The organism is Patescibacteria group bacterium (assembly GCA_041651155.1).
In the GTDB taxonomy this organism is placed as follows: Bacteria; Patescibacteriota; Patescibacteriia; order CAIXNZ01; family CAIXNZ01; genus JAPLYF01.
In genome coordinates, this window is sequence record JBAZJU010000001.1 from 57,672 (window position 1) to 173,014 (window position 115,343).

Annotated in this window: 119 protein-coding genes, 3 tRNA genes and 1 other RNA gene (2 of these 123 cut by a window edge); 91 read left to right on the forward strand and 32 right to left on the reverse strand. The window is 37.3% G+C overall.

Annotation, left to right across the window (positions count from 1 at the left end):
• The 3 genes from WC460_00290 to WC460_00300 form a co-directional block, all read left to right on the forward strand.
• On the forward strand, positions 1–767 hold the 3' portion of the coding sequence (locus WC460_00290; protein MFA5187785.1) for a glutamate-cysteine ligase family protein. The gene continues 403 nt to the left of window position 1, outside the view; 767 of the gene's 1,170 nt are visible here — the last part of the coding sequence; the start codon falls outside the window, past its left edge; the stop codon is at positions 765–767.
• A 673-nt stretch (positions 768–1,440) separates the two neighbouring features.
• Positions 1,441–2,652, forward strand: coding sequence for a class I SAM-dependent methyltransferase (locus tag WC460_00295; protein ID MFA5187786.1), 1,212 nt, complete (start codon positions 1,441–1,443; stop codon positions 2,650–2,652).
• Positions 2,653–3,370: 718 nt separating this feature from the next.
• Positions 3,371–4,921, forward strand: coding sequence for a GAF domain-containing sensor histidine kinase (locus WC460_00300; protein ID MFA5187787.1), 1,551 nt, complete (start codon positions 3,371–3,373; stop codon positions 4,919–4,921).
• Between the two features lie 108 nt (positions 4,922–5,029).
• Here WC460_00300 and WC460_00305 read toward each other — a convergent pair whose 3' ends face one another.
• From WC460_00305 to WC460_00325, 5 genes are all read right to left on the reverse strand, one after another.
• A complete protein-coding gene (locus WC460_00305; GenBank protein MFA5187788.1) occupies positions 5,030–5,599 on the reverse strand; it encodes a hypothetical protein in 570 nt (189 codons plus the stop codon).
• Positions 5,586–7,094 carry a metallophosphoesterase gene (locus WC460_00310; protein ID MFA5187789.1) on the reverse strand — a complete coding sequence of 503 codons (1,509 nt, stop codon included), beginning with the start codon at positions 7,092–7,094 and terminating at the stop codon, positions 5,586–5,588. The genes WC460_00305 and WC460_00310 overlap by 14 nt, the downstream gene beginning before the upstream one ends.
• Before the next feature lie 167 nt (positions 7,095–7,261).
• Positions 7,262–7,335: transfer RNA gene (locus WC460_00315), tRNA-Val, on the reverse strand.
• A 318-nt stretch (positions 7,336–7,653) separates the two neighbouring features.
• Positions 7,654–7,735 (reverse strand) — tRNA-Leu (locus WC460_00320).
• 7 nt (positions 7,736–7,742) lie between these two features.
• Positions 7,743–8,390 (reverse strand): LAGLIDADG family homing endonuclease, encoded by a 648-nt coding sequence (locus WC460_00325; protein MFA5187790.1) that lies wholly within the window; start codon positions 8,388–8,390, stop codon positions 7,743–7,745.
• 159 nt (positions 8,391–8,549) lie between these two features.
• Here WC460_00325 and WC460_00330 point away from each other — a divergent pair, with 159 nt between their 5' ends.
• Positions 8,550–9,887 (forward strand): phosphoribosylglycinamide synthetase C domain-containing protein, encoded by a 1,338-nt coding sequence (locus WC460_00330; protein MFA5187791.1) that lies wholly within the window; start codon positions 8,550–8,552, stop codon positions 9,885–9,887.
• 56 nt (positions 9,888–9,943) lie between these two features.
• Here WC460_00330 and WC460_00335 read toward each other — a convergent pair whose 3' ends face one another.
• Positions 9,944–10,132, reverse strand: a complete 189-nt coding sequence (locus WC460_00335; GenBank protein ID MFA5187792.1) for a ferredoxin — start codon at positions 10,130–10,132, stop codon at positions 9,944–9,946.
• Between the two features lie 160 nt (positions 10,133–10,292).
• On the opposite strand from WC460_00335, the gene WC460_00340 reads away from it, so the two are divergent.
• The 8 genes from WC460_00340 to WC460_00375 all read left to right on the forward strand — a co-directional run bounded on the left by WC460_00340 (position 10,293) and on the right by WC460_00375 (position 16,211).
• The gene (locus WC460_00340; protein MFA5187793.1) at positions 10,293–10,547 is read left to right on the forward strand and encodes a hypothetical protein; all 255 of its coding nucleotides are present in this window, start codon (positions 10,293–10,295) and stop codon (positions 10,545–10,547) included.
• 31 nt (positions 10,548–10,578) lie between these two features.
• Positions 10,579–11,130: a methyltransferase domain-containing protein gene (locus WC460_00345; protein ID MFA5187794.1), complete on the forward strand. Its 552-nt coding sequence runs from the start codon at positions 10,579–10,581 to the stop codon at positions 11,128–11,130.
• Positions 11,131–11,153: 23 nt separating this feature from the next.
• Positions 11,154–11,579, forward strand: coding sequence for a hypothetical protein (locus tag WC460_00350; GenBank protein MFA5187795.1), 426 nt, complete (start codon positions 11,154–11,156; stop codon positions 11,577–11,579).
• A gap of 39 nt (positions 11,580–11,618) precedes the next feature.
• The gene (locus tag WC460_00355) at positions 11,619–11,975 is read left to right on the forward strand and encodes a YraN family protein (GenBank protein MFA5187796.1); all 357 of its coding nucleotides are present in this window, start codon (positions 11,619–11,621) and stop codon (positions 11,973–11,975) included.
• Positions 11,976–12,467: 492 nt separating this feature from the next.
• Positions 12,468–13,832, forward strand: coding sequence for a transcription termination factor NusA (nusA, locus tag WC460_00360; protein ID MFA5187797.1), 1,365 nt, complete (start codon positions 12,468–12,470; stop codon positions 13,830–13,832).
• Positions 13,833–13,879: 47 nt separating this feature from the next.
• A complete protein-coding gene (locus tag WC460_00365) occupies positions 13,880–14,635 on the forward strand; it encodes a YidC/Oxa1 family membrane protein insertase (protein MFA5187798.1) in 756 nt (251 codons plus the stop codon).
• A 164-nt stretch (positions 14,636–14,799) separates the two neighbouring features.
• Positions 14,800–15,120 carry a hypothetical protein gene (locus tag WC460_00370; GenBank protein ID MFA5187799.1) on the forward strand — a complete coding sequence of 107 codons (321 nt, stop codon included), beginning with the start codon at positions 14,800–14,802 and terminating at the stop codon, positions 15,118–15,120.
• Between the two features lie 122 nt (positions 15,121–15,242).
• The gene (locus tag WC460_00375; protein ID MFA5187800.1) at positions 15,243–16,211 is read left to right on the forward strand and encodes a hypothetical protein; all 969 of its coding nucleotides are present in this window, start codon (positions 15,243–15,245) and stop codon (positions 16,209–16,211) included.
• Positions 16,212–16,281: 70 nt separating this feature from the next.
• On the opposite strand, the gene WC460_00380 is transcribed toward WC460_00375, so the two are convergent.
• Positions 16,282–16,881, reverse strand: coding sequence for a hypothetical protein (locus tag WC460_00380; protein MFA5187801.1), 600 nt, complete (start codon positions 16,879–16,881; stop codon positions 16,282–16,284).
• Between the two features lie 137 nt (positions 16,882–17,018).
• Between WC460_00380 and WC460_00385 the strand changes: the two genes are divergently transcribed.
• Positions 17,019–18,410 (forward strand): O-antigen ligase family protein, encoded by a 1,392-nt coding sequence (locus tag WC460_00385; GenBank protein ID MFA5187802.1) that lies wholly within the window; start codon positions 17,019–17,021, stop codon positions 18,408–18,410.
• Between the two features lie 76 nt (positions 18,411–18,486).
• Here WC460_00385 and WC460_00390 read toward each other — a convergent pair whose 3' ends face one another.
• The 6 genes from WC460_00390 to WC460_00415 all read right to left on the reverse strand — a co-directional run bounded on the left by WC460_00390 (position 18,487) and on the right by WC460_00415 (position 22,398).
• Entirely contained in the window at positions 18,487–18,843 is a 357-nt protein-coding gene (locus WC460_00390) for a hypothetical protein (protein ID MFA5187803.1), read from the reverse strand.
• Positions 18,844–18,996: 153 nt separating this feature from the next.
• Complete coding sequence (locus WC460_00395) at positions 18,997–19,758, reverse strand: hypothetical protein (GenBank protein MFA5187804.1); 762 nt, start codon at positions 19,756–19,758, stop codon at positions 18,997–18,999.
• Between the two features lie 150 nt (positions 19,759–19,908).
• Positions 19,909–20,550, reverse strand: coding sequence for a hypothetical protein (locus WC460_00400; protein MFA5187805.1), 642 nt, complete (start codon positions 20,548–20,550; stop codon positions 19,909–19,911).
• Positions 20,551–20,633: 83 nt separating this feature from the next.
• The gene (locus WC460_00405) at positions 20,634–21,086 is read right to left on the reverse strand and encodes a hypothetical protein (GenBank protein ID MFA5187806.1); all 453 of its coding nucleotides are present in this window, start codon (positions 21,084–21,086) and stop codon (positions 20,634–20,636) included.
• Between the two features lie 203 nt (positions 21,087–21,289).
• Positions 21,290–21,877, reverse strand: a complete 588-nt coding sequence (locus WC460_00410; protein ID MFA5187807.1) for a hypothetical protein — start codon at positions 21,875–21,877, stop codon at positions 21,290–21,292.
• Positions 21,878–22,032: 155 nt separating this feature from the next.
• Positions 22,033–22,398, reverse strand: coding sequence for a hypothetical protein (locus WC460_00415; GenBank protein ID MFA5187808.1), 366 nt, complete (start codon positions 22,396–22,398; stop codon positions 22,033–22,035).
• 375 nt (positions 22,399–22,773) lie between these two features.
• On the opposite strand from WC460_00415, the gene WC460_00420 reads away from it, so the two are divergent.
• The 10 genes from WC460_00420 to WC460_00465 all read left to right on the forward strand — a co-directional run bounded on the left by WC460_00420 (position 22,774) and on the right by WC460_00465 (position 32,414).
• On the forward strand, positions 22,774–23,064 hold the full coding sequence (locus WC460_00420) for a hypothetical protein (GenBank protein ID MFA5187809.1): 291 nt from the start codon (positions 22,774–22,776) through the stop codon (positions 23,062–23,064).
• Between the two features lie 368 nt (positions 23,065–23,432).
• Positions 23,433–23,717, forward strand: coding sequence for a co-chaperone GroES (locus WC460_00425; GenBank protein ID MFA5187810.1), 285 nt, complete (start codon positions 23,433–23,435; stop codon positions 23,715–23,717).
• A gap of 33 nt (positions 23,718–23,750) precedes the next feature.
• Positions 23,751–25,388, forward strand: coding sequence for a chaperonin GroEL (gene groL / locus WC460_00430; protein MFA5187811.1), 1,638 nt, complete (start codon positions 23,751–23,753; stop codon positions 25,386–25,388).
• A 223-nt stretch (positions 25,389–25,611) separates the two neighbouring features.
• Positions 25,612–26,004 (forward strand): hypothetical protein, encoded by a 393-nt coding sequence (locus WC460_00435; protein MFA5187812.1) that lies wholly within the window; start codon positions 25,612–25,614, stop codon positions 26,002–26,004.
• 1 nt (position 26,005) lies between these two features.
• Entirely contained in the window at positions 26,006–26,764 is a 759-nt protein-coding gene (locus tag WC460_00440; protein ID MFA5187813.1) for a hypothetical protein, read from the forward strand.
• Positions 26,757–28,664, forward strand: coding sequence for an SPFH domain-containing protein (locus WC460_00445; protein MFA5187814.1), 1,908 nt, complete (start codon positions 26,757–26,759; stop codon positions 28,662–28,664). Before WC460_00440 ends, WC460_00445 begins: the two co-directional genes overlap by 8 nt.
• 264 nt (positions 28,665–28,928) lie before the next feature.
• Positions 28,929–29,309, forward strand: a complete 381-nt coding sequence (locus WC460_00450) for a YggT family protein (protein ID MFA5187815.1) — start codon at positions 28,929–28,931, stop codon at positions 29,307–29,309.
• Between the two features lie 62 nt (positions 29,310–29,371).
• A complete protein-coding gene (locus WC460_00455; GenBank protein MFA5187816.1) occupies positions 29,372–29,521 on the forward strand; it encodes a lmo0937 family membrane protein in 150 nt (49 codons plus the stop codon).
• Between the two features lie 263 nt (positions 29,522–29,784).
• Positions 29,785–31,635, forward strand: coding sequence for an ice-binding family protein (locus WC460_00460; GenBank protein ID MFA5187817.1), 1,851 nt, complete (start codon positions 29,785–29,787; stop codon positions 31,633–31,635).
• A 68-nt stretch (positions 31,636–31,703) separates the two neighbouring features.
• The gene (locus WC460_00465) at positions 31,704–32,414 is read left to right on the forward strand and encodes a class F sortase (protein ID MFA5187818.1); all 711 of its coding nucleotides are present in this window, start codon (positions 31,704–31,706) and stop codon (positions 32,412–32,414) included.
• A 73-nt stretch (positions 32,415–32,487) separates the two neighbouring features.
• On the opposite strand, the gene WC460_00470 is transcribed toward WC460_00465, so the two are convergent.
• Positions 32,488–33,000, reverse strand: coding sequence for an RNA polymerase sigma factor (locus WC460_00470; protein MFA5187819.1), 513 nt, complete (start codon positions 32,998–33,000; stop codon positions 32,488–32,490).
• Positions 33,001–33,622: 622 nt separating this feature from the next.
• Here WC460_00470 and WC460_00475 point away from each other — a divergent pair.
• From WC460_00475 to lgt, 16 genes are all read left to right on the forward strand, one after another.
• Positions 33,623–34,132, forward strand: coding sequence for a class F sortase (locus tag WC460_00475; GenBank protein MFA5187820.1), 510 nt, complete (start codon positions 33,623–33,625; stop codon positions 34,130–34,132).
• 109 nt (positions 34,133–34,241) lie between these two features.
• Positions 34,242–34,595, forward strand: a complete 354-nt coding sequence (locus WC460_00480; GenBank protein MFA5187821.1) for a hypothetical protein — start codon at positions 34,242–34,244, stop codon at positions 34,593–34,595.
• A 229-nt stretch (positions 34,596–34,824) separates the two neighbouring features.
• Positions 34,825–35,166, forward strand: coding sequence for a DUF4870 domain-containing protein (locus WC460_00485; protein MFA5187822.1), 342 nt, complete (start codon positions 34,825–34,827; stop codon positions 35,164–35,166).
• 48 nt (positions 35,167–35,214) lie between these two features.
• Positions 35,215–35,625, forward strand: coding sequence for a GxxExxY protein (locus WC460_00490; GenBank protein ID MFA5187823.1), 411 nt, complete (start codon positions 35,215–35,217; stop codon positions 35,623–35,625).
• Positions 35,626–35,657: 32 nt separating this feature from the next.
• Positions 35,658–37,115, forward strand: a complete 1,458-nt coding sequence (gene pyk, locus WC460_00495; GenBank protein MFA5187824.1) for a pyruvate kinase — start codon at positions 35,658–35,660, stop codon at positions 37,113–37,115.
• A gap of 101 nt (positions 37,116–37,216) precedes the next feature.
• Positions 37,217–37,597, forward strand: a complete 381-nt coding sequence (locus WC460_00500) for a four helix bundle protein (GenBank protein ID MFA5187825.1) — start codon at positions 37,217–37,219, stop codon at positions 37,595–37,597.
• A 244-nt stretch (positions 37,598–37,841) separates the two neighbouring features.
• Positions 37,842–44,993, forward strand: coding sequence for a hypothetical protein (locus tag WC460_00505; GenBank protein ID MFA5187826.1), 7,152 nt, complete (start codon positions 37,842–37,844; stop codon positions 44,991–44,993).
• A 92-nt stretch (positions 44,994–45,085) separates the two neighbouring features.
• On the forward strand, positions 45,086–45,805 hold the full coding sequence (locus WC460_00510; GenBank protein MFA5187827.1) for a hypothetical protein: 720 nt from the start codon (positions 45,086–45,088) through the stop codon (positions 45,803–45,805).
• Between the two features lie 83 nt (positions 45,806–45,888).
• Positions 45,889–46,161: a four helix bundle protein gene (locus WC460_00515; protein MFA5187828.1), complete on the forward strand. Its 273-nt coding sequence runs from the start codon at positions 45,889–45,891 to the stop codon at positions 46,159–46,161.
• A 340-nt stretch (positions 46,162–46,501) separates the two neighbouring features.
• The gene (locus WC460_00520) at positions 46,502–46,966 is read left to right on the forward strand and encodes a hypothetical protein (GenBank protein MFA5187829.1); all 465 of its coding nucleotides are present in this window, start codon (positions 46,502–46,504) and stop codon (positions 46,964–46,966) included.
• Between the two features lie 44 nt (positions 46,967–47,010).
• A complete protein-coding gene (locus tag WC460_00525) occupies positions 47,011–48,612 on the forward strand; it encodes a hypothetical protein (GenBank protein ID MFA5187830.1) in 1,602 nt (533 codons plus the stop codon).
• 30 nt (positions 48,613–48,642) lie between these two features.
• Positions 48,643–49,326, forward strand: coding sequence for a hypothetical protein (locus tag WC460_00530; protein MFA5187831.1), 684 nt, complete (start codon positions 48,643–48,645; stop codon positions 49,324–49,326).
• A gap of 173 nt (positions 49,327–49,499) precedes the next feature.
• Complete coding sequence (gene ppsA, locus WC460_00535; GenBank protein MFA5187832.1) at positions 49,500–51,851, forward strand: phosphoenolpyruvate synthase; 2,352 nt, start codon at positions 49,500–49,502, stop codon at positions 51,849–51,851.
• A 94-nt stretch (positions 51,852–51,945) separates the two neighbouring features.
• The gene (locus tag WC460_00540; GenBank protein ID MFA5187833.1) at positions 51,946–52,182 is read left to right on the forward strand and encodes a hypothetical protein; all 237 of its coding nucleotides are present in this window, start codon (positions 51,946–51,948) and stop codon (positions 52,180–52,182) included.
• 132 nt (positions 52,183–52,314) lie between these two features.
• Positions 52,315–53,976 (forward strand): hypothetical protein, encoded by a 1,662-nt coding sequence (locus tag WC460_00545; GenBank protein MFA5187834.1) that lies wholly within the window; start codon positions 52,315–52,317, stop codon positions 53,974–53,976.
• 9 nt (positions 53,977–53,985) lie between these two features.
• Complete coding sequence (lgt, locus tag WC460_00550) at positions 53,986–54,867, forward strand: prolipoprotein diacylglyceryl transferase (GenBank protein ID MFA5187835.1); 882 nt, start codon at positions 53,986–53,988, stop codon at positions 54,865–54,867.
• Here the strand turns inward: lgt and WC460_00555 are convergent.
• Positions 54,850–55,575: a hypothetical protein gene (locus tag WC460_00555; protein ID MFA5187836.1), complete on the reverse strand. Its 726-nt coding sequence runs from the start codon at positions 55,573–55,575 to the stop codon at positions 54,850–54,852. The genes lgt and WC460_00555 overlap by 18 nt on opposite strands.
• An 87-nt stretch (positions 55,576–55,662) precedes the next feature.
• Here WC460_00555 and WC460_00560 point away from each other — a divergent pair, with 87 nt between their 5' ends.
• A complete protein-coding gene (locus WC460_00560; protein ID MFA5187837.1) occupies positions 55,663–57,045 on the forward strand; it encodes a glucose-6-phosphate isomerase in 1,383 nt (460 codons plus the stop codon).
• A gap of 228 nt (positions 57,046–57,273) precedes the next feature.
• A tRNA-Asp gene (locus WC460_00565) sits at positions 57,274–57,347 on the forward strand.
• 121 nt (positions 57,348–57,468) lie between these two features.
• Here the strand turns inward: WC460_00565 and WC460_00570 are convergent.
• Positions 57,469–58,485: a hypothetical protein gene (locus tag WC460_00570; GenBank protein MFA5187838.1), complete on the reverse strand. Its 1,017-nt coding sequence runs from the start codon at positions 58,483–58,485 to the stop codon at positions 57,469–57,471.
• Between the two features lie 142 nt (positions 58,486–58,627).
• Here WC460_00570 and WC460_00575 point away from each other — a divergent pair, with 142 nt between their 5' ends.
• Positions 58,628–59,449, forward strand: a complete 822-nt coding sequence (locus WC460_00575) for a C39 family peptidase (protein MFA5187839.1) — start codon at positions 58,628–58,630, stop codon at positions 59,447–59,449.
• Positions 59,450–59,773: 324 nt separating this feature from the next.
• Positions 59,774–60,280 carry a peptidylprolyl isomerase gene (locus WC460_00580; protein MFA5187840.1) on the forward strand — a complete coding sequence of 169 codons (507 nt, stop codon included), beginning with the start codon at positions 59,774–59,776 and terminating at the stop codon, positions 60,278–60,280.
• A gap of 78 nt (positions 60,281–60,358) precedes the next feature.
• On the opposite strand, the gene WC460_00585 is transcribed toward WC460_00580, so the two are convergent.
• The 10 genes from WC460_00585 to smpB all read right to left on the reverse strand — a co-directional run bounded on the left by WC460_00585 (position 60,359) and on the right by smpB (position 65,343).
• Entirely contained in the window at positions 60,359–60,556 is a 198-nt protein-coding gene (locus tag WC460_00585) for a hypothetical protein (protein MFA5187841.1), read from the reverse strand.
• A 49-nt stretch (positions 60,557–60,605) separates the two neighbouring features.
• Positions 60,606–61,169, reverse strand: coding sequence for a hypothetical protein (locus WC460_00590; protein ID MFA5187842.1), 564 nt, complete (start codon positions 61,167–61,169; stop codon positions 60,606–60,608).
• Positions 61,170–61,497: 328 nt separating this feature from the next.
• Positions 61,498–62,118: a LysE family transporter gene (locus WC460_00595; GenBank protein MFA5187843.1), complete on the reverse strand. Its 621-nt coding sequence runs from the start codon at positions 62,116–62,118 to the stop codon at positions 61,498–61,500.
• 21 nt (positions 62,119–62,139) lie between these two features.
• Complete coding sequence (locus WC460_00600; GenBank protein ID MFA5187844.1) at positions 62,140–62,472, reverse strand: hypothetical protein; 333 nt, start codon at positions 62,470–62,472, stop codon at positions 62,140–62,142.
• A gap of 133 nt (positions 62,473–62,605) precedes the next feature.
• Positions 62,606–62,950, reverse strand: coding sequence for a 50S ribosomal protein L20 (gene rplT, locus WC460_00605; GenBank protein MFA5187845.1), 345 nt, complete (start codon positions 62,948–62,950; stop codon positions 62,606–62,608).
• Positions 62,951–63,067: 117 nt separating this feature from the next.
• On the reverse strand, positions 63,068–63,265 hold the full coding sequence (locus WC460_00610) for a 50S ribosomal protein L35 (GenBank protein MFA5187846.1): 198 nt from the start codon (positions 63,263–63,265) through the stop codon (positions 63,068–63,070).
• Between the two features lie 158 nt (positions 63,266–63,423).
• Positions 63,424–63,984 (reverse strand): translation initiation factor IF-3, encoded by a 561-nt coding sequence (gene infC / locus WC460_00615; protein MFA5187847.1) that lies wholly within the window; start codon positions 63,982–63,984, stop codon positions 63,424–63,426.
• A gap of 18 nt (positions 63,985–64,002) precedes the next feature.
• A complete protein-coding gene (locus WC460_00620; GenBank protein ID MFA5187848.1) occupies positions 64,003–64,245 on the reverse strand; it encodes a GIY-YIG nuclease family protein in 243 nt (80 codons plus the stop codon).
• Between the two features lie 172 nt (positions 64,246–64,417).
• Positions 64,418–64,809, reverse strand: a transfer-messenger RNA (tmRNA) gene (gene ssrA, locus WC460_00625).
• An 81-nt stretch (positions 64,810–64,890) separates the two neighbouring features.
• Positions 64,891–65,343, reverse strand: coding sequence for an SsrA-binding protein SmpB (smpB, locus tag WC460_00630; protein MFA5187849.1), 453 nt, complete (start codon positions 65,341–65,343; stop codon positions 64,891–64,893).
• Positions 65,344–65,640: 297 nt separating this feature from the next.
• Here smpB and WC460_00635 point away from each other — a divergent pair, with 297 nt between their 5' ends.
• The 12 genes from WC460_00635 (at position 65,641) to WC460_00690 (ending at position 78,088) form a co-directional block, all read left to right on the forward strand.
• Positions 65,641–66,699, forward strand: coding sequence for an AI-2E family transporter (locus tag WC460_00635; GenBank protein ID MFA5187850.1), 1,059 nt, complete (start codon positions 65,641–65,643; stop codon positions 66,697–66,699).
• Between the two features lie 10 nt (positions 66,700–66,709).
• A complete protein-coding gene (locus tag WC460_00640) occupies positions 66,710–67,465 on the forward strand; it encodes a hypothetical protein (protein MFA5187851.1) in 756 nt (251 codons plus the stop codon).
• Position 67,466: 1 nt separating this feature from the next.
• Positions 67,467–68,228 carry a hypothetical protein gene (locus tag WC460_00645; protein ID MFA5187852.1) on the forward strand — a complete coding sequence of 254 codons (762 nt, stop codon included), beginning with the start codon at positions 67,467–67,469 and terminating at the stop codon, positions 68,226–68,228.
• 20 nt (positions 68,229–68,248) lie between these two features.
• The gene (locus WC460_00650; protein MFA5187853.1) at positions 68,249–69,406 is read left to right on the forward strand and encodes a PDZ domain-containing protein; all 1,158 of its coding nucleotides are present in this window, start codon (positions 68,249–68,251) and stop codon (positions 69,404–69,406) included.
• Between the two features lie 176 nt (positions 69,407–69,582).
• Entirely contained in the window at positions 69,583–70,395 is an 813-nt protein-coding gene (locus tag WC460_00655) for a hypothetical protein (protein MFA5187854.1), read from the forward strand.
• 140 nt (positions 70,396–70,535) lie between these two features.
• Positions 70,536–71,522: a radical SAM protein gene (locus WC460_00660; protein ID MFA5187855.1), complete on the forward strand. Its 987-nt coding sequence runs from the start codon at positions 70,536–70,538 to the stop codon at positions 71,520–71,522.
• A 1-nt stretch (position 71,523) separates the two neighbouring features.
• Positions 71,524–72,906, forward strand: coding sequence for an O-antigen ligase family protein (locus WC460_00665; protein ID MFA5187856.1), 1,383 nt, complete (start codon positions 71,524–71,526; stop codon positions 72,904–72,906).
• 79 nt (positions 72,907–72,985) lie between these two features.
• Complete coding sequence (locus tag WC460_00670; protein MFA5187857.1) at positions 72,986–73,453, forward strand: DapH/DapD/GlmU-related protein; 468 nt, start codon at positions 72,986–72,988, stop codon at positions 73,451–73,453.
• Between the two features lie 8 nt (positions 73,454–73,461).
• The gene (locus WC460_00675) at positions 73,462–74,193 is read left to right on the forward strand and encodes a methyltransferase domain-containing protein (GenBank protein ID MFA5187858.1); all 732 of its coding nucleotides are present in this window, start codon (positions 73,462–73,464) and stop codon (positions 74,191–74,193) included.
• A 21-nt stretch (positions 74,194–74,214) separates the two neighbouring features.
• Positions 74,215–75,426, forward strand: a complete 1,212-nt coding sequence (locus WC460_00680) for a glycosyltransferase (protein MFA5187859.1) — start codon at positions 74,215–74,217, stop codon at positions 75,424–75,426.
• 1 nt (position 75,427) lies between these two features.
• Positions 75,428–76,666, forward strand: coding sequence for a glycosyltransferase family 4 protein (locus WC460_00685; GenBank protein ID MFA5187860.1), 1,239 nt, complete (start codon positions 75,428–75,430; stop codon positions 76,664–76,666).
• Positions 76,667–76,936: 270 nt separating this feature from the next.
• The gene (locus WC460_00690; GenBank protein MFA5187861.1) at positions 76,937–78,088 is read left to right on the forward strand and encodes a glycosyltransferase family 4 protein; all 1,152 of its coding nucleotides are present in this window, start codon (positions 76,937–76,939) and stop codon (positions 78,086–78,088) included.
• Positions 78,089–78,240: 152 nt separating this feature from the next.
• Here WC460_00690 and WC460_00695 read toward each other — a convergent pair whose 3' ends face one another.
• Complete coding sequence (locus WC460_00695) at positions 78,241–78,525, reverse strand: helix-turn-helix domain-containing protein (protein ID MFA5187862.1); 285 nt, start codon at positions 78,523–78,525, stop codon at positions 78,241–78,243.
• A 281-nt stretch (positions 78,526–78,806) separates the two neighbouring features.
• Here WC460_00695 and WC460_00700 point away from each other — a divergent pair, with 281 nt between their 5' ends.
• The 16 genes from WC460_00700 (at position 78,807) to WC460_00775 (ending at position 96,799) form a co-directional block, all read left to right on the forward strand.
• The gene (locus WC460_00700; protein MFA5187863.1) at positions 78,807–79,373 is read left to right on the forward strand and encodes an RNA polymerase sigma factor; all 567 of its coding nucleotides are present in this window, start codon (positions 78,807–78,809) and stop codon (positions 79,371–79,373) included.
• A gap of 22 nt (positions 79,374–79,395) precedes the next feature.
• A complete protein-coding gene (locus WC460_00705) occupies positions 79,396–80,730 on the forward strand; it encodes a DUF5667 domain-containing protein (GenBank protein MFA5187864.1) in 1,335 nt (444 codons plus the stop codon).
• 197 nt (positions 80,731–80,927) lie between these two features.
• Positions 80,928–81,269 (forward strand): four helix bundle protein, encoded by a 342-nt coding sequence (locus WC460_00710; GenBank protein ID MFA5187865.1) that lies wholly within the window; start codon positions 80,928–80,930, stop codon positions 81,267–81,269.
• Positions 81,270–81,718: 449 nt separating this feature from the next.
• Positions 81,719–85,216, forward strand: a complete 3,498-nt coding sequence (locus WC460_00715; GenBank protein MFA5187866.1) for a hypothetical protein — start codon at positions 81,719–81,721, stop codon at positions 85,214–85,216.
• Between the two features lie 303 nt (positions 85,217–85,519).
• Complete coding sequence (locus WC460_00720; protein ID MFA5187867.1) at positions 85,520–85,777, forward strand: type II toxin-antitoxin system HicB family antitoxin; 258 nt, start codon at positions 85,520–85,522, stop codon at positions 85,775–85,777.
• Positions 85,770–85,994, forward strand: coding sequence for a type II toxin-antitoxin system HicA family toxin (locus WC460_00725; GenBank protein ID MFA5187868.1), 225 nt, complete (start codon positions 85,770–85,772; stop codon positions 85,992–85,994). Before WC460_00720 ends, WC460_00725 begins: the two co-directional genes overlap by 8 nt.
• 282 nt (positions 85,995–86,276) lie before the next feature.
• Positions 86,277–86,807, forward strand: coding sequence for a nucleotidyltransferase domain-containing protein (locus WC460_00730; GenBank protein MFA5187869.1), 531 nt, complete (start codon positions 86,277–86,279; stop codon positions 86,805–86,807).
• Positions 86,791–87,228, forward strand: coding sequence for a HEPN domain-containing protein (locus tag WC460_00735; protein ID MFA5187870.1), 438 nt, complete (start codon positions 86,791–86,793; stop codon positions 87,226–87,228). Before WC460_00730 ends, WC460_00735 begins: the two co-directional genes overlap by 17 nt.
• A 270-nt stretch (positions 87,229–87,498) precedes the next feature.
• Positions 87,499–87,768, forward strand: a complete 270-nt coding sequence (locus WC460_00740) for a type II toxin-antitoxin system HicB family antitoxin (protein MFA5187871.1) — start codon at positions 87,499–87,501, stop codon at positions 87,766–87,768.
• Positions 87,769–88,106: 338 nt separating this feature from the next.
• Entirely contained in the window at positions 88,107–88,655 is a 549-nt protein-coding gene (locus tag WC460_00745; protein MFA5187872.1) for a transposase, read from the forward strand.
• A 25-nt stretch (positions 88,656–88,680) separates the two neighbouring features.
• Positions 88,681–90,657: a hypothetical protein gene (locus WC460_00750; GenBank protein ID MFA5187873.1), complete on the forward strand. Its 1,977-nt coding sequence runs from the start codon at positions 88,681–88,683 to the stop codon at positions 90,655–90,657.
• A 235-nt stretch (positions 90,658–90,892) separates the two neighbouring features.
• Positions 90,893–92,527, forward strand: coding sequence for an Ig-like domain-containing protein (locus WC460_00755; protein ID MFA5187874.1), 1,635 nt, complete (start codon positions 90,893–90,895; stop codon positions 92,525–92,527).
• Between the two features lie 55 nt (positions 92,528–92,582).
• Positions 92,583–94,148, forward strand: coding sequence for a S8 family peptidase (locus tag WC460_00760; protein ID MFA5187875.1), 1,566 nt, complete (start codon positions 92,583–92,585; stop codon positions 94,146–94,148).
• A gap of 13 nt (positions 94,149–94,161) precedes the next feature.
• Positions 94,162–94,569: a GtrA family protein gene (locus WC460_00765; protein MFA5187876.1), complete on the forward strand. Its 408-nt coding sequence runs from the start codon at positions 94,162–94,164 to the stop codon at positions 94,567–94,569.
• 77 nt (positions 94,570–94,646) lie between these two features.
• Positions 94,647–95,684: a GDP-mannose 4,6-dehydratase gene (locus WC460_00770; GenBank protein MFA5187877.1), complete on the forward strand. Its 1,038-nt coding sequence runs from the start codon at positions 94,647–94,649 to the stop codon at positions 95,682–95,684.
• Positions 95,685–95,752: 68 nt separating this feature from the next.
• Positions 95,753–96,799: a glycosyltransferase family 2 protein gene (locus WC460_00775; protein ID MFA5187878.1), complete on the forward strand. Its 1,047-nt coding sequence runs from the start codon at positions 95,753–95,755 to the stop codon at positions 96,797–96,799.
• A 145-nt stretch (positions 96,800–96,944) separates the two neighbouring features.
• On the opposite strand, the gene WC460_00780 is transcribed toward WC460_00775, so the two are convergent.
• On the reverse strand, positions 96,945–97,139 hold the full coding sequence (locus WC460_00780) for a hypothetical protein (GenBank protein ID MFA5187879.1): 195 nt from the start codon (positions 97,137–97,139) through the stop codon (positions 96,945–96,947).
• Positions 97,140–97,322: 183 nt separating this feature from the next.
• On the opposite strand from WC460_00780, the gene WC460_00785 reads away from it, so the two are divergent.
• The 4 genes from WC460_00785 to WC460_00800 all read left to right on the forward strand — a co-directional run bounded on the left by WC460_00785 (position 97,323) and on the right by WC460_00800 (position 102,317).
• A complete protein-coding gene (locus tag WC460_00785; GenBank protein MFA5187880.1) occupies positions 97,323–98,495 on the forward strand; it encodes a glycosyltransferase family 4 protein in 1,173 nt (390 codons plus the stop codon).
• Positions 98,496–98,764: 269 nt separating this feature from the next.
• Entirely contained in the window at positions 98,765–99,940 is a 1,176-nt protein-coding gene (locus WC460_00790; protein ID MFA5187881.1) for a glycosyltransferase, read from the forward strand.
• 162 nt (positions 99,941–100,102) lie between these two features.
• Complete coding sequence (locus WC460_00795) at positions 100,103–101,494, forward strand: FecR domain-containing protein (GenBank protein ID MFA5187882.1); 1,392 nt, start codon at positions 100,103–100,105, stop codon at positions 101,492–101,494.
• Positions 101,495–101,660: 166 nt separating this feature from the next.
• A complete protein-coding gene (locus WC460_00800) occupies positions 101,661–102,317 on the forward strand; it encodes a hypothetical protein (protein MFA5187883.1) in 657 nt (218 codons plus the stop codon).
• Positions 102,318–102,368: 51 nt separating this feature from the next.
• On the opposite strand, the gene WC460_00805 is transcribed toward WC460_00800, so the two are convergent.
• The gene (locus WC460_00805; protein ID MFA5187884.1) at positions 102,369–104,567 is read right to left on the reverse strand and encodes a hypothetical protein; all 2,199 of its coding nucleotides are present in this window, start codon (positions 104,565–104,567) and stop codon (positions 102,369–102,371) included.
• 77 nt (positions 104,568–104,644) lie between these two features.
• Between WC460_00805 and WC460_00810 the strand changes: the two genes are divergently transcribed.
• Positions 104,645–104,824, forward strand: coding sequence for a hypothetical protein (locus tag WC460_00810; protein ID MFA5187885.1), 180 nt, complete (start codon positions 104,645–104,647; stop codon positions 104,822–104,824).
• On the forward strand, positions 104,825–104,965 hold the full coding sequence (locus WC460_00815; protein MFA5187886.1) for a hypothetical protein: 141 nt from the start codon (positions 104,825–104,827) through the stop codon (positions 104,963–104,965). It begins immediately after the preceding gene.
• Between the two features lie 100 nt (positions 104,966–105,065).
• Here WC460_00815 and WC460_00820 read toward each other — a convergent pair whose 3' ends face one another.
• From WC460_00820 to WC460_00830, 3 genes are all read right to left on the reverse strand, one after another.
• Positions 105,066–105,503, reverse strand: coding sequence for a hypothetical protein (locus tag WC460_00820; GenBank protein MFA5187887.1), 438 nt, complete (start codon positions 105,501–105,503; stop codon positions 105,066–105,068).
• A gap of 131 nt (positions 105,504–105,634) precedes the next feature.
• A complete protein-coding gene (locus tag WC460_00825) occupies positions 105,635–106,084 on the reverse strand; it encodes a hypothetical protein (GenBank protein MFA5187888.1) in 450 nt (149 codons plus the stop codon).
• Between the two features lie 116 nt (positions 106,085–106,200).
• Positions 106,201–106,494: a hypothetical protein gene (locus WC460_00830; protein MFA5187889.1), complete on the reverse strand. Its 294-nt coding sequence runs from the start codon at positions 106,492–106,494 to the stop codon at positions 106,201–106,203.
• 227 nt (positions 106,495–106,721) lie between these two features.
• On the opposite strand from WC460_00830, the gene WC460_00835 reads away from it, so the two are divergent.
• From WC460_00835 to WC460_00900, 14 genes are all read left to right on the forward strand, one after another.
• The gene (locus WC460_00835; GenBank protein ID MFA5187890.1) at positions 106,722–108,371 is read left to right on the forward strand and encodes a glycosyltransferase family 39 protein; all 1,650 of its coding nucleotides are present in this window, start codon (positions 106,722–106,724) and stop codon (positions 108,369–108,371) included.
• The gene (locus tag WC460_00840; protein ID MFA5187891.1) at positions 108,361–108,942 is read left to right on the forward strand and encodes a hypothetical protein; all 582 of its coding nucleotides are present in this window, start codon (positions 108,361–108,363) and stop codon (positions 108,940–108,942) included. Before WC460_00835 ends, WC460_00840 begins: the two co-directional genes overlap by 11 nt.
• Entirely contained in the window at positions 108,923–109,306 is a 384-nt protein-coding gene (locus WC460_00845; protein MFA5187892.1) for a hypothetical protein, read from the forward strand. The genes WC460_00840 and WC460_00845 overlap by 20 nt, the downstream gene beginning before the upstream one ends.
• Positions 109,307–109,387: 81 nt before the next feature.
• A complete protein-coding gene (locus tag WC460_00850) occupies positions 109,388–109,840 on the forward strand; it encodes a dTDP-4-dehydrorhamnose 3,5-epimerase family protein (GenBank protein MFA5187893.1) in 453 nt (150 codons plus the stop codon).
• Positions 109,841–109,902: 62 nt separating this feature from the next.
• Positions 109,903–110,511, forward strand: a complete 609-nt coding sequence (locus WC460_00855; protein MFA5187894.1) for a transposase — start codon at positions 109,903–109,905, stop codon at positions 110,509–110,511.
• A gap of 108 nt (positions 110,512–110,619) precedes the next feature.
• Positions 110,620–110,892 (forward strand): hypothetical protein, encoded by a 273-nt coding sequence (locus WC460_00860; protein MFA5187895.1) that lies wholly within the window; start codon positions 110,620–110,622, stop codon positions 110,890–110,892.
• 27 nt (positions 110,893–110,919) lie between these two features.
• Positions 110,920–111,336: an HIT family protein gene (locus WC460_00865; protein ID MFA5187896.1), complete on the forward strand. Its 417-nt coding sequence runs from the start codon at positions 110,920–110,922 to the stop codon at positions 111,334–111,336.
• Between the two features lie 75 nt (positions 111,337–111,411).
• The gene (arfB, locus tag WC460_00870; protein ID MFA5187897.1) at positions 111,412–111,816 is read left to right on the forward strand and encodes an alternative ribosome rescue aminoacyl-tRNA hydrolase ArfB; all 405 of its coding nucleotides are present in this window, start codon (positions 111,412–111,414) and stop codon (positions 111,814–111,816) included.
• 44 nt (positions 111,817–111,860) lie between these two features.
• The gene (locus WC460_00875) at positions 111,861–112,379 is read left to right on the forward strand and encodes a nitroreductase family protein (protein ID MFA5187898.1); all 519 of its coding nucleotides are present in this window, start codon (positions 111,861–111,863) and stop codon (positions 112,377–112,379) included.
• A 14-nt stretch (positions 112,380–112,393) separates the two neighbouring features.
• Complete coding sequence (locus tag WC460_00880) at positions 112,394–112,831, forward strand: NUDIX domain-containing protein (protein MFA5187899.1); 438 nt, start codon at positions 112,394–112,396, stop codon at positions 112,829–112,831.
• A gap of 3 nt (positions 112,832–112,834) precedes the next feature.
• On the forward strand, positions 112,835–113,293 hold the full coding sequence (locus tag WC460_00885) for a hypothetical protein (protein MFA5187900.1): 459 nt from the start codon (positions 112,835–112,837) through the stop codon (positions 113,291–113,293).
• 106 nt (positions 113,294–113,399) lie between these two features.
• On the forward strand, positions 113,400–114,062 hold the full coding sequence (locus tag WC460_00890; protein MFA5187901.1) for an HD domain-containing protein: 663 nt from the start codon (positions 113,400–113,402) through the stop codon (positions 114,060–114,062).
• A 4-nt stretch (positions 114,063–114,066) separates the two neighbouring features.
• On the forward strand, positions 114,067–115,080 hold the full coding sequence (gene rfbB, locus WC460_00895; protein MFA5187902.1) for a dTDP-glucose 4,6-dehydratase: 1,014 nt from the start codon (positions 114,067–114,069) through the stop codon (positions 115,078–115,080).
• Between the two features lie 136 nt (positions 115,081–115,216).
• Positions 115,217–115,343: the 5' portion of a VanZ family protein gene (locus WC460_00900; GenBank protein MFA5187903.1), read on the forward strand. It continues 311 nt past the right edge of the window; the window shows 127 of its 438 coding nt (coding positions 1–127); the start codon lies at positions 115,217–115,219; the stop codon falls past the right edge of the window.

The window sequence follows — 115,343 nt, forward strand, 5'->3', positions numbered from 1 at the left end:
CTTTTGCGGCGAAAATTTTCCCGCTTCCTTATTATCAAAAAGTCCAGGAAATTTTTGCTGATAAAATCAAAAAGGGTTTTATCTCTGGCCAACATATCCATATCGGAGTGGCAGATGAATCAGAGGCGATCAAGGTCTTCAATCTCTTGCGAGAGTATTTGCCAATTTTTCTGGCTCTTTCTACAAATTCCCCTATATCAGAAGGGACTTCAACTTCGCTGCATTCAGCCCGATATTTCAAATATAGGGTGGTGGCTGGGCAAGTAATTCCCAATCCCGTCTTATCGTGGAAGGATTATTATGGCACGCTAGAAAAAATGATGTGTCTGGACGATCCGACCAGAAACTGGAAAATACTGCGCATCCATCCTTATGGCACGGTTGAAATTCGTGTCTCTGATATCCAGCTCACTGCCAAGGAAGCGATTTTTTTGGCAGTCATCGCTAAAGTGTTGGCTTTTTTAGCCCTTAACTCCAGTTACAATCAACAATTTTCCAGTTTGGAATCAATGGAGAGTAGTTTATTAAGGTCCGCAGTCTACGGGTTGTCCAGTCAAGAGCTAAGGCAATCAATCATAAAGGCTCTTAGTAAATTAACAGCCATTGCCAAAGAAATGGAGATTGGTGAAATCTGGCAAAGAGTTTTGGAGTGGGTTAAAGAAGGATCAAACGGATCGCAACGCCAGCTCAAATATCTGGCTTGGGCGAAAAATGATCCTGAAAAACTCTTTCAGCTAATCAATAATGAGTTCATAAATGAACTTTAGTAGCATCTATTCGCAGGTGCTACTTTTTTTATATTTTTATTGAGTTGATTATGATTTTATTCTTGACAGACAATGAAATTTGCAGTATTATTTATTAAATCGGTAAGCAAATATGTTTAAGAAGTGGCGCACTTTAAATTTTAGAAAAAAGAAAGGAGTTCTTTAAATGGAAAAAGATAATTCCCCAAGAGCCTATGGCCTAGTAGTGAAAATTCTTCGGTTAAAAGCATTTTTACGAAGAATTTTTAAAACTTGTATTTTGGTGTTGGACAGAGTCATTAGACTGGTTGTAATCGCAGTAACACACCCGTTCGCCTTTTTTTGCGGGACATTTATTTTACTGAGTGCACAGCTTTATGGCCTCATACGCCGTAACGTGTTGTATCTAAAAGATGAGGACTTCTAGGCGAGTGTTCTCATCACATTTTAAGGAATTAGCCCCAAAGAAATAATTATAAAGATCTGCAAACGCAGGTCTTTTTTTTATTTATAGTTACATAATTTTTCTAAATTATGGCCCTTGACTTTTGCGAAAAATATGTTCTAGTATGGTATGCCCCCATACCCCCTTGACAGCGCATCAAAGTGGTGGTATCATTCACTAAATTGGGTCGCAAACCCTTTTATGCTTCAGTAGAAGCATTGAACGTTGAAAAAAAGAGAGGAGGCCAAAATGGCTACGAAGTTTAAAAAAAATGATTCAGAAGAAAATCATTATGTCCACAGTCACGCTGAGCCATTAACAGAAGATAAAATTAAGAAACAAAAACATGACACAGTAGCTATGGACCCTTCTCTAAAAGTAAATCTTAATAAATTAGCGAAGGATGTTAGTTACAAGGTCGACAATGATTCAGCAATGAACTTTGAACATAAAAATTTTTCCCATCTTCTTGCAATGCCCATATCCCTTCTCATGACCGTTTGGGCATTCCTAAAGACTGCACTATGCGCTTTTTTGACATACATCCGCCATGAAGAAATTTCTTACCAACCGCAGACTGCTAATGAGCAAGATTGTTCCGAAGGAAAGAAGATAGTTAAATGGTTCAATTTCAATGCAGCTTTGCGTGTATGGTGGTGTGTGCCTCAGGAAAAAAAAGGTGAAACATTGAGGCCAAGATTTACTAGCCTTTTCTTTGATAGATTCAGCGCTCCTCTAAAAAAAATACGTCATGGAGCTGCCTCATGGAAAGCTCTAGACATTATCTATCATCATGAATTCGGGAGAGACAAAACTTTTGGGAGCAGGCTAGCAGATTTTTGGATTGGCATGAGAAATGCTCAAGCCGTTCGCAACCGTCACAAGCTTGTGCAGAGAGAACTAATCAAGGTGATTTGTGAGATAGGCAAAATGCAAGTAAATTTACTCTCCGTTGCCTGTGGTTCAGCCGAAGCAGTAATCCAGGTAGTAAAGACAGTTAAGGAGGAAAAAGGAATAATAGTAAAGGTCACATTACTTGACCTTGATGCTAAGGCGCTAACTTATGCAAAAGGATTGGCAAAGGAATACGGTATTGAAAATCAGTTCTTAACGATTAACGAAAACATCAAGAATTTGGAGAAAGTAATTACGGACTCCTTTGATGTTATTGAGATGCTCGGGTTTCTTGATTACCAAGTATACGGGAAAGCAGTTTCACTGGTATCAAGATTGAGAGCATTACTAAATAAGAACGGGGTATTCCTTACCTGCAATATAATGAACAATCCTGAAAAATATTTTTTGCGATGGGTCATTTCTTGGCCAATGATTTACCGCAAGCCGTACGAAGTTGCTAAAATAATGTTAGCAGCTGGGTTCAGGAAAGAAAACATTGCGTTAATTGCTGAGCCTCATGAAATTCACATGATGGCAATATGCAAGTTAAATAGCAATTGTTAATAAGCCTCTGAAAATGATATAATTATTTCAGAGGCTTTTAAATTCCAGAAAATAATACTGGGAAATTATGCTTTATTTTTCACTTAGCGCATTAATTAATGCAATTACAAGTTTAATCCTTGGTGTTTTTGTTTTGTGGAAAAATCCGAAGGATAAGATTAATAGATCTTTTTTTTATTTTTGTTTCAGTGTTTTTATATGGTCATTTGGCTATTATTTCTGGCAAATTTCCAAAGACTCTGATACTGCATTATTTTGGCTAAGATTATTAACTTTCGGTTCTGCACTTATTCCACTTTTTTATTTATATTTTAGTTTAGTCTTTGCAAAGAAGGAAAGGAATAAGGGAGTTGCATATTTTTTTATAATATCAATAATTTTAGCCCTTTTAAGTTTAACAAACTATTTAGTTGTAGGAGTGGGTAAAAAATTAATTTTTAATTTTTGGCCAATACCTGGAGCATTATATCCTTTTTTGCTTTTAGTTTTTTTTGCTTATACTATATATTCCTCTGTTATCCTTTACATTGAATATAAAAATTCGTCAGGCTTAAGGAAAGAACAATTAAAATATATTTTATTCGGGTTTATCGTTGGCTTTATAGGTGGAAGTACAAATTTTTTATTATGGTATAATATACCATTTCTTCCTATCGGCAACATTCTAGTATCGGTTTACGTCCTAGCAACTACCTATGCAATTATAAGGTATAGGTTTATGGATATTAGAGTTGTAATTAAACGTTCGGCTATTTTTACAATTTTAGTCTTGCTGATAACCTCAATTTATGCACTTTTTACCTATTTAGTTAGTATTTTTTTTCAGGGTATTATTGGTACCCAATCTGTCATTGTGAATGGTGTGATAACTGCCGTTCTAGTTGCTTTAGGCTTTGAGCCTTTAAAGAAATTCTTGTCTCAAATCACAGACACTTTTTTATTTAAAGCTGAATACAATCCTCAGCAGGTTTTGGGTGAATTTTCAGATAAATTATCTTCTACTTTGAATCTGGATGAATTAACCCAATTTTTAGTGAAAAAAACTAGCGAGGTATTTAAGTGCACCAAATCCTCGCTTTATTTATTTAATCCAGATCATCAGGAATACCAGGAAAAAGCCATGTGGGGCAAGCGCAGCGTAGAACCAATGGCAAAAATTGAGCCCAAATTATTTAATAAAATTTTCAGCTACCTCAAGCAGATTGGCAAAGCCAAAGATGTCATTGTCAGGGAAGAAATTAAAAAAATTAATGAGCAGTATAAAAATCAGGTTTTAAATTTACTGATTAAACAATTAGATGAACGCGAAGTGAATTTAATTGTGCCGTTTTATGTGAAGGAAGAATTAATAGGCATTTTATTTTTAGGCGACAAGAAATCCGGAGATGTTTATTCTCAGCAGGATTTAAATGTTTTGGAAATCATTGCTGGCCAGTCAGCGGTTTCCATCCAGAATGCCGGGCTTTTTGAAGAGCAAAAGCACTTTGCCGAGCATTTGAAACGCGAAGTTGATAAAGCCACCAAAGAATTACAAATTGCTAATGTGCAGTTAAGGAAATTAGATAAGGCTAAGTCAGAATTTATTTCCATTGCTTCCCATCAATTACGCACGCCTTTGACAGTTATCCGCGGCTATATTTCCATGATTGAACAAGGTGATTTTGGCATTGTCTCGCATAAAGTTCAAGAACCATTGGACCGCGTTTATAAAAGTACCATGAGAATTATTGGCCTGGTTGAGGATTTATTAAATATTTCGCGCATTGAAAGCGGCCGTTTGAAATATGATTTTAAGCCAACTGATTTACCTGCTTTGGTGGCTGATGTTTATGAGGAATTAAAACAGCAAGCTAAAAATAAAAGTCTGCAATTTGAATTTATCAAGCCAACCAAAGAAATTCCCCAGCTGGTGCTTGATCAGGGTAAAATCAGGGAAACGATTATGAATCTGATTGATAATTCCATTAAATACACTGATGCTGGTTTTGTCAGAGTAAAACTAGAACGCGATGATGACCATGTTACTTTGAGCGTCAGTGATTCCGGCCGCGGACTTGCGCCAGACGAAATACCATTATTATTTCAAAAATTTTCTCGCGCCAAAGGCGCGCAGCTGATGCACACCGAAGGCACTGGCTTGGGTCTTTATATTGCCAAAAATATTATTGCCAAGCACGGAGGCAAGATCTGGGTGGAAAGCCCTGGGACTGGCAAAGGCTCAACTTTTTATATTAGGTTTAGGATAAATAATAAAAGGCTGGAGAAATAATTAGAAAAAATAAAAAATTGCCTTGTTGGGCAATTTTTTTGATTGGTTAATTTTTTGATTAATAAAAAAAGCGGCTCAGGTGTAAAGCCTAGCCGCTTGTTAAGACATTTACTGCGGTTTGCAGTGAAGAGCGATTTTGTTTTCATCGCTCAACGTGATATCAAGAAAATCCTCGGGAAGAACAGGAAACTCGCTGTATCTTGGAAAGGTTATAAATTTATAACTTTCCATTCTAAAAGAATTACCGTATTTCTGTTTTTCCCATTTGATTAATTCTTTAAGCAGCCCAAGCGGGCAGAAGTGAAGACCAGATTTAATCTCCGCTTTTGGTTTGAGCACGAAGTTAAAGATGAGCCCAGTATTGGTGCCGTTCGTAGGTCGTTCGGTTGTCTTGTGGCTTATCCACCAATCCACGCCATTTTCCCACTGCCTGGGATGTTTATTGCATTCTTGGATTGGCACAAGAACATCAACATCTTTGTGTTCTGCAAAGATGCGGGGGGAGGTGGTGCCTTTCCAAATTTCTTTGGCTAGTCCGCCGATAAGTATACCGACGGCATTATAATTCTTAAGCACTTGGTCTGCCACTTTAAGCCCTTCAATCCCACAAACGGCATTTAGCGGACTTGGCGCTCTCCATTCAAGACGTAGATCCAAACTCATTCTAAGTGCCATCATATTTTTCCCCTCCTTTGACTTCAATTTCTAGTGTTTCCGTATTAATGAGCACAGTTTGTAAGCTGTGTATGTGCTCGCCACCAGGATTAATACAGAGCGTATTTCCGAGTAAAGTGACATTGGCGCCATAAAGCCGTGGCGCTTCATGGATGTGGCCGAAAAGAGCTATTTGTGGTTGCGCTTCCAGAATGAATTGCATTATGCCCTGACTGCCTGCGTGTTTTTGGCCATTCACTTGATCCAACACTTCGTAAGGTGGATTATGAATTACCCAAACTGCTTTTTGTTCGCCAAGCTGGTTTTGCAAAACACGAAGCTCCGCCAGGATTTCTTTTGATTTTTTTTCCCAGGCTCGGTACAGGATTTTTGGTGGCAGGGATTCTACAAAGCTGTAGCCGACGATCGCAAAGTTTTCATCTAATTTGTGGATTTTACCGTGAAGATAGTAGATTATTCCTTCGCGTTCAGCTTCTTCTAGCAATGATGCGTTCTCAATCAGGTCGTCATTGCCGAGCATTGCATAGACTGGTTTATTGTTGTTGGCTGCTCTCCATTGTTTTGTCAGAGGCAGAAAAAATTTCTGAAAGAATTTCTGCTGAGCCTGTTTAAGGTGAGCAGGATCTTCTGCTTTATTTTTCAGTTGCGCTATGTTTGAATGTTTCGCCAAAGAAGCGATATGGGTTTCTTCCAGGATCGTTTTGTAGGCATGAGCCCGAAAGAGTCTTGTATTTGTGTCCTTGAATGATTGGAGAATATGCTTTGCCAGCGGGCTTTTATGCTCAAGTAAAACTTTTTCAACTCCGTGGGTAATCTTTGTCATTTGCCCTTGATAGAGCTCAAATAGAATGCACTCCAGCAAATATTGCGATGGTGCCCATTCAGAGAAATTTTTTATTTTTGAGCCAAGAGCCAGCGAACACTTGTGCGTAAAGGCATCGCGCATTGCTTCAGTCCAAGTCTCCTCTTCCTGCTTTAGCCAATCCACAACGCAATCACCTAAAATATCCAGCTCCATTTCAGAAAGCTGGAGTTGAGCCGGTTTCCCGACTGGCTCAGCGCTTTTGAAAAAAGCATAGAGCTTTTCAAGTATGATTTGTTCCATCATTAAGGTTTCAAACTCATAGAACTTGTTTGTCAGTTCATAGAGTATGTAGCCTTGTCGCTCTAGATGCCTTGCCAGAATTGCAGAGCCGATTCTCTCATTGAAAGTTTTGATGGCTTGCAAACTCTCTAAATAAGAATTTGATTTTAAGCTCTGTTCGAGACTGTCAGTCGGAATGACTTCGCCGTCTATAAGCGGCAGATCTTCGTCGTTAATTTCGTAATTTTCTTCTTCAGAGTAGTCAGGGTGCTGTGCAAGTTTGATAGCTACTGACTTGGGAGTCAGATCGCCACCAAAAACTATTGCATCAGCCTGCTCTTTTTGAGCTAGTCTGAACACAGCTTCAATGGCGTTTTGATTCCCGTGTAGATCGGTAGCGTATACAAACCGCATGATCACCTTACCTCCTTTTTGTTGTCAAAAAACGTTAGTTAAAATCAACTATAATTATATTTCAGAATTTTAAAGTATAGCAATAATTAGGCATAAAGTCAATAGTAGCACTGGTAAATATTTTTTGCGACTTAAAAAAATTGCTTTTTTAGAGCAATTTTTTTTGATGGGCGCTGGAGGGATCGAACCCCCGACCTACTCGGTGTAAACGAGTCGCTCTAACCAGCTGAGCTAAGCGCCCTGGAATAACTAATAACTTATAACTATAACAATAACTCTTGGTATGCGCTTAGCGAAGCTGGTTGCCGTCCGTAAATACTTTAATTCACAACTGCCTGCCTGCCGTAGCTTTAGCGAAGGCAGGAGCTAAGCGCCCTAGAATAACTAATAATTTATAACGATAACAATAACTTTTGTAAGGAGCTTAGCGAAGCTGGTTATCACCCATAAATACATACTAACCAAACTGCCTGCCTGCCGTAGCTTTTTTATCCGCCGAAGCTTTAGCGTAGGTGGAAGCGAAGGCAGGAGCTAAGTGCCCTTGGATTTTTTTTGCGGGTGCGCGGGAGAGGACTCGAACCTCCACGCCTTGCGGCACAGGCACCTCAAGCCTGCTTGTCTACCGGTTTCAACACCCGCGCAAAAGGTTTAATTTATATTATCAAGTATATTAAAAATTTTCAAGCGTTTTCTTCGTAAACATGGTATTTTATCTGAATAATAAATTTTTTTTAGTAAAATTTTCGATTCATTCTTGGCATATTTTAGTTGATATATTGTAGATTTTTTGGCATGAGTAATGTGCCCATTTAGATTAATAATTTGTTTGATACTTTTCCTTAACCATAAAATATGTTGTTTGCTTGCAGACACGAAAGTCGTATAAAACATTAAACTTGATTTCCAGCGTTTATCCCAATAAGAATAAAAGGAACCATCTCCATCAAAGTGACCTCTTAAAAAATCAAAAAAATATTGTTTAGGAATTTTTATGTCATTTAATATTTTCGTTTTGTTTGGCATTAACCCTATGCTTAATAAGAATTTATAAAAATTAACATCCCCAAATTGAATTACATAATATTTTTTTATTTTATTTCCACCCCGCGATTTTTTACCAATTTTGTTCGTTAATTTTAATATTTTTTTGAATTTTAAAACAAGCTCTTTGTCCTTAGATGTAAAGTGAATGTGCCTCTTATCAGATGAAAGATTTCCATCGGTTGTAATTAGTCCAATAATATAGGCAAACTCTGGAGCCCATTTAATTAAAATTTTTGATTGTGGTTTTGACATAATTATCTCAAATTCAAAGCGTCTGCCAATTTTATTATATAATATTTTTACTCTTAACACAAGTTTATTGACATTGTTTTCCTATTCTGTAAATATTAAGGCAAGTAAAACGGGGGCCAATTATGGTCCTTTTAAAATTTCAAGAAGGAGGTAGGTGAAATGGCAGAGTTCAAGGTTTTGCTGATTGGTTCGGGAGGCAGGGAGTATGCTTATTTAAGAAAGCTACTTCAAGCCTCGGAGGTGTTTGTTCATGTTGCTCCGGGCTTAAGCGGCATGCTGTATTTTCTTAATGAGGAAGAGCGCAGCCGGGTTAAGCTTTATCCGGAAGTAAAAGCAACTGACGTTAAGGCGATTTTGCAACTGGCGCAAACAATCATGCCCGATCTGGTTGTGGTCGGGCCTGAAACGCCGCTAATCTTCGGCCAGGCTGATGAATTGCTCGCCAAGGGCTTGAAGGTTGTCGGCTTTACGGCCAAGGGCGCGGAACTGGAAAACAATAAGGCCATGGCTAAAGCAGTTTATCAGCAGCTTGGTGAGCCGACTGCTCCGGGCAAGCTGGTGCTAAGCCTGCCAGAAGCCATTCCTTTTATTGAGCAATGCCGCCGTGATGGCATTCCTTTAGCTTGCAAAACCAACCACGAAGCAGCGGGCAAGGGCGTTATTGTTCCGTCGCCCGAAGGCCAGGATGGCAAAGATCACTGGACCTTGGTGGAAGAAACCCTGGTTCAAATGTTTGATCCTAAAAAGCCTCTTGGCTTTTTGTCCAAAGCCGTCTTGCTGGAGCATTGCTACCGCTCGTTGAGAGAGTGGTCAGCCATGTACTTGCTGGGCAAGAATGGCTTTTGTTTGCCCTGGATGCCAACTAAGGACCACAAACTGCTGCACGGCAATAACACTGGCGGCATGGGCATTGTTACCCCGGCGCCGGGATTTTCCATGGCTGACATGAACAAGCGATTGGGAATAATTGCCAAAGTGCGTCAATATCTGGCAGACAGATTTGGCATTGAGCTCTGCGGAATCCTTTACGAAGGATTGAATCGCATTGGCCTGATCGATTATCTGCTGGAAACAAATATCCGCGGCGGTGATCCAGAAACCCAAGCCCAGCTGGAATATATTCTGGGAGTGGCTTTCCACGAACTGCTTTTGGCAGCATGCGAAGGCAATACCGGCATTTTAAGCCAAGTAAAAGTGCCAGAAGACATGGTATCAGTTGGCGTGGTCATGGCTTCCACGGGTTATCCAGGTGATTATTCTGCCCAAAAAGGCAAGGAAATCATCATTCCCCGAGATCTACCGGAAAACGTAATTATCCATCCTGCTGGCCTGGTCTTGGAAGACAACAAACTGAAGATTGCTGGCGGCCGAGTATTAATGGTTTCTGCCAAAAGAAAAACAATACCCGAAGCCAGGGACATTGTGTACAAAGTGGTCAAGGAAATACAACATGACGGTGCTTTAGACTGGCGCGAGGATATTGGCATCGCTGCCTAAACTTACATAAACACAAAAGGTCGGATTAAAACCCGGCCTTTTCTTTTTGAAAATTTTTATTCTTCAATACTAATACACTGCACTGGACAGGCATCAACTGCCTGGTCAATTTTGTCTTTAAACGGCGCGTAATCTGGCATTTCTTTGACCTGGCTTTTGCCGTCATCTAAATGAAAGACTTCAGGGCAAAGGCCTTCGCAGGTGCCGCAGCCAATGCAGAGCTCTTGGTTGACGATTGGTTTCATATTAAATAAATGATTTCCGCCAAAGGCGGATCAGCCTCTGGCTGAAAATTGTTAGGTTGTTAGTACTCTTTATAGTATGGTAGCAATTTTTATAGGTTTAGACAAGATGGTTGTTTTTTGTTATTATTATAAGAGAATTAAATTTTAAGCCAAAACCAGCATGTTATTTGTTAGAATATTTGGAGTAGTTTTATTTATCTTGGGTCCAGTCTTAGTTTTTAAATCTGAATGGTTTTTGGAAAACTTTGGACGCATTGAATGGGCGGAAAAACACTTGAGCACAGAAGGCGGGACTCGTGTTTTCTATAAAATTTTAGGCTTGATTTTCATGTTTTTCGGCTTAACCATGATTTTTAATCTGTTTGGCGGCATTGTTTTGTGGATTTTTTCACCTTTGCTGCCTAAAGGACAATAATTTTTAATCTTAATTTTTTTATTTTAAAAATATGCCAGTTTCAGGCGGCGCTCAATTTCTTAATCCAAAAGAAATTTTGGGAAAACTTCAAATTACTGAGGGCATGACGATTGCAGATTTGGGTTGCGGAAATTTGGGTTATTTTATAATCCCGGCAGCCAAACTAATAGGCAAAGAAGGCAAGGCTTATGCCGTAGATATCCAAAAATCTGTTTTGGACGCGGTTGTTAGCCGGGCGAAACTTGATTCTTTGACCAATATTGAGACTATTTGGTCTAATCTGGAAGATGCTGGTTCAACTAAAATTCCAAGTGGCACCGTAGATATTGCAATTTTAGTCAATATTTTATTCCAAAATAAAAAGAAAAAGGAGATCATCTATGAGGCTGCGCGTATTTTGAGAAATGGCGGCAAGGTGATTATTATTGACTGGAAAAAAATTGGCATCCCATTTGGTCCGCCCGTAGAATTACGAGTTGAGCCAAATGTTATAAAAAGCTGGGCGACTGAATTGAGGTTGCGGTTAATAGAAGAAACTGAATTTGGTGATTATTTCTGGGGCTTAATATTTGAAAAAATTTAACTTACTAATAATTTTAGCAATTTATGATTTTCTTAGGAATTGATTGGGGGAAGATTTTTTCCGTACCTTTTTGGTTAGATGTTAATCCAGGCGAATTGTCAGCACGTTTTGAGCAGATGTTTCTGGTTGTTTTAGCTGTGAGCTATTTAATTTACGGTCTGAGCAAACTGATGGCCAAGAGATTAAAAATAAAACGCGAGTTTGTGCGCGCTAAGTTTTGGGTAAAGGTGGGTAATTTTTGTCTGACCATGGCCATTTCCTTTACTTTTATTTTCTTTTTTCGTTATGAAGCAATTCCGGTTTTGGGCGGCAGGTTTTGGATTTTTATCTGGCTGCTGATGGGTGTGATCTGGCTGGTTTATTTAATCAGGTATTATTTTGTCGTCATGAAAAAACAGCTAAGAGAGCTGAATGAAAAGCAGAAATTAAATAAATACTTAAAAAAATAAGATAAGAATAGGCCGGGTTGGCCTATTTTTATATTACAGATGTCTTATAAACAAAATATCGGCAAATATGGGCAAGAAGTGGCTAGAAAATGGCTGCAAGCCAGGGATTATAATTTTTTAGCTGCAAATTTTTCCACCAGGCATGGCGAGCTTGATTTAATTTTTGAAAAAAATAAGCAGATAATTTTTGTGGAGGTTAAAACACGCTTGTCTGATAAATTTGGCCTGCCCGAAGAAGCGGTCACAGAACAAAAGAAAGCCAAAATGTCTGAAGCAGGCTTAAAATATCTGGCAGCCAATCAAATTGCTAGTGATAATTATCGTTTTGACATTGTGGCAGTGGAAATAGATAAAGCTAATAAAAAAGCGAAAATTAGGCACCATAAGGGGATTTAAGAAATTTTTAATATTAAATTTTTAATTTTTAATCAATTAATAAATGACTAAATTTTTAATTAAATTTCAATTTCTAAATTCTAAATACTGTTTCAGAGTTTGAAATTTGCAAACTGAATTATTGTTATTTATTTGGGATTTGGTATTTGTGGATTTAATTGAAAATGACAAATGACAAAACTCAAAAGACAAAATAAATATAAAGTTCAAATAATAAAATTTTGTTATTTAAATTTTGGGCTTTGAAATTTTTTTGTCTTTTGTCTTTATAATTTTGTCATTCTTTACAAAATACGTGCTGTTGACATAAAAGTTTTTACCAGGTATAATACAATCAAGCTAGTTTAATGTATTTTAAACTAGTTATTTTAATAAGTGGTAAGAGGAAATAGGTAATACGTAATAGGTAGCAAGGTATTGGTGAATATTAAAATTTATTTTTTTCCTTTCCGTATTACATATTTCTTATATCTAATATCTAATTTCAAGCATATGGATTTACAATCAATACAACAGGCAGTAAAGCAGATTGCCTCTGAAAAAGGCCTGTCAGAGGCAGCAATAATGGAAACTATTAATTCAGCCTTGGCCGCGGCTTATCGCAAGGATTTTGGCCAGAAAAACCAGAATATTATTTTTGAGTTTGATGTTAAAAGCGGCAAAATGAGGGTTTATGATAAAAAAATCGTGGTTGATTTTCCTGCAGAATTTATTAAAAAAATAGATGAAAACGGCCGTGATAAAAAGTATGTGGAGGAGCTTGAGGAAGGCGCTGTTTTACCAGAAGGCCAGGAACCTCTGAAATTCAATCCCAAAAATGAAGTTTTGCTGGAAGATGCCAAAAAAATTAATAAAAAAATAAAAGTTGGTGAAGAATTAATTGTGGACCTGGAAATTCCAGCTGATTTTGGCCGCATGGCTGCGCAAACAGCCAAACAGGTGATTATCCAAAAAATCAGGGAATCTGAAAGAGAAACAATTTTTAATGAATATAAGCAGAAAGAAGGTCAGTTAATAACAGGCACGATTCAAAGAAGGGAAATGGCCGGACTTTTAATTGATTTGGGCAAGATTACCGCTTTGATGCCATTTGAAGAACAAGTCAGAAATGAGCGTTATGTTCCCGGGGAAAGAATGAAATTTTATATTGCCAGGGTGGAAATGACAATAAAAGGCCCTGAAATTATAGTTTCCCGTTCAAGCTCAGAATTAATCAAAAAATTATTTGAATCAGAAATACCAGAAATTAATGCAGGCTCAATTGAGGTGATGTCTATTGCCCGCGAAGCAGGCTTTCGTTCAAAAGTGGCTGTCAAAAGCAATCAGGAAAATATAGATCCGATTGGTTCATGCGTTGGCCAGCGTGGCGCCAGAATTCAGACTATTATCAATGAGCTGGGCGGTGAAAAAATTGATATTATTGAATGGAATGAGGAACCTCATAAATTTATCAGCAATGCCTTATCACCGGCTAAAGTCGTAAGCTTGGATATTTCTGAAAAAGATAAAACAGCTTCAGTCACTGTTCGTGAGGATCAGCTTTCTTTAGCAATCGGCAGGGAGGGCCAAAATGTTAGGCTGGCTGCCAAATTAACCGGCTGGAAAATAAATATTGTCAAAGAAACCCCAAGCGGTGAAAAAGAAGAAGTCGTGGCTGTTGATGGGGCTGGCACGCCTGTTCTGGAACCTGAAAAAACAGAGGAATCAAAAGACGCTAAAAAAGATGAAAAGAAAAAAGCCAAAAAGGCTGCCAAGGAAAAAAAGGTGAAAAAATCAGAAACTAAGAAAAAATCTCCCAAAGCCGAGCCAGAAGAAACAAAATCTGAAGAAGCAAAAGAGCAACAAAAAGAGGATTAAGAATTTCAGATTTTTGCTTTCAGATTTCATAATTCATAATTTATCAAATGTCTTATCTAATCTACGTTTACAACTTAATTTTTTATCAGCCGCTTTTTAATGGCTTGATTTGGCTTTATAATGTTTTGCCTGGCCATGACATTGGCATAGCGATTTTAGTTTTGACTGTGGCAATCCGCGTAATCCTTTTCCCGCTTTATTACCAGTCAATCAAATCGCAAAAAGCTTTACAGGATATTCAGCCCAAAGTTGATGCTTTGAAAAAACAGTATGCCAATGATAAGGAAAAAATGGCGCAGGAAATGATGAATTTGTATAAGCAAGATAAAGTCAATCCTTTTTCATCATGCCTGCCGCTCTTGATTCAATTTCCATTTTTAATTGCTGTTTATCAGGTCTTTAGACAAGGCTTAAGCTCGCAGGGTTTTGAAATGCTTTATTCTTTTGTGGCTCAGCCAGATAAAATCAACCCCATATTTTTGGGCTTTGTTAATTTAGCTGTTCCTAGTTTGGCGCTGGCAGTCTTGGCTGGCGCGGCTCAATTCTGGCAAACAAAAATGCTGATGGCCAAAAAGCCGCCTTTAGTAAATCAGAAAGAAATAAAAGGTTCAGGAGATGAAAAAACTTTGGCTGTGATGAATAAGCAAATGCTGTATTTTATGCCGATTTTTACTGTCATTATTGGCGCCAGTTTGCCGGCTGGATTAACATTGTATTGGTTTACCACGACATTGCTCATGGCCTTGCAGCAGCTGTGGATGTTTGGACGACATAAGAAAACTGAAACACCTGCCTCCGTTTAAAACTTCGGTCTTCACCGACTGAAGTCGGTTTCGACCGACGAAGGTCGGCAGGCAGGCTAAAATAATTCACAAAAACACACGAAAACTTGACGATTTTTTGAGTAGGGGAAGTATAGGAAATTAATTTTTGTATATTTGTATTTAATTTGTAGTTTTGTAGTGCTATGCTTATTAACCAAAAGCAATTAAAGAAGATCAGAGTAGAAACGCAAAGCGGGCAGTTTTTGGGTTATGTTTCAGATTTTGAATTGGAAACAGAGACTGGCATAATTGAAAAATATCTGGTCAGAAGCAACAATTTGATGTCAGGACTTTTTGAAGGCAAATTAATTATTCATAAAAGGCAGATTATAAATTTTGATGATGAAAAAATGGTTGTAGAAGATGCGGCGCTGAAAGAAAAAATCGGGCACAAAGCTTTTGAAAAAGTAGAAAATGTAGAAGGAATTGAACCGGTAATTTCTAGCGAAATTAATAACCAATGAATAAAAGTTCCAAATAACAAATAAATTATAAATTCTAAATCCAAATAATTAAAAATTGTTTTAAGATTTGATTATTGGGATTTATTTGGAGCTTGGAATTTGAAGTTTGTGATTTTCCAGATATGTTTAACCTAAACTACTTAGAACTCTTTATACTAAACACAATTATCTATTTTGATCTTTTTGATTACCCCTTAACTTTAAATGAAATTTATACTCATCTTTTTACAGGCGGCATGGTCGGCAGTAATTATTCTTTAACTGAAATTGCCAGTGAATTAAAAACAAATCCTAAGCTTAATAAAATAATAGCCACTGAACGTGGTTTTTATTTTTTGCAAAATCGGCAGAAAATAATTCAAACGCGTTTAGGGCGTTATGTCTTGGCAGAAAAAAAATGGAAAATTGCGCTATGGGCCGGCCGAATTTTTAAATACCTGCCCTTTGTAAAATTAATTGCGGTCTGCAACAGCCTGGCCTATAACAATGCCAAAATTTCCAGTGATATTGATTTTTTTATAGTGACAGCAAAAAATAGAATCTGGCAGACTCGTTTATTTTTAATTTTTACCATTGCTGTGCTGGGTTTGCGGCCGCCAAAAAATAAACAGCCTGATAAAATTTGCCTGAGCTTTTATTTGGCTGAAGATGATTTGGATTTAACAAAAATAAAAATCGCGTCCGAAGATATTTATCTGGTATTTTGGCTGGCTACTTTGCTGCCTATATATATGAGAGATGAAATGTATGACCAGTTAATTGCGGCTAATCCTTGGCTTAATAAATATCTGCCCAACTGGCAGCCGGTTAAACCAAGCCTCAGGCGCAGAATTGAAGATAATAAATTTAGTAAGTTTGTTTATCAGGCCAGAGAATTTATCTTGCAAAGCTGGCTGGGAGATTGGCTGGAAAATCTGGCAAGGCAACTGCAAATCAAGCATATGTCGCAAAAGAAAAAGGATTTAGCTGTTTTGGGTGATAAACGGGTAATTATTTCAGATACGATTTTAAAATTTCATGAAAACGACCGGCGGGCGGAATATCAGGAAAAATTTGAGAAAAAGAGGGAAGAATTATTAAAAAATATATAAAATAAAAAAGCCGGCTCATCCATTTGGACAAGCCGGTTTTGAATTTTTATTTGTTGTTCAATTATTTCGGTCAATAATCCGGCCCTTGGAGTTCAGGGCAAGGATACTTCCATGCTGATTGGTGTTTTATGTGGTCATTGAGGCTTTCGAGACAATTGTGATTGGGATCAACGCCGCTTGTTTCCTGGCTTATCGCTTGAGCCCCGTTTTCATCGCTTAGGTGCAAGGCAAGGCTACTGACCTTTGCATTGCAGACAGGGTCTGGGTTGAGTTGGCCATCTTTGCCAATGTAGAAAGAACCGTAAGGAAATTGGTTGGGCTGAATTCCACCCAGACAAAAGCTGTTGATCAACTCTTTCCCGATATGCATTCCTTCAATACTCACCTGACCATCCAGAACATAACCTATGGTATAGGTCTCATTCTTATTGCGCAAGTAGTATCTCACGAGTTTGCCGTCGGTCGCTTTGACATAACTCATTCTTGACTCGTACGGTGATGCAATCCCCGAGGTAGTCAATGAGCCATAAAGGCCGATGGTATGCTCCCCGCCGGGAAGTTCAATGGAGAACCTTATGAGCCTGTACTGGGTTATCAGAATCAAGATGATCGCCACTAGTGGAATGCTAATTAATAACCGCCACTTTAACGCTGTTATATCTACTAACATTTCCTTCCTCCTTAAATTTTGAAAGAATTAATCGCTAAATTAGCGATTTTGAGACCATCTAGGTCATTTGATAGTTTAGCATTTTTAAAGGTGTTTGTCAAGAGTGTGGGATTTTCTTGTTTTGGTATAATTAACTTATGCCCAAATTCGCCAAAACAATTGAATATCTTTTTTACCTTTTTATTTTTTCTTTACCCTGGCAAACCAGGTGGATTTGGCATTATGGCAGTTTAAATGGGGGGCAAAGCGAATATCTGACTTTTAGTTTGTATGCTACGGAAATTCTGCTTTGGCTGATTTTGTTTTTGACAATAATTTACAAAATTAAAATTAAGGATGAGGAAGCCGGGATTTTAAATTATAAAATTCTGGATTTTTATATTTTATTTGGCTTGTTAGTAATTGTATCGGGCTTATCAATAATTTGGGCTCAAGATAAACAAGTGGCATTTTATTATTTAATAAAAATGCTGGAAGGCTTGGCGCTGCTGATTTTTATTATTAATTTTAAGCTTAGTTTTAAAAAAGTTGGCTTAGCAATTGTCGCCTCTGGTTTTGTCCAGGGAGTTTTAGCAATCTCCCAATTTGTATCTCAAAAAGTTTGGGTTAGCAAATGGCTGGGCATGGCTGAACAGCTGACGCAAACACTCGGGACTTCAGTAGTTGAAGCAAATGGAACAAGATGGTTGCGCGCGTATGGTTCTTTTGCCCATCCTAATATCTTGGCTGGTTGTTTAGTTGTCAGTTGTTTGTTTTTAGTTGTCTTATTAATCTTGTCCAAACACAAATGGGAAAAAGTTTTTTTGTGGATTTGCTGGCCAATAATCTTGGCTGGTTTATTTTTTACTTTTTCCAAAAGCGCATTTTTAGCCTTGGGAATTGGCTTTCTGTTTTTAAGCATATTTATTTTTTTAAGTTATGAAAATAAAGCTAAAATTATTTTGAGCCAGTTAATTGGCAGCGGATTTTTGGTTTTGGCTGTTTTGACTTTATTTTACAGCCAGTCGGTTTTTACGCGTATAAATGGGGAGGAGAGGCTGGAACAAAAATCAATGACTGAACGCACTCTTTATTTTGAACAAGCCAAAGATTTAATTCAGGCCAATTGGCTTAAAGGCGTTGGCTTGGGCAATTATACTTTAGCTTTATTTAATTATTTGCCAGCCAAACAGCCTGTCTGGTTTTATCAGCCTGTACATAATGTTTATGTTTTGGCAGCGGTTGAGCTGGGCATTTTAGGTTTTATAATTTTTGTGTTGATCATTATTAATATTTTAAGAAAAATTTGGGATTTTAAAATTGATTATAATCTGAAATTGCTGGCTATTTTTCGGAATTTTAAATCTAAGGAAATATATCATCACTATAAAAATCATTTTTTCTGGTTTTTGGGTCTTACAGGAGTTTTGATCGCGATTTTAATTTTAATGGCCTTTGATCATTTTTTTTGGACAATGTGGTTTGGGATTGCGTTGTGGTGGATGTGTTTGGGGTTGTGGTTGAAGGGGACACAAATTAACACGAATTGAAAACGAATTTAGGAAAATAAAAAACCCGCCGTTGCTTCTTTTGAAGTTCCGGCGGGTGATTTGTTGAAGCAGTTAATTAACTGCCAGCATACTTGAAGTTGATTCCCCAAGCGTGTTTAGCGACGGTGACGTTGCCGTCAACCATTAATGTGCTCTGGTTGGTGAAATCCGGCAGCCAATGGTTGGTGTTTGGAAGATGAACTGCAAATTCACAGCCCGGAGTCATGTCTTTTTTGTTGATTTTGATTGTCCCCTGGCCTACGCCCATCATTTCCCATTCACTGGTTTTGCAGTCGCCATAAAGTACCCATTGATCATGTTTGTCCAGATTTATCTGGATCGTCTCGGTGGACTTTTTGTGGGCGAAGAAAAACAAGCCAGAAAGAGTCGTTACCGAAATGACAATAGCGAACACTAACACGATTTTTTTCATTCTTTTTCCTCCTAGAAAAATTTTTACTTTTTCAAAAGGGCAAAGCCCTTTACTATCCTCGTCTCAAGATGAAATATTTTAATATTACATCCTGGGATGAGGCGGGCGATCTTTTTAGACCGCCCGCGGTTTTGTTTGAATTAAGAATACAGATTACTCGTTATCACCTGTTAACGCCGATCTGTATTCTATCAGAGGACAGACCTTTTCTTTCTTGGCATGAATAAATTCCGTAACCAAGTCGATTGTTTTGCTGTCTTTCCCCTGAAATAATCCGGTTATAATCACGGCTACGTACTGGATAAAGATCCAGCTAATAATCAATAGCACTGTGGCAAAAAAGAAGTCCACTATGCCCTCATAGTAGAACCCAAAGTTTGCTATCTTTTGATTGTAGCTATGAAGGAAAGCCAGGCTCGTGATTATCACCGCTGGTATTATTGAAAATGCCAGTACTTTATTTTCGGTGCCCGAGTCTAATCCCTCGATAGTCCTTAGGTAGTATTTGTAGGTAAGGCGGAACCCTAAGAATGTTACAATCGCGAGGGTTACCGATAGAAGAAAGATCCAATTGAAATTTTTGTCCTTTTCTTCTTGTCCCGGCTGATACCACTCCCGCTCATCAGGCGTTTTTAACCGCCAGTGAGTATTTTCAACCAGATTTCCCTCAGTAGAATGATTGTAGCTTTTTTCTGCCACGAAGTATTTGTCAACGATTTTGGGTTGAATTACTTCCTGGTTAAGCAAATAGCCAGCGCCAATCACCATAAAAATTGTTGCGATTAGAGCGGGAATCACTGCCAAGCCAAGCAGAACGTTTCTGACTAAAGTCCAGACGTATGAACATAGGTCAGTTGGTTTCTCCCTCGTCAACTTTACTATTCTGTAATGCCACGATTTTTCAGAAATTCTCATTCTTTCCTCCTTGGAAATTTTTGTATTTACTTTTCAAAAAGGGCAAAGCCCTTTACTATCCTCGTCTCAAGACGAAATAATTTACTCGAAACTATTCCGTCCTGGGATGAGTGGGGCGATCTTTGCAGACCGCCCATAAGCTGGTTTTGTTCAGAAGTAGTAGGAGAATTTTCCGTTTTCGTTCGTGAAACCGACGGTTTTCTTGAGCAGTTTACAGCTTCCTGCGCCGTCGCAGAATTCGAGAGAATAGGGAGTGGCTATCAGGTAGCTGTATATGGGCAACTGGGGTTCGATAAGGTGCTCATTTAACCAGTAGGCCGTGGGTAAGCCAATTACAATTTCTATCGGTGGGGTATAGATTTTAAAAACCCCACCACTAAGCCTGTATGCTTCGAGATCAAGCGTCGTCTGGGTATTCCCCTTTGGATCTTTTCGGTAAAAGACGAAGAAAGCTTTGGCGGGTTGGCTGTTTGTTTCCGTGATTTCCAGGTTGCTCAGATCGTAGATCCTGTCGCTTACCTGCATCAGTTCTTTCACGACCCAATCGTTGCTTTCCTGTCTGGCCTGTTTTGCCTTGTTGAGCTGCCAGTTATAGCCGAGATAGAGGCCGAAGGGAATGACAATCAGCGTTAAAATCAAATTGATTATAACGATTAGGCACCCACAGCCTCTTTTTTCTACGACCACGATTCTTTCCTTTTCTACCTCTTCAATTTCTTTTTCTTCCATTTGTACATTTTCCTTTTTCGTTTCTGAATTTTTGAAAGAGCAAAGCTCTTTTATTTTCCTCATCTCAAGACAAAATAATCTACACGAGACCATCCTGTCCTGAGATGAGGGGGGATCGGAAGATCCCCTGTATGAATTTGCCGATGCTATTCGTTCGGCTCGAGGTTTTGATTGTACTTTTCAATCAGGTTGATGATCTCTGTGATTGTATCATCATCTTCACCCGATGTAATTGGGTAAGGCCCTGATTTAGAATCTTCTCCCGGGTCATCGTCTTCATATCTGACCCTTCCCGAAACGAAAACAATTTTGTCGTTTTCATTTTTGATTCTTACGGAGTAAAAACTCCGCATTTCAAAGTTGCCCTGTCTGGTATGGTTAAGGTGATATTGGGAAAGTTTTTTATCTTCAGAATCTCCCTCCTCAATTTCCCAACCAGTAAAAACTTGGACTTCTCGGTTTCCGATTTTTTCTACGACGTGTCTTTTCCGATGTTTTAGTACACCATCATGGCCTTCGTTGCATTGGGAAAGAGGGATTTCTCTCCCGCATCTTTTGCATCGGCCAAATGGTACGATTTCAGTTTTATAGATTTCCATCTTTCCTCCTTTGAAATTTTTTTAAAGAGCATAGCTCTTTTTCTATCCTCGTCTCAAGACGAAATGATCTACTAGAGACCATCCCGTCCTGAGATGAGGGGGGATCGTTGGATCCCCTATGTCGCGGGCGATCTTCGTTAAGACCGCCCGCGAGCTTTGTCAGCGATTGCTACACATCGCAAAGGGTTTCTTAATTTAAAACCTTAAGAGTTGCGATATTTTTGAATGAACCCAAGAATCTTCGTGATGATTTTTTCACTTTCCTGTGGATGTAGAGGTAATGGGCCTGGATCAGACCGAAGCTCGATAAATTCTTCTTCCTCGTCATCAGCATCTTCACATTCATATGTGCCTGAAACGAAGATAATATCGTTATTAACCTTTTTTACAGTGATGTAGAAGGTTTCAACTCGAAGATTTTTCACATCACAATTATGGATAATACGATATTCGGAAAGGCTTTTATCTTCAGCTTCAACATGGATATCAGAAGCATCTGATTGCATGACGCCAGCAACTAGCATCTTGAAAAGCGTGGCCAGGGTTTTTTCTTCAGAATTTACTTCCTCAATATCCCACGTTAAGGTCGTTTCACGTTCACCTTCGATCGGCCTAACAATACATAGGTTTGATAATGTAACCATCCCCCAGGGAATAGCATGATTATGGTACATTTGCATCCGCGGTGACTCACTTTCCAGATCTGGCCACTCTTCGCACACTGAAAGTGGAATTTCACCACACTCCTCACAGCATCCATAGGGCTCTAATATTTGTTCATGAATCCTCAACATATTTCCTCCTAGAAAATTTTTCGTATTTAATTTTCAAAAAGGGCAAAGCCCTTTACTATCCTCGTCTCAAGACGAAATAATTTACTCGAAACTATTCCGTCCTGGGATGAGTGGGGCGATCTTTGCAGACCGCCCGCGGGGTTGTTTGTGTATCACCTGATTTTTGCGACGCGGTGCCAGGTGGTGATGACCTCTACATCATAAATTGGCAGATCGTCATCTCCTGGTTCGTCATCAAAAGTCGAAAGATAGCTCAGGTCAAAGACCTTTCCATAGTCGGCCTTTCTCGGTGAATATTTTTCCGGTTCCCTTCTTACAAGGATTGAGTTGGTATCGTCTATCCAGGCCAGATATTTGGCCAGACAGATAGGGCATCGCGCTTCGGCAACGAGCATTCCTTTGTATTTGTTGTCAAAGTAAACGCCGGCTTCCTTTTCGGTTATGGGTCTTGGTTCTTCTAACAGTTCCACTGGATGTTCGCAATGAACGCATGCGGTCGCACCTAAGTTTCGGCTCATTTTTTTCCTCCTTTAGAAATTTTTGGTTTATTCTTAGCCTTTTGGCTGGTTTTCATTTATATTTTTAACCCAAAATGAATTGGGTGTTGTAAAATTACTGTTTATATAATAGCATACTTTTATAAAAAAGTCAAGGGTTTTGTGGGCTATTTTGTTAGAAATTGGCCCTGAAAGGGCCCCTTTGGGGCTAAAATAAGCTATTTTTTAAAGATTTGCCTGGGAAGATAAAAAATTATTCCCCACTTTAGTGGGCTCGCCTTGGCGAAGCCAGGCCTGCTAAAGCAGGGTATAAATTATTAATACAAAAGGGTTTTTATTTGACTTTAAATGAATTTTTAGATAAAATATAATCGTTAGATAAAATAATTTTTATTTATGCTGACCCATGAAGATATACAAAAAATAATAGAAGCGCAAAGGGGAATTTTTGCTACCAAGGAAGATTCATCTAAGCTTAGTATTGAAATTGTTAATATTAAAGAAACAATGGCAACCAAGGAAGATTTTAGTAGATTAGAAGGTCAATTTAATCGCCTTGTTGATTCTATTGATAAGTATGCTAAGAAGGTGGATGACTGCTATCAAGAAATGGTGGCTAGGATAGTAAGCTTAACCGTCATGAAAGATGGTGCCAGCTTATCGCTGAAAAGCTTGATATTAAATTAGAATATTAATTTTCCAATTTTTAAAATATAGTTTTTAACGGTTGGCATTGCTGGCCGTTTTTTGTTTGACAAAGTTTGGCTAATTATATAAGCTAATTTAATAGTAAAAAGGTAATTTTTAGTACTTTGAACGGGGGACTGCCAATAGGTTTAAAATATCAAAAGACAAAGCACAAATAACAAACCTTCGTTTGCCCTAGCAAACTACGGCTTGCGAAGGCAAAATAATAATAAAATATAAAATTCAAAATTTTAGTATTTGATATTTGGGTTTTGAATTTATTTTGTCCTTTGGATTTTGATGTTTGTCATTTAATCTCATCGTAACCCACTAAAGTGGGGTATAAAATTAAATTTAAAATTATGTCTATGTACAAACCCTTAAACGATCACGTCTTAATCAAGCCAATCAATGGCAATGAAGTTTCCAAGGCCGGCATTATTTTGCCTGACACGGTTGACAAAGAAAAGCCAGAAAAAGGCGAAGTTGTGGCCGTAGGTTCTGGTAAACTTTTGGAAAATGGATCTAGAGCGCCAATGTCTGTTAAAGTCGGGGATAAGGTTATTTTTAAAAAATATTCACCGGACGAACTGCCGGGGGATGAAGATTTGATGGTGATAAAGGAGGAGGATATTCTTGCGATAATTCAATAATTTTTAATTTTTAATTTTTAATTTTTTGAAAATATGAGTAAGCAAATTTTATATGATGTTAAGGCCCGCGAGGCCTTGAAGCGGGGGGTTGATAAATTAGCCAATACAGTCAAAATCACTTTGGGTCCAAAAGGACGCAATGTTGTTCTGGATAAAGGTTTTGGCGCGCCAACAATTACCAAAGACGGAGTGACAGTGGCTAAAGAGATTGAATTAGAAGATAAATTTGAAAACATTGGCGCTGAACTGGTTAAAGAAGTTGCTTCCAAGACAAACGATGTTGCCGGTGATGGAACCACCACAGCGACTTTACTGGCCCAGGTCATGATTAATGAAGGCATTAAAAATGTGACTGCTGGCGCAAATCCTTTGGCCATAAAACGCGGCATTGAGAAAGGTGTGGTAGCAATTATTGAAGAATTAAAGAAAAATATTTCCAAGCCCATAGTTGGCAATGAAGAAATTGCTCAGGTTGCTTCTATTTCTGCCAATGATACGGAAATTGGCAAGATGATTGCTGAAGCAATGGATAAGGTTGGCAAAGATGGCGTGGTCACAGTTGAAGAATCGCAAGGTTTTAGCATGGAGCTGGAATTAGTTGAAGGCATGCAATTTGATAAAGGCTATATGTCTGCTTACATGATTACCAATCCTGATCGCATGGAAGCTGAATATAAAGATTGCCATATTTTAATTACTGACAAAAAAATTTCAGCTGTGGCAGATATTCTGCCTATTTTAGAAAAATTGGCTGAAATGGGCAAAAAGGAACTGGTCATAATCGCTGAAGAAGTTGACGGCGAAGCTTTGGCAACTTTAGTAGTTAATAAATTGCGCGGGGCATTTAATACTCTGGCAGTGAAAGCGCCTGGCTTTGGTGATCGCAGAAAAGCAATGTTAGATGATATCGCTGTTTTAACAGGCGGGCGGGTGATTAGTGAAGAAGTAGGTTTGAAATTAGAAAATGTTAAAATTGAAGATTTGGGCCTGGCTGCAAAAATTGTGGCGACCAAAGAAAACACCACGATTGTTGATGGCAAAGGCGATAAAACAGCCATTGATGAAAGAATTAAACAACTTAAAAAAGAATTAGAAACTTCTGATTCTGATTTTGATAAAGAAAAATTACAAGAACGTTTGGCCAAATTAGCCGGCGGAGTAGCTGTCATTAAAGTCGGTGCTGCCACTGAAACTGAACTTAAAGAAAAGAAACACAGGATTGAAGATGCGCTGGCAGCGACTAAAGCTGCTGTGGAAGAGGGTATTGTGCCAGGCGGCGGAGTCGCTCTTTTACGCAGTCGTTTAGTTTTAGATAATACTGAGGCTGAAGGCGAAGAAAAAATCGGCATTGATATTTTAAGAAAGTCATTGGAAGAGCCGTTAAAAACAATTGCTTACAATGCAGGCAAAGACGGTTCTGTGATTGCTGAAGAGGTTAAAAAATTAACTGGCAATAATGGCTACAATGCTGAAACAGATAAATTTGAGGATTTAGTTGCAGCCGGCATTATTGATCCGACAAAAGTAACTCGATCAGCTCTGCAAAATGCAGCTTCAATAGCAGCCATGTTTTTAACAACCGAAGCAGTAGTGACTGATTTGCCGGAAAAGAAAGATGAACATGCTCATGGCGGCGGTATGCCGGATATGAGCGGAATGGGTATGATGTAAACTACAGATTACAGATTTATACAGATATACAAATATAATATAAAAAAAGATCGTCTGGAAATGGGCGGTCTTTTTGTTTTTTTCAAATGTTGTCTAAATTGCCGTCAGATCAAAAAATGCTTGACAATTTTTAAAATTATGTTAAGGTGTATTGTTACCCGTAAACGGGTATTTTAATATGTAATTTGACAACTAAAACAAAGAAAAAGGAGGAAGTATAGAAGTGGAAAAATATGCTAACTTAAAGGAGTTTTTAAGCATCCTGATTGACTTTCTTAACAAGTTTTTCAGCGTGTTTCTGGTTGAAGGCAGTTCTCTGCAATTTCAGCAGATAGTGAAAATTTCAGCCCTGGTTATTTTGCTGGCCTTTATCTGTTTAATTATTTTGTTCATTTACAGAATAATTGATCAGAGTTTAAAGCCATTGATTGCCAGCGTAAGCCAAAAGAGCGAGTATGTCTTATATCTTCTTTTGGCGACTTTACTTTTGTTTTTCACTTCTGCTGTCAGTTTTAAAACAGCTGCCACTGCTTTGGGCTGCTTTATTGGCATCCATTTTGTTTACAACTACTACTTTAAAGGTGGTAATGTAAAAGTAAAACGAGAGGAGGAATAGCATGGAGTTAAAAGTTCTGATGTACTGGTACAACCTAATCTATGTTGTCCCGTTTTGTCTGGGTGTCATACTGCTGATTCTGCAGACCATTGGCCTGGGCGAAACCGGGCTTGACCATGACGTGGATCAAGACATTGATCACGACATTGATCATGACATTGAGTGCGATGCTGATAGCGATGCAGATAGTGGCACTGATCATGACGCTGAACACGGGCATGATGTTGAGTCCGATCAGGACAGCTTGTTTTGGAAAGTTGCCCTGCTCATGGGTATTGGCAAAGTCCCGCTTTCCATTATTATGATGACATTCTGTTTTGTCTGGGGATTTGTCGGCTATATGCTGACAGCATTTGCTCAGACAATATTAAGAACACCGTTTCTGTTTTTCCCGCCGGTTTTTCTGGCCACGCTGATCATTGCAGTTTTTGCCACTGGTTATGTGGCCAAAGCAGTTGCCAGGATAATGCCGAAAACTTCAACCTTTACCACCACGGTAAAAGATTTAGTGGGTAAGGTCGGTGAATCATTATATCCAATTGATCAAGATCACGGCACAATCAGAGTCACGGATCAATTCGGTAATTTGCAGCAATACGCTGCTTATACATCGGGTGGAGTTTATATCCCAGGTAATACGCAAATACTGCTGGTTAATTGGGATGAACAGCGTGACGCTTTTTTTGTCACAGTTTTGCCGCCTGAATTGGCAGATTTGAAAAAAGAAGAAGAAAGGTTAAAAGGAGGAAAAGATGCATAGACGTGAAGAGTATGAGGAAGAAATGCCAAGAAAAAAAGGAGGAGAAGTAAGCATGGACAGTAAGAGGAGCATAGCGTCGTTTGCCGGAGGACTGATTTTCATTTCTCTGGCTCTAATCATCGGTCCGTTTTTTCTCAAGGTGGGCTGGACAATCCAGTTAGTGCTTGGTGTGTTCGGCATTCTGGGTTTGATCATTGGCGCCATTTTGGTGACCATTGCCAAACTCTATGTCAAAACAGCGGCTGATGTGGCTTTTTACCGCACAGGCCAAGGCAAACCCAAAGTGATTATTGACGGTGGTGCGATTGTTGTGCCGGTTATCCATGAGATTATTCAAGTATCGTTGCAAACCATGAAGCTGGAGGTTGATCGCAGCGGTCAGTTGGCATTAATTTGTAAGGATTATTTGCGAGCTGATGTAACAGCTGAATTTTACATCCGCGTGCAAAAGGACAAAGACGGCGTGACAGCTGCAGCCACCACGTTGGGCCGCGACGCCATGACCGCTTCCACGATCAAAGATCGGTTGATGGAAAAATTGGTTTCTGCTTTGCGGACAGTGGCAGCGACCATGGATCTGAATGAACTGCATCAGGAACGCGATAAATTCGCGGCCGCAGTTCAGGAAGCTGTAACCAAAGACATTAAGCCCAACGGCTTGGTCTTGGAAACAGTAACCATTTCCCGGTTGGACATGACTGATCCGAAAAACCTGCGGGAAGATAATGTCTTTGATTCCCAGGGCTTGAAAAAAGCCGCATCCATCGTGCAGGAACAGAAAATCCAGAGGAATAAGATTGAAAGGGAAGCTGAACTGCAAATCACGCAGAAAGACGTTGAAACCAGGAAGAGCGTCTTGGCTCAACAGCAGGATCAGGCTTTTGCCGAGGCAGACCAAAAAGCCAAAGTCGCCAATCAGCAGGCCCTAAAGGAAAAAGATATCCAGCAGTTCAAGATTGAACAGGATCAGGCCGTACAAACGCGCCAAGTGGAAAGCGAAAAGGCAGTCCAGACTGCGCAGTTCCAGAAAGATGCAGAGCTGGTAAAACAAGCTCAAGCAGTTGCTACTGCAGAAGTAACCAAGACTCAGGCAGTTGATGTCGCCAATAGAGAGAAAGATGTTGCGATCGCTGATGCTGAAGCAAAAAGAGCGGAAGCACAAGCGAATCAGCGCATAGCCGAAGCCAAGGCTCGGGAAGCTCAGGAAAAAGTGACGACAGCTGCGACTCTGGAAATTGCCCGGCGCAACAAGGATCAAGCAGTTATTGCAGCCGAGCAGGAAGGTCAGCAAAATCTGATCAAGCAGCAAAAGATTGCTGATGCGGCTGCATACACCAAGACCAGAGAAGCAGAAGCAGATAAAACTGCGGCAGAAAATCAGGCTCAAGCCCAGATTCGTTTGGCTGATGCTGGCTTGGTTGCCAAGCAAAAAGAGGCCGAAGGAGACAGGGCCGTAAAAATCGTACCGGTTCAGGTCGCCTCTGAGCAGGTTGAAGTTGACCGCAAGTCCGTTGAGGTCCTGACTGAAAAACTCAAGGCCCAGGATACGTATCAAGAGGCAGCGATTAAGCTGGAGATCTTTAAAGCCAAAATCTCGGCCGGACAAGTGGTTGGCGTGGAAATGGCCAAGGCCTTTGCTCAATTCATGAGCAAAGGCGACTTCAACATTTTCGGCGATCCCAAAACTCTGGCTGAGATGACCGCACTCTTTACCAAAGGGTTGGGCATCAGTCAGTTGCTCGAAGGCATGAATGATGGCAGTCCTGAGCTGGCAAAGCTGGCCGGAACCGGTATTGCCGCCGCTACCGCCGGACTGGAAGCGATTAAAACTAAGGCCGAGGAAGTCGCAGGCAAAGGAGGGAAAGGCAAGGGTAAAGAAACTCCTCCACCCGAAGCTTAAATAGCAGAATTATAAAATAATTCCAAGGGACGATTAATTTCGTCCCTTTTTTGCTACGAATTTTAGGATCCTAATTTACAAATCTGCTACTAATCTACGAATATTTCCAGTAATAAAAAAATCGTCTGGTAATGGGCGGATTTTTCATTTTTATGGTATAATATAAAAAGTTATAGGAGCTATAAGAGCTAAAGGCGGAGATGGGGATTAAAGCATAAGAAAAGTCTTAAAAATAATTAATTTTAATTAAAGAACTTTAAAAATATGGAAAATAATCTAAAAGAGACAACACCTACCCAAGGAGGCGTCACAAATCCAGTTAAAGAAAAAGCAACTGGTTCTCAGATGGCCGAATATTTAGTTTTTTTCTTTTTTGGAGCGTTGGATATACTCTTAGTTTTCCGGCTTATTCTTAAACTGACAGGAGCAAGTATAACAAGCGCCTTTGTGGGTTTTATCTATGGTTTAAGCGGAATTTTTATTTTGCCTTTTGTAGGAATATTCCACAGCGGGTATACTCAAGGCATAGAAACAACTGCAGTTTTTGAACCGTCAACGCTAGTCGCAATTATTGTGTACGCTGTTTTGGCTTTGGGCATTGTTAAGCTAATACGAATATTTTCCCGCGAACAGCGAGCTTCTTAGCTTATTTGATTTGTTTAGTTTAAAGATATGTTTAGCACTAATATAATTAATATAAAAAAATTATGTTGCTTACAATTGCAGTCATTTTAATCATTCTTTGGCTTCTTGGCTTAATCACTTCTTATACCATGGGAGGATTAATCCACATACTTCTGGTTATTGCGATCATTATAATCGTGGTCCGATTGATCAGAGGAGAAAAGATATTTTAAGTGCGTTACATACCAATTGATTTTGTTTGTAAAATGAAAAAGCTCCTTATACCGGATAAATAAAAAACCTTTTCTAAAAGATAGGGTAAATTTTGTTGTAAAAACTTATCCACAGGGGATTTTTCTGCAGAAATGGCGAAAAAATGGTATAATATATAAAAATTATAGGAGCAATAAGAGCTAGAGGTGAAGATGCGGGTTAAAGCGTACAAAGGTCTTAAAAATAATTAATTTTTACATATTTAATTAAGTATTATTTAATTATGAAAAAATTTAAAATGAGTTTAATAGTAACAGTCATTGGTGTCTTGACTGTTTCCTTTGCGCTTGGTCTGAGTGGGCCAATGACTGCGCAGGCAGCAACCTCTCCCTCTTTAGGAGATGCAGCAACTTATGGTGTTTTAGCCGACACTTTTAATTATAATGTTGGGCTGACAACTATTACTGGTGTTGCAGGCACAAGCGTTCTTGGCTATGTTGGGGCATTTCCAGGTGGCGGTGCTTCATTAGTAGTTACTGGTAACACAGAGGTTAATAATGCTGCTAGGACCACGGCAGGCACAGCTCAAAACGCTGCTTTAAATAATGTTGTTGATGGTCTTAATATTCAACCTTGTACATCTATTGGTGCAATTGTTGCTTTAGACGCGATTGATATTGATGGTGCTGGACCTCTTCCTCCTGGAACTTTTACCCCTGGTTGTTATTCCAGTACTGGCACAATGAATATTACTACAGGCACGACAGTAACACTTAGTGGCTCTGGAACTTATATTTTCAGGCCAGCTGGCGCGCTTAATCCAGCAGCCAATTCAACTATTGCATTAGTTGGCGCATCAGCCTGTGATGTTTTTTGGGCTCCAATTGCGGCTACAACTATCGGCGCTAACTCAACTTTCGTAGGAACTGTCATTGATGCTGCCGGTATTACCATCGGTAATACTGTAAATTGGACAGGAAGAGCTTTGGCTTATGGCGGAACAGTTACGGCTGATACAGATACAATTACAGTACCAACCTGCGTAGTTCCGCCTGTACCGGGTGGTTCTGTTTCATACACAGGTACAATTAATGTTGTCAAATTAGTCGTTGGCGGAACCAAGATTGTTGCTGATTTTCCATTGTTTATCAATGGCACTCCAGCTGTTTCTGGTACAACTTATACTTTGCCAGCACAATCTAATATGTATACTATATCTGAAACTATTGATCCTAATTATACTCAAACAATTTCCGGCGATTGTGACTCAAGCGGTGTTACATACCTCCAGCCAGCTGAAGTTCTTTTCTGCATTGTCACTAATACCTTCAAAACAGTGCCTGTAGTTGTCCCGCCTCTAATTGATGTCATTAAAGTCCCTAGTCCTCTAGCTCTGCCAACAGGTTCGGGAGCAGTTACTTATACCTATACTCTTACTAATATTGGCACAGTCCCTGTGTCCAATGTAACCATGGTAGGTGATACTTGCAGTCCAATAACCTTATCTTCCGGCGATGTTAATTCTGATGCCAAACTTGATTTAACTGAAACATGGATATATAAGTGCTCCACTACTCTTACAGAAACTCATACTAATAACGTGGTTGCAACTGGCTGGGCTAATGGCATAAGCGCAACTGATGTTGCCAGTGCTACGGTTGTTGTTGGCTCACCTACAGTGCCCCCATTGATCCACGTGACAAAAGTTCCAAATCCGCTCTCATTGCTGGCCAAAGGTGGAATGGTCACTTATACGGAAAAAATTACTAATCCGGGTACAGTTGCTTTAAGCAATGTTAAGCTCACTGATGATAAGTGCAGTCCGATGGCCTATATTTCTGGCGATACCAATGGTGATTCAAAGCTTGATACCACTGAAACCTGGACTTATACTTGTAGAACCAACTTGACTAAAACTACTACCAATGTTGCTATTGCATCTGGTGAAGCCAATGGCCTGACAGTCAGGGATCTTGCGACTGCTACTGTTGTGGTGGCTGCTTTAGTTCCGGCATTGCCAAATACCGGCTATAATCCAGTAGGAGCTTATTTGGCGGTTTTCATTGTTCTGGCGATTGGAATTCTTGCTGTTTTGAATTATTTTTTCTTTGCGCGAAAAAAACAAACTAGATAATTAAAGATAAATTAGTAAATAAGAGTCAGGCAATAGTTTGTCTGGCTCTTATAGTATGATGAGCAGTTATGGCAAAAATAAAACGAACGAAAAAATCATTAAAAAAATTGAAAAATTTTAAAAGAGGTGCGAAAGGCAGGTCAAAACAAGTTAAAAGAAAAGCAAAAACATTAGGAGCTTTGTCAACGTACGCCAAATTATTTTTTGTCCTTGCTGTCTTTGCCTTTTCACTTGCACTTCTTTTTTATTTGATTCCGAATAGATCAATCCAAAGTAGTTCTGCGCAACCAAATGAAAATGCGGTTGCCCCTCCGAAACAAGAAAAGGCCAGCCCTGGTTTGCCGGTACGTCTTAAAATCCCAAAAATCAAGGTTGATGCTGCTGTTGATTCGGTCGGACTTACGCGTCAGGGAGCAGTTGGAGTGCCAAAGGGACCTTTAACAGTAGCCTGGTTTAATGTCTGGCCGCGTCCTGGAGAAAATGGCAACGCAGTGATTACTGGGCACTATGGCCCTTGGATAACTGGGCAAAGGTCAGTGTTTGATAATATAAATAAATTAGCAAAAGGCGATAAGTTGTATGTTAAAGATGACAAAGGAACAACAATTACTTTTGTGGTGCGGGAAATTAAAACTTACACATTGAAATCAGACGCCTCTGAAGTTTTTATTTCAACTGATGGAAAATCCCATTTAAATCTAATTACTTGCGTTGGCACTTGGAATAAAAAAACAAAGTTGTATTCAAATCGGTTGGTGGTATTTACTGATAGAGAATAATTTAAAACTGAGTAAGATTATTTTAAATAAAAAATCCCGGGTAAAAGCCGGGGTTTTAGTTTGTGTTTTGATATTAAGCAGGATTATATAATAGTTTAAGTTTTTCAAGTCCTCGATGCGCTTGCACAGCTATGTTATTTATTGATTGTCCTGTGATTTGAGATATTTCTTTTAGTGACAAATTTTGCACATACTTCAGACTCATCACCCTTTGATATCTTTTAGTAAGACGCGCAAATAAAAGGAGAGCTGACTGTCCATCTAAAAAATTAAAAAGACGTTGGGAATCGTCAGTGCTTGGTTCAAAACCTTTGGCGCGAAGGACATCAAGTGATGTTGTTTTACGCTTGCGATATTCATCAATAATGAGGTCATTAAGAATATGATAAAGAAAAGCCTTCATTCTGTTAATTGTCCCTCCTTTTATTAAGTAAGACCATGTTTTTGTAAAAGTGGACTGCACCAATTCTTCGCTGATCGCGCTATTGCGCACCTTGAAAAAGGCATATGCATTAAGCTTTTTTGAGTAGTCGTGGTGGGCTGTTGCCAAGACTGCTTGTTGATGTTTTTCCTGTTTTGGGGTCATATGGTCTCATTTAGCCAAGATTGGCCACGTTTAATAACATTTGCATGGTATTTAAGTCAAGCTCTCTTAAAACGGTTATTTAGGCCTTAAGCATAGCACTTAAGGTATTTAATAGATATAGCAAATTGTAATAATAAATGCACTCTAACGGCTATATTTATATAAGAATGATGACCATGTAATCAATGCGTTTAACATTTATTTAAGTTTTAATAAAAATCATATGTATAAAATAATTAAACTACAAAAAATGACGCATAAAGGTCTTTTTTTTAGTTGATTAATAGTCGCACTACTATTTGTCTCGTTTTTCGCGATTAAGAATGCCAAAGCAGAGATAAACAGCCAGTTGGATTTCGGTTCCAGCGGATCAGATGTTGTTGAACTTCAGACATATCTTGCTGCGGATACAGACATTTATCCTTCCGGTCTTGTTACGGGATATTTTGATTCTTATACGGAATCGGCAATACAAAAATTTCAAACCGCGCAAGGAATCGTTTCCTCAGGAACGCCTAAGACAACCGGTTATGGCAGGGTAGGCCCCAAAACATTGGTAAGGATAAATACTCTCATTTATTTAATTCCCATAACCCCAATTCAGAGCAGCCTAGAACCGCTTGTGGACAATAGTGCAATTCTTACAAATTCTGAACAAGCAGGTTCTCGGTTGCCTGTCGCTATTGCAGGCAGGCCAGAGCGTCTTATAATCCCAGGAATAAATGTTGATGCAGCTGTTAAGGAAGTGGGGCTTACTTCTGTTGGAGCAATGGATATGATCAAAAGCTTGAATGATGTAGCATGGTATGAATTGGGGCAGCGCCCGGGGGATAATGGCACTGCTGTTTTTGGCGGACACTATGATGGCAGGAAAAATGGGGAAGTAGCAGTATTTGATAATTTATATAAATTACGACAAGGCGATAAAATATTTGTTGAAGATGATCAGGGGGTGACTACAACTTTCGTAGTGCGTGAAAGCCGAAGGTATGAGTCGCATGCTGACGCTACAGATGTGTTTGTTTCAAATGACGGGAAAGCGCACCTTAACCTTATTGCTTGTGACGGAGTATGGAATAAAGTTGCCAAAAGTTATTCCCAGCGGCTGGTGGTGTTTACTGATAGGGAATAGAAATTGTTATAAAAAAGATCGCCAGGAAATGGGCGGTCTTTTACGTTTAGGTTGACAAAAAATAAAATAGATGCTAAACTAAAAAATCAATAAACAAAGGAGGAAGTAAATGAGAAAAGTAGATATTAATGCCGTCTCTATCTTTTGCGCCATTGAGGAATTAGGGAAATTAAGATTGATCTCAAAGGAGCTTCAGCAAAAATTAATTAAGGCGGCAATAAGGTATCGTGAAAGTAACAAGGGACGAAAAAGGTTTGATTACATTGATTTGCAATCAACCATAAGAGTAACGACATTAGCTTATAGCAGCGCAATCTCCAGGCAGAACCCTTATAAGATTGAAATGCAGGCTATTTCAAAATGCCCGGATGCCGGAGTGTTGGCCGAAATTTTTTTTGAGGAAAAGCCCGAAAGTGAAGATTGGAAAATTTCTATCAGAAGTTGCAGCCAATGGAACGATTAATATCGTTCCTTTTTAATTATGCGAATTTCTGGATTAATGGCAGATGCCCACTTCCTTTGTTAAAAATAATGCGAATAAACTACGAATATTTCTAGACAAAAAATTGTTTAGAAATGGGCAATCTTTTTATTTTTATGGTATAATTATGGCAGTTGAAAGTTAGAAAGTTTATAAAGTTGAAAGATATACTTTATGAACTTTCTACTTTTTAACTTTTAACTAAAATTCTATGACATTGCCAAATGTTAATGACCCTCAGGTCAAAAAAGACATTGAGGAAAACAAATTAATTGCAGCTATCGGTTACATCGGGATTTTGTGTTTAATCCCGTTGCTTCTAAAGCCAAAATCTCAGTTTGCTAAATTTCACGGTAAGCAGGGTTTAATTTTAGTTATCGGAGAATTGATTAATATGATCATAGGAATTGTCCCAGTGATTGGCTGGTTTTTGGCCATGATCGGAGGCATTGCTTTAATTATTTTAAGCATCTTGGGAATTTTAAAATCGCTTAACGGTGAATATTGGGAAATGCCGTATTTGGGAGAATATGCGAAGAAGATTAATATTTGACGGATTAACACGAATTTAAGACGAATTTAAAATAAAAATAAAAAAAATATGGAATTGCTCTATAAAGATTTAAGCTACAGAGTTGTTGGCCTATGTATAGAAATTTATAACACTTACGGCTCTTATCATAAAGAAATAGTTTACCATCGCTTGATAAAAGAGAAATTAGATTTAAATGGTATTGATAATATTTCTGAACCAAAAATTGACTTATATTCACAAGATTCTGGTAAGATTCCTGGTTGTTATGTGCCAGATTTTTTGATTGATAATAAAATTATATTAGAAATAAAAGCAACTAGAGTAAATTGTTTTAGAGATGAAGAGCAATTAATCCATTATTTAAAAGTTAGCAATTATGAGTTGGGGTATTTAATAAATTTTGGTTTAAGAAGTTTATATTTTAAAAGGTTAATATATACTAATGATAAAAAGAAAATCCATACAAAAATTCGTTAAATTTGTTTTAATTAGCGTTAATTAGTATAGCAATGAAGCGTACAAAAATCGTTTGCACCATCGGCCCCAGTTCCAATAGTGAAAAGGTTTTAACCCAGTTAATAAAGGCCGGCATGAATGTCGCCAGGCTTAATTTTTCCCATGGAACATATCCGGAACATTCAAGAATTATTAAGTTAATCCGTAAGTTGAGTAAAAAATTTGATCAGCCAATTACCATACTCCAAGACCTCCAAGGACCAAGGATTCGCGTTGGATTTATTCCTGGCAAAGGTATTTTTTTAAAAACTGGCAAAAAAATTATTTTAACCACTGATTTGCAGGCTAAAACTATTTTGCCAGGGGAGCGTGTGCCTTCAAAAATTCCAGTCACTTATGACAAATTGCATTTGGATGTGAAAAAAGGCGAGCCAATTCTCCTGGCTGACGGAGTTGTAAAGTTGAAGGTTGTAAAGTTGAGCGGTAAGGATATTGAATGCTTAATTTTAAATGATGGGTTTATCAGCTCGCAAAAAGGAATTAATTTGCCTGAAACAAGACTTTCCATTCCGACAATTACAACTAAGGATAAAAAGGATTTAGAGTTTGGCATTAAAAATAATGTTGACATGGTGGCCTTGTCTTTTGTGCGTACTGCCAAAGATGTTCAGGATTTGAAAAATATTATCCGCAAATTGGAAATTAAATTCCAGGGCAAAAAATCTCTGCCTACCCAGATCATTGTGAAAGTTGAAAAAAGGGAAGCAGTGAAAAATTTTAATCAGATTTTAAAAATTACTGATGGCGTGATGGTGGCGCGCGGTGATTTGGGAATTGAAATGCCAGAAGAAGATGTGCCTTTGGCGCAAAAAATGATGATTGAAAAATGTTTGAATGCTGCCAAGCCGGTCATTGTGGCTACGCAAATGTTGGAATCAATGATTCTAAATCCGCGGCCCACGCGGGCTGAAGTTTCAGATGTGGCTAATGCGGTGATTGATCACACTGATGCGGTTATGCTTTCTGGCGAAACAGCCGAAGGTAAGTATCCTATTGAATCTGTAAAGACTATGGCCATAATTTCCGAACGCACTGAAAAATCAAAATATGATGATTTCCAATTCCGTTTTATGTTCAAAGATAAGTTCCATACTGATGATGCCATTTCCTCCAGCGCCAATTCTTTAGCTCGTAATTTAAAAGCCAAGGCAATTTTGGTCGCTTCGTTAACAGGTTATACGGGCCGCATTGTTTCACGCTATCGTCCGGAACTGCCGATTTTAGTCACCACCAATAATGAAAAAGTCAGGCACCAATTAAATTTAAGCTGGGGAGTTGTGCCTTTTGTTTTGCCTAAATGCCAGACGATTGAAGATTTGATAGCCAAGGCTTTGATTTATATAAAAAATAAAAAATTCGTTAAAAGGGGTGATAAAATCATTATTATTGCCGGGTTTCCGCTTGGTAAAAGCGGGAATGTGAATTGGATAAAAATACAGGAAATTAAGTAATTGGTAATTAGTAAATGGTAATTGGTAAATTGTAAAATTCATTTGTTAGTAATTAGTAATTTGTAGTTGGTAAACAGTAAATTGAATAATTATTTATAAATATGAAAATTACAAAGGTTGAGGATTTAAATGTTTGGCAGGAAGCAAGATTGTTTTGTAATGATATTTACGATTTGATTAAAAATTTTCCAGCCGACGAAAAATATAATATAGTTAGGCATTTAAGAGAAAATGCTCGTGGCATTCCGGCAAATATTGCTGAAGGATTTTATAGATATCATTATCAGGATAGTATAAGGTTTTATTTAATCGCCAGAGGTTGTATTGGTGAAATGAAGAGCGATTTATATATTAGTTTGGATAGGGGATATATTACTAAAGAAAAATTTGAAGATTTAAATAATAAAATTGAAAAAATTTTAATAATGTTAAATGGGATGATTAAATCCACCAAAAATCAAATAAAAAACACCAATAACTAGTTACTAATAACCATTTACCAATTACTTTCCCCCAATTTTAGCCCCAAACGGGTTTTTTTTATTTTCAAATCTTATCCACACCTAAAATAATTATTATATTGTATAAATTGTGATATAATAAGGTTAGAAAAATTCAAAAATGATTAATTTATATATTGCGAAAAGAAAGGGAGAATACTTAAAGCAAGATTGTTTTGGGTGTGTTTATATTTTAATTAAATATTCATAAAATAAACTTTAATATATGTATAAGCTCAAAGGAAATATAAGCAAATTTTTAATAAGCAGTTTGCTTCTGGGAATAGCCTTAAGTCCGCCAGGGGTTTTGGCAGCCACAACTATTGGAGCTGATATTACTACAGGTGGCAATTTACAAGTAGATGGAGGGTTGCAGTTTACAAGCGGCGCGGCGAACAATTATATCCTAAGTTCAGATGCGACGGGAAACGCCACCTGGATTTCAGTTGATACTTCATTGGGTACTTCAAATACAGACAGTTTGCCCCAAGGCGCAACTAACCTTTATTACTCTGATGCTGCTGTAGATGCGCGGATCACTTTGCAAAAAGGAGCCTTAAACGGCTTGGCAGAACTTGATGCCGGCGGCAAGGTGCCTTCGGGGCAATTACCAGCTATTGTAATTACTAATGTTTATGTGGTGGCTGACATAACTGCCAGAGACGCTTTAGTTGTTCAGACAGGAGATGTGGCAGTTGTTTTAGATGCTGGAGGAGGCGCAGGTGATTCAAGAACTTATATTTATGATGGTACTGTTTGGCAGGAATTATTAGACCCGACAAATATATATCTTAGCAAAGCAAATAATCTATCAGATTTGACCAATGTTGCCTTAGCGCAAACTAATTTGGGTTTGGGTACAACTGATACGCCGACATTTTCCGGCTTGATTCTTTCTAATTATCTTGATTTTACGCCAGGAGCGCCTCCTGTTTATAGCGAAGGTAGAGTCTTTTATGACAGTACAGATAAAGCTTTAACTTATTATAACGAAGCCTCAGCTGTGTCAGTTAGCCTTGGCCAAGAGGCCATGACCAGGGTTTATAACCAGACGGGCAGCCAAATAAATAATGGCCAGGCGGTTTACATTAACGGAGCAAATGGAGACGTGCCGACCGTTGCTCTGGCCAAAGCGGATAGCATTATTACTTCCAATGTCGTTGGTATCACAACCATGAATATCCCTGATGGCAGTTATGGCTATATTACTTTTTTTGGCTTAATACATGGCTTAAATACTGCAATATATTCCAGCGGAGATGAACTTTTTCTCTCAGATACCGTAGCCGGCGGATTTACGGCCACACGTCCCAACCAACCGAATATTAGCGTTCCTCTTGGCTTCATTGTTAAACCAGGCGCGGGAAATGGCATAGTTTTAGCAGAAATTAGTGCATATAAACACGGAGCGCTTGAAGTAGGTACGGTCGCTTTTGGCGCAGCAAACGGCTTAATAATGGGTGATCCAAATAATTTATTCTGGGATAATGCCACCAAGCGTCTGGGTATTGGCACTAATATCCCTAATTATACTTTAGACGTAGCCGGTGATATTAAAGCTGGTGATGGTTCTCTGGTTTTACTTGGCTCTCAAACAAATCCTGATCCAGCTGGAATTAACGGCGCCATGTATTATAATACCTCAACTGACAAATTCCGCTGTTTTGAAAATAGCGTTTGGAAAGATTGCGCTGATCCCAGCACTATGCATACGCTTCAGTCTGTCTATGACAATGGCGCAACCATTACAACAGCCGGGGCTGTAGATATTGGCTTCACATTATCATCAGGTAATTTCACTGTTTCAGGCGCAGGCTCGGTTGACTTAACGCCGACAGCGGCTTCCAGTTTTACTTCTGGAGATGCTCTAACACTAACAGCTGGCGCTGCCTCTACCTGGGGAACATCTACTGGGAATTTAAACCTGCAGGTAGCCGGTGCTGGTGCGACAGCTAATGTGCAAATAGGCGCGGGAGTTGCTTCAGCTACGCCTGATTTGCTTGTTTTAGATCTTGGTAGCGCTGAACCAGCTGGCAGCGCAGGCAGCATTTATTATAACTCCGGTACAAATAAATTTCGTTGTTATGAAAATGGGGTCTGGGTTAATTGTATTTCAGCTTCAGGCAGCGCAGTCCTTTCCGGCATTACTGCCGCAACAGCAGGAAATAGCATAAATAATGGCGATAATGCCCAGGTATGGAATTGGTCATTGACCTCTTTGAATAAGATTGGGTTAAAAATCAGTGAAAATAGTGCTTCAACCGCAACTGGTACTCCTGCACTGATGGAAGCAAAAACCTTAGCCACTTCTACGGCTACACCCTTGCGCGTAATTAACCAAGGAACAGGGCCAAGTTTTATTGTTGAAAATGCAGACAGTGATGCTACTCCTACTTTATATATTGAACCTGCCGGTGCATTACCTATCGTTCACACAGGCCATGTGGCTATTGGCAGTAATTTTTTTGATCCAACTGCCCCTGAAAAATTAAAAGTAGATTCTGGAACTGAAGATTCTTTTAATATCATCAGCGCTGCCGGTGATCTAAATAATTATTTGCAGATTAATGTTACAAATAGGAATGCTGGTAACGATGCTTCTTCTGATTTGGTTGCTACGGCAGATAATGGCGATGAAAGTAATTATTATGTGGATTTAGGTATTAATTCATCTGGCTATAGTAATCCTGCTTATTCAATTGGCGGTCCAGATGACTCTTATCTTTTAGCTCAAGGCGGGTTGGGAGCTGGCGGGAACTTGTCAGTTGGGACAGCTACAACTGGCACAGTTATAAAATTCCATACAGGCGGTTCAACAGCGGCTGATGAAAAGATGAGGATTGAGGATAGCGGAAATGTGGGTATCGGCACGACTTCGTTAAATGCAAGATTAGATCTGTCGCCTGCTACAGCTGATGCTTTAAGAATTGAGCCGTATGGCGCAGTTGCCGGTAATACTGGCAATTTGGAATTAATGGAACTGGCAGCTAATGGTTCTAATTATGTGGGCTTTAAAGCGCCTGACAGTATTGCCGCAAATGTGGCCTGGACATTGCCAAACGCTGATGGCACACCGAGCCAGGTTTTATCAACCGATGGGTTGGGGACATTGTCATGGTCCAGCGGCGCAACCAATTATTGGCAAAGAGTAGGGACTACTTTATCGCCCGCAACTGCCGGTGATGATGTTACGACTACTGGAAATATTTCCACTACCGGTGTTGGAACAATTACTTCAGCTGGTCTATTAACCGGCAGTTTAGGCTCAACCATATCTGGCGCAGCAATTAGTTTAAATGATAATAGCAATTTTAATACCACTATAAATACAGGCACTTCAACCGGAACAGTAACAATAGGCAGCGCCAATGCCGGAGCAATTCAAATAATCAGCGGTGCAGGTTTAACTTTAACCGGAGGAGCTGCTTCAAATATTAACACTACAGCAAGCGATCTTAGCTTTCAGCCGGCTGGGATAGGCACAACAGCCAATGTGCAAATCGGTGTTGGTCAGCCAGGTTCGACTACTCCGGATCTTTTGGGGTTAGATGTCAAAAGTACGGCAGGAGATCCTGCTTCTGGCGCAGATGGCGCAATGTATTATAATGAAAATTCAAATAAATTCCGTTGCCATGTAAACGGAGTATGGGCTGATTGTGATACCACCGGTGGCACGGTTACTTTACAATCCGCTTACAATAGTGGCGCTACAATTACCACTGCAGGTGCAGTTGATCTGGCCTTTACCTTAACCTCTGGCAATTTTACTGCTGCCGGGGCTGGTTCGGTCAATTTAACGCCCACGGGTGCTTCCAGTTTTACTTCTGGCGGAGCCTTAACCTTGACTGGCGGCGCTGCTTCAACCTGGTCAACCAGCTCTGGAGCTTTGACTTTGACTTCAGCAATAGCCGCTACTTGGGGAACCACAGCCGGAGATTTACAATTACAAGTAGCTGGCAGCGGTACAACAGCTAATATAAAAGTCGGCGCTGGTGGCGCTGGTTCAGCAACACCTGACTTATTTGCCCTGGACGTGAAATCAAGCGCAGGTGATCCGGCTGGCTATAATGGCGCCATGTATTATAATCAATCGTCTAATGTTTTCCGTTGTTATGAAGCAGGCGGCTGGAAAGATTGCGGCGCAACAGGAACAGGAGCCGCGACTTTGCAACAGTCATATAATGCCGGGTCAACAATTACTACGGCAGGCGCAGTTGATCTGGCTCTAACTTTAACATCAGGCAATTTCACTGCCACGGGCGCTGGTTCAGTTAATTTAACCCCAACGGGCGCCTCAAGCTTTACTTCCGGCGGAGCCTTAACTTTGACTGGCGGCGCAGCTTCTACCTGGGGCACCTCAGCTGGCAATTTAGCTTTGCAGGTCGCAGGAACCGGGACAACTGCCAACGTACAAATAGGCGCTGGCGGTGCTGGTTCAACTACCCCTGATCTTTTGGCAATTGATGTAAAATCAGACGCTGGTGATCCCGCAGGATTTAACGGGGCTATCTATTACAATGCCAATGGTAACCGATTTCGTTGTTATGAAAATGGAGCCTGGAAAGATTGCGATGCAGGCGTGGTGGCTTCTTTGCAGACAGCATATAATAACGGAGGAACTATAATAACAAATGGCAGCCCAATTGCTTTTACTTTGACTTCTGGTGATTTCACTGCTACAGGCGCAGGCGCAGTAAATTTAACTCCGACCAGCGCTTCCAGTTTTACTTCAGGAGGCGCTTTAGCATTGACCGGTGGCGCTGCCTCAACCTGGGGTACAAGCGCGGGAAATTTATCTTTGCAGTCAGCTGGCACTGGCACATCTGCTAATATTCAGATCGGCGCAGGCGGAGCAGGTTCAACTACGCCTGACAGCTTGGTGCTAGATATTAAGTCAGATGCCGGCGACCCGGCAGGCACAAACGGAGCCATGTATTATAATGCTAATACAAATAAATTTAGATGTTATGTAAATGGCGCTTGGCTTGACTGCGATATGAGATCAATCGGCACTGCCAAAGGAGACTTAATAGCTTATACGGCAAGCAATACTCCTGTTAGATTGCCAGTCGGCGGAACAAATGGTTTTATGTTAATGGTTGATTCAACCCAGGCAACAGGTATGAGATGGGGCGCTAATTTACCGACAGCTAATTCCATTGATTTTACTGAATTGAAAGACGCTATGACTGTTGATGCCAATACTTCAATAAATTTAGCCGGCAAAAATTTAACAATAAACGATCTTACTGGCGGCGGCGCATTAAGCATGTCCACTAATGCTGCTGCTTTGACTTTAACTGCCGGTGCGGCTTCAACCTGGTCAACCACAGCCGGCGCATTAACAATAAATTCAGGGACAACAACTCCTGCTGCTTTGAATTTAGGCAGTGCGGGAACAAATGCAGTAGCAATAGGCAATGCGGGCAGTACTTTTGCCCTGACTTCCAGCGGCGGTTTAAATGTCTCAACTGGCGGCGCTTTAACAGGGGTGGCTTCACTTGATACGATTAGTACTTCAGCTACAGCATTAACTTTTGCAGGCGCTGGTTCTGTTTCACCAGGTGGCGCAAACAATTTAACGCTGGGTTCTACCAATACCACCTCAACTACAAACATCCAATCAGGAACAGGCAATATAAATTTAATGCCCGCAACTGCCGGCACAACCGCCAATGTACAAATTGGCGGGGGCGGGGCAGGTTCCGCCACCCCAGATCTTTTAGCTCTGGATGTAAAATCTACCGCAGGTGACCCGGCCGGATTTAATGGAGCCATGTATTACAATGCCAGCGCAAACAAATTTAAATGTTATGAAAATAGCGCCTGGAAAGACTGTGATACTGCTGGGACGCAAACATTGCAAGCGGCCTATAATGGTGGTGCCACGATTACCACTTCAGGCGGCAGTGCTATTACCTTTACTACGCCAATAGGCTCAAATAATGCAGGCTTAGTTATAAATCAAAATAATTCAACTAATAATCCTGTTGCCTTACAGATAACTAATGCCGGCACGGGCAATGATATTACCGCGACTAATTGGTCTGTGACTAAAGCAGGTAATCTTTCTACCAGCGGGAATATTACTACAACCGGTTCTGGCATAATTACTTCAGCGTCAACCTTGACTGCGTCAAATGGCTTTACCATGACAACAGGAGCCTTAGGTTTGACAGCGACATCTGGTTCAATCGGGTTGAGCGGTCTTACTACCACTTCAATTGTAAATACGGGCGCATTGACTTTAACCGGCGGAGCCGCTTCAACTTTATCAACAACGGCAGGCAATTTAACCCTGCAGGCGGGTTCAGGCACAGTCAGTTTAGGAACTTCTACAAATTTAACAGCTGGAGGAGCGCTGACCATTGATTCAAATACCACTAGCGCACTTAATCTGGGGACTGGCGCAAATGCCAAGACAATCACGATGGGCAATAATACAGGCGCGACAAGTTTAGCTCTCAAGGCTGGAACAGGCAGCATATTAATGTCTGGACAGGCAACAGGCACATCCGCAACATTCATGGGCGTGCCGGTTAAAACAGACGCTGGTGATCCTACGACAACTCAAATAAACGGCGCAATGTATTATAATTCAAATTCCAACAAATTCCGCTGTTTTGAAAACAGCGTCTGGAAAGATTGCGATACGTCAGGAACGACGACTTTACAGCAAGCGTATAACGCGGGCGCAACTATTACTACCGCAGGCGCAACTGATTTGGCTTTAACCCTGGCCTCTGGCAATTTTACGGCAAGTGGAGCCGGATCTGTTAATTTAACGCCGACAGGTGCCTCAAGCTTTACTTCAGGCGGCGCTTTAACACTGACTGGCGGAGCTGCTTCTACCTGGTCAACTAGCGCTGGCAATTTAACTTTGCAAGCAGGTTCTGGCACTGTGAGTTTAGGAACTTCTACAAATTTAACAGCTGGAGGAGCACTGACTATTGATTCAAACACGACTAGCGCTCTCAATTTCGGCACGGGCGCTAATGCCAAGACAATCACTATCGGTAATTCAACTACTACAACAGCTTTAATATTAGATGCAGGCACGGGTGGTGTTAAAATTGGCGATAGTACTGCCACGGCAATAACTAATCATTATTCAGCAACAGCTGCCTTAGATTTTGGTTCAATTGATGGAGTTTGCACTTCACTAACGATTACAGTGACGGGCGCAGCAGCCGGAGATACAGCGATTGCAACTCCGACACCTGTTGCAGGCGGGATTGAAACTGGCACTGATTCAGTTTGGAATACCTATGTTTCAGCGGCTAATACTGTTACTGTTCGAGCCTGTGACACAAATCCCGCAGGTGGCGGCTTTAATGCTGCTTCTCAAACTTGGCGCGTAGATGTCTGGAAACATTAATTAAAAATTAATGCCGCGAAGCGGCAGGCTGTCAGACTTGGACAAGGCCAGGTTTAGGCAGGATAATTAAAAATTAAAAAATTAAAAACACTATGGACATCAAATCATTGAGACCCAAAGACAAAGCTGGCAAAAAGAAAATGCCGAAAATTTTAAAAACAGTTTTAATAATTCTTTTGATCGCTTTTGTAGGTTTTGGTATTTATGCTGAATTAAGCAATTTAGGCTACATTAAAACTTTTCAATTAGCCTGGCAAATCCAGCACCAGCAGCAGCTTTCAGCTGAAGACAAAGCTATTTTAGCTCAATTGAAAAAAATTATGGTTCTGCCCGACGATGTTACACCTACCATGGCGGTTATTACTGATATTGACGCCTTAAAAAAACAGCAGCCAACATTTTTTGCCAATGCCAAAAATGATGATCGTTTAATAATTTATCCTGAGCAGGCAATTATTTTTGACGCTGCTGCTAATAAAATTATTAAAGTCGGCCCGGTGCAAATTAACCAGGCTACCCAGATCCAGTCTGAAAATTTTGCGATTTATAATAGCTTAAAAGATGATCCGAATAATTTACAGACAACTGCGATGGAAGCAAAAATTAAGGCAGCTTTTGGTAATGCGGTGGTGTCTGTCAAGGCTAATTCTGCAAAATCTGATTATCCCAAAACTTTAGTGATTGATATTGCAGGCAATAATCCGGATATTCAAAAAATTGCTGATGCTTTGGGCGGTCAAATTTCAGGTCTGCCAGTAGGAGAGAAAAAACCAGAGGGAGTAGCTGTTTTGGTGATTATTGGAAAGGAATAATCAGTAAAAGCACCAAACAACAAATTCCAAATATCAAATAAACACCAAAAAATAAATAACAAATTACAAACAAAAATAAAAATATGGAGAGAAAATTCGATTTAGAAGATCGCACTTTAATTTTTGGAAAAGAAATAATACATTTGTGTAAATCTTTGCCTGCAAATACTATAAATTTCAGGTTAATTGATCAAATTATACGTTCAGGGACTTCTATGGGAGCGAATTATAGAGAGGCGAATGAAACAGAAACCAAAAAAGATTTCAAACATAAAATAAGGATTTGCTTAAGAGAGTGTAAAGAAACGGGATATTGGTTGGAACTTATTGAAGAAGCTAACCCCCCCCCCTTTTAAAGAAAAATTAAGGAAACTTCTACAAGAGAATAATGAGTTAAGAAAAATATTCGCTTCTATTTTAATAAAGTCTGAATAGTTTGAAATTTTGATGCTTGTTATTTAAGATTTATTTGGCCTACGCCAACCGTAGTTGGCTTCGGCCAACGAAGGTTGGAGCTTGGTATTTGCTATTTGGTTATTAAAAAGAGGGAGCTTTTAACCGAAGAACAATATAATTACATTGTTTCTGAACTGAACAAGTTACCTAAAGAAATTAATACTCTGGTAAAATTTACCCGCGAACGTATGTCAATTTAATCATTTAATGCTTAAATCATTTATTCATATAATTTCAACCATGAACAAAAAAAAGATTGAAAAATTTTTAAAATCAAAATTATTTTTTATTTTGGTTATTATTGTTATTGTCCCTTTGGTAACAGCCGGAGTCTGGGCGGCAACAAATATAGGGACTGATATAGATACTGATGGGAATCTAACTGTTAGTGGCATGGCTGGTATAAAGAGCGCTACGCCAAGCTTTGATTTAGATGTTAATGGCAATGCCAGAATAACGAATAATAACTTTTTATATTTTGGCGGAACAGGAGCGCTTGATACCACTGGTTCTTTACAACATGATGGTACGGATTTTATTTTCAGTACTCCTATTATGCCAACGGGTTATAAATCCAGTGGTGGATCTCCTGGCATAACAATTGGAGTTACTGTTAAAGATGGAGATGGCAATAATTGCGCGCTTTTTTTCTCTGATGGTTTGCTGATAGTCACTGATTGCCCGCCTATCCCTCCGCCCACTTGAGCTAGGCGCCAAATTCTCTTGAAAATATGTAATTAAAAAATGTCATGAGCCTTAATTTGAATAGGAAAATTTTCATTATTTTAATTGCGTTTATATTTGTATTCGCTCCATTTGTTGTCGGCGCGATTAACGATGTGACAATCAACGGCATTGTTAACTTTAATCTTCTGACCGCTGATACAGCAGATTCAACTACCATTTTAGCCGATACAGGCGGGCAGGTTACCTTGTTTAATGTTCAGTCAAATTATATTGATATTACTTTGGATAATTTATCGTCAGTAACTTTTAATGCTACTGCGCCCAGCCGCTATATTAGAATTTCTTATCAATCTGGTTCAACAGATTATACTATAGCGCCGGCTTGCCCAACAACAACTGCAACTTTAACTGGTACAGGCGCGCAAGTTGTTTTGCGCCTGGAAGTTTACACGACTAATATCTGTCCTCCGGGTCCAGGCGGAGGCGGTCATACGCCTGTTTTCCCGACTAATTACTCGGTAAAAATAAATAGTGGAGCAGCTACAACATCTACCACTAGCGTGACTGTAAATTTAAGCGCTCAAAATGCTGTAGAAGTAGTGGTCAGCAATGATCCGAGTTTTATTGGCGCTACCTGGCAATCATTTACAAACCCTCTGAATTTACCCTGGACGCTAACCTCTGGTGATGGCACAAAAACTGTTTATGTAATATACAAAAGTTCAGATGGCAACCTAAGCCCGACTTTAAGCGCTTCTATAATTTTGCAAACTGGTACAGTCGTGCCGCCTGTGGTTCCGCCAGTTGTACCACCTGTGGTTCCTCCTCCACCAGGACAATGTGCGATTGATTGTTCTTCAATTACTTATGACCTTTATATTGTTAATCCAAATGGGACAGAAAGGCATATTAATACGCTTTATGCCAAGGCTCTTGCTTTAGCTCCTGAAAAAATTCAGTATAGCTTTGAAGATAATGTAGATTTTAATTATAAGGATGTTATTATTATTGTAGATAAAAGCCAGTGCTCGAGCAGAAAAATTGAAGTAACGGCAGTCAATGGCTCTTGGCACCATCAGATCAAGATAAAATTATTTAATAACGGGCAATTATCTGAAGATATATTACTGTGGCCGGATTCCCATTTAGCCATTGGCCAAACCAAGACCATAAATTTTGTAGATTATTCCAGCCTTTGTTTGCAGGAAGTGACTTTGAATTCAGGCGATGTTTTTAAAGGCAGCGGAGACACGGTTTATTATTATGGCGCTGATGGCAAGCGTTATATTTTTCCCACTCTCGGCACCTACTTAAGCTGGTATCCAGATTTTAGCCAGGTTAAAAGAGTGCCGGACAGTCAGTTGCCCAGCATTCCATTAGGTACAAATATTACTTATAAACCCGGCGTTAAAATGCTAAAAGCCCAGACTTTGCCAAATGTTTACGCGGTTGATCTCCATGGCGTTTTAAGATGGATTACTTCTGAGACAGTCGCCGCCAGCTTATATGGTTCGGAATGGAATAAAAACATAGATGATTTAAGCGATGCATTTTTTAGTGATTATATAATTGGGGACGATATTACGAGCGCAACTATTTTTATTCCCAGTTTGACAAGCGCAGCTGCAATTGATATTAATTATGATAAGCGGATTACGCCTTAAATATATTTAATTAATAATTAATTAAAATTTATGGACTTCCTAAGTTCAATTGGCCAAGCTATTATCGATGCCCTGGTTATTCTCTGGGACAAATTAATAGCTTATTTGCCGAATTTGATTGCCGCAATCATTATTTTAATCGTCGGCATTTTGATTGCCAAGGCGATTGAAAAATTAATTCAAAAAGTTATTGAAGCTCTTAAAGTTGATGATTTAATCAGAAAAATCAACATTGTCAAAAAGATTGAAGAATCAGGCACTAAAGTAATTTTTTCTCAGATTTTTGCCTGGCTGGTCAAGTGGTTTTTGTACGTTGCTCTTTTAATTGCTGTTTCCAGCATTTTAAATCTTGGGCAATTCACTGACTTTTTGAAATCAATTGCCTTGTATCTGCCAAATGTAATAATTGCAGTCTTGATCTTAGTAGCTGGTTTAGTTTTAGGTTCATTTATTGAAGAACTTTTGGTTAAGATCTTGGTTAGCACTAAAGCTAAAGTAGCAGCCTTAGTTGCAAAGGTTGCCAAATGGGCAATTGTAATTTTCAGTGTTTTAGCTGCTTTGATTCAATTAAATGTGGCGCCGATTTTAATTCAGACATTATTTACAACTATTGCTATGGCTATTGCCTTGGGCGCTGCTTTAGCCTTTGGCCTGGGGGGCAAAGATGCTGCCAAAGATTGGATTGACCAGATTAAAAAGGAAATTAATCGTTAATTTTTTTTAGAAAATATATAAGAACCCTGTTTCGCTAGAAGCAGGGTTTTTTGGTATAATAAGGTTAAATAACAAATGACAAAAATCAAATAACAAACCTTTGTTTGCTGTAGCAAACTACGGTTTGCGAAGGCAAAAAAATATCAAATAATAAAATCCAAAATTTTAAATTTATGTCTGAATTGATTTTGAAATTCTCCCAAGTATCCATAAAAGATGTTGGCAAAGTAGGTGGCAAAAATGCCAGCTTGGGTGAAATGTTTAGGAATTTAATTAAAAAAGGGATTAGTATTCCTGATGGTTTTTGTACTACTGCCAAGGCATGGCAGTATTTTTTGGAGTATAATTCTTTAAAAAAGCCTATTAAGGAATCTTTGCTAAAGTTAGATAAGAATAATCTGGAAAGTTTGGAATTAACTGGCGCTAAGATCAGAAATTTAATCATGCGCGGCAGTATTCCGCCAGATTTGGCTGCTGAAATTATTGCAAGTTATAAATTACTTTCCAAGAAATACATGGTTTTAAATGTTGACGTGGCAGTGCGTTCAAGCGCCACTGCTGAAGATTTGCCAGGCGCTTCTTTTGCCGGCCAGCAGGAATCATATTTAAATATCAAAGGCGAGAAGGAACTACTTTTAGCCATTAAAAGATGTTTTGCCTCATTGTATACAAATCGCGCAATTTCATATCGCGAAGACCAGGGTTTTAATCATTTGAAAGTTTATTTATCTGTTGGCGTCCAAAAAATGATCCGTTCTGATTTGGCTTCAGCTGGCGTGATGTTTACGATTGATACAGAATCTGGCTTTAAAGATTTAATAATTATTAATTCTTCATATGGTTTGGGAGAAAATGTTGTGAAAGGCAGAGTCACGCCTGATGAATTTTTTATCTGGAAATCAAATTTGAAAATTATTAAAAAAGAGCTCGGCAGTAAAAAAAGAAAATTAATTTACACTAATAATTTAAAAAATCCAACAAAAAATATTTTGGCTGCGCCAAATGAGCGCCAGCAGTTTTCTTTAAAAAATTCTGAGATTTTGCAGCTGGCAAAATGGGCGCAGATTATTGAGCGCTATTACAAACGTCCCATGGATATTGAGTGGGCCAAAGACGGCCAGGCAAATAAATTGTACATTGTCCAAGCACGGCCTGAGACAGTTGAGTCTTTGGTTAATCCCAATATTTTAGAACAATATATTTTGCCCAAAAGAGGGAAAGCAATTTTAAGTGGGGAAGCCATAGGTCAGAAAATTGCCACTGGCAAAGTTAAAATTATTAAAAATGTTAAACAATTAGGTGCTTTTAACCCGGGCGAGATATTGGTGACTGAAATGACTGATCCTGATTGGGAGCCGGTTATGAAAAAAGCCGCTGGCATTATTACTAATTCAGGCGGGAGAACCTGCCATGCGGCCATTGTTTCGCGCGAATTGGGCGTGCCGGCAATTGTGGGCAGTAAAATTGCCACCAAAATTTTAAAAGACGGGCAGAAAATTACTTTAAGCTGCGCTGAAGGTGAAAATGGTCGTGTTTACGATGGATTTTTACCATTTAAAATCAAAAAGACTGATTTGCGCAAGGTAAAAAAGCCTAAGGTAGATATTATGATGAATCTTGGCGACCCAACCCAGGCTTTTAAATATTCTTTTTTGCCCAATGAGGGTATTGGTTTGGCGCGTTTGGAGTTTATAATAACCAACTATATTAAAATCCATCCCTTAGCGCTCACGAATTATCACAAATTGCCGGCTAATTTAAAAAAGCAGATTAATGACTTAACTTCTGCCTATAAAAACAAAACTGATTTTTATGTAGAGCAATTAGCGTTTGGTATTGCCCAGATTGGAGCTGCTTTTTATCCCAAAGATGTGATTGTGCGCTTTTCTGATTTTAAAACAAATGAATATGCCAATTTAATCGGCGGGGAATTATATGAGCCAAAAGAAGCAAATCCAATGATTGGCTGGCGTGGCGCCTCAAGATATTATGATCCGAAATTCAAACCCGCTTTTGATTTGGAATGCCAGGCCATAAAAAAGGTCAGAAATGAAATGGGTTTAACCAATATCAAGGTGATGGTGCCGTTTTGCCGCACCTTAGAAGAAGCTAGAAAAGTTATCCAAATATTAAGGCAAAACGGCCTCAGGCAAGGCCAAAATGGTTTACAGGTTTATGTCATGGTTGAGATTCCCAGCAATGTAATTTTGGCAGATGAATTTGCTAAAATTTTTGATGGGTTTTCAATTGGTTCCAATGACTTAACTCAATTAACTTTAGGTTTAGACCGGGACTCGGAATTAATTTTACAAATCGGTGATGAAAGAAACGAGGCAGTAAAAAAACTGGTCATTCAGGCAATTAAATCAGCTAAAAGGGCTAAGATAAAAATCGGCATTTGCGGCCAAGCACCGTCTGATTTCCCTGATTTTGCCCGCTTTTTAATGGAAGAAGGAATTGATAGCATTTCTTTAACTCCAGATACGGTAATAAAAACACGCCTTGATTTAAGCAAAAAGAGGTGATAAGATGGGTTTAAAGCGTAAATTACTTGACAAGTAATTAAAAATGTGCTATAGTTAAGGAACTAAAATAATACAGGAGGTTTTCGTGAAAAGAATGGAATCAGAGATCCTTGGGGCTATTTCCTTTTGCATCGTCATCTTCTTCTTTTTCTGGGTTTGCGCTGCTGCGGCCGACCCACTCCAGGTGTCGTTGCTGGCCAAAGTGCCAAGCTTCTACGCCTTCGGCATCCTTTTTCTGGGCTTGTGGTTGGCAATACTTTCCAGCCACGGCAACGAACAGACACTTCGGAAAATGAAGAAAGGCCATAAGGCCTACGTAGACAAGTATTGAGGTACGATCAGTGCCTCAATCTTGCAGCGAGGTTCCATCAAGGAACCTCTTTTTTTTATGCTCAAAATTCGCTATAATTTAATAATAAGAGCAAGAAGAGCTAGATGAGCAATAGGTGAAATAAGTGAAAAAATGAATATAAAATTTATTTTTATGAGTCTTAAAGAGCTTGTCAAAAGCATAACAAAAAAAGAATGGCGGTTTGTCATTCTTTTGAGTATTGTAATGATTTTGATTTTCGGCCTGCCTTGTATTTATGCTTATTTAAATGCGCCAGTAGGCTATTTTTATAATGGTTTGCATACTTTAACCCCAGGCGATTATCCTGTTTATTTTTCCTATATTAATCAAATTAAAGCAGGCCATTGGGAATTAAGGGATTATTTCACTTCTGAAGCCCAGCCGCTTGGGCTTTTAAATTTTTTTTGGCTGGCAATTGGTCTGATGGCCAGGCTTTTTTCTTTGCCGGCTGATATTGCCTTTCATCTGGCTAGATTTTTATTGATTCCTCTTTTTTTTATAATTTTTTACATTTTTACTTCATATTTTTTTACTTCAAAAAATCAAAGAAAATTAGCAGTACTTTTTATTGCATTCTCTTCAGGCATCGGCACATTTTTTGCCAGCTATTTTCTTAAATATCCTTTTAGCTTAGATGATGCTACCTATAAATGGCCGCTTGATTTTTGGATTCCTGAGCTTAATGTTTTTTCAATTTTAAGCCATTCGCCTCACATAATTTTCTCCTTTATTTTAATGGTGGCTTTTATTTTATTAATGCTTTTGGCCTGGGATAATCATAATTATTGGTATAGTATGGCTGCTGGCATAGTCGGCTTTGTCTGGTTTAATTTCCATCCTTTTTTCTTTCCTTATGTGGTTTTTATTTTATTGCCATATCTAATCTATCTCATTGTTAAAACTAAAAAAATAAAATTGGCTGGGCATTATGTTTTAGCCATGATTTTAAGCTCACCTTTTGTTTTCTACCACTACTATAAAATTAAAACTGACCTGGTTATTGGCGCCAGAGCCAGCCAAAACATTTTATTAACCCCGCCTTTTCTTTTTGTATTTTTGGGTTTTGGCTTTTTATTGATTTTTTCTGTTATCGCCATAGTTTATTTAGCTCAGAAAAAGTTATTATTTAAAAATAGTAAGCATGTTTTTTTAGTCATTTGGCTAATAGCTAGCTTGTTTTTGATTTATGCGCCTATTTTTTTCCAGAGGAGATTTTTAATGGGCATGCAAATTCCCATGGTATTTTTGATTGTTATTCTTTTGGCAGATTGGGTAAAATCACATCCAAACTCCAAAATATTGGCCAATAAATTTTTGTTTATCGTATTGTTTGTTATCTTTTTTTGTTTTTCATCGTTTTTTAATCTGGTCAGAGATGTCTACTATTTTCATACCCATTTTTACCATTTTTACTTGCCGCAGGAATTTAAAACCGGGCTTAATTGGTTAAATGATAATAATCAAGCCAATAAAGCAATTTTAAGCTATGAATTAACAGGGGAATTTATTCCTGGTTATATCAATCAGCCTGCTTATCTGGCTCATGGAATTGAAACTATAAATTATCAAGACAAAAGAAACGAGGTTTATAAATTTTTTGCTGATCAATTTAGCGAAGATCAGGCCAGAGAATTTTTAAAAACCAATCAAATTGGCTATGTGTTTTTTACTGATTTAGAAAGAACTTACGGTCAAATTAAGCCGGCTGGCAAAGATTATTTGCAGTTGGTTTATTCAGCCGGACAGGTAGAGATTTACGCGGTTAAAAATTAAATTTATCATATGATCCAATTTTTGCATAATTTTTTACCTCAGCCGATTTTACTTCACCTTGCCTTTTTACAAATCCATTGGTATGGTTTTTTAATCGCCTTGGGCGCCTTGGCTGGTTTTGGCGCAGTTTATTCGTTGGCCAGGCAATATGGGATAAAAAAAGATGATATTTATAATTTAACTTTTTATTTAGTCATCTTTGGCTTAATTGGCGACCGTTTGTACTATGTTTTTTACGCCTGGCCTTATTATTCCCAGCATTTATTGGATATTTTTAAAATTTGGGAAGGAGGTTTGGCCATTCATGGCGCCATGATTGCTGGCGTTTTAGTGATATATATTTATGGACAGAGGCACAAAATTAATTTTTGGCTTTTACTTGATATATTTATTATTGCCTTGCCGTTAGCTATGGCTTTTGGCCGCTGGGGCAATTATTTTAACCAAGAACTTTTCGGGCGGCCGACGTCCTTGCCTTGGGGTATCCCAATTAGTCCTGAAAAACGGCCGCCCGAGTTTGTGAATTTTAATTATTTTCACCCTACATTTTTATATGAGAGCTTATGGAATATGCTCATCTTTGCTTTTTTATACGCCTGGCATAAATTGCGCTTGGCTCGTCTTGGCACGGCTTCGCACGATGCAAGCCGAAGCCAGGTTAAATACAAAAATAACCTTGAACAAATTCAAGGTTTGGGAAACATAGCTTTAGTATATTTTATTTTATATTCAGTCGGACGATTTTTAAATGAATATCTGCGGCTTGATTACAGCCCTTATTTTTTGGGAGTGCGCTGGGCGCAGGTCTTTAGTTTATTAATAATCCTCAGCTGCCTGGCCGTCATTATTTTAAAAAAAATTCACTCCAAAAAATCAGAGCTTGAAACTTAGGGCAATTTTTCTAATTTTGTACTCATTAAATAAAAGGATCAGATATAAAATGACCAAAAATGCGGCAATGACGAGATTGAAAGATTCTAATCGTCTCAAAGCATTTACTCCATAAATTGAGAGGTAAATCAGGATTGGCAAATCTTTAAAAATTTCCAGCGCCTCAGCTTTGAATTTAATTAACTTAATAATAATTAAAAAAATAATCAGGCTGATAGCCATCCATTTTATGAAATTTTGGCTGTCAATGCTTTTACTTGTGATGATTAGAAAATTTAGGGCGACTAGCAGGGAGCTGGCAATTATTAAAAAAGTTTTGTGATAAGACTTTATTTTAACAAAAATTTTTATTTTGTAAGCAAAAAATAAAGAGGTAATAAAGATGAGGGGAATTGTTACAAGAGTGAAAAGATTGGTCAGGGTCAGGAATAAATTAAATTGATCAATGGTAAAATTTTGCAAGATAGATGATTGGCTGAAAGGGACGTTGAATTTTAAAAAAAGATATTCAATTAAAAATGGGGCGGCAACAAAAAAAATTCCGGCCAATATGCCTCTGAGCTTGCCAGTATACTCGGCCAGGCAAATAAATGATATTACAAAAGCTAAAAACAGCGTGAAGAACAAAGGCAAAGGGTCTGTGACAAAGAGTGAAATAATCAGAAAGAAAACAAAGAAAATAAACAGGATAATAGTAAAATTTCTCATAATTTTGAAGTTAAATTACCGTCTTAATTATAGCATTTTTTACAAATTAGTTTAAATAACAGCTAAAACTATGCTATAATAATTTATATGTCTGAAAAAATATTCAAATTAGATTACAGTTTTATGTCTGCCCAAAAAGTGGGCAATTTTGGGTTTAAAGAAACAGATTTAGCCAGTCTGAGCCGCAAATTGGCCGGTTTTAACAGGAAATTGGAAATAATGGCAGAGGAGCCGGATTTAAGTTTTCGGCAATTGCCTTATGATCAAGAAGCAGTTGAATTAGCTATGAAGTTAGCCGGCAGATTAAAGCGCCAATTTACAAATTTAGTCATAGTCGGCATTGGCGGTTCTGATTTAGGCTCCAGGGCTATTTATAGCGCTTTAGCCGGCAATTATGGCAGCTGCATCAAGAGACCGCAAGCAATGGCCATCAATTTTTTAGGGGATACGACAGATCCCCAGCCAGTGCTTGATTTATTAAAAATATTGGACTTAAAAAAGACTGTTTTTTATATTGTTTCTAAATCAGGCGACACGATTGAACCTTTAAGTAATTTTTTGCTTCTGCGGGAACAGGTAATTAAACTTGTTGGTTACAAAAATCATAAGAAACACTTTATTGTCACAACTAATTTAGCAAAAGGCCTGGCCTCGGCCAAGACGGGCGCTCTTTTAGAAATTGCGCAAAAAGAAGGTTATCTGGTCCTGGGTCATTATCCAGGCGGCGGCCGCTTCTCGGTTTTATCTGTTCATGGATTATTGCCAGCTGCTTGCGCCGGGTTTGACCTTAAAAAGCTTTTAGCAGGCGCAAAAGCAATGGATCAACTTAGTAAAAATAATAGCTATTTAAAAAACTTGCCTTGGCTTTTTGCGGCTATGCAATACTTGGCTTACAAAAAGGGACAAAACATTTCAGTTTTAATGCCCTACAATTATTATTTGCGCAATTTTGCTTTATGGTTTCGGCAGTTATGGGCGGAAAATTTGGGCAAGCAATATAATTGGCAGAAGAAAAAAGTTAATGTGGGTATTACTCCTGTAGCTGCTTTGGGTCCGACAGACCAGCATTCTCAGGTTCAACTTTATATAGAAGGGCCGTTTGATAAAATTATTACTTTTATTAAAGTTAAAAAATTAGAAAGTTTGAAAGTCCCAAATTACAGGAATTCAGAAATTTCTTATTTGGGCGGGCATGAGTTTAGTGAGATTTTAAATATTGAACATAAAGCTACGGCAGTTTCTTTAATGAAAAATAAAAGGCCTAATTGCACGATTATTTTGCCAGAACTTAATGAATATTATCTGGGGCAGATATTTATGTTTTTTGAAATGACCACGGTATATTTAGGAGAATTATTGCAGATTAATGTTTTTAACCAGCCAGGCGTTGAACAGAGTAAAAGATATATGTACGGGCTTTTGGGCAAGAAAGGGTTTGAGAAAGAGAAAAGGGAAATTTTAAGCATCTAATCAGCCCTTGCCAAAATTGAAATTTAATGCTAAAATAGACCTAAGGATTTAATCCTTTTTTTATTTTGGAAAATTTATTTGGAGCGGTAGTTCCCGCCTTCGCTGAAGCTTCGGTCTTCACCGACCGAAGTCCCGCCGTGGCGGGACGAAGGTCGGCGGGCAGGCAGCTTGGAAGCATGAGCTGTAGTGGGTGCTAACCAGCTTCATAAATTTTTTTTAAGTTATCCTGGAGCGGTAGTTCAGTTGGTTAGAACGCTACCCTGTCACGGTAGAGGTCACGGGTTCGAGTCCCGCCCGCTCCGCACCGAACCAGAACAAAACAACACCTAATATAAAGGGTGTTGTTTTTATTATTGAAGATTTTGTTCGGTCTTTTGAGATAAAAAAGCCAAAGATTTTTCCTTGTGAAATATATCTTTGGCCTTATTTTTTTCTGTTTCGTGAGAATGATTTTGGATAGTTGGCGTGCCTTCTAATTAATTGCTTGAGCGGTTCATTCCGCTTTACAATATTTTGCACGATTAAGTGACGCAATAAGTCGCTGGGCGTCTTACTGCATTTAGCCAGGTTGCTTATTAGCAGATACGAGAAATAAGTTCTTTTGCATAACAATTCTGTTGTTTTTTGGCAAAATGGGATGTCATGCAATAAGATTAGAACTCTGCCTTCAGTGTCATAGATAAACGCCGTTTTTTCTTCAGGTTGCGCCCTTAAGAATTTTTCTTTTAGGATTTTCCTGGCATTTTGCCTGTTTGTATCAGGATAATCCCTGCTATTAGCAATATTCCACGATTGCATTAAGGTTTTTGAGTTTAAAATCATTCTTAACTGGTATTCAGTTATAAATGAATTTTTTAATAAATTTGCCTGGACATTTAAGTCGTGCAACAATTGTGCGTTGCGGCAAATAAACTCAAGTCCCTGGGAATTTTTATGGAATTTTGCTATTAAACGGGCATGTTCTAATCCCGAAGAATGATTTTCCAGAATCTTTTTAATTACCCGAGTATCAGGATCATGGCACAGGGCAAAAAGCAATGCCCCTGTCTGGAGAGTGGCTTCATTTATTCTTTGGTCAACTGTCATTGAGGAGAATTTTTCACGATATATAGCCAAGTGATTCTCGTTTTTGATATTTTCCGGCGCTTTGAAAATATCATTGTTATACTTTTCGATTTCCTCAAGTAAAGTGGGCAAGAAGTTGCCATTTTGATACCAGTTAGGATTTTCTGCCCTTAGTTTGGCATCATTTTTCATGGCGCAATTTAGGCAAATCACGGTATAATTGCTAATGTCAGAACCAACAGCGGTTTTCGGCGCGCAATAGAAAAATGGCCATTCTTTATTGCTTGAATCCTTAAATTTTTGTCCGATAGTGCCTTTTGTATTACACTTTGAACAAGAACATTCCAAGGCCTTTAAAGACTCGTTATTTGTCACGTAAGTCTGCCTCCTTTCAGATTTTTTATTACTTTAACAAATAGTTCCAGCATAGTCAACTTGTCCCGCCCCAAAAACCGTGATTTATTCTCGGCTTTTTGATCTTGATTATTTTGATTTTTTTTGATATTATATTAACAATATGAAAAAAACATTTTTCTTTATTTTACTTGTAATTTTTTTTATTTTGGGCGCTAGTGCCTTGCTTTTTTTGCTGTTAAATCAAACATTAAAAAATAATCAGAATTTAGTCAAAAAGATTGAGACACCGAATATTAATTCATCAGGCCAAGTAGTCAACCTAAACAATACCAACCAAATTAAAATTCCAAATAATACGCAAACTTCCAACCCGGCTGTTAAAACCGTTAATTCGGTAATATTGGCCGTGCCCTATATAAATGAATCGCCTGATGGCAACTGGACAGGATATTGGAAAAACGCTTGTGAAGAAGCCAGCATTGCCATGGTTGAAAATTTTTATCTTGGCAAACAAACCGTGAGCACAAAAGATGCCATGGATTTTATGAACAATTTATTTACCATAGAAAATAAGATTTTTGGTTCCAATACCAATACAGACGCCAAGCAAACAGTCCAGCTTATTAATGATTATTCTTCTTATAAAGCGGTGATTAAAGAGGCGCCCACGGTTGAAGATATAAAAAGTGAATTACAGCAAAATCGGCCGGTAATTGTGCCTTTGTATGGTTTTGATTTGCATAATAAAAATATTCCCTTTGTGCCGGCGCCCAGAGGCACTTCTTATCATATGATTGTGATTATTGGTTATGATGATACGACAAAAGAATTTATCACTAATGATGATGGCGATAATAAACAAGGAGCTAGCCACCATTATGGTTATGATTTGCTGATGAATGCCATTCATGATTGGAGTTATGTTACCAAACAGGCTGATGGCCCTGCCAAAGCGATTTTTACTTATCCAAAAAATAGTTGAGACTTCAACTAGTTCCCGCCTTTATTATTTACATGGTAATATAAAACAGTAGGTTTGGATAAAAATACTTTAAAGGTTAAGGGTTGGATGGTGAATATGATAAATATTGTTGAACAAAATTGGCTGGATACTTTTATTGCCGCTGCTGATTTTAAAATAAATAATTAATTATATTTTATGAGAAAAACTTTTTTTATTCTAGGCGCCTTAATTATTATGGCAGGCTGTCAGGCGACTAAAAACGAGAATACTAATTTAAATGTCAATGAGAACGCGAATGCAAACAACCAATCTGACCTCCCCGCGATTTATAGCCAACTGGGAATGGAGGATTTATTAAGCCAATATAATGGCGCGATTATAAAAACAAATTTGGGCGATATTAAGGTAAAATTTTATAACCTGGATTCGCCTCTAACAGTTAATAATTTTTTAAATTTAGCTAAAAAAGGTTTTTATGATGGCACTAAATTTCATCGCGTGATTAAAGATTTTATGATTCAGGGCGGTGATCCTAATAGCAAGGATGATAATTGGGCTGATGATGGCATGGGCGGGCCTGGCTATAAATTTAAAGATGAAATTAATACTCATAAACTGGTGCGCGGAAGTTTGGCCATGGCTAATTCCGGATCAAATACCAATGGCTCACAGTTTTTTATAGTAACCAAAGAATCTACGCCCTGGTTAGACGGTTCATACAATAATTTTGGTGAAGTAATATCCGGAATGGAAGCGGTTGATAAAATAGAAGCAGTTAAAACAAATGAAAATGATCATCCTTTAGATGATATTATTATTAAAAGTATTGAATTAATTAAAATAGATTAATTAAATAATTAGCTATGAAAAAAATTATTAAAATTTTTTATCCTTATCGTTTTTTTATTCTTGCGTTGGTAATTATTATTAGTATTTTATTGTTATGGTATTTTTTTGTGGGGAAATACCACGGCTTTTTTTGCGAGAGATATTCGTATGCTGAATGCCCATCATTAATTTGCGAGCGTGTAGGTCAATGTTCTTCGCAGGACGATGTTTCTTTTTCTCTGGCTCCTTGTCAGTGTAAATCTCTGTGGAAATAAAACATCTTGACAATTTGGGCATCTCAAGTAATTCATTAAAAAAACTCCTCCGCGTTCGGAGGGGTTTTGCGCTAATCTTTTTGGAAGCGACCGACAATTGGCAAGTTTTTTTCGGGGTGTTTGGCTAATGCCATTTTGACTAAAGAGTTGAGTTTAATTCCATTTTTAGCTGCTACGGCTAGGGCAGTGGCGCGATGCATGCCTTCAACGATTCTGATTTCACCATTGACTATTACGCCGCTAATAATGGTTTGAACTGGAAAATTTTTTAACATAGTTTGCACCCCGGAGTTTTTTTCTACTTTCTGATCTTGAGCTAGGCTGGAAAATGACGGAGCTGTCTGTCCGTGATAATATAATTCTACCCAGGAACGAAATGGTCCGCCATGGCAAAAGGGTAATATAATCAGTGGCTCGGGTATATTGTATAATTGCCATTTTAAATCAGCTAAACCTAGTGGTTGAACATAAGTTTGGCGCCATTCTTCCCATGATTTGAAGCCGCGGCTTTGCCAGTGAGTAATCCAGTGGGAATTGGGATAATCTTCATTCTGACGCCAAATTTCAAAAACATCAGGCCAAGTTAGCTCTTTGATTAGGTCAAGCTTTATTTGTTTGTCTTTTAAGTTGTCCATAGTATTTTTTTTGCGATTTGTTATTAAAGGGCTCTCCAGCTCTGTGTCCTCTCATTGTCATCCTGAGCCGAGCGAAGGATCTGTTAATCTAGGGTCACACTCAAACCCCTCTCAGACACAGAGCCCTGTCATAACAGAACTGCTTGATTGTGATTTAAGCCCGCCTTGTCCGAAAGTAATTACTGGGTTTATCAAATCACCGAAGTTGCAGATCCTTCCTGCGTCAGGATGACAAGGCGGGAGCGAGGTAGGTTAATTTTTCATACTTTAATTATACACCAAAAAAAATAAAACCCCCTCATTTTTGGCGAGGGGGCTAAATAACTTGTTATTCCCGGGCAAATACTATTTTAAGTCCCAGGGAAATTAGAAGGGCACCGAAAATTTTTTCCAAGTAAATTACGTACCTTTGGTATCTTGCTTTGACCTGCTTGATCGTGAATACTGTCGCAACAAGAGCAAACCAGGCAAATACAATGAAAGAAATTTCCAGTCCGTAAAATATTTTCAGGTTCAAGGTTGAAGTCGGGGAGATGATTTGAGAAAAAATACTTAAAAAGAACAAGGTTACTTTGGGGTTGGTTATGCTGGTTAAAAAGCCGATCTTGAGAGCCTGCCAGTTGGTGATTATTTTTAGTGTAGCGGCTCCATTTTTGTTTCCTGCCTTTAGTCTTTTTGCCCTTAGCATTTTAATGCCCAAGTACATTAGATAGGCTGCCCCGCCCAGTTTAAGTAGATTAAACACCAGAATTGATTGGGCAATGATAAGCCCCAGGCCGATAATAGAATAAGAAGCGTGGAGCAAAGTGCCTAAACCAATACCTAGTGCCGTAAATATCCCGATTTTTCTGGTATAGACAATGCTGTTTCTGGACACAATGGCAAAATCAGGACCTGGCGAGATAGCGCCAATAATAGCTGCCAAAGTTACGATTATAATTTCGTGCATTGGATTCCTCCTTTTTCAAAATTATGCTTTTACTTTTTCCTTAGCCACGGCAAAAGGTATCTGAATAAGCTCAAGCAATAGTTCTTCTTCCTCGCGATATATTTTGAATTTCATGCCGCAAATTTCATAGACCCTATAATCAGCATAATCATGTTTATCTTTTAGCATTGGCAGCGAAAATACTGACCGCGGGATTGAGAGCCAATATTGATGATTCTCAGGCTCTTGGATAAGGTTGCCTTTCAGCATATCTGCTACTGCTTCAGGGCTTTCAGCAAAGATTGCTCCGTGAACAGTTAACAAATTATTAGGATCTTCGTGAAATTTTTTATCAATGATAATGTACAATCTCATTAGATTAGCCTCCTTTTTTACTGAACTGTTTTGATTACAGAATGTTAGTATTTTATTTAATTTTTGTCAAGGTAGCGAATAAAAACTGCGCGCTCCGACGTATGTTGGAGCGCGCAGAGATCAATGTAATTTTTTATTTTACCGCTTCTACTATTTTAGCAAAAACTTGAGGATTATTGACTGCCAGGTCAGCCAGGACTTTACGGTCCAGTTCAATTTTTTTCTTATTTAAGAGATCTATAAATTTAGAATAGTTTAAGCCATGTTCGCGCACAGCTGCATTAATCCTGATTTGCCAAAGCTGGCGGAAATCTCTTTTTTTATCTTTGCGTCCGACATAAGCATGCACTCCAGCCTTAAGCATAGCTGTTTTGCCTAAGCGAATAGTCTTTTTGCGGCCCCATTTATAACCTTTGGTGGCTCGGCGGATGGTATGTCTTTTCTTTAAGTGGATTTTAGCTCGTTTAACTCTGGACATGTTTTTTCTAATTATTTGTTAATGCTTACATCTACAGATTACTGATAATTACAGATATACAGATGATATTTTATGACAATTCGTAAATCTGTATAAATCCGTAATCAGTAGAAAATTTTAATTGTATGGCATTAAGGATTTAAGCTGTCTGGAAATGGTTTTGTCAGCTTGTTGCGTTCTTCTTTTGGCTCTGGTGATATTGCTGGATTCGCGGGCATTAAAATGATCCTGGCCAGCTTTCTTTTTCATGAGCTTGCCTTTGTTCGTTACTCTGTATCGTTTAGCGATTGATTGATGAGTTTTAATTTTTGGCATAGGTGAATTCCTAATTATGAATTATGTCCGCCAGCGGCGGATCCGCCTTTGGCGGAAGATATGAGCTGAATATAAGGAAATCTTTAAAAAAATAAAAATAGCTCTTCTTGGCTAATTTGAAATTAGTTTAGCTTAATTTTAAATTTTCGTCAAGCCGTTTAACTCTTTTTGGCAATAATAGCTGAAAAATTGGCACCTTGTCTTTTAATTTCCTGTTCTGTTCTTATTTCTACTATTTGGTTAATTGAACTCACAAAATTTTCAATTAATTCTTTGGCTAATTCCGGATGAGCTTTCTCCCTGCCTTTTAAGATGACCAAAATGCTAATTTTATCGCCGCGGTTTAAAAATTTTTCAGCCTGATTAATTCTGACATCAAGGTCATGCTTGCCAATGCGCGGTGAAAGGCGAATTTCTTTGAGCTCAACTTCTTTTTGCTGGGCTTTTTGCTTGCGGCTGGCTTTTTCCTGCTGGTACTTAAAACTGCTGTAATTGATAAATTTAGTCACTGGCGGTTCAGCTTTGGGAGAAACAGCCACTAAATCTAATTCTCGCTCCTTAGCCATGGCAATCGCTTGCGCAGTCGGCATGACGCCAAGCATCTGGCCTTTTTCATCAATAACGCGGACAGAAAGAGAGCGGATTCGTTCATTAACCGGATATGTGTCTGGGATTTGTTGTCTTTGCGCTTGTCTATGGCGGAAATGAATGCGTTTCAATGTGGTGTAGGTTAATAATTAAATTAATCGTTTATTTCTAAAAGCAATGCCTGAAGATGTTTTAAGATATCTTTCAAAGTTTAATGCTTTTTCTTTATTTTCAAATGCGCAGTAAAAAATTATTTTCCATGGTTTAAATGTGTCAGTATATTCCGAATTACCTTTATTATGATCAATTAGTCTATTATCGATATTCTCGGAAAATCCTGTATATAATTTTTTAGGGAATTTGATGCTTTGGAGAATATAAACAAAAAACATTGTTTCGTTTTTATTTTAAAAATTTTATTAAATAGCTCGTCATTTTAGTGGCGTGCCATTCGAAGCGCAGTAAAAAGATTTTAACTTGCCCTTCTTCGCTTATTCTTTGTTATTCTCTTAGCTAAAATCTTAAAGTTAATAAAGCTACGAAGGGCATTCTTCGCTGCGCGAAGAATGGAGATGGCGGGAATTGAACCCGCGTCTAGAAAGCCTTTTAAAATACTTCTACAAGCTTATTTTAGATTAAAATTACGCCTTAAGATAATAATCTAAACAAAAATCTTAGGGCCTGCCTTAAATTTTTAGCTTAATAACTTAAGGCTAAATTATTGAGCGAGCCTGAATTTATGGCACCCAATACCTTTTATCAGGCATCAAAGGCGTGGATGGTTGCTGTTTTAGTTAAACTGCAACTGACGCAAGGTTAAAAGCAAAAGCTGCTTTAACATTGCTTAATAAGTTTTTTGCACTTATTAGATTTCTATTTTTAGTTTTACGAGATTAAATAGCATGCTCGGCTTGCGATATTTTTAAAAGATCTTCCTATCGAGGCCTGTCATCCCCGAGTGACTATTGTAAAACAATTGTAAGAAAATTGTAAGACTATTGTTTTACCAGGTCTTACAATTGTATTACTAACATTCATTATCTGAATCTAGTTTTTAGGGCTCTTTGAACGCTTCGTTTTTCTTCTCTTTCTTTAATTGATCTGCGTTTATCAAAGAGTTTTTTTCCTTTGGCTAAGGCTAGCTCTAATTTGATTTTCTTATGCTTAGTATACAATGAAAGCGGGATTAAGGTCAAGCCTATTTGCTGTAATCTTACAGTTAAAAAGTGAATTTCTTTTTTATTTAGTAATAATTTCCTTGAGCGCGTAGGATCATAGTTTGGTAATGGTCCTGCCATTTTATAGGCTGGCACATTGGCATTGATTAAATATAGTTCGTTTTGATGCAGAGTCACATAAGCGCCTTGTAAGCTGGCATGGCCAGCTCTGATTGATTTTACTTCTTGCCCTGTTAAAACTAAGCCAGCCTCGAAAGTATCCAGGATTTGGAAATCAAATTTAGCTCGTTTGTTAAGGGTTAAGACTGTCATACTTTTTGCTTAATGCTTATATTTTATAATATCCTATTTTTAACAAATAAAGAAGGCAAAAACCTTCTTTTTAAGTCTGAACAGCAAATTGCTGGTCACAGAGCCAAATAAGGAAGTCAGCTTTGGTTTTAGCCTCGCTGACTTGGGTAATAGTTTTTTCTTAAGGCCTGTAAACAGCAACCTGTTGTTCAGTCAATGGTAATTGCTAAAATTAGCATATTTTTTTATTTTTGTCAAGGTTTGACCAATTGGCATTTTTTTCGTATAATAAAATTAGTTAATTATTAATCAAGTTATATGGATTCAGCCAATTCTAAGAAGATTAATCTGGATATATCAACCTCATCAATAATTAAAGTATTAGTCGTAATTTTTTTAGTCTGGATTTTGTATTTAATCAGAGACGTAGTGGCGATTTTGCTTTTTGCCTTTATTTTCGTGTCAATTCTTGAACCTGCGGTCAACTGGTTGCGAGCCAGAAAGATCCCCAGGACTTTATCAGTAATCTTGATATATTTAGTTTTATTAGCGGTTTTAGGTCTGATTATCGCTCTGATAATTCCGCCGATTAACGATCAAATTGATCAAATCTCAAATTCTTTCCCGGCCTATTGGCAAAAATTTAATTTGGAATTCGGCAATATCAGCCAGTTTTTAAACCAATACGGAATCGGCCAGGAAATTGAAAATGCAATTGTTAATTTAAAATATAATATTCCGCAGACAACGAGCGGCTTATTTTCTCAGGTTGGCCAATTTTTCTCTGGGGTATTTTCAGTCTTTATCATTTTAGTCATTATTTTTTATAGTTTGGCAGAAGAAAATGCGACCAAAAGGATTTTTCGTTCCATCTTGCCCAGCCAATATCTGCCTTATACTTATCAAGTTTTCAGCCGTATCCAAAACAAATTGGGTCTTTGGTTGCGGGGCCAATTAATATTAAGCTTAATTGTGTTTCTTTTGGTTTATATCGGGCTTTTATTTTTAGGCGTCAGATATGCGTTAATTTTAGGCATTATTGCCGGCCTGGTAGAATTTGTACCCTATATCGGTCCGATTATGTCTGGCATTTTGGCTGTGACCCTGACGTTTTTTCAGTCGCCAATCAGCGCGCTCTTAGTTTTAATTTTATATGTTGCCATCCAATTAGTGCAAAATAATATCCTCACTCCTAAAATTATGCAAAGGGCAGTGGGCTTGAATCCGGTTGTGAGCATTGTGGCATTACTCATTGGCGGTAATTTAGGCGGAGTAATTGGGGCAATATTAGCTATCCCATTAGCCACTGCCTTGAGTGTCTTTGCTCAGGATTTTTTGGAAAAGAAGAGGGCGCGTGAATTAACGCTTGAAGAATAATTTTTTTAAAATGACAAGAATAGATGAAAATAATAACCACAGCAATATCAGCGATTTGGAAGCTGAGGTGGAAAAATTAAAAAAGACTTTAAAACGCAAGAAAAATAAGAAATTTTTCAATTGCGGCTCTTGTTTGCTGTTTTTTATTTTATTTTTGCTGATAAGCGGCTTGGTCGGGGCTTATTATGTATCTCTTAGCGGATTGATAGAAGTACCTTATTTTACCAAAAAGTTCTATCATGAGCCCAGGCCAAGTTATTTAGTCAATGCTGTAAATTTAGGAGTGGCTCAGAAAGATTTTATTCAGGTTCTGGAAGCTGAAGCTAAAAAACAGGTTTTGCTGCAGAAAAAGACCACTAATTTGAAGCTGAATTTGGGAATTAGCGAGGGGCAATTGTCAGCTATGCTCAGGGAACAAGCGCAGAAAAACGAAGCCTTGAACCAAAGGATTGAATATATCCAGTCTGCGGTTTTACCCGATGAATTGGAAGTATTTGCCAAGCTAAAAGAGCCCAAATTGTTTATTACCTTCAATATAAAGCCAACAATTGAAGATAAGGCATTAAAATTAAAAACTGATAATTTCAAAATCGGGAACTTGCCAATGCCAAAATTTATTGGTAATATGATTATTACTAATTTTGCGGCCAAAAGCATAAATCAATTATTAGCCTCATTCTCAAGTATATTTGAAATTACGGCCATAAAATTAGAGGCCAAAATGGTCTCGCTGGAGATACTTGTTAAAAATTTAAATTTTAATTAGAATGCTTTTTCGAAAAATAATAGTATTTTTTTGTCCGTTATTGTTATTTTCGGCTTTGGAATTAATGTTTTTTAATATTAGTCTGCTGCCATATTGCCTGGCATTTAGCGCCTTGATATTATTTATAGCCTTGAAATATTTAATTAAAGGCAAATTGCTGAGCTTTGAATTTCTATATTTAAGCCTTTTGCCTTTTTTATTCCTGATTACGACTGTGTTTTTCCTTTTTATTTTAAATGATAATTGGATCAGGCATGCTATTATTGCCAGTTTCGTCATTATTTCAGGCTTTTATTTGGAAAATATTTTCCTTTATTTTAATCAGCCTGACGTCTATCAGCTTGAAACCCTGGAAAATTTTTCCAGTTTTTTAATTCTTATCATTTTTTTTCTGCTGGCGGTTAATCTGAACTCACTAAGTGTTTTTATTAATTTGCCGCTCTGGCTGCTTTCAATAATTTTGCTAATTTGTCTGACGCTTTTACTCCTGGCCGGCTTTTGGTTCGGCAAATTAAAACATGAGCTAAAAACCGTTTATCTTCTGATTATAAATATAATAATATTAGAAGTATTCTGGGGTTTGTCTTTTTTGCCCACAAACTTTTATGTCAGCAGCATTATTTTAACGATTTTTTTCTATTTTTCATGGGGAATAATAAAGGCAAAATTACATGATGAATTAGACAGGAAAAACATCTGGCGTTACCTGGCGATAAGCTCAATTTTGATATTTTTAATAATTATAACTTCGTCTTGGATATAAAAAATTAACCTAATCATCATATGGAACAAGAAGCAAAGAAAGCAAAAAAAGGTTTTAAATTATTTGGCGTAATCGTGCTGATCATTGTAGCGGGTTTTGTTGCCGGCTTGAGCGGAGAATTTATAGCGCGTTATTATTTGTCTAATGTGGCTTTTTTCAGGGATTTGTATTTTACAGGAAGTACAAATCAAACCCAGGGTGAAATAGTGATCAATGATCCAAGGAAAGTGGTCGTAGAGCAGGATTTAAGATTGAGCCAGATTAAAAATGAAATTCGCCCCTCGGTCTTAAATATTTATAGCCGTCAAAAAGATAATAAAAATTTGCTTGATAATATATTTTTGCCTGAAGATTTTTTAGGCCAGGCAATAGTGCTGACCAGCGACGGCTGGCTGATTAGCAATGCAAATGTCAGTCTTGGCTCGCAAACAGGCGTAGTCATTGGCGAAAATAAAAAAATATACAAGATTGAAAAAATCATACAAGATCCAGCCAGCAGCATTAATTTTATAAAAATTAATGCGCAAAATTTGTCTGTCGCCAAACTGGCGGACATTAGTAAAATTACCGATGGGGAACAATTAGTCGCTTATAATAGTTTTTCTAATATATTTAATTTAGCCAATATCTCCAATGGGAAATATAAAGAGATTAGCAGCCGTTATGATTATATCAACTCAACCCAGATTTTAGATAAAGCTATCTTATTAAATAAAAATTTAGGTTCTGACTTTGTAAGCGCGCCAATTTTTAATTTCCAGTCAGAATTAATTGGATTTATATACAATTCCGCTAATACAGCCAATAAAGTTATTCCCATCAATTATATTGATCCAATCATAAACCAGGTATTGAAAGGCGAAAAAATTACCAGGCCATATTTGGGAATTAATTATATTGATTTAGCCCAGGTAGACGGTTTAGATGAAACTGTCAGGCAAGGCGCGATAAATGGAGCCTTGATCTGGCCCAATCAAAAGGGGATTGCTATCGCCGCTGACAGTCCTTTAACCGGTAAATTAGTAAAAGGCGATATAATTACCAGTTTTGAAAATCAAGCACTGGATGCCAATAATAACTTAAATGACTTGCTTTTAGAATATAAAAGCGGCCAGCAAGTAAGCATTAAATATTTGCACGAACAAAAAGCAGCTGAAATCAGCATTGTCTTGAAATAAACATTGGATATATACCTCTAACTTTAGCCCTAAAAGGTTATTTTAGAACAAAAGACTCTTATTGAAAGAGTTTTTTTGTTTGCGTTGGTCTTGACAAACTTTAGATTATGTGATATGATTTTAAATCAAATAATAACTTATTCAGGAAGCTATTTCCTGGGATAAATTTAAATTTTATGGAAAACTTACAATATTCAAAAATTTTAAGAACAAATTGGGACATTGTGGCTTTAATCATAGGCATTACAATGGTTTTATCATTGATAATCAGCTTAGTTCAGCCATTCCAATATTCAGCCGGCACCCAGATTTTAATTATTCAAAAACAAGAATTAAATACTGATGCCTATACAGCTACTAAATCAGCCGAAACAATCGGTAAAAATTTAGCTGGCATTATTTATACCTCGTCTTTTTATAACGAAGTTATTGAATCAAACAGCGCCTTGGCCGGTAAATTTCCCCAGGATAGCATTGAACGAAGAAAGGAATGGAAAAAGAATGTGAAGGCGATTGTGTTGCCAGAAACCGGCATGTTGGAAATTGATGTTTATGATGCTGACCGGAATTTTGCTTCTCAACTAGCCAGAAATATTTCTTATGTCTTAGTTAATAAAGGCTCTGAATACCATGGCGGCGGTACAAATGTGGAAATTAAAGTGGTTGATGATGTTTTTATCAGCAAATATCCAGTCAAGCCAAATGTCATCTTAAATAGTTTATTGGCTTTAATAATCGGCTTTATCTTAGGCAGTATTTTTGTGATTTTGAATGAAGCCAGCAAATTAAATAAAAATACAAATACAAATCTAATCTCAGAGCTAGATAAACCTAAAGAAATTGAGGCTAATGAAAAATTAGTAAATAACTATGAAGTAATTCGGGCTAATCTTGAGAAAGATTTTGGGTTTGTGTCTGAAGCAGAAACCCCAGCTCCTGTAGCTGAAAGGAAGATAGAAATCAGAACAATGTATGACCATTTGCAATAAATTTAATAAACTTAAATAATTTCAACAAATCACCCTTAGCCGTATGGCAGGGGTGTTTTGTTTTTTGGGCCTAAAATTTGACAAAAATTAAAAATTGTGTTAGAATTAAGATATTATTATATATATCTATTTTCTCAAATATGGCTAATCTTAGACTGCCAAATGATTTGGTTTTGGCAATTACCTATAATTGCAATTCAAAATGCCGCATGTGCAATATCTGGAAAACAGAGCAAATGCCAGTTTTAGATTTGGCAGAATATAAAAAATTGCCCCAGAACTTAAAAGAAGTAAATATAACTGGCGGTGAGCCATTTCTTAGCCCTAATTTAATTGAAATAATCAAAATATTAGTAAACCTAAATCCTCTGGTTAGGATTATTATTTCAACTAATGGCTTTGCTACGGAATTAATCAAGACCAAGATGCAGGAAATTTTAAAAATTAAGCCTGATATTGGCCTGGGGGTTTCAGTAGATGGCATAGGCGCAGCTCATGATCAGATAAGAGGTATTTCCGACGGTTTTGACAAGGTTATGGCTACGATTAAGGCACTTCAAGCCATGGAGGTAAAGGATTTACGCTTGGCCTTTACGGCCGGGGATTATAATATCTTAGAATTAAATAAGGTTTATAAATTAGCCCAGGAATTAGGCGTGGAATTTAGCTTGGCTGCGATTCACAATGCTGATAATTATTTTAATACCGTAGACAATCAGATTAACCGGATTGAAGATTTTAAAAAAGAATTTAGGCGCTTGATTCAGGCTGAATTAAAATCATGGAATTATAAAAAATGGCTGCGCGCGTATTTTGCCTATGCGCTATTAAGATTTATTGAAACAAAAAAAAGATTACTGCCAAATTATTCCGGCCGAGATAATGTATTTATTGATCCGCTCGGCGATGTTTACCCGGCTGATGTATCCGGTCATTTAATGGGTAATTTGAAAGATTTCCCTAATTTTAAGGAGCTGTATGATTCAAAGCGAGCTCAGGAAGCAATTGCTTTAGAAAAATTAGATCAAAACTGGATGATTTGCACAGCCAGAAGCGCTATAAAAAGACATCCTGTGGCGATTATAGCCTGGATCTTAAAAAATAAGCTTTGGGGAGCAAAATTATAATATGGCTTTAATTAAAAATAAAATATTTTGGCTAATCATAATTCTGGCAGCTCTTATAACCGCCAGTCTTAGCCTGACCAATGAAGGGTCATGGTATCCTTTAATTTTTTTAATTTTTATTTTGCTGTTTTTAATTTTTTTAAGCCGTCCAGAACTGGGCATTTACCTGATCGCTTTATTATTCCCTTATAATGACTGGCTGTTTATTTATTATGAATATAATATTCCTTATGTTGATTTAATTGCTTTGCTTCTTTTTATAGCCTGGTTGGCTAGAGTAATATATTTATATCTGGAAAAACGTGAAAAATTAAGCCTGAAAAATTTTCCTCTTTTAGGCTTGATGCTTGTTTTTATAATCGCTTCATTTTTATCCTTATTAAATATAGAGGGGCAATGGTTGTTGATGGGCATAAAATACATTTTTAGGCCGATAATTTTCTTTTATCTCATGTTTGTGATTTTGCCGTTTAATATCATTGATAATTATAAAAAGCTGGACAATACCTTTAAAATCATATGTTTTACGGGCATGATCTTAGCTTTTATCGGTATCGTCTCTTTAATTATTCCTCCGTTTGAAAATATTAATAGGGCAATGCCAATTTCTATTTTTGGCATCTGGCCTTTAGGCAGCAATCAAAATGCTTTGGCTGAAATTTTTGTCGTGACCATACCGCTGGCTTTGATTTTATTTTGGAAAGAAAAAGATATTTTTATGAAAGCAGTCTATTTAATCTGCGTATTATTAATGGCAGGCGTGAATATGCTGACTTTGTCCAGAGCAGGTTGGATTGCTTTTGCTATGGAATTATTATTGTTAGTGATTTTAAAATATCGCCATGAAGTCAAAAAATTTTTTACCAACTCTTTGTCTTATATAATTGGCTTACTGCTTGTCCCTGTTATTTATTTAATGTATCAATTGTTTGCTTCAGGTATAGTTTCTGCATCAGATTCAAACCGTTTAAAATTAATTGATATTGCTCTGACCTTATTCAGCAGCCATCCTTTTTTGGGCAATGGGGCGGGAACTTTTACTTTAATTTTAGGGCAAATCAGGTGGTATCTGATTGAATATGGAGGGGTACTTGATGCCCATAGCTATTTATTTAAAACATTGGCTGAAACAGGCGTAGTCGGAACTTTAAGTTTTATCGCGCTTTTAGCTTATGTTTGTTATATTATATTCAGAGGTTATATTAAAGCTAAAGATAGCCAGGCGTCGTTAGTTATTTTGGGCTGTTTTTTGGCAGTAATCGGCGCTTTCATATTCCAATTTTTTGGCACAAGCTACTATTTAGCCAAGATGTGGCTGCCAGTAGGATTGGCGTTGGCAAGTTTACAAATTTTTAATTTATATAAAGTAAAATTATTTACATAATTATATGATTTTAAAAGACATTAAACGAATTTGCGGATTAAACCAATGGTCGGGTCTAAAAAAGATTAAAATTATTTTTATGCCTGGTTTTTGGGCTATTTTAGTTTACCGTTATGGTAATTTTTTTACTCGCTTAAATATTCCGGTCATTAAACAACTTGGTTTGATTGCCTATTTTCCTTTTAAAATTTTAGTGGAAATTTTTTGGGGCGTTTCAATTTCACGGAAAGCAAAAATTGGTCCTGGATTTTTTATAAATCATTTTGGCTGTATTTTTATCCATTTTGACGCGCAACTAGGCCAGGACTGCGTTATTAGCCAGGAAGTGACAATTGGCGTCAAAGGCTGGGATACTCATGCTGGCGCGCCAAAAATCGGAGATAGAGTCAGAATCGGGCCGGGCGCTAAAATTTTAGGTCCCATTACGATCGGAGATAATTCAATCATTGGCGCTAATGCTGTCGTGACTAAAGATGTGGAGGCAAATAGCGTGGTTGGCGGAGTGCCTGCAAAATTTATTAAAACAAATCTAGTCTTAAATCCTTAAATAAATTTATGTCAGAGCAAACAAATAAATTATTTGATAAATATTTGTCCACTAGTTTTTTTGAAACCAATCAACTAGAGGCAAGCTTGGATAATATTAAGCATATTGCCTCAACTTATGATTGGAATTATAAAAAGATAATTCCGGCTGATAAAAATAGCAAAATTTTAGACATTGGCTGCGGCTTAGGTCAATTTTTATATTGGTTAAAAAATAATGGCTATAATAATTATTTGGGAGTAGACTTAAGCCAGGAAATGCTGGATTTTTGCAAGGCCAATGTAACCGGCCAGGTTTTAAAGATAAGTTCCATGACTGAATTTTTGGCTGACAAAAAAGATCAATATGATCTTATTGTTTTAAATGACGTGATTGAACATCTGCCCAAAACTGAAATTATTAATGATTTGGCACTAATTAAATCAGCTTTAAAACAAGGCGGCATGTTAATTGTGAAAACAAATAATTTGGCTGCCATCACCGGCCCCAGATTGCGCTATGAAGATTTTACCCACGAAGTCGGCCTGACTGAACATAGTTTAATGCAAGTTTTACTGCTTGCTGGCTACAAACAGGTGGAGATTCGAGCTTTTGCCATGCCCAGAACAAGCATCTTGCGCTGGATTAGATTTATTGTCCAGACGATTTTACACCAGCTGTGGCGTTCAATGTTCTTTTGGGAATTTACCCTTGTGCCAAAGATTGTTGATGAATTAATCTTTGCCGTAGCCAAAAAATAAATTTTAAATATGAAGATACTTATGATTAATAAATTTTTTTACAGAAAAGGCGGTTCAGAAGCCTATATGTTTGATTTGCTTGAACTTTTAAAAAAAGCCGGCCACGAAGTTGTTGAATTTTCCATGAAAGATGAGAAAAACCAGGCTTCAAAATACTCTGATTTTTTTATTGATAAAATTGATTTTAACAAAAGGCAGGGTTTTTTAGAGGATTTGAAAAAAGCAGGCCATTTAATTTATTCGTTTGAAGCGAAGAGAAAATTAGAGGCTTTAATAAAAAAAGCCAAGCCAGATATTGCGCATCTGCATAATTTTAGCTTTCAGCTCACACCTTCTATTTTGCAGACTTTGAAAAAATATAACATTCCAATTGTTTGGACAATGCACGATTATAAATTAATTTGCCCTAATTACCGCTTATTTACCCAAGGGTCAGTCTGCGAACGCTGCAAAGTCCATAAATATTACAATTGCTGGAAGTATAAATGCATTAAAAACAATTCAGGCATGAGCTTTTTAGCAATGCTGGAAATGTATTTGCATAAGCTGATTTTAAGAAGTTATGAAAAAATTGATTGTTTTATTGCGCCCAGCAAATTTTTAGAGGCTAAAGTTTTAGATTGGGGGATTAATGAAGCCAAAGTTAAACAGTTATACCACTTGCTTGATCTTGAGAAATTGAACGTTAATCCTGAAATAGGCGAGGGCTTGCTCTATTTTGGCCGTTTAGCTGAAGAAAAAGGCTTAAAGATTTTGCTGGAGGCAATGAAGGACTTGCCAAACATAAAATTAAAAATAGTTGGCGCGGGGCCGCAAAAACAAGAATTACAAAACTATATTGCGGGCAATAATTTAAATAATGTAGAAATAGTCAGCCACAAAACAGGATCTGAGCTTTATGATTTAATTAAAAATGCCAGATTAGTGGTGGTACCTTCAATCTGGTATGAGAATAATCCAATTTCTATTTTAGAAGCCTTTGCTTTTGGCAAGCCGGTGATTGGCTCAAATTTAGGCGGAATCCCGGAATTAGTCAGAGAAAATAAAACCGGCTTTTTATTTACTGCCGGAAATAGCCGTGAATTAAAAAATAAAATTGCCCAAAATTATAATAAGGCTGAAGAATTAAAAATATGGGGCGCTAATGCGCGCCAGCTTGTTGCCTCTATTTCTAATCCCGCAGATCATTTGCAGTCTTTGCTGGATTTATATCAAAAGCTAATAAAAAAATAATATGGCTAAGGCTCAAGCAAAAAAAATTTTATTATTAACCGGGATTTTTTATCCTGATGTTTTTGGCGGCAGCGGCAAACTCGTTTATTATCATGCCAAAGAATTAGTTAGGCAAGGTTTTGCTGTTACGGTTTTAACCAGGAAATATAAAGAAGAATTTCCTAGCCATGAAAATTTAGAGGGTATTGAGATTTATCGCTATGAATCCAAATTAAATAAAATCTGGGGAAAAAGCCTGACTGATATTTTTGTTTTGCCAAAAATTATTAAAAAATTCTGTCAAAATACTAATTTTGATCTGGCTATGTTCTATGATGAATTCCAGGTCAATGCTTTTGTAAAAGCAAAAGTTAATTTACCGGCAATTTACGTTTTTTTGGCCAGTTATGCCCAGGAGCTTGCGCTGGAAGGTTTGGAACGTAAAACAGGCATTAAGTTTATTGATGGCTTAATTAAAAATATTTGGGTAAAAATTTTAAATAAGATTGAAATAAATAATTTAAAAATTGCGAATAAGATCGTAGTCTTAAGCGAGTTTTCTAAAAAAATAATACTAGAGATATTGCCTCAAATTGATAAGCAAAAAATAAAGATTATCCCAGGAGGAGTTGACCTGGGCTTGTTTACCGCGCCTAAAGATAAAAATTTTTTAAAAACAGAATTAAATTTACCTTTAAATAAACTGGTGATTTTAACAGTCAGACGCCTGGTTGGCAGGACAGGAGTGGATAATTTAATTGCCGCAGTTTCGCAATTAAAGAAAGTATATCCAGATTTTGTGCTTTTGATTATTGGCAGCGGATTTTTGGCTGCCAAGCTTAAAACCATGGTTGCAGAATTAAATTTACAGGCTAATGTTAAGTTCTTAGGCTTTATTAAAGAAAATGATCTAGTTAAATATTATCAAGCCGCTGATTTATTTGTTTTGCCTACTTTAGCTTATGAAGGTTTTGGCCTGGCAACATTGGAAGCGCTGGCCTGCGGAACACCTGTTTTGGGCACACCTGTTGGCGCTACGCCTGAAATTCTAAGTAAAATAAACAAATCCTATATTTTAGCTGGCAATGAACCCGAGGCTATTTTTCAGGGAATTAATAATTTTATCAAACAAAAAGACAAACCTGAAAATTATAATTTAAGCCAGCAATTGCGGCAATTTGTAATAAAGAACTATAGCTGGACTAAATCAGGCCAAAGTTTAAAAGAAGAAATTGCTACTTTGCTAGGATTGACATTTTAGTAGCTTGCTGTTAATTTCAAGGCAGAATACTAGAAAAAATATTTACTAAATACTTTAGCAGGGGAGAAAGCTCCCTTTTTTATTATGTTATTTTTTATCTAAAGTTAGCTCTGAAATTGAATTATATCGGTTTTATCCTTGACAAAGAAGATTAATTATGCTATTATTTATTATTAACATGATTATCAATGATTTTGTTAAATTGTATGAACCAAGTAGGCAAACAATTAAGCAAAAATGGTAATAAATTTAAATAACAGTGTATATATTATGAAAATTTACTTTATCGGACAAAAAGGCATCCCAGCCATCTATGGCGGCGTGGAAAGCCATGTGCAAGAATTAGCAACTCGTTTAGCCAAAGAAGGCCACGAGGTTTTTGTCTATGTCCGAAATTATTATACTCCTAAAGATTTAAACGAATTTAAAGGCGTGAAATTGATTCATTTGCCTAGCATCAAGACTAAGCATTTAGATGCTATTTCTCATACTTTATTGGCTAGTTTGGATGTTTTAAGAAGGGATGCTGATATTATTCATTATCATGCCATTGGCCCTTCAAGTTTGCTGTGGATTCCCAAATTATTCAAAAAGCAGGCTAAAGTCATTTCCACTTTTCATTCTGATGATCGCAAGCATAAAAAGTGGGGTTTAATTGCCCGCAAATTTTTAGCCTTAGGCGCATATATTTCTGTCAGATGGCCTGATAAAACAATTGCTGTTTCTAAATATCAGAGTAAAACTCATGGCTTTGAATTTAATGGCGAATTAGAATATATTCCTAATGGCGTGCCAACCTTTACTCAAGTCAATCCCCAATTAATTACTGAAAAATGGGGATTGCAAGGCAATGACTATATTTTGGCTGTGTCTCGCTTGATTAAGCACAAAGGCTTGCATTATTTGATCAGAGCTTATTCTATTTTGAAAAATGTTGATAAAAAGCTCGTGATTGTTGGTGAGGCAAATTATACTGATAATTATGTGCAATATTTAAAGAATTTAGCTGGGGATAATAAGAATATAATTTTTACCGGCAATCAGACCAGCCAGACTTTGGCTGAATTATATTCTAATGCCTATTTATTTGTGCAGCCATCTGAAGCTGAAGGCTTATCCATTGCTTTACTTGAAGCAATGTCTTATGGCAAGGCTGTGATCTGCAGTGATATTGAACCTAATAAAGAAGCAGTATCTGATCTGGCCTTAACTTTTAGAAATAAAAGCATTAGCGATTTAAGCCAGAAATTAAGATACTTATTGAATCATCCTGAAATAGTGAATACCATGGGCGTTAAATTGCAGGAACGAGCCCTGGTTGAATATAATTGGGATAATATTGCCAAAAGAACCATTGCGCTTTATGAAGCAGCGCGTTCTGAAGAAATGGCAAGCAAAGCAGTCCAAATTGTTGAAGCTTAATAATAATACTTATATAATAAAAAACGTTCTTCTTCGGAAGAGCGTTTTTTAATTTTTAATTACTAATTTTTAATTTTAAATCAATGATGAAATGAGATGAAATGATAAAATAAAATTTTTAATAAAACTGGGTATATTAGGTCACAAGGATTTCAGGGTCTATCTGATTTAATGATTTGGGGGTTTGGGCTGTAATGTTTGTTATTGATCTTCCATTTATCCACATATTGGCCAATGCCTTTTTGATTGGTTTTATTCCTGACAGTGGGCTTTTTTTGCGACCATTTGAGCAAGCTCTCAAAGTTAAGCTTATAACGTCCACGTACGACAATATAGCGCAATTCCTGGCTTTTAAGCGCGCGCCTGATTGTTTTTGGATCAATGCCAAAGAGTTTGGCAGCCTCAGATATTGAAAGGCGGATTATATTTGGTTCCATATGGTTATAACTTATTTGTCCACGATAATGTGGACAAAGTTAGTATATCAGGAACTCTTGATTTTAGCAAGTGTAGAGTAATTAGAGGTTCGGCCTCCAATTTGGAGGCCGAACCTCTTTGCGTTTACGAAAGGTCGCGGATGTACAATTTAGTGTTATTTCGTGTCAATTTTTCGTGGTTCAGCTCCATTTGAACAAAAATTTGATTCATGCTAAAATGCTAATATCTCCAAGATGTTATATTGCTGTGTAACATTTTTTTAATTCAAACGTCTTATAAAATGCCTACCAATATCTTTAAAGAAAAATATCTATTATTCCGGGCGAAAAACAAGGATTCAGAAGCATTTGCCCGCGTGTACGATTTTTATGTGGATAGGATCTACCGCTTTGTTTTTTTTAAAATAAATCGGCCAGATGAAGCTCAGGATATTACTTCTGAAGTTTTTTTAAAAACCTGGCAATATATTATTGATGGCAAAAAGATCAATAATTTAAATGCGCTATTTTACAAAATCGCCAGGAATTTAGTAATTGACCATTATCGCAAGGCCAGCGCTCAGGATGTGTCGCTGGAGAATATAAAAGCAGATGCGGAGGAAATAAAAGAACTTGCTGATGAGCAAATAAATAAAATTGATAAAAAGATACAGGTTGAAAAAATAGAAGAAAAATTAAGAGGGTTAAAAGATGATTATCGCGAAATAATAATTTTAAGATATATTGAAGACTTATCAATCGGCCAGATCGCGGAAATAGTGGAAAAGAAAAAAGGCGCGGTGCGGGTTATTTTATATAGGGCGCTGAATGCTTTGAAAGACCTAATGGGTGAAGCTGATAAAAAATAAAATTTACAACTCAAATAAAACAATGAAGAAACGCGACCTTCTCAAACAAATTAATAATTTGAAAAAAACAATTAAGCCTGATTCAGCCTGGCAAAAGGCAAATCGGGAGATTTTGCTGTCTCAAATCAAATCCCAGACCAGCGCAGAATTTTCTTATAGCCACAAAATAATGCTGCAGAATTTATTTCTGGCTGTTTATAAGCCGGTTGGCAGCATGATTTTAATTTGCAGCGTTTTATTCGGCGCCTGGATTGCCAGCGTGGGGGCGACTAAAAACAGCCAGCCGGGCGATTTATTATACGGCTTGAAATTAACCGCAGAAAGAATGCAGGTTAATTTGACTATGAATGATGAAAAACGTACTAATTTAGAAATCGCTTTTGCTGAAAGAAGGTTAGATGAAATCAAGCAGACTACTGCCAAAGACGGTTCAAACAAAAACAAGAAGAATCTGGAAGTAACCCTGAAAAATTTTCAGGAAAGCATAAATAATGTCAAAAGCAATCTGGCCAAATTAGAAGCGACTGATAAGCAGGCTGCTTTGAAAGTTGCTGATTTAATTGATGAAAAGACCAAGTCTTATGTCGGGATATTAAAAGATCAACAAGATCAAAATCCGCAATTTGTGGCGAGTGAAAACGCTGAACAGGCTATTTCAGATTCCAAAGCAACAGGCAATAAAGCTTTAAGCGTGATTTTGGAAGAGTTTGAAGCCGGCAATAGCGGCTTGAAAGTTGATGATTTAAGGCAAAAAATTAATACCAGAATTGATGATTTGGATAAAAACATAGAATCAGCCAAAAGTGATATCCCCCTGATTATTGAGAATAAGAAAATAGCTGATGAAGCGGCCGCTGCCAAAGCTCTGGCGGATAAAGAAGCTGCCAAAAAAGCCGAGGAAGAAGCCGCCGCTAAGGTTTTGGCGGATAAAGAAGCCTTGGCGAAAACGGAGCTAAGCTCCGACGCTTCGGAGCTTAGCTCCGTTCAGGAAGTTGCTAATACCAATACTAATACATCACCAGAACCGGTTAAAGAAGCCCAGCCAGAATTACAGAACACTAATAGTTCAGCTGAAATCAAGCAAGATGAGCAAATAGTTAGCCAGCCTGAAGAGGTTTTGCCAACGATTGATGAGATTAAAAATAAGCCTGCAGAAGCCGCAGCCTTATTGGTCAGAGCGCGTGATTATGTAAAAAGCGGTTCTGTGAGCCAGGCTTTTGATCTGGTAAAACAGGCTGATGACATTATGACTTTGGTCAATAAAGTGATTAAGGCAAATAGTGTTTATTTAGAAGCACCGGAAGAAGTGAAGGTAGGTGAACCGGTTGATGTAATGACGAACCTTCGTTTGCAGTAGCAAACTACGGTTTGCGAAGGCAAATGACAAAGCATCAATAACAAAATAAATTCAAATAATTAAATTTAAATAACAAAACTTGAATAACAAAAAAATAATCAATGACAAAATCTAGATAACCAAAAAATAAGAAATAAATAAAAATTTCCGCCTCTGGCGGAAAATAATAAAACAAAAATAAAAATTAAAGTAAAAATATGGATTTTGATTTGGAGGATAGGACATTAAAATTTGCGAAAAATTGCCTTGATTTGTGCAAGCAATTGCAGAAGGATGTTATAAGTTTGGAGTTGGTTAAGCAATTTGTGAGAGCGTGCTGTTCAGTCGGGGCAAATTATAGAGAAGCAAATGACACAATAACTAAAAAGGATTTTTTACATAAAATTGCGATTTGTCGTAGGGAGTCTAAAGAAAGTAAGTATTGGTTGGAATTGTTGCTGCACACTAACCCCAATTTTAAACTGCAAATTGAACCTCTGATTGACGAATCCCACCAACTAGCCCGCATCTTTGCCAGCATCGGCGCGAAAAAGAAGTAGTTTAGTTATTTGATATTAAGTATTAGTTATTTAAATTTTGAGTTTATTTTGGTTATTAAGTATTAGGTATTTGGTATTCTTTTGGTATTTTATATTGGTCATTTGGTATTTGATAAAATTTACAATTTAATTAATAATAGCTGGTAAATCGCCAAGGGGATTATGCAGGGTTTCCTTGGCGGTTTATCCGCTCGTTCTCTGCTTAATTGCAGAGGACACAGCTTTGGATTTTAAAGATCCGAAGCAAGCTAATTAATGCTCTTTGTTTGAAAGCTAGGTTAAAGTATGAAGATTAAGGCCTGGATTTCAAAGGGTAAAGGTCGATTTCTGGTTTAACCAGAAGACCTTTTTGGGAACAGGATTACTTTCAAGCCTCTAAGAGGCAAGAAAGAAACTTAACTTCCTACTCTGGCGATCGGGCAAGGAGTTTAAGAAAGGACAAGTTTAATATGATTAAGAAAATTTTTACTGTTGGCGTGGTAGTATTGACCATTTTTTGGGCTGTCGGTCTAGCAGCATTTGTTCCAACCGCTCAGGCTACAACTTTTAGCTCTGGCGATTTGATCAAAGCTTCTTTACCAGCAGTTTATTACTACGGTGCTGACGGCAAAAGGTATGTGTTCCCAAACGAACCAACATACAAAACCTGGTATGCTGACTTCTCCAGCGTGAAAACTATCACTGACGGAGAATTAGCCACCATTCAAATCGGCGGCAATGTCACTAACAAACCAGGCGTTAAAATGGTGAAAATCACCACTGATCCAAAAGTATACGCTGTGGCTGCAAATGGCACATTGAGGTGGGTAACCACTGAATCACTTGCTGCTTCTTTATACGGTTCTAACTGGGGAGCAATGATTCTTGATGTGTCTGATGCTTTCTTTGTTAATTACTCTATTGGCGCTCAAATCAGCAATGTTTCTGATTATTCTCCATCTGCTGCAACTGCTGCTGCTCAATCAATCAATGTTGATAAGGGCTTAGCAGGCGCAACAACAACTGGCGGTAATTTAAATGTTTCTTTAGCATCTGATACACCAGCTGCTTCTACAGTTGCTGGCGGTGCTGCTGCTAATATGTCAAAGATCATTTTAGCTACTGGTTCCGCAGCTGTTAAAGTTAAATCTTTATACATCACTCGTTCAGGCTTAAGCGCAAACGATGATGTTGAAAATGTTAAATTAATCAATGTTGCTGGCGCTACTGTTGGCGATGTTGGTTCATTTGGTTCAAACAGCAAAGCATTAATTTCTTTTGTTCCATCATTAGAAATTGCTGCTAATACTTCAGTCTCATATTATGTCCGTGCTAGTATCAGATTAGGCGCTCCTGCTGGCAACACGGTTGCTTTGGGCGTTGCATTAAATACTGATGTAGTATTGGAAGCAGGTACTGTTAGCGGTGCATTCCCAGTCGTTGGCAACTACATGTCAATTGTAGCTTTAGCTAACATTGGCAGTGCTACTGTTGGCCAAGATGCAGCAGTTGTCGATACTATGCCAGATGCTGGCGCAAAAAGAGTTCAGGTCTCTGAATTTTACGTCATGGCTGGTGCAAATGAAGATTTGACTATTGAAGCTATGAGTTTAATTGAAGCTGGTTCAGCAAATACTGCTGATTCAGCTAATATTGAATTATACAGTTTGACAGAAGGTAGAACATTGGGCACTGCTGCTTCATGGGATGCAAATTCTCGTGTTACTGTTGGTAGCATGAATGTTGTTATTCCAAGAGGTGGTAAACACATTTTCCAGGTTTATGCTGATATCGTAAGCGGTTCAGGCAACGTTATTGATGTTGATTTAACTGATGGTACTGATGTTTTAGTAACTGTTAAGGGTAATACCTATGGTTTTTATCTTTCTCCAATAGTTGCTGTGACTCCTCCATTAAACTGGGATGGTCAAGGTATTCCAGGAGTAGGTGGTCAAACCGTAGGCGCTGGTTTATTAAATGTTACTAAATCAACTTCTTCTCCAGCTACTGGTAATATTGCTCGCGCTTCTGATCAGGCAATTGCAACTTATGATTATGAAGTACGAGGTGAATCTATTAAGATTACTTCAACTATGGTTACAATTACAGAAGGTGCTGCATTTAATAATGTTGTTCCAAACTGGAATAGAGTTGCTAATGTGAAATTAGTTGATGAAAACGGTTTAGTTGTTGCGGGCCCAAAGAATTTAACAAATGTATCTGTCGGCGCTGCCGGTGGTGTTACAACTGTTACTTTCAATGAAACTTATGTTGTACCAACTGGTACTCATAAATACACTGTTAAAGTTGATGTTTTGAGCAATGCTCCAGCTGGCGCAACAGCTACTTTGGTAGCTAGTTTAACTCCAAGCGCTGATATTACAGCAACTGGGGTTACAACTCGTGAAAGTGTAGTTCCAACGCCTGCTGTTGCTGTCGCTGGCAATGGTGAGACTATCTTGGGTGTAGCATTAACTGTTACCAATTTAACTCAACCAGCTGCTAGATCAATTGCTGTTGGTACTCAGAATTTTGTCTGGGCAACTACTTCATTAGATGCAACTGCTTCTGGTGAAGATGTTCGTGTTTCATCTGTTACAGTTTTGGATACTTTAGGTGTTGGTAATACTGATGATATGACTGCTTTGCAGAATCTTTCAATCTGGGCAGATTTAACATCAGCTAGTTCTACTCGTGGTGATGCTTATGAAACAAAGGTTTCTAATAATGAGCAGCCAACACTTGCTACTACTAAAGCAATTAACTTAACACAAGTTATCACTGTTCCAAAAGGAACTTATGTTAAGATTGCTGTTGTTGGTAATTTATCAACCTTAGCATTTGTTACAGATACTCACCAGATTAGTATTGCTGCGCCTATAACAGCAACTGGTAAATCAACAGGCAATGCTCCTGTTATCCCAGCTATTATTACTTTGGGACAGGTAATGCTTGTATCTGCTTCTGGTACTTTAACTGCGTCATTAGATGCTTCTACTCCATTAGCTAATATTGTAGTTAGTGGTGCACAAAAGGTTACTGTTGCTGCTTTCAAATTAACAGCTGATAATATTGAAGCTATTGAACTTGATGATCTTTTGGTTAATGATGTTGCGGCAATTGCTACAAATCCAGTTGCATCAAATTGGTACTTGTATGCAAATAGTCGCGCTGATGGCGGTTCAATTGCTGATCCGGTTGCTGTAGCTGCTGGCGGTTTTGCGCCACAATTCATTTTAGCTGATAATACAATTGTTGTTCCATCTAATAGCAGTGTTGTCTTGACTCTTAAAGCAGACATCGCCCCTGTTGATGGCGCTACTGTAATTAATGGTGATGATTTAATCCCAGAAATTACTGCAGCTGCAAGCATAAATGCTACAGGCGTGTCTTCTGGTGTCCCAGCCACCATCTTTAATGGTCTTGGCTGGTTCCCAAAAACTGCTGCTACAGATTTGGCATTTGCTTCAAAACCAACTATCAGCCTAAATGCTTCTTCTCCAAGCGGTGCCTTAGTGCCAAGCGCTAATACTTTAGTAGCCATCTTTAATATTGCTGCTGATTCAGCTGATGATATTTCCTTTGATGACGCTGGAAGCGCAGGCACAAAATTAGTAGTTACTATGGCTGAAGCTTGTACTGGTGCTGGTGGCGCTACAAATATGATTTTGAAAGACGAAGGTGGCACAGTTTTATCTACCGCAACAGAAGCTGCTGATGCATGTACTGTTGGCAATAAGACATTTGAAGTCTGGACTAACCCATTAGTTATTGCTAAAGGTACCACCAAGAAAGTATATGTCTATGGTGTTACTACTAGTGCAACAACTGCTGGTGATAATTTACAGGCTTCTATTACAGATGCTGCTGCTGGCAATGTTACTTGGGGTATTAATGGTGCAGGTGCTTTTGCAACTGCTGCCATTACTGCTCGTGGTTCAATTTATGCCAATGCACTTTCTAGATAATTGTTGATTCACTGAGATATATTCTTTCCGCGCTCGCGGAATAGAATAGCGAACCCCTCTGGCGCAAGTCAGGGGGGTTTTGTTTTGGTGGAAGAATGGTGGTTTGGGAGGAATTTATCAACCTCCCCCAATCCCCCTCCTTTTCTAAGGAGGGGGTATGGAGGTTATCATGACCTAAGGTGCAGGGCTTTGGGTTTTGTTTTTTGGGGAAGATCGTGGAGGGAGTGGGACGGTTGATTTGTTTTGTTTAGGGATTTATGGTATTATAAAGGGAGCAATTATTTAATATTCAATTTAAAAAATATGAAAGAAAAAAATAAATTACAATTTAATATTATTTTTAGGCCTGAAGAAGAAGGTGGATTTACTGCAATAGTTCCGTCTTTGCCAGGTTGTATTACTTACGGCAAAGATTTAAAAGAAGCTAAAAAAATGGCGATTGATGCAATTTATGGCTATATTGAATCAGTAAAAAAACATAAAGAAGAAATACAGTCAGATGAGGAAAGTTTTATTAGTTTAATTAGGCTTCCTCAAAAGCACTCTAGACTTTATGCCTAAATTGCCATCATTAACTCCAAAGAAACTTTTACGAGTATTGGAAAAATGCGGGTTTGTAACAGACCATATAGCCGGCAGCCACTATATCCTTTTTCAATCCGCTTCAAATAAAAGAATTACATTGCCATTCCATTGTAAAGATTTGCCAAAAGGTACCCTCCACTCTATTTTAAAGGCAGCCGGAATTGAAATAACAGATTTGAAAAAATTAAAATAACTCGTCTCGGCTCGCCTCGCGAAGCGGGCTTCGCTGGACATAGATATCGTTTTTGTCCCTTGAGTGCCTTCGCCGAAGTCGGATGAAAAACACAAATCTCGCCATTTTTTAAAGGGCGTTTTTTGTTTTGCTCTGTAACACATTTGGTGCAGGGCTTTGGTTTTTACGATAAAATTAAGGTCGGAAACCCCATAAATTTGGGTTTTATGCCGTATTGACTTTTGGCAGAAAAAGAAGTAAAATGAAAGTAGTTTCAATAAAAATGAAAGTAGTTTCAATTTTATGAATATTAAATTGACCATTCTCAATAAGAAAGTATTTAATTTCTTGGCTGATTGGCCTGAAAAACAGTTTTTTTCTAAGGAAATCTCCGACAGATTGGGGATATCTTTGGGTGGCGCCCATAACAGCCTCAAGGCTCTGCTAAAGGCAGGCGTGGTTGTTTTTGAGCAAAAAGGGAATATGAAGTTTTTTAAAATTAACTTTAGCAGCCCTTTGTTTAAACAATTGCGCTCGGCAGGCATTGTGGAGAGCCTTTTGCCTTTGGTTAAGAAAATAAAAAATCACTGCCTCAATGTGATTTTATTCGGCTCCGCGGCCAGGGGCGAACAGACTGCCAAAAGCGATATTGATATTTTTATATTAACCAATAATCCGTTGGAAATAAGAAAATTACTGCCAGCCAAAATTAACCGACTGCTTCTTAAGGCCATAATTAAAAAACCGAATGAGTGGAGCGAAATGGAAATTAAGGAACCGGAGTTTTTTAGGGAAATAAAAAACGGGATTAAATTATATGAATCAAGATTTTAATGATTGCCTGGACAAGGGCAAGATAAAAATATTTTCCAGGGGGAAGTTTGTTGCCCCTAAGGAAATCAGATTGGCTGAGGAAGACTTGAAGATTGCCTCGGCAAGCTTTAGTGACGGCAATTTTCGCTGGTGCGTGATTCAGACGTATTATTCTATGTTTCATTCAGCGAGAGCCTTATTGTATTATCAAAATTATCGGGAGCATAGCCATTATTGCCTTATTCAGGCAATCAGAGCATTGTATGTTGGAAACAAATTATTGGATTTGTCACTGGTTGAAGCAATGGCCGAAGCGAAAAATCTGAGGGAAGCCGCGGATTATTACGGAGATTATAGCCAAATTAACGCGGAAAAATTATTGGAACATGCCAAGAATTTTTTAAAAGCGGCAAAGGATATTATAAAAAATGGTACTTTATAGCGGACTTCAGTCCGCGAATGACCCCATTACCTTACGGGGACTTCCACCGTCGCTCTGTGAGTTATGGCGGACAAGAAAGTCCCCTGTAATGATTTTTCTTTGTTAAGGTCCTCTGTAATGATTTCTCTTTATTTTTATGATAAAATTAAGGTGGAAAACCCCATAAATTTGGTTTAAGGAGGGGGTGTTTACAGGAGTTTTTTATTTGTTTTGTTTAGGGATTTATGGTATTATGAAAGGAGCAATTATTTAATATTTTATTTAAAAAATATGAAAGAACAATCCTGCCTGCCGGCAGGCAGGTTAAAAATTTCAAAATTTGGCAGGCAATTGCCTATTGTTATTGAAAAAGGGGAAGATGGTTTTTATATTGTAGAATGCCCGCTTTTTGACGGTTGTTTTACACAGGGTAAAACAATTGATGAGGCGCTTAGAAATATTAAAGAAGTCATATCTTTGATTTTGGCAGAAAAAGACGCCAGAAATACTTTGAAGGAATATAAATCAACAGAATTTAGTTTGCATACCATTACCGTTTAATTTATGACCCGCTTACCCATTATTTCCGGCAGGAAATTGATTAAAGTTCTTAATAAGGTTGGTTATGAATCTATCAGGCATCAAAGGCGTGGATGGTTGCTGTTACTGATTATAAAGTTATTGACCGATCATTATTATTAAAGATATTGCGCGATGCAGAATTATCCGCAGATGATTTTATGAAGTTGATGAATTAATATTTGAATATATATATTTACAGACCGCCTGGCCTTTCCGGGTGGTTTTGTTTTTTGCCCTGCACCAGTCGCTTCTCTCCGGTGCAGGGCTTTATATTTTGGAAATTGAATGGTAAAATTAAGGTGGGGAAAAATAAAAATATGAATGAATTATTTAAAAATAAATATCGTACAGATTCCGTTCGTTTAAAAGAATGGGATTATTCTTGGCCGGGTTTATATTATGTAACAATTTGTACCAAGGATCGTTTTTGTTGTTTAGGGGATGTAAAAAATGGTTTGGTTTATTTATCGGAAATTGGGAAAATCGTGTTTGAAGAATGGTTAAATACGCCAAAGATCAGACCGAATGTGGCGTTGGATGATTTTATTATAATGCCGAATCATATTCATGGAATTATAGAAATTAAAGAAATTGGGGATGTTGTAGAGACGCATTGCAATGCGTCTCTACAGAAACCCACATTCGGCCCGCAACGCAATAATTTGGCCTCAATAATTCGTGGTTTTAAAGGGGTTGCCAAGAAAAGAATAAATCAAAAATTTGGAGAAAATTATTTTGCCTGGCAATCTGGCTATTACGAACACATTGTCCGGGACGAAGATGATTATGCCAGAATTAAAGAATATATTGCCTTAAATCCGATCAGATGGGAACTTGACAGAAATAATCCAAAAAATAGATCCTAAAATATTAATTATAAATTTTAAAATTATGTCAAAACGAATTTTCACAATCGGAATTGTGGCTATGACCATATTGTGGTCTATTGGCTTGTCTGCTTTTACACCAAGCGCGCAGGCAGCCACAATTAATTCAGGCGATTTAATTAAGGCTTCCACGCCTGCGGTTTATTATTATGCCAATGACGGCAAACGCTATGTTTTTCCCAATGAAAAAACATTTAAAACCTGGTATGCTGATTTTTCCAGTGTGAAAATAATTACAGATGCAGAATTGTCTGCTATTTCTATTGGCGGCAACGTTACTTACAGACCCGGAGTTAAAATGGTAAAAATCACGACCGATCCCAAAGTCTATGCTGTGGCTAGCAATGGGACATTGCGCTGGATAACAACAGCCTCTTTGGCCACGCAATTATATGGCGCAAATTGGGCGACAATGGTTGATGATGTGCCTGATTCATTTTATGTGAATTATAATGTTGGTTCGCCAATTAATAATCTGACTGATTATAATCCTGCAGCCACAACCGCAGCTTCCCCTTCAATTAATGCTGATAAAAGCTTGATTATGCCGACTGTTGGTTCAGTTTTGACAGTTTCTCTGGCACCTGATACACCGGCTGCTGGTACTGTGCCTGCTGGTACGACTGTTAATTTTACTAAGATTATTTTTAGCGCGAGTAATTCAGCAGTCAGCATTAATTCAATCTATGTAACGCGTTTTGGCTTGAGTACAAATAATGATGTAACTAATATTCAGTTTGTTAATACCAGTAATGTGGCGATTAGCAGTATTGCGAGTTTAGGTTCTGATAGCAAAGCCTTAGTTACATTTAGCCCTGCTTTAATTGTTAATCCAAATAGTCCTGTGAGCGTATATATCAGGGCAAACATTAGCCAAACAATCTCAAGTGGTAATACTATAGGTTTGGGTATTAATTCAGCCAGTGACATTAAATTGGCTCCAGGCACAATTAATGGCATCTTTCCAATGCTAGGAAATTATCTGGGCAGCAGCTCTTCTGCCAATATTTCAGGTTTAACCCCGCCGGAAGGAATTTTAATTGCTGGCAGAAGTAAACAGGGCGTAGCTTCGTTTAAAGTCCAGGCAGGCCAGGCAGAAGATATGGATTTAAATAGCGTCACAATCACTGATACAGGCACTGGCAAAGTAGCTAATACCTGGTATTTATATTCAAGCAAAAGAAATGACGGCATTTCTATCAGCGAACCGGTGGGAACTGCGATTATGGACTCAGTGAATAAAAATGCCAGATTTATTTTGCCTACCAATACGATAATTATACCTGCCAGCCAAAGTGTTACTTTGACAGTTGCAGTTGATGCTGTGTTAGTTGATGGGGTGACAGTGCAAAATGGCGATACGCTTCACGCAATTGTAGCGGCTGGAACTGATATTGTGGCCACAGGCAAGGCTTCTGGCCAGCAAATAAACGGCAGCGCCGTACTTGACTCTAAAATATATTATATCTTAGCCTCTTACCCTTATTTCAGCCTGGATGCTGCTTCGCCAAAAGGAGCCTTAGTGCCTGGAGCCAATACCTTGCTGGCTATTTATGATGTGACAGCTGACTCGGCTGATGAGGTGGACTTTTTAAACGCAGGGACAAATACTTCTGGCGTGGCTAATAAGTTAAGGGTTGATATCGCGCACAATTGTACTGCCGGCCTTGGTTTGGGGCTCACTTTGAAAGATGAAGCTGGCAATGTGCTGGACACTCAGGCAGTTGATGTGTGTAATAGCGCCAGCGCAACTTTTACCTTTGGCAATCCTAATAATTTGGCAATTGCAGCCGGCGCCACAAAAAAATTATATATTTACGCTGATACTCAAGGCGCGACCAGCGCAGGGGATAGCATTCAGCTTTATTTAAGCGATTCAAATCCGGCAAATGTTGATTTCGCGATAAATGGAGCAGGTAATTATCAATTTGCCCAGTTTATTTTCAGAAGCAATATTTATAGCAATCCTTTGGCGAGATAAAAAATTTAAAGATTACAGCTCCTAGGCTCGTCGGCGAGATACGCTTGTCTCGCCGACGAGGAAATTTGGGACTCAATTCCCAATTGTAGATAATTATAAGCGGTTGTTTAGGAAGTAATTCGGAATTGAGTTCCGTTGCCAGCTCATTTTTATGGGCTGGTTTGTTTTTAAAGCGATATTTTGATAAAATTAAGGTATACATATAAATCAATAATTAAATTTTAAATCAAAACTTATGCGTAAAATCATTTTCTTATTTTTGATTTCATTAATTTTAGTTGTGCCTCAAGCTAAGGCATTTCAGTCCAATGCTATTGTTAATAATGGCGCGCCTTATACGACTTTTTACCGCGGTACTTTTGATGATTTGGTCATGGATTTCAGCTTAATTACTCTAAATGCCGATACGGTTAAGGCAATTTCTTTAAAAAATTTAGGCACTTCCAGCTACTTGCGCGATATAACATATATGAAATTGTGGGCTGATGAAGGGCCGCTTGGGTTCCAGGGCATGGGCATTGACCGCGAAATCGGGACTCTGAGCTATTCAACGACATACTTGTCTTGGTCAATTGAAAACCTTAACGAAATAATCAATACAAGTGAAAGATTTTTTATCTCAGTGGAAACTTATTCCAGTTTGAGTGCTTCAACCACCATTCATATGCAGATTCCTATTTTAACGGATAATAACAATAATGGCAGCTATGATGCCGGCGACTTTGGCATTTTTATGGATTCTGGCAATAATGGACCGACTGATGTGAACATTGATAATGCCAATACACAAGTAACCAGCACCTCGTCAGTTGATAGCTTGACGCCAAAAGTGATTTTAGCAAATTTGAATGATGGCGCGATTTTAACAAATGATAATTTTATTATCAACGGTTTGGTGCGTGATCAGGGCAATACTTATCTGCAAACATTCCAGATAATTATTGATGATCAGGCAATCAGCATTGATAATTACGATCAGTTTAACTATACCTGGAATTATAATTGGCAGAATATCAGCGATGGAAAACATACAGTGAGTGTTTTGGCGCGCGATGGCTGGGGCAATACTACCCAGACCAATCCATTAACGATTACTGTGAATAAGCAGCTATTTTCAGTTGCAAATTCAGCAGCGACAATTGATAAGTCAGGGATTAAAAATGACGGTTTGGATAAGGCCACGGTCACTGTAATTATCAAAGATCAAAACAATCTGCCAATAGCGAATCGTCAGATAACAGTGGAAACGAGTTCGGATGTGATTATTTCCAATCCGACTAATAATTCTGATGCAAGCGGGAAAATTGTTTTTGAAGTAAGATCCACCGCTTTAGGCCTGAAAACAATAGCAGTTAAGGTTGCTGATACGCTTTTGCAGACTTTAACTTTAAACGTTAATACGGGAATTCAGCCTGCTTTTGGCCTTAATTTTGGGGATTTAATCAAAGCCTCAACTCCGGCTGTTTATTATTACGGGGCTGATGGCAAAAGATATGTTTTTCCCAATTTAAAAACATATTTGACCTGGTATAATGATTTTTCTGGAGTTAAAGCAATTACTGATGAACAGCTCGGACAAATTACAATCGGCGGGAATGTGACATATCGTCCGGGAGTTAAACTTGTTAAAATTACTACTGATCCAAAAGTTTACGCCATAGACAGCCATGGAACTTTGCGCTGGATTACCTCTGAGCAACTGGCTATCCAGCTGTATGGCGCTAAATGGAATACACTGGTTGAGGATGTCTCAGATGCTTTTTTTGTTAATTACTTGACGGGAAACCAGATAAATTCTTTGAGTGATTTTAGTCCGGTTGATGTTAAAAATGCGGCTGGTACGATTAATATTGATAAGGGGTTATTATAGAATTTTAAATTTTAAATTTTAAATTTTAAGTCAATTTTAAATAGTTTAATTATAAATGAAGAAGTTTCAATTCATTATTGGTCTTTTAATATCCAGCCTTTTAGTGGGCAGTTTTGCTTTTGCGCAGGAATTATTGCCAAATGATCCATATTATAGCCGGCAATGGTATTTGGAAAAATTAAACCTGCCCCAAATCTGGGCGCAGGAAACCGGCTCAAAAAATGTAATTATCGCAGTCATTGATTCTGGCATTGATGTTTCACACCCTGATTTGCATGATAATATCTGGGTTAATCAAAAGGAAATCCTAGGCGATGGCATTGATAATGACCATAATGGCTATATTGATGATATTAGCGGCTGGGACTTTATAAATAATAGCAATGATCCTTCGCCCAAATATGATGTTAGTTGCTTGCAAAATAACACTTGCACTGAAGACGGCATTTTTCACGGCACATTTGTGGCCGGGGTGGCTGCGGCTGTCGGCAATAATGGCATTGGCACAACAGGGGTTGCTTGGAATGTAAAAATAATGCCGCTGAGAGTGCTGAATGAAAATGGCAGCGGCAATACTGTAGACGTGGTTAAAGCTATTGAATATGCGATTAATAATGGCGCCAACATCATTAATTTAAGTTTTGTCGGCGACACATATGATTTAGCTTTAGAACAGGCATTGGTCAACGCTTATCAAAAGGGATTAGTGATAGTGGCTGCTTCTGGCAATGAAAATCAGGCTGGCCAGGCAATTAATTTAGATTTAACTAAAATGTACCCAGTCTGCCATCAAGGTCCTGGCGGCCAAAGAATATTACTTGGCGTGGGCGCAACAGACATTTTTAAAAAAATAACCGAGTTTTCCAATTACGGCTCAAGCTGTGTTGATATCATGGCGCCTGGCAGAGATTTTTTTGGCACCCTGGTCTATAATCCTCAGGTGAGCAGTTTTAATCAATATTATGGCGGTAATTTTTCCGGCACTTCTTTGGCTGCGCCTGTTGTTTCAGGCGTGGCCGCTTTAATAAAATCATATAAGCCGGAATTGACCAACCAGCAGATCATGGATGCAATTAATAAGAATGCTGAAAATATTGATGCGCTAAATCCTGCCTTTGTAGGGAAAATGGGCAATGGCTTGATAGATCCGGTTAAAATTTTTCAGAATTTGAAAATGTCTGTAATTAACAGCCAATTGATCAAGGGTTCCACGGCTGCAATTTATTATTTAGGCAGTGATGGCAAACGCTATACTTTCCCGGATCAAAAGGTTTTTTTTAGCTGGTATGACAGCTTTAAGGGCATTAAACAAATTTCCGATCGGGAATTGTCTGATTTTACACTGGGAGGAATCGTAACTTACAGGCCAGGCGCAATGGTTAAAATTCAAACTGATCCAAAAGTGTATGCAGTAACCCAGGGCGGTATTCTAAGATGGATTAAAAATGAAACAATAGTCCAGGCATTGTATGGCAATGTTTGGGCGCAATTAATTTTTGATGTGCCAGATTCTTATTTTGCTATTTATAAAATTGGCGCTGACATAAATAGCGCGCTAGATTTCAATCCTGTCATAGAGAAAAATAATGTACCTTCAATTGATATAGATAAGAGCTTATAAATAATATTTTAAAATGATTATATTTAAAAAGCTTATATATCGGCAATTTTTTAAATTCTGTCTGGTGGGCGCAATTAATACTGTGATTGATTTCTCAGTATATTTATTTTTTAACCGTGTTCTTGGGCTTTATTTCCTTTACGCGAATATCCTGGCAATTTTAGCGGCCATGACATTTAGTTTCTTTGTTAATAAATATTGGACATTTCAAAATAATGAAAAAAAACTGCATACTCAATATCTGAAATTCGCCCTGGTAAATTTGGTTTATTTTTTACTCTATAATTCAATTTTATTCGGCTTAGTTGAATATTTTAAGGTTTTTGACCTGGCGGCAAAAATTATTGCCATAATAATCGGCTTATTTTGGAATTTTTTTGCCAATCGCCGCTGGACATTTAGGCCAGCCCCCAAAATTTAAGGGGGCTTTATTTTTATGGTAAACTTTGCTAAAATAGGAATATCAAATTATTTGAATTAACAACTAATTTAAACATTATGGCAAAAGCCAAAGCTTTATTTGAGAAAAAAAATATTTTAGTACTAGGGGGCGCTGGATTTATTGGCTCACATTTGTGCGATAAATTAGTGCAAAAGAGCAAGGTCATCTGCTTTGATAATTTTATTTCCGGACAAAGGGAAAATATTGACCATCTTCTGCAAAATGAAAATTTTATTTTTATTAATGATGATATTAATAATCTGACTGATTTAGAAAAATACAAAGAACTAGAGCGCTTCCAAGTAAAATTTCAGGGCATCCAGGAAATTTATAATTTAGCCTGTCCGACCTCGCCTAAAGATTTTACCAAGCAGACTGTTTACACTGCCCAGACAAACAGTCTGGGCACAATCCGCGCCTTGGATTTAGCTGTTAAATATAAAGCCAAACTGCTTCATTTCTCATCTTCAGTGGTTTATGGACCGCGCGGGGGTGAAGATCCTGTGATGAAAGAAAATGTTTATTATCCGCTAAGCCCTTTAACTCCCAGAGGGTGTTATGATGAAGGCAAGAGATTTGCTGAAACTTTGGTTTATACTTATCGTCAGTTTTATAATATAGATGCCAAAATTTTAAGAATTTTTACCACCTATGGTCCGCGCATGCCGCTTTTTGTCGGCCACATGATCCCGGATTTTATTGTCGCGGCTTTAGATAATCAACCGCTGATTATTTATGGCGATGAAAATTTTACCACCACCCTTTGTTACATAACAGATGTAATTGACGCTTGCTTTAAAATTATGGCCTCAACCGAGTCTGGCCCGTTTAATATCGGTAACCCAGAAGAATATAAAATTTCAGAGGTTGCCCAAAAAATATTAAAAATGACTGATTCGGAAGCGGAAATTCATTATGCCGAACCTCTTCTTTTTATGTCGCGTTTAGGTTTGCCAGATATCAGCCTGGCCAGAGAAAAATTACAGTGGTTTCCGATTACTTTATTAGAGAAAGGCTTGGAGGAAACAGTGGAATATAGCAAAGCCAATAAGGTGATAATTGATTGGAGCAAAGTTGAAGAAATTAAGGATTAGGATTAAATATTATGCATTAAGTAGAATATTTAAAAGGGTAGAGGGTTGGCTCTATCCTTTTGTGAAGTATGAAAAAAGTAGCAATCATTATTGTAAATTATAACGGTTTAGAATACTTATCAGCTTGTTTGACGAGTTTATTGAGTTTGGATTATCCAAAAGAAGATTATAAAGTTTTTTTTGTTGATAATGCCTCAATAGACAGTTCGGTTGATTTTGTTAGAAATAATTTTCCGCAGGCTGAAATTATTATTAATAATGAAAATTTAGGTTTTGCCGAAGGTAATAATATTGCCATAAAAAAGGCTCTGGCTGAAAACTTTGACTTTGTTCTTTTGATTAATCAGGATACGATTTCTGAACCTGATTTTTTAAAAAAGTTAGTTGAAGAAACAGCCAAGGCAGAAGATATTGGAGCGGTTCAGCCGCGCATCATGTTGTATCCCGAAAAAGATAAGGTTAATTCTTTGGGTAATTCAATCCATTATTTAGGTTTTGGTTTTTCCAGCGGCGGTTATCAGAAATTTGCCGGCAATTTAGAGCTAAAAGAAATCGCCTATGCCAGCGGAGCCGCGGTTTTAATTAAAACAAATGTGCTGAAAAAAATCGGGCTTTTTGACCCTGATTTTTTTATGTACCATGAAGATTTAGATTTGGGCTGGCGCATGCGCTTGGCAGGATATAAAATTTTAGTGGTGCCTCAAGCTGTTATTTATCATAAATATGAATTTAGCAAAAGCATAAAGAAGTATTATTTTATGGAACGCAATCGCTTTATTTGCCTTTTGGAAAATTATAAGCCGGGAACTTTGATTTTAATTTTTCCTGCCTGGCTGGCAATGGAAATCGGTTTGTTTTTGTTTTCACTTAAGTCAGGGTTTTGGAAAGAGAAATTGAGGGCTTATGGGTATTTTTTTAAATTTTCTGCGTGGCAGAAAATTGGAAGGGTAAGAAGGGAAAGAAGGGTAAAAAGGGTAAAAGGGGATAAGGAAATTGTGGAATTATTTACAGGCAAGATTGAATTTCAGGAATTAGATAGCTGGCTTTTAAATAAAGTTGTAAATCCCATCTTTAATTTGTATTGGCAAGTAATTAAAAGTTTGATAATTTGGTAGTAGATACAAATTTACAAATTAACTATAAATTATTACAAATATTCAGAAACCAATTCGTAGTTATATGTATCTGATTTGTAGATTTGTAACAATAAAAAAATCGCCAATCCAGTTTTTAACTTGTATTGGCGAGTGGTGAAGCTTTTTATTTTTTGGTAATTTTTTCTCCAGGTGAATTGCAGTCCCAGGAAAAATTGCATTCTGTGCAGGTAACTGCAACTTTATTAGGAATTTTAATAGCAGCCGGTTTCCCGCATTTTAGGCAAATATTTGTTTCTCCTGTCATAACATGGGCTGCCCAAATTTGAACATCCTTATCTGATGGATTCTTGTCCGCCATTTAAACCTCCTTGATTTTTGTTTCAGCTTAACAATTTTATGTATGAAAGTCAAGGGTTGGCAAGTAATTAAAAGTTTGATAATTTGGTAGTAGATACAAATTTACAAATTAACTACAAATTATTACAAATATTCAGAAACCAATTCGTAGTTATATGTATCTGATTTGTATATTTGTAACAATATGAAAATAGCCCAAGTCGTCTGCAGATTTAAACCATACAAAGGCGGCATCAGCAATGTAGCTTATGACCAGTCTTTGGGTTTAGCTAAATTAGGACATGAAGTTACGGTTTTTACTCCTTTATATAATGTTAAAGATAATAATTTTACTGCGCCTGAATTTAAAATAACACGATTAATCCCCTGGGGAAAAATTGGCAATGGCGCGTTTTTGCCTCAGCTTTTTTGGCAATTGAAAAATTTTGACATTGTTCATTTGCATTACCCATTTTTTGGCGGGGCTGAAATTGTCTGGCTCTTAAAGCTGGTTAAAGGTGCAAAAATGAAATTAGTAATTAATTATCAGATGGATGTAATTGGCGGCATATTCATGAAACCTTTTTTTAAATTCCACACCAGATTTATTATGCCGCACATTATTAAAGCAGCTGATAAAGTCATTGTCTCTTCCATGGATTATGCGCAAAATTCAAATATAAAAGAGCAAGTTGAGAAGAATCCCGCAAAATTTATTGAATTGCCGCCAAGTGTTGATTTGGAAAGATTTATTCCAGCGCCAAAAACCAAAGATCTTTTGTATAAATATGGTATTCACCCGGAATTTGACCGCATTTTGCTTTTTGTCGGCGCATTAGATAAAGCCCACTATTTTAAAGGCATTGATTTTTTAATCAATTCATTTAATGTTTTAGATTATTCTGGCAGCCAAGATGCAATCTATAGGATTAAACTTTTAATTGTTGGCGAGGGCAATTTAAAGCCAAAATATCAAGAAGAGGTCGCTAAAGCAGGAGAGCAAGGTAAAATTATTTTTGCTGATCCAGTTTCAGATTTAGATCTGCCCAAGTATTATAATTTGGCAGATGTAGTAATCTTACCTTCTATTGACCGTTCAGAAGCATTTGGCATAACCTTGATTGAAGCCATGGCTTGCGCCAAGCCTGTTGTGGCTTCAAATTTACCAGGTGTGCGAAGCGTAGTTGAAGATGGACACAATGGTTATGTTTTTGCAGTCAAACAAGAAGGCGATTTAGCTAGTTTAGTTAATAAATTATTGGCTGATTCTGAATTAAGAGAAAAAATGGGTTTGGTCGGCAGAGCAAAAGCTGAAAAAGAGTTTAATAATGAAATTTTAATACAAAAGTTAGAAAAATTATATTCAGAGCTAATTTAATTTAAAATTTTGATAATTTGGTAGGGAAACTAATATACGAATAGGCTACTAATCTACTAATGGTAAAGGATTATATAACTTATTTGTAGATTAGTATTTAATTAGAAAATTAGTTTCAATATGAAAATTGGGTTAATAAATAGTTTGTATAAGCCTTACAGACGCGGGGCGCAGAAGTCGTCTTTACTAATAGGCTACTAATCTACTAATGGTAAAGGATTATATAACTTATTTGTAGATTAGTATTTAATTAGAAAATTAGTATCAATATGAAAATTGGGTTGATAAATAGTTTATACAAGCCTTATAGGCGCGGGGGAGCAGAAGTCGTCTTTTCTAATATAGTCAAAGAACTTAAAAAAGACGGCCATGATGTTTTTGTGATTACAATTTCCGGCAAAAAAAACAAGACTAATTTTTTTGTGACTTTTTTAGATAATATTAAAGTCTACAGATTTTATCCCAAAAATATTTTTTCTTTTATAGAGATTAATAGCCAGCCCAAATGGAAACGATTTTTTTGGTTAATTTTTGATACTTTTAATTGGCATTCCTACGGACAAATTAAAAAGATATTAAAACAGGAAAAGCCAGATTTGATTTTAAGCCACAATGTAAAGGGTTTGGGTTATTTAACCTGGCTGGCAATTCGCCAGTCAAAAATTAAAAATATCCATACTTTACATGATGTCCAGCTGGTAAATCCAAGCGGTTTGATTTTAAAAGGCCAGGAAAAACAAAATATTTTTTGTAAAATTTATGCTAAAATCAGCAAAATTTTAGTAAATAGTCCGGACGTTATTGTTTCGCCTTCAAAGTGGCTGTTGGATTTTTATAAACCTTATGGGTTTTTTAAAAAATCCAAAGAAATTGTCTTGCCAAACCCTTTAATTTTGGATAATGAAAATTTTGTCAAGAAATTTAGCAATGAAAAAATAACTTATTTGTTTTTAGGGCAATTGGAAGAGCATAAAGGAATTTTATTTTTATTAAGCGTTTTTGCGGAATTTAGCCAGAAAAATAATTGCCAGCTTTTAATAGTGGGGCGGGGAAGATTAGAGCAAGAATTAAAAGAAAAATATGGGGACAAGAAGTGGATGGAATTTTTGGGTTATATACCCGCTAATAAATTGGGAGAAGTTTTTAAAAGAGTGCATTTTACGATTGTGCCTTCAGATTGTTATGAAAATTCACCGAGTGTTATTTATGACAGTTTTAAATTCGGCACGCCAGTTATCGCCTCGGCCATTGGAGGCATCCCTGAGCTGATTCAAGAGGGCGTAAATGGCTATCTTTTTGAACCGGATAATAAGATTGGTTTATTAAACAAATTAAATTTTAGTTTGCAGGCAATGGAAAATTTTATTAAAATGTCAGATAATGCTAAAATAAAGGCAAGGGATTTTGATATTAAAAACTATATCTATAAGCTCCTGCAATTATAAGATTATACTGAAGAAGAATAGTTTTTAATAAATGACAAATAACAAAACTCAAATAACAAAATAATATCAAAATTCAAATAAGAAAACAAAAAATTTTGTCATTTAGATTTTATATTTTAAATTTATTTTGACATTTGTCATTTGAATTTTGTCATTAAAGTTATGTATTATTATAGACGCAAAACTAGTCCGCTTAAATGGGTAATCATAATCATTATTATAATTGGCCTGGTTGGCTTTGGTTATTGGTATTATATTAATTATTTTTCAAAAATAGATTTTTCCAAACCAGAACAGAGTAAAGAGCAGAACCAGGAGATTGAAGCTCTGGCTAAAATTTTGGCAGTTAATTTAGATTTGAGCGAGGGCAATGTGAGCGTTAATATAGCTGATAAAGGTTATCAGCAAGCTGTCCAAGATACTGTTTTGCACCAGGGCGACAAGATTATGATCGGAGCCCAGAGCCAGGCTATTTTAAAAATAGAAAATGGTTCAATTATTCGCCTGGGAGAAAATACTGAATTAACGCTGCAAAGCCTGGATGAAAAAAATATATTGATTGAAGTATTGAAAGGCAGGATTTATAATAATTTGACAGTCGCCGGCCAATATCAGGTCAAATATAATAATAGCCTGATAACAGCTACGGGTACAAAATTTGAAGCAATAATAAATGATAGTTTAAATTATTTGGCGGTTTTAGATTTTGAGAATAGCGTTAAAGTTGAAATTTTAGGCCAGGATAATTTGCCTGTCTTATCAGCAAAAATTGAACCTAATGAAAAAGCCCTGGTAGATTTAAAAGCAGCGAAAAAAGATATTTTGAAAATTGATAATTTTGACCAGAAAGTTTTGGCCAAAGAAAATTGGTACAAGTGGAATTTTGATTTGGATTCAGGCTTAGAGACAAAATTAACTGATCAGGAGCCTGATTATGAAGAAATTCAAGCAAGTTTAGTGCTCTCAGCTGAAGTTAAGGAAGCAGGAATTTATCTCTCCTGGTCAATTTACGACAAAGATAATTTTAAAAATTATAAAATAATCAGGTCAGAAACAAATGCGGATTTGAAATTCCCAGATACTACGGCCATTAAATCATCAGCTGACATTGAATTAAATTCTTATTTAGATACCCAAGTAGATAAAGGCAAAAAATATTACTACAGGATCTGCGCGGTCAAACAGAGCAATAAGATAGCCTGTGGGAATGTGGCAACTGCTCAAACCCAGAGCCAAGAGCAAAGCGCAACTGCGCCGGCAGCTCCGAGCCTAATGGCTAATATATCTGACGCAGGCGTGGCTTTAAGCTGGACGCAAAATTCAGAGGAAGATTTCAAAGAATATAGAATTTTAAAATCTTTTACCAACCCAGAACCGACTTTTCCGGCGATTGGTTATTTGGCGATTAGAAATAAAGGAGTGGAAAGTTATTTGGATAAAGAAGTCAATATCACCAGCGTGGGCAATATTTATTATCGGGTTTGCAGTTTTAACACCTCAGGCAATTCCGCCTGTTCCAATGTGGCGACGATTACAAATGGACAGGTGAAATAATTTAGATAAAATTAAAAAAAGTCCTTGCTTGGGACTTTTTTGATTTAATTTTTTGTTTTGACAGAAAATAATAATTGTGTTAATTTGTTCTAATTAGAGTTCATTTAAAACTTCAGTTGAAGTTGGACTCAAAATGGGTAATAAACCCAAAATCTAGGAGGTTGTCATGGCGGATACAAAGTATTCTGTCACAGGCGATCAGTACCGAGTGATTAGCCGTAAAATGCGGGAAATCATGAGACAATTGGATCAAAAAGGAGGCAGTCCATTAGATCCAAATTGGGTTGATCAAAAATTACAACGAATAGTTGACCCGATAACATACTTTAACAAAGTCATGGGCAATTTTAAAGAGGGGTTTAAAGAATTTTTAGGTGTTATTACGGATGAACCTAACTGGTGTCACGGCATGGCGCATAAAAAAAGGGTGGAATCCCAAACAGCTGAAGATAAACTGGCAAAACGTTTAAAAATATCAGCTTCGTGTGTTTGGCTAACAATTAGTTTCCTGCCAGAAGCAACTACTGATGAATGTTGGTTGGTTGAGTGGCGGATTGAACACTCATGGGAACATATCAGCCATAGGGGCAGAATCTTTACAAAAGCTAATCTGCTGTCAGCATTTAATGTTGGCCCCGCAGAAATCCCTAAGGATTTAATATATCCTGGTTGCCCTGCTGAGGCAGTCTATCCCAACAAGTACATTCGTTTTAGAGAATATCTGAATATTCCTGGTCCTGCCCGACTTACCGAATATGACGATAGTTTCTCTATTATAATTAGGCCTGCAATTCAAAAGGCCGTGCTTGAACTAATCTCTTAAAAACATACTAAAAGCCCTAGACAAAATTTGTCGGGGCTTTTAATTTTTTGTTTATTTTATATATTTAAAAACCCAAATTTTATCATTAACTGTATAAATTCCATCAGCATCTTTTTGGGCTTGGGCAGAGATTTCAGCAAAATAGCTCCAGTAAGTTGGCAGAATAAAATAGGCTGTTTTTACGCCTGCATAATCCATGGCCTCTTCCATAGTTTGTTTGCTGGCTGATTGATAAATCATTTTTTCAAAATAACTGTACAGCTTGGCGCCGGTTGGAATAGGATAAAAATATTGGCCGGCATAATATCTGCTAAAGCCAAAAGTTTTCAAGGCAGCCGCTGATTCCATTTGGTTGGCTAAAACAATGTAATTTTGGCCAGGACTGTTTTGTTCTATAAAATTAACTGCGTCAAAATCAGCTTGGCTCACATTGATAAATTTACTATTGTCATAATCATCAAAGCGGGGATAGCTTAAATAAACAGATAACGATAACAACAACGATAACAATAAAATTATGAAGGATTTATAAATAAAAGGCTTAGTTGCTGTTTTTTCTAAAAATAAATAGAAACCGTAAATTATGATTGGCAATAAGAAATAAAAAGAGAGTTGGAAAATCCTGCTGGCAAATTCACCTTGTTCATAATTTATAATGGAGGAGACATTTATAAAACTAAGTAAAGCAGCATTGATAGCAAGTACGGCAAAAGTTAGGATTGAGGGAAAAAATAGCGATGTTTTACGATTTTTTATTAGGTGATATAAGGTTAATGAGGTTGCGATTAGGAAAATTAAATAAATTGAATTTTTATAAAGATAAGCCAGGTCTAAAAAATACCAGTATTGTTTGGAGAATAAATTTGGTAATTGGATGAAGAAATTCTGTGGAATTGAGAAGGTGATTTTATAGATGGAAATAATTGAATTGAGCAGCAAGGCCAGAGGTAGGGCAAAGATTGAAATAAGAGAAAAAATTATTAAAATAATTTTATTAACAAAGTTTTGATTTTTAATCAACCAGACAATAATTAAATAAATTAGGATCGGAATGCCAGATAGCGCATGAATTGCCAAGGTACACAAAGTTAAGCCAATTAAATACCAAAAGGGAATTTCTTTATCTTTAAGGTATAAAAATGACAGAAATAAAATAATTATGGCAAATAGGTTGGCCAGGGACTGCGGCGTGGTAGCGATAAATAGTCCAAAGGGAAGTAATAAGAAAGTAAGGCACAAAATCTGAGCGCGATTTTTTTGCCAGTCAAAAGTTTTGGCTAAACTGCTGTAAATCGTATAAGACAAAAAAATCGCCATTAAAATCGGTAAAAGTAATTTATCAATCCAGTCTGTTGAAATTTGGAACAGGTGAGCCAAAATAACCACGATTGAATATTGTCCCAGATAATAAAAGGGCTTAGGTAAAATAAAGCCGTTTTTAAAAATCGCCAGTTCAGTTGCTTGGTGGACAAAAGGGTCAAAACCATAGCCGAGTTTGTAAATAATAAGAGCAACGGATGTGGTGAGGAAGAAGTGTAGGGATATTAGGATGAGGTTATATGAAGTTTTATTAGGTTGTATAAGGTTATTTCCGCCTTCGCTCTTCATTTCATTCAGAGCTACGGCGGACGAAGGTGATGTTGCTTTTTGCTTGAAGAGTAGGAATAATAAGTTTAGGGTGGCGAAAAAGTAAATTATAAAAAAGGCGCGGGGAATGACTTGCCAAGGCGAGCGAATGGCTTCGGATGTTTGGCTGATGAAGAGGGTGTAAATCGCAATGGCGAAAAGGATTAGATAAGTGATGGTTAGAATCACGGATTGCAGATTTAATGAGGATTTTAGATTATAGATTATAGATTTTAGATTAATTAATGAATTCCGAATGCCGAAATCCGAAATCTGTAATCTGAAATCTAGGATAATTATGGTCATTGATATTACAGCGAATAAAATGCTGACAGATAATGGGTTGAGCTGGTAAAAGTAATAAGTAATGGCGCCGAGCAGGGAATAAGCTGAAAGCAAGGAAAATATGCCAAAAACTAGTTGCCACATAAATTCTTTGTTTTTTCCGCCAGAGGCGGATCCGCTTTTGGCGGAAAAAATTAACCTGCCAAGCAAATAGCCGAAAATGATAAAATACAGCGAACTTAAAATTATGCCGGCAATTGATGATTTAAGCCAGTTTAAGTTTAGCAAAACTGCCAGAACTAATAATGAAAGCAAGGAAATTTTGACAATTTTATACATGGCTTAATTTTAGCATAATTAGCATGTTTGACAAATTATTTAGATAGTTTATAATTTAGGTATAAATAATCTATTTTATGCTAGACGAACAAGATATAAATAAACTTGCCAACGTATTTGCGACCAAACAAGATTTGGGAGTATTGGCGACTAAAAAAGATTTGGAAATTTGTGCGACTAAAGGTGATTTGATGCTTTTGGAAGAAAAAATGAAAGAAATGATTGACCCTTTGGCAACAAAGTCAGAAGTATCCTAATTGTTAACATCAGTTGATAATTATGCCAAAAAAGCCGATACATATTTTCAGGAAATGGTGGCTATGAATTCTAGAATTAACAGGTTGGAGCGCTGGGTTCAGGAAATCGCGAAGAAAATGGATTTGGAATTAATTTCCTAATTAAATTTTCTATTTTTTGCCAAGATTCGTTTTTTAAGCGGATCTTTTTTATTTTGGCAAAAAGAATAAGGCCCAATTGAATTGAGCCTTATTTTTAAATTTAAGCTGCTGATGAAATTTTTTCCCAGCCCTGTTCTTGGAGTAGGCGCACAGCTTTAAAGATATTGAGCGTATTATTCATTATATACAGCTGCCCATCTTCTTCGCCGTCAATATATATTTCAAAGGTGCCAACTCCAAGATCTAAAACCAAATCAGTAATTTGTCCTGAAAGTAAATGTTCCACGCCCTCCTCATCAATTATTGGGAAAATTAAGGAATTGCCTATTTGTGGCACAAATTTCAGCACAAAATCTTTTGTGAGTTTATTTTTTTGGACTGTTAAATTAATATAACCGTAGGCCAGTTTGTTGCCAAAATATTTCAGTAAGAAGTAATTTGACAATATTAGGAGAAAAAACAATGTCAGGCAGATGATTACTAGCGTGATGATAAGCCGACAATTCGGCCCATTTAAGATTTCGGTAAGAGTATTCATTCCTCCGCCTCCCTCCTTTTTTTAAAAAACATTTTTTGAGTTGTTTTTAAGTTAGCAAAGTTGTGCTAATTTGTCAAGACTTTTAAAAAGAAAAAGGCCCAACATTTTATTGAGCCTTGCTTGTCTGAACCTTAGACTTCGCGATATACGCCGTCAATTACTGCATAAACTTTCCAGCCATTGTCTTTTAAGGTGTTGATGTCGGAGAATATGTGTCCGAAGACAACTTTTATAATTTTAGGTTTCTCCAGCCAGCAAACTTGCAATACTTTTGCTTCCTGGACTAGTTCGTTTTTATTCGGCAGATTAAAATGGAGGGAAACAAGCAGGCCAGGAAATGGGTTGATTGGCAGCAAAGCTTCTTTCTCAGCTTCAAAATTACCATACTTTTCATTTTTGTCCATTATTTTAAATAGGACTTTATGTTCTATTGCTGATGCGGTAAATTTTTTAATTCGTTGAGGCAGCCACACGGTAACTGCCCGACGCCCGAATATTAAAGCAGTAGCTGCAGCTATAAATATGAGCGTAAGCACAACGCCAGCCAGTATTGGTTTAGCGATGAAATCTACGGCTTCCATAATTTCTCCTCCTTGTTTAGATTTGTTTTAAGGTTAGTAATAATAAGTGAAAAAGTCAAGGCTCTTAAAGAGAAAGGCTCAACATATTGTTGAGCCTTGAATTCAAATTCTGTTTTTTAAACCTCTTTTTCTACGCCATCGCGCATGGCGAAAACTTTCCAATCACTAGCTTTAAATGTGGCAATATCGTAACATAAACTATCATCGTTAAAGTAGACTCTGATAATTTGAGTACGCTCGTCATATTCCACCTTTTTTATTGTAGCCAAACTTATCGCATCATCTTTGAAAACATGCCATACACCCAGACCTGGAAAGGGTGCAATTGGCATTTCTGTTTCTTTTTCGGCATGAAAATAACCATCTTTACCCCTCATTACCCATACGTGGTATATTACTTTTATTTCCATTTTTACCTCCTCGTAAAGATCGTGGGAGCAAAGCTCTCAAGTAATTCTTATCAAGATTTTTCTACTTTGTCAAGGCTTTTAAAAAGTTTGCTTTTTTGCTAAAATAAAAGTAATTTATGATTGTTACAAATATATAAATCAACTGCAAATGGTTACAAATCCTCGGGAATTATTAGTATTAATTTGTAATAAATTTGTATATTAGTATCATTAAGGCACAATAATCTATGCTTCAAAAGTTAAAAAACAATCAAATCGTAATATTGGGTATAATCGCGATAATATTTTTCTTTATCTACTCTTTTTTGATTTTTGGCAATTCTGCCTCCAAATTTACCTGGCCCGATGAGACTGCTAATTATTTTTTTATAAAAAATTACATCCAGCATAGCAATTTTAGCGTGGCAGAACCATTGAATGAGGTTGGAGGTGATTTGATTAAACCCCGAAGCTTTAATGTTTATAACCATAATTTGGTGCCGGGTTCATTTTTAGGCATGCTCTTGATTTATGGTTTAATTGGAAAAGTTGTCGGCGCTGGTCTCGTAAAATTTTTAACTCCTTTACTCGCGGTTTTGGCAGGCTTGTTTTTTTATAAAATTTTATTGAAAATATTTGAGCCAAAAATTGCATTTTTTAGCGCCTTGCTTTTTTATCTTAATCCAGCCTGGTGGTATTACGCAGACTTATCAATGCTGCCAAATATCAGCTTTTTGTCTTTTGTCATAATCGGCCTCTATTTTCTGTTGCAACTTGATAAAGAAATAAAGAAAAAAAATTGGCTATGGGCAATTTTGGGATCTTTTTTTATTGCTTTGGCTTTAATTATCAGGACAAATGAATTTGTCTGGATTTTGGCTGCGCTGATATTTTTGGCTGTTGTTTATTATAAAAAGTTAAAGTGGCAAGATGTGGGTTTATGCATACTCGTTTGCATTTTGGTTTTTCTGCCAATTTTATATTACAATAATCTGACTTATGGCAGTTATTTTTCCTTCGGCTATTTGAGATTAAGCCAGGGAAGTACGATTTTTGCTCAGGTGCCCACGGAATTTAAAGTTTCTGACTCTGGCATTTTAAATTTTGTGAAATTTATATTTTTGCCCTTTGGGTTCCATCCAAAAGTTATTTTGGTCAATTTGTACAGGTACGTTTATGAATTATTTTGGTGGCTATTTTTCACGTCTGTTTTGGGCGGATTTATTTTTCTTAAAAAATATCATGAAAAGAAGCACGCTGTTTATTTTGTGCTTTCGCTTTGTGTCGGTTTATACTTACTGGCATATTATGGCTCCTGGGTTTTTGCTGACCAGCTGACACTGGCCTTGAATAAAATCGGGATTTCCTATGTCCGCTACTTTTTACCGATTTATATTTTGTCCTTGCCCTTGGCTTCAATTTTTATAGCCTGGTTAATTAATTTATTTAAAAGCAAAAAATTAAAAATTGCCTTGGCGATGTTTCTAACTTCAGTTTTTATAGGCTTAACAATAAATGTAGTTTATTCAGCAGGCTATGACAATTTACTTGCAGTCAAACAAAATATAAGTGATTATAATAATATAAATAACAAAGTAATGGCTTTAACTGGGGCTAATTCTGTGATTATCAGCCAACGCAGCGATAAGATATTTTTTCCTGAGCGTAAAGTGATTGGAGCCTGGACAATTGATGATTTTGACAATTGGACAAAATTATTAGACGCTAATGTGCCTTTATATTATTATGCGACTGAAAGCGTGGCATTTTTAGAGCAATTAGATGCTGAATTGTATGAGTATGGCGTTGAATTGACAAATGAAACCCAGATTGAAGGTGAAAATTATTTGTATAAGATTGATTACATTAATTATGATTTTTTGGACTATGCAGAATAAGTATGGAAAATTTATTGGGATTATCATTAGCATACTTGCGATTTTAACTGTATTATTTTTCCTGTTCCAGGATTTAGCTTGGACGGGCAGACTAGAGCTAAGAACGGATTTTAAGAAATTCACGCCCTTTATTTCAATTTTAAAGCCTCAAGATCAGGTTGAGATTAAAGATGTGGTTAAAATTAAAAAAGAGCCGGTTTGGTTTGATGTTTATATGCCGCGTGATTTTGACAGGGTTAGATTAGGATTTACTTATAAAAATGATTATAATTATAAGATAGAAGTAGGTCCTAGAATATATGAGGAGAATAATCCTTTGCAAATTCTAGATGATGGCTTAAAACCCGGGCATGGTTTTATTACCAAGAGTTTGGAATTTGACCTAAGAAATTTGCCAATAAGCCAGGGGAAATTACGCTTTATGATTTCTGTCCCAGGCTTGATTGATGAAGAGAAGGGTGTTTCTATAAAAGAATTAAAAGTGGAATTAATCAGGCAGCCAATTTGGGAGGGTAATTTAGAAGAAAATTTAATAAAATATTTTAATTATTATGAAAACAAGTTTAGATAAAAATTGGAAAAATATTTTAATGGTTATTTTTAGGGATTTATTCCTGGCCTCTTTTTTCCTATTTGCAGTTTTTACCCTAATGGAAATTATAAAACCCAAAATAATCCTGAACTATTTAAATCTTGATATTTATTTCTTTGCCATGCTGATTTTGGGAGCGCTGACAGTAATGTATTTTGCTCCAGAGCAGGGAGAAATTAAGAAATTAAATTTTTTAGAGCATACAGCCATAATTTTATTTTCAGTTGTGGTCGGGATTTTAGTTTCCTATTTGACCCGGACTCTAGGCTGGTTAGGAATTTTAGTCGGCCTGGCCTGCGCGGTGATTTGTTATTTTTTTATTAACCCTACGAGATACGAATAAATTACAAATGTACGAAACATTCAGATTCAGAAAATTCGTATATTAGTACAGATAAGTAATTTCGTAGGATAATTTGTATCTATGATTGAAGGCGTGATTATAAAAAAATTAGAGAAATTTAATGACGAACGCGGCTGGCTCGCGGAAATTTTTAGAAATGATGAAATGAAATATCAGCCAGCTATGGCATATGTTTCAGTGACAAAACCAGGCGTGGCGCGGGGACCGCATGAGCATAAAGCGCAGAGCGACTTTTTTATTTTTTGCGGACCAGGAATATTTAATTTATATTTATGGGATAATAGAAAGGGTAGCCAAACTTATGGACAAAACGAAACATTGGTTGTCGGCGAAAATAATCCAGTCGCAGTTTTAGTTCCGCCAGGAGTTGTTCATGGATATAAATGCATTTCATTAGAACCGGCTTATTCTATAAATTTACCTGATAAACTTTATAAGGGTGAAGGCAAAAAAGAAGAGATAGATGAAATCAGGTGGGAAAAAAATCCGGATTCGCCGTTTAAGATTGATTGAAATTTATAAAACGCCCCAATGGGGAATTGGATTTGGATAATTTAAATTAAAATAAAAATAAAATGAAATTGCATAAAAATTCGCCAAAAAGAATATATTTCCCTGGCGCAATATATTACATTGTAATCAAGACAAAAAATAATTACCCATATTTTAAAGAGAATATTTTTTGCGATTCGTTTATTGAGGATTTGAAAATTTGTAAATCATTGAAAGGTTTTAAGTTATACGCCTTTTCTATTATTTACGATCATGTGAATTTGATAATTAAACCGAATAATCAATTTAATATTTCCAAGATCATTAAATCATTGAAAGAAAACGTGTCAAGGAATATAAATATTATAATGGGTTATACGTTTAATCAAAATTCCCCGCTCTTCGTAGGCGAAACGACGTCGTTTCGCCTACGAAGGAAGAGGATGAGACTATTTAATCTATTTAAGGGGAATTTTGATGATTCAAATGAAGGGAAAATAGATATTGCTCATTATAAAAAAGGATTTATAACGAAATTTGGTGATAAAAATAATTACCCAAAATTCAAATGGCAATTATCATTTTACGACCATTATATCCGTTTTCACGATAATCATTTGAAAAAGCAAGGGGATTGGCCTTCGCCAACCGAAGTTGGCTTCGGCCAACGAAGGTTGGGATTATCATTTTGAATACACGGTTTATAACCATTTAAAGCACGGTTTGCCGGGAAATTGGCAATATACAAGTTTAAATTATCCGGAGTTAATTGATAATATTGAAATTTAATTTTAAAAATTATGTCTGAAAAAAAATTTGGGGAAACTCCGATAGATGCAAAAAATATCATTGAAGCAATCTTTGCAGAGAAGAAAAAGGAAGGTTTTATTTATGCAACAGACGAAAGTTTGACTGGATTTGTGAAGCAAGATGACGGAACTTTTAAAGAAATGCAAACGCAATCCTTGGAAGACATTAAGGCAAGATATAGAAAAATAGATGGTGTCAAAGATGTGAGCCTGGTGAGAATTTCTGGAGATAACAATTTAATCTGGGTATTTCTTAAATATTAATACATTTAACAATTTATCATTAACATTATGCCCAACGAAGACTGCTTGTTTTGCCAGATCGTGGCAGGCGAAGTGCCCTCAATCAATGTCGCTGAAAGCGAAAGCTGCATCGCTATCTTGGATACAAATCCAGTCAATCCCGGCCATACGCTGATTATTCCCAAAAAACATTCAATAAATATGCTTGATGCAGATGAAGAAACGCTTAAGGACATGATTGTTTTTACCAAGAGAGTTGCGCAGGCTATTTTGAACGGACTTGGCTATGATGCTTTTAATTTAGAATTAAATAATGGCCGTATTGCCGGCCAGATTATTCCGCATTTGCACTGGCATATTGTGCCCCGGATTGCAGAAGACGGGTTAACCCATTGGCCAGGGAAAAAATATAAAGCTGGAGAAGCGGAAGAAATTGCGGAAAAAATTAGGGCGGATCTAAAATAATTTTTTTGTAAGATGATTGTAATACAATTGTAAAACAATTGTATTGCTACTGTCTTACTATTGTTTTACATTTTTATGATAAGAATACCGGAAAAAGAGTTAGAAATAACCTTTTCCCGTGCAGGGGGAAAAGGGGGACAGAATGTCAACAAAGTTGAGACCAAAGCAACTTTGCGCTGGGATGTTTATAATTCTTTGGTTTTGTCGCCTGCCCAAAAATACTTGATTTTACACAAATTAGCGAATAAGATAACTGAAAAAGGCGATTTGATTTTATGGTCGCAGGCTGAACGCTCCCAGGCGCAAAATAAAGAGCAGGTAATTGCCAGATTGAATCACTTGATAAATCAGGCCTTGGTCCCTGAGAAGATGAGGTTTAAAACCAAACCAACGAGAGCGTCAAAAGAAAAAAGAATTCAAACCAAAAAAAGAGTTTCTGAAAAAAAGAAATTAAGGAAAATAAGAATTAATAGCTATTAGCCAATAAGCCATTGGCCATTAGCTATTGGATAATTTATATAATTATGGAAACTTTAGAATGCATAAAAACCAGGAGGTCAAGGCGTAAATTTTTAAAGCAGGAAGTCATAGAGGATTTGATTAATAAAATTATTGAGGCTGGCAAGTGTGCGCCGTCTTCTGAAAATTCGCAACCCTGGCAATTTTTCATTGTTAAAAATAAAAGTTTAAAAGATAAATTTGCAGGGACAAATTATAAAGAGAATGAAGAGTCAATTTTATCTTGTAATTTTATATTAGTTATCTGCGTTGATAAAGAAAAAACTCCAACGAGATTCGTTGAAGACGGTGTTTTAGCTGCTGCTAATATGATGATGGCTATCCATGATTTAGGCTTGGGTGCTGTTTATTTATCAGCTTATAAAGCAGATGATCAGACTAAAGAGGAAAATGTTAAACGCATATTTAACATCCCAGCGAACCTGATGCCGATTTGTTTGCTTTTAGTAGGTTATTCTGATCCAGATGAAAAATTGGAAACAAAAAAATTGAGAGATAATAAAGATTTGATTGAATACAGATAAATTTAAAAATTTTTATGACAGAGAAAAAATATCCTAAAGTGGGCATTGGCGTGATGATCCAAAATGAAAATGGCCAGGTTCTGCTTGGTTTAAGAAAGGGTTCTCATGGAGAAGGTGAATGGAATTTTCCAGGCGGACATTTGGAATTTGGGGAAACTGTTTTTGAAACAGCTGCCAGGGAAACAAAAGAGGAAACCGGTTTAGATGTTGATCCTTTTGCTTTAATTTCTGTGGCTGATGAAATGCGCTATATTGAATCTGATGACAAACATTTTTTAAATATAGGTGTCAAGGCAAATTATAAAGGCGGCGATCCAGTTGTAATGGAGCCGAATAAATGCGAAAAATGGCAATGGTTTGATTTAGACAATTTGCCTGACAAAATATTAGATGGTACGTCCCAGATTATTCAAAATTTTAAAGCCAAAAGAATTTATAAACCGGCAAGATAATTTATGATAATTACTATCTGTTCCACAATTAAATTCTGGCCCCAGATTTTGGAAGTTAAAAAACAGCTGGAAGATATGGGTCATGAAGTTTTAATCCCGCCTCATGAGGTGAAAAATGAAACGGGTGATTTTATTCCCGTTGAAGAATATTATAAAATCCGCAGAGAAATGATGGCTAAAGATGGCCAAGAACACGATTGGATTTGGCAGCGTAAAAAAGAGGCCATCAATTGTCATTTTGCCAAAGTAGACAAGGCTGACGCTGTTTTAATTTTGAATTATGAGAAAAATGGGATTGACAATTACATCGGCGGCAATACTTTTTTAGAAATGGGTTTGGCCTTTTGGCTTAATAAACCAATTTATTTAATCAATCCAATCCCCACGGAATTAAGCTACACCGAAGAAATAAAAGGCATGCAGCCGATTGTGATTAATGGGGATTTAAATTTGATAAAATAATTTATGCCCTGCTTTCCTGTCCGCTCGCCTCGGCGAAGCGGGCCAAAGCTTTTGCGACGGCGGAAGCAGGCTACTTGCCCACTGAAGTGGGGTGTAAAGATATATTATGATAATTTTAAGGCCATTAATTAATAAGATTGAACTTGAAGCGAAAAAGTACTTTAATAAAGCCAGCGGCTGTCATGATTGGACTCATGTTGAGCGGGTGAGAAATTTAGCTTTACATATCGGTCAAAAAGAAAAAGCTAATTTGGGCATAATTGAACTCGCAGCCTTACTCCATGATATTGCCAGGAAAGCTGAAATGGATTCTAAGGGTAAATTATGCCATGCCAAACAGGGCGCAAAATTGGCCAAAAAGATTTTACAGAAATATAAAATTAATCCAAAAATTATTGAGGCGGTTGTGCATTGTATTGCAACTCATCGTTTTCGCAACAATAACCGACCCAAAACAATTGAAGCTAAATGTCTATTTGACGCAGACAAATTAGATTCCATAGGCGCTATAGGAATAGGGAGGACTTTTCTTTTTGCCGGCTATCATAAGGTGGCGCTTTATACTGGCAAAGAAAAATATTATGCCAAAAAAGGGATTGACCGTTCGTACACTGAAGATGATTCCGGCATTATGGAATATGAATTTAAGCTGAAAAAAATTAAAAATAAGATATTAACTAAAGCAGGTAAAAAATTTGCCCAAGAACGGCACCAATACATGGTTGAATTTTTTAACCGTTTTTGGCAGGAAGTTAAAGGTTTGAAGTAAAAATATGAGATTATTAGTCACCGGCGGAGCCGGGTTTATTGGCTCCAATTTTATTCGCTACTGGTTAAATAAATATCCAGAGGATTTTATAGTTAATCTGGATAAGCTGACTTATGCCGGCAATTTGGAAAATTTGAAAGATATTGAAAGTAATCCCAATTATAAATTTGTTAAAGGCGATATTGGGGATTTAGAAAAAAATAAGAAATTACTTAAGGAGGAGAAAATTAATGTGATTGTTAATTTTGCTGCTGAATCGCATAATGGCAGAGCAATGGTTGAACCAGATATCTTCGTGAAAACCAATGTCTTGGGCACGCAAATGCTATTGGAAGCTGCTAAAGATGCGGGTATTGATCGTTTTCATCATATTTCAACTTGTGAGGTGTTTGGCGATTTAGCATTAGATGAAAAACGGGCGTTTAAAGAAACTGATCCATATTTGCCCAAAACTCCTTACAATGCTTCTAAAGCCGCAGCTAATCACGAAGTTATGGCGTATTATCATACTTTTAAATTGCCCGTGACAATCAGCCATTGTTCAAATAATTATGGTCCATACCAATTCCCGGAAAAAGTTATTCCACGATTTATTACCAATGCGTTGCAGGATCAAGAATTGCCTTTATTTAAAAGTAGTTTGAATAAAAGGGAATGGTTGCATGTCTTGGATCACTGTCAGGCTATTGATTTAATTATAAAAAAAGGCAAAGTGGGGGAGGCCTATAATATAGGTAGCGGGATTGAAAAAAACATAGAAGAAATAGCAGATGCTGTTTTAAGGCGTTTAAATAAACCCGAAACTTTGAAAGTTTATGTTGAAGACAGGCCAGGACATGATCGACGTTATTTGCTAGATACCGCGAAAATTCAAGCCGAATTAGGTTGGCGGTCGGAAATTGAATTTGAAGCAGGTATTGACGAAGTTGTTGATTGGTATGTAAAAAATGAAAAGTGGTGGAGGCCATTACTGGGGAAGGGATTTGTTGAAAATTATAAAAAACAATACCTTAATTGATAAATTCCAATAACCAAACACCAAATTCCAAATAAATTTCAAATCACAAATTCTAAATTCTAAACAGTTTGAAATTTGTAATTTGAATATTGTGGTTTATTTGAGAATTGGGATTTGCGATTTGGTGCTTATAAATATGGTTTTCAAAAAAATAGAACACAAAATAAGAAGGATAATTAGCCATCGCCATTTTCAGAAATATGAAAAATACATCAGTTTGATTTTTTGGCTGGCGGCTATTTATTATCTCTCAAATAATTCTT

Coding starts and splice junctions, on each gene's coding strand:
- WC460_00525 (MFA5187830.1), top strand. CDS start 47,011: ATGAGCCTTAATTTGAATAGGAAAATTTTCATTATTTTAATTGCGTTT.
- WC460_00860 (MFA5187895.1), top strand. CDS start 110,620: ATGTCTGAAAAAAAATTTGGGGAAACTCCGATAGATGCAAAAAATATC.
- WC460_00440 (MFA5187813.1), top strand. CDS start 26,006: ATGGAGTTAAAAGTTCTGATGTACTGGTACAACCTAATCTATGTTGTC.
- WC460_00705 (MFA5187864.1), top strand. CDS start 79,396: ATGAAGAAACGCGACCTTCTCAAACAAATTAATAATTTGAAAAAAACA.
- WC460_00585 (MFA5187841.1), bottom strand. CDS start 60,556: ATGCCCAAATTGTCAAGATGTTTTATTTCCACAGAGATTTACACTGAC.
- WC460_00770 (MFA5187877.1), top strand. CDS start 94,647: ATGGCAAAAGCCAAAGCTTTATTTGAGAAAAAAAATATTTTAGTACTA.
- nusA (MFA5187797.1), top strand. CDS start 12,468: ATGGATTTACAATCAATACAACAGGCAGTAAAGCAGATTGCCTCTGAA.
- WC460_00385 (MFA5187802.1), top strand. CDS start 17,019: ATGCCCAAATTCGCCAAAACAATTGAATATCTTTTTTACCTTTTTATT.
- WC460_00640 (MFA5187851.1), top strand. CDS start 66,710: ATGACAAGAATAGATGAAAATAATAACCACAGCAATATCAGCGATTTG.
- WC460_00750 (MFA5187873.1), top strand. CDS start 88,681: ATGTCAAAACGAATTTTCACAATCGGAATTGTGGCTATGACCATATTG.
- WC460_00780 (MFA5187879.1), bottom strand. CDS start 97,139: ATGGCGGACAAGAATCCATCAGATAAGGATGTTCAAATTTGGGCAGCC.
- WC460_00620 (MFA5187848.1), bottom strand. CDS start 64,245: ATGTTTTTTGTTTATATTCTCCAAAGCATCAAATTCCCTAAAAAATTA.
- WC460_00325 (MFA5187790.1), bottom strand. CDS start 8,390: ATGTCAAAACCACAATCAAAAATTTTAATTAAATGGGCTCCAGAGTTT.
- WC460_00610 (MFA5187846.1), bottom strand. CDS start 63,265: ATGCCAAAAATTAAAACTCATCAATCAATCGCTAAACGATACAGAGTA.
- WC460_00300 (MFA5187787.1), top strand. CDS start 3,371: ATGGATATTAGAGTTGTAATTAAACGTTCGGCTATTTTTACAATTTTA.
- WC460_00420 (MFA5187809.1), top strand. CDS start 22,774: ATGCTGACCCATGAAGATATACAAAAAATAATAGAAGCGCAAAGGGGA.
- WC460_00670 (MFA5187857.1), top strand. CDS start 72,986: ATGCCTGGTTTTTGGGCTATTTTAGTTTACCGTTATGGTAATTTTTTT.
- WC460_00505 (MFA5187826.1), top strand. CDS start 37,842: ATGTATAAGCTCAAAGGAAATATAAGCAAATTTTTAATAAGCAGTTTG.
- WC460_00850 (MFA5187893.1), top strand. CDS start 109,388: ATGATTGAAGGCGTGATTATAAAAAAATTAGAGAAATTTAATGACGAA.
- WC460_00530 (MFA5187831.1), top strand. CDS start 48,643: ATGGACTTCCTAAGTTCAATTGGCCAAGCTATTATCGATGCCCTGGTT.
- WC460_00375 (MFA5187800.1), top strand. CDS start 15,243: ATGTTTAACCTAAACTACTTAGAACTCTTTATACTAAACACAATTATC.
- WC460_00710 (MFA5187865.1), top strand. CDS start 80,928: ATGGATTTTGATTTGGAGGATAGGACATTAAAATTTGCGAAAAATTGC.
- WC460_00545 (MFA5187834.1), top strand. CDS start 52,315: ATGAATATAAAATTTATTTTTATGAGTCTTAAAGAGCTTGTCAAAAGC.
- WC460_00365 (MFA5187798.1), top strand. CDS start 13,880: ATGTCTTATCTAATCTACGTTTACAACTTAATTTTTTATCAGCCGCTT.
- WC460_00800 (MFA5187883.1), top strand. CDS start 101,661: ATGGCGGATACAAAGTATTCTGTCACAGGCGATCAGTACCGAGTGATT.
- WC460_00715 (MFA5187866.1), top strand. CDS start 81,719: ATGATTAAGAAAATTTTTACTGTTGGCGTGGTAGTATTGACCATTTTT.
- WC460_00560 (MFA5187837.1), top strand. CDS start 55,663: ATGTCTGAAAAAATATTCAAATTAGATTACAGTTTTATGTCTGCCCAA.
- WC460_00480 (MFA5187821.1), top strand. CDS start 34,242: ATGAGAAAAGTAGATATTAATGCCGTCTCTATCTTTTGCGCCATTGAG.
- arfB (MFA5187897.1), top strand. CDS start 111,412: ATGATAAGAATACCGGAAAAAGAGTTAGAAATAACCTTTTCCCGTGCA.
- WC460_00810 (MFA5187885.1), top strand. CDS start 104,645: ATGCTAGACGAACAAGATATAAATAAACTTGCCAACGTATTTGCGACC.
- WC460_00700 (MFA5187863.1), top strand. CDS start 78,807: ATGCCTACCAATATCTTTAAAGAAAAATATCTATTATTCCGGGCGAAA.
- WC460_00500 (MFA5187825.1), top strand. CDS start 37,217: ATGAAAATTACAAAGGTTGAGGATTTAAATGTTTGGCAGGAAGCAAGA.
- WC460_00455 (MFA5187816.1), top strand. CDS start 29,372: ATGTTGCTTACAATTGCAGTCATTTTAATCATTCTTTGGCTTCTTGGC.
- WC460_00730 (MFA5187869.1), top strand. CDS start 86,277: ATGAATATTAAATTGACCATTCTCAATAAGAAAGTATTTAATTTCTTG.
- WC460_00345 (MFA5187794.1), top strand. CDS start 10,579: ATGCCAGTTTCAGGCGGCGCTCAATTTCTTAATCCAAAAGAAATTTTG.
- WC460_00490 (MFA5187823.1), top strand. CDS start 35,215: ATGGAATTGCTCTATAAAGATTTAAGCTACAGAGTTGTTGGCCTATGT.
- WC460_00735 (MFA5187870.1), top strand. CDS start 86,791: ATGAATCAAGATTTTAATGATTGCCTGGACAAGGGCAAGATAAAAATA.
- WC460_00595 (MFA5187843.1), bottom strand. CDS start 62,118: ATGCACGAAATTATAATCGTAACTTTGGCAGCTATTATTGGCGCTATC.
- WC460_00665 (MFA5187856.1), top strand. CDS start 71,524: ATGGCTTTAATTAAAAATAAAATATTTTGGCTAATCATAATTCTGGCA.
- WC460_00355 (MFA5187796.1), top strand. CDS start 11,619: ATGTCTTATAAACAAAATATCGGCAAATATGGGCAAGAAGTGGCTAGA.
- WC460_00695 (MFA5187862.1), bottom strand. CDS start 78,525: ATGGAACCAAATATAATCCGCCTTTCAATATCTGAGGCTGCCAAACTC.
- WC460_00875 (MFA5187898.1), top strand. CDS start 111,861: ATGGAAACTTTAGAATGCATAAAAACCAGGAGGTCAAGGCGTAAATTT.
- WC460_00645 (MFA5187852.1), top strand. CDS start 67,467: ATGCTTTTTCGAAAAATAATAGTATTTTTTTGTCCGTTATTGTTATTT.
- WC460_00675 (MFA5187858.1), top strand. CDS start 73,462: ATGTCAGAGCAAACAAATAAATTATTTGATAAATATTTGTCCACTAGT.
- WC460_00425 (MFA5187810.1), top strand. CDS start 23,433: ATGTACAAACCCTTAAACGATCACGTCTTAATCAAGCCAATCAATGGC.
- WC460_00575 (MFA5187839.1), top strand. CDS start 58,628: ATGAAAAAAACATTTTTCTTTATTTTACTTGTAATTTTTTTTATTTTG.
- WC460_00510 (MFA5187827.1), top strand. CDS start 45,086: ATGGACATCAAATCATTGAGACCCAAAGACAAAGCTGGCAAAAAGAAA.
- WC460_00405 (MFA5187806.1), bottom strand. CDS start 21,086: ATGGAAATCTATAAAACTGAAATCGTACCATTTGGCCGATGCAAAAGA.
- WC460_00820 (MFA5187887.1), bottom strand. CDS start 105,503: ATGAATACTCTTACCGAAATCTTAAATGGGCCGAATTGTCGGCTTATC.
- WC460_00835 (MFA5187890.1), top strand. CDS start 106,722: ATGCTTCAAAAGTTAAAAAACAATCAAATCGTAATATTGGGTATAATC.
- WC460_00680 (MFA5187859.1), top strand. CDS start 74,215: ATGATTAATAAATTTTTTTACAGAAAAGGCGGTTCAGAAGCCTATATG.
- WC460_00450 (MFA5187815.1), top strand. CDS start 28,929: ATGGAAAATAATCTAAAAGAGACAACACCTACCCAAGGAGGCGTCACA.
- groL (MFA5187811.1), top strand. CDS start 23,751: ATGAGTAAGCAAATTTTATATGATGTTAAGGCCCGCGAGGCCTTGAAG.
- WC460_00720 (MFA5187867.1), top strand. CDS start 85,520: ATGAAAGAAAAAAATAAATTACAATTTAATATTATTTTTAGGCCTGAA.
- WC460_00795 (MFA5187882.1), top strand. CDS start 100,103: ATGTATTATTATAGACGCAAAACTAGTCCGCTTAAATGGGTAATCATA.
- ppsA (MFA5187832.1), top strand. CDS start 49,500: ATGTCTGAATTGATTTTGAAATTCTCCCAAGTATCCATAAAAGATGTT.
- WC460_00555 (MFA5187836.1), bottom strand. CDS start 55,575: ATGAGAAATTTTACTATTATCCTGTTTATTTTCTTTGTTTTCTTTCTG.
- WC460_00755 (MFA5187874.1), top strand. CDS start 90,893: ATGCGTAAAATCATTTTCTTATTTTTGATTTCATTAATTTTAGTTGTG.
- WC460_00370 (MFA5187799.1), top strand. CDS start 14,800: ATGCTTATTAACCAAAAGCAATTAAAGAAGATCAGAGTAGAAACGCAA.
- rfbB (MFA5187902.1), top strand. CDS start 114,067: ATGAGATTATTAGTCACCGGCGGAGCCGGGTTTATTGGCTCCAATTTT.
- WC460_00885 (MFA5187900.1), top strand. CDS start 112,835: ATGATAATTACTATCTGTTCCACAATTAAATTCTGGCCCCAGATTTTG.
- WC460_00805 (MFA5187884.1), bottom strand. CDS start 104,567: ATGTATAAAATTGTCAAAATTTCCTTGCTTTCATTATTAGTTCTGGCA.
- WC460_00485 (MFA5187822.1), top strand. CDS start 34,825: ATGACATTGCCAAATGTTAATGACCCTCAGGTCAAAAAAGACATTGAG.
- WC460_00790 (MFA5187881.1), top strand. CDS start 98,765: ATGAAAATTGGGTTGATAAATAGTTTATACAAGCCTTATAGGCGCGGG.
- WC460_00830 (MFA5187889.1), bottom strand. CDS start 106,494: ATGGAAATAAAAGTAATATACCACGTATGGGTAATGAGGGGTAAAGAT.
- WC460_00760 (MFA5187875.1), top strand. CDS start 92,583: ATGAAGAAGTTTCAATTCATTATTGGTCTTTTAATATCCAGCCTTTTA.
- WC460_00785 (MFA5187880.1), top strand. CDS start 97,323: ATGAAAATAGCCCAAGTCGTCTGCAGATTTAAACCATACAAAGGCGGC.
- WC460_00765 (MFA5187876.1), top strand. CDS start 94,162: ATGATTATATTTAAAAAGCTTATATATCGGCAATTTTTTAAATTCTGT.
- WC460_00590 (MFA5187842.1), bottom strand. CDS start 61,169: ATGGACAACTTAAAAGACAAACAAATAAAGCTTGACCTAATCAAAGAG.
- WC460_00825 (MFA5187888.1), bottom strand. CDS start 106,084: ATGGAAGCCGTAGATTTCATCGCTAAACCAATACTGGCTGGCGTTGTG.
- WC460_00515 (MFA5187828.1), top strand. CDS start 45,889: ATGGAGAGAAAATTCGATTTAGAAGATCGCACTTTAATTTTTGGAAAA.
- WC460_00600 (MFA5187844.1), bottom strand. CDS start 62,472: ATGAGATTGTACATTATCATTGATAAAAAATTTCACGAAGATCCTAAT.
- rplT (MFA5187845.1), bottom strand. CDS start 62,950: ATGTCCAGAGTTAAACGAGCTAAAATCCACTTAAAGAAAAGACATACC.
- WC460_00840 (MFA5187891.1), top strand. CDS start 108,361: ATGCAGAATAAGTATGGAAAATTTATTGGGATTATCATTAGCATACTT.
- lgt (MFA5187835.1), top strand. CDS start 53,986: ATGATCCAATTTTTGCATAATTTTTTACCTCAGCCGATTTTACTTCAC.
- smpB (MFA5187849.1), bottom strand. CDS start 65,343: ATGACAGTCTTAACCCTTAACAAACGAGCTAAATTTGATTTCCAAATC.
- WC460_00685 (MFA5187860.1), top strand. CDS start 75,428: ATGGCTAAGGCTCAAGCAAAAAAAATTTTATTATTAACCGGGATTTTT.
- WC460_00890 (MFA5187901.1), top strand. CDS start 113,400: ATGATAATTTTAAGGCCATTAATTAATAAGATTGAACTTGAAGCGAAA.
- WC460_00470 (MFA5187819.1), bottom strand. CDS start 33,000: ATGACCCCAAAACAGGAAAAACATCAACAAGCAGTCTTGGCAACAGCC.
- WC460_00655 (MFA5187854.1), top strand. CDS start 69,583: ATGGAAAACTTACAATATTCAAAAATTTTAAGAACAAATTGGGACATT.
- WC460_00580 (MFA5187840.1), top strand. CDS start 59,774: ATGGAGGATTTATTAAGCCAATATAATGGCGCGATTATAAAAACAAAT.
- WC460_00340 (MFA5187793.1), top strand. CDS start 10,293: ATGTTATTTGTTAGAATATTTGGAGTAGTTTTATTTATCTTGGGTCCA.
- WC460_00330 (MFA5187791.1), top strand. CDS start 8,550: ATGGCAGAGTTCAAGGTTTTGCTGATTGGTTCGGGAGGCAGGGAGTAT.
- WC460_00295 (MFA5187786.1), top strand. CDS start 1,441: ATGGCTACGAAGTTTAAAAAAAATGATTCAGAAGAAAATCATTATGTC.
- WC460_00390 (MFA5187803.1), bottom strand. CDS start 18,843: ATGAAAAAAATCGTGTTAGTGTTCGCTATTGTCATTTCGGTAACGACT.
- WC460_00775 (MFA5187878.1), top strand. CDS start 95,753: ATGAAAAAAGTAGCAATCATTATTGTAAATTATAACGGTTTAGAATAC.
- WC460_00400 (MFA5187805.1), bottom strand. CDS start 20,550: ATGAGGAAAATAAAAGAGCTTTGCTCTTTCAAAAATTCAGAAACGAAA.
- WC460_00415 (MFA5187808.1), bottom strand. CDS start 22,398: ATGAGCCGAAACTTAGGTGCGACCGCATGCGTTCATTGCGAACATCCA.
- WC460_00350 (MFA5187795.1), top strand. CDS start 11,154: ATGATTTTCTTAGGAATTGATTGGGGGAAGATTTTTTCCGTACCTTTT.
- WC460_00310 (MFA5187789.1), bottom strand. CDS start 7,094: ATGCGGTTTGTATACGCTACCGATCTACACGGGAATCAAAACGCCATT.
- WC460_00690 (MFA5187861.1), top strand. CDS start 76,937: ATGAAAATTTACTTTATCGGACAAAAAGGCATCCCAGCCATCTATGGC.
- WC460_00745 (MFA5187872.1), top strand. CDS start 88,107: ATGAATGAATTATTTAAAAATAAATATCGTACAGATTCCGTTCGTTTA.
- WC460_00855 (MFA5187894.1), top strand. CDS start 109,903: ATGAAATTGCATAAAAATTCGCCAAAAAGAATATATTTCCCTGGCGCA.
- WC460_00395 (MFA5187804.1), bottom strand. CDS start 19,758: ATGAGAATTTCTGAAAAATCGTGGCATTACAGAATAGTAAAGTTGACG.
- WC460_00865 (MFA5187896.1), top strand. CDS start 110,920: ATGCCCAACGAAGACTGCTTGTTTTGCCAGATCGTGGCAGGCGAAGTG.
- WC460_00650 (MFA5187853.1), top strand. CDS start 68,249: ATGGAACAAGAAGCAAAGAAAGCAAAAAAAGGTTTTAAATTATTTGGC.
- WC460_00335 (MFA5187792.1), bottom strand. CDS start 10,132: ATGAAACCAATCGTCAACCAAGAGCTCTGCATTGGCTGCGGCACCTGC.
- WC460_00460 (MFA5187817.1), top strand. CDS start 29,785: ATGAAAAAATTTAAAATGAGTTTAATAGTAACAGTCATTGGTGTCTTG.
- WC460_00880 (MFA5187899.1), top strand. CDS start 112,394: ATGACAGAGAAAAAATATCCTAAAGTGGGCATTGGCGTGATGATCCAA.
- WC460_00520 (MFA5187829.1), top strand. CDS start 46,502: ATGAACAAAAAAAAGATTGAAAAATTTTTAAAATCAAAATTATTTTTT.
- WC460_00660 (MFA5187855.1), top strand. CDS start 70,536: ATGGCTAATCTTAGACTGCCAAATGATTTGGTTTTGGCAATTACCTAT.
- pyk (MFA5187824.1), top strand. CDS start 35,658: ATGAAGCGTACAAAAATCGTTTGCACCATCGGCCCCAGTTCCAATAGT.
- WC460_00540 (MFA5187833.1), top strand. CDS start 51,946: ATGGAATCAGAGATCCTTGGGGCTATTTCCTTTTGCATCGTCATCTTC.
- WC460_00465 (MFA5187818.1), top strand. CDS start 31,704: ATGGCAAAAATAAAACGAACGAAAAAATCATTAAAAAAATTGAAAAAT.
- WC460_00740 (MFA5187871.1), top strand. CDS start 87,499: ATGAAAGAACAATCCTGCCTGCCGGCAGGCAGGTTAAAAATTTCAAAA.
- WC460_00380 (MFA5187801.1), bottom strand. CDS start 16,881: ATGTTAGTAGATATAACAGCGTTAAAGTGGCGGTTATTAATTAGCATT.
- WC460_00305 (MFA5187788.1), bottom strand. CDS start 5,599: ATGATGGCACTTAGAATGAGTTTGGATCTACGTCTTGAATGGAGAGCG.
- WC460_00445 (MFA5187814.1), top strand. CDS start 26,757: ATGCATAGACGTGAAGAGTATGAGGAAGAAATGCCAAGAAAAAAAGGA.
- WC460_00635 (MFA5187850.1), top strand. CDS start 65,641: ATGGATTCAGCCAATTCTAAGAAGATTAATCTGGATATATCAACCTCA.
- WC460_00845 (MFA5187892.1), top strand. CDS start 108,923: ATGAAAACAAGTTTAGATAAAAATTGGAAAAATATTTTAATGGTTATT.
- WC460_00725 (MFA5187868.1), top strand. CDS start 85,770: ATGCCTAAATTGCCATCATTAACTCCAAAGAAACTTTTACGAGTATTG.